Genomic DNA, 103522 nt, shown 5'->3' on the forward strand with positions numbered 1-103522 from the left:
GGCTACCAGGCGCAGACCAAGGCCCAGACGGCCGCCGCCAACAAGTCCGACGTGGCGAGCTTCCTCGACGTCATGAAGGACGCCATGCTCGGCTTCGCCGGGATCGCCCTGCTCGTCGGCGTCTTCCTCATCGTCAACACCTTCTCCATGCTGGTCGCCCAGCGCACCCGCGAGATCGGCCTGATGCGGGCGCTCGGCGCGAGCCGCAGACAGGTCAACCGCTCGGTGATGATCGAGGCGCTGCTGCTGGGCGTCATCGGCTCCGCACTGGGCATCGCGGGCGGAGTCGGCATCGCCGTCGGCCTGATGCAGCTGATGAACGGCATGGGCATGCACCTGAACACCGGCGACCTGACGGTGAAGTGGACCACCCCGGTCACCGGTGCGGCGGTCGGCGTGCTGGTCACCCTCTTCGCCGCCTACCTGCCCGCCCGACGGGCCGCCAAGGTCTCCCCGATGGCCGCGCTGCGCGAGTCCTCCGGCGGATCCGCCACGACCCGCTCCACCGTGCTGCGCTCGGTGGTCGGCCTGATCGTCACCGCCGCGGGCGCCGCGGGCCTGGTGGCGGCCGCCGTGGCCAAGCAGGCCGGACAGGGCAGCGCGCTGCTGGGCCTGGGCGTGGTCGTCACGCTGATCGGCTTCATCATCATCGGCCCGCTGCTGGCGGCGGGCGTGGTCCGGGTGCTGGGCACCGTCACGCTGAGCCCGTTCGGCCCGGTCGGCCGCATGGCCCAGCGCAACGCCCTGCGCAACCCGCGCCGCACCGGCGCCACCGCCGCCGCCCTGATGATCGGCCTCGCGCTGGTGTCCTGCCTGTCCGTCGTCGGCTCCTCGATGGTGGCCTCCGCCAGCGACCAGATCGACAAGTCGGTCGGCGCGGACTTCATCATCCAGCCGCACACCGGCGCGTTCACCCCCGACATCGTCAAGGCCGTCAAGTCCACCCCCGGCCTCGGGCACGTCACCGAGTACAAGGAACTGCCCACCACGTTGACGCTGCCGGACGGCGTCCGCACCAAGCAGGACCTCACCGCCACCGATCCGACGTACGCCACCGACCTGCGGGTGCCCACCGTCTCCGGCGAGGTCGAGAACGCGTACGCGCACGGCGGCATCACCGTCGGGCAGACCTTCGCCGACGCCCACCACCTGGCCACCGGCGACACCATCACGGTCGCCTTCCCCGGCGGGCGTTCCGCGGCGCTGCGGCTGTACGCGATCACCTCGGCGAAGACCGCCTTCGACCAAGGGGCGATGTACCTGGGCCTGGACACCGCGCGCAAGTACGTGCCCGCGCGGCTGATGCCGCAGGACGTCATGCTGTTCGCCACCTCGGCGAACAGCGGCGACACGGCGACGGCGTACGGCGCGCTGAAGGCGGCCGTGCACGACTACCCGCAGGTCCAGGTGAGCGACCAGGCCGACTACAAGAAGCAGTTGCACGACCAGATGTCCCAACTGCTCAACCTGGTCTACGGGCTGCTGGCGCTCGCCATCGTGGTGGCGGTCCTCGGTGTGGTGAACACCCTGGCCCTGTCGGTGGTGGAACGGACCCGGGAGATCGGCCTGATGCGGGCGATCGGCCTGTCGCGGCGGCAGCTGCGGCGCATGATCCGGCTCGAATCGGTGGTCATCGCCCTGTTCGGCGCGGTGATCGGCCTGGGCCTGGGCATGGCCTGGGGCATCGCGGCGGAGAAGCTGCTCGCTCTCAAGGGCCTCGGCGACCTGTCGATCCCGTGGGCCACGGTCGGCTCGGTCTTCGTCGGGGCGGCGGTCGTGGGCCTGCTCGCGGCACTGGCCCCTGCCCTGCGGGCCTCCCGGATGAACGTCCTGGGAGCGATCGCCACGGACTGACGGGGTCCCTCCCGGGATACGAGACGGGTCCGCCTCCGCACGCCACAGGGGAGCGTGCGGGGGCGGGCCTTCTTTGTGTCGGGGCCTTGTCCGCGGAGTGTTACGTCTGCGCTGCTTCGCAGCTTGAGGGGCAGGAGGGGAGGGCTCCAGCGCTGCGCGCCCCCGCTCGATGGCCGTTCGCTTCGCGCCCGGCTCAGGCCTGACCGGGGTCGCGGGGTTCCTGGTCTGCGGATTGGTTGTCACCCCGTTGTCGGTGACAAGGGTTTTCGTCAACCAGGCATGCCGGAAAAGCTTGTCACCGGCAACGGGGTGACAAGCTTTTCCCGGACTACGCTGCCGGTCGCGCAGCGGACGGCCCTCAGCGCAGCGCGCAGCGCGTTAGCCCCCCGCCCTTCCGCCCCCTCAAGCCGCGCAGCGGCGCAGACGTGACACTCCGCCCAGCAGGCCGCCACGCAGCGGCGCAGACGTAACACTCCGTACCCGCCTTGTCCCCGGTGCTCTTCCGTCCCCGGCCGGACCGAGCCGGGCGCGAAGCACACGGCCATCGAGCGGAGCGCGCAGCGCAGGAGCCCCTCCCCTCCTGCCCCTCAAGCCGCGAAGCGGCGCAGACGTAACCCTCCGCCCCAACGGGTCGCCGCGCAGCGGCGCAGACGTAACACTCCGCGGACAAGGCCCCCACCCCCCCAGACACACGCAGCCGGCACTGTCCGTGCCGGGTCGTACCCTGGAACCTCCCCACCCGGTCCGCCCCCGCGTCCCGGGTCGTTCGCGTTGCCCACCCCGGGACGGAATGCACTGATGAGCCTGTTCGGACTGCTGGACGCCGTTGTCGAGGACCCGGCCCTCGCCGAGGCCGTCAAGGCCGCCGGTGACGGCAACCGGCCCCGGCTGGACCTGGTGGGACCGGTCGGCGCGCAGCCGTTCGCGCTGGCCGCGCTCGCCGCCAAGGCCGGGCGCCCGGTGCTGGCCGTGACCGCCACCGGGCGGGAGGCCGAGGACCTCGCCGAGGCGCTGCGCTCCCTGCTTCCGCAGGACTCCGTGGTGGACTACCCCGCGTGGGAGACGCTCCCGCACGAGCGGCTCTCCCCGCGCTCCGACACCGTGGGCCGCCGTCTCGCCGTGCTGCGCAGGCTCGCCCACCCCAGCCCGGACGACCCCGCCAGCGGCCCGTTGAAGGTCGTCGTCGCGCCGGTGCGTTCCGTGCTGCAACCGCAGGTCAAGGGGCTGGGCGACCTCAAGCCCGTGGCGCTGCGCACCGGTGGGCAGGCCGATCTCGGCGAGGTCGTCGACGCGCTCGCCGCCGCCGCGTACGCCCGGGTCGAGCTGGTCGAGAAGCGCGGCGAGTTCGCGGTGCGCGGCGGCATCCTGGACGTCTTCCCGCCCACCGAGGAGCACCCCTTGCGGGTGGAGTTCTGGGGCGACGACGTCGAGGAGATCCGCTACTTCAAGGTCGCCGACCAGCGCAGCCTGGAGGTCGCCGAGCACGGCCTGTGGGCCCCGCCGTGCCGCGAGCTGCTGCTCACCGACGAGGTGCGCGAGCGCGCCGCGGCCCTCGCCGAGCTCCACCCGGAGCTGGGCGAGCTGCTGGGGAAGATCGCCGAGGGGATCGCGGTGGAGGGCATGGAGTCCCTCGCCCCGGTCCTCGTGGACGCCATGGAACTGCTGCTCGACGTCATGCCGGCCGGCAGCCTGGTGGTCTCCTGCGACCCCGAGCGGGTGCGCACCCGCGCCGCGGACCTGGTCGCCACCAGCAGGGAGTTCCTGGAGGCGTCCTGGGCGGCCACCGCCGGAGGCGGGGAGGCGCCGATCGACCTGGGGGCGGCCAGCCTGTGGTCGCTGGCCGACGTGCGCGACCACGCCCGCGACATCGGAACGCCGTGGTGGTCGGTGAGCCAGTTCGCCGCCGACGAGGAGACCACCGACGACACCCTCACCCTGGGCATGAACGCCCCCGAGACCTACCGCGGCGACAGCGCCCGCGCGCTCGCCGACACCAAGGGCTGGCTCAGCGACGGCTGGCGCGTGGTCTACGTGACCGAGGGCCACGGCCCGGCCTCCCGCACCGTCGAGGTACTGGGCAACGAGGGCATCGCCGCCCGCCTCGACGCCGACCTGGCGGGCGTGCCCGAGCCGTCCGTGGTGCACGTCTCCTGCGGCTGCGTCGAGAACGGCTTCGTCGCCCCCGCGCTGCGCCTCGCGGTCCTCACCGAGACCGACCTGTCCGGCCAGAAGTCCGCCAGCAAGGACATGGGCCGGATGCCGTCCCGGCGCCGCAAGACCATCGACCCGCTCACCCTCCAGCCCGGCGACTACATCGTGCACGAGCAGCACGGCGTGGGCCGGTACGTGGAGATGGTGCAGCGCACCGTGCAGGGCGCCACCCGTGAGTACCTGCTGGTGGAGTACGCCCCCGCCAAGCGCGGCCAGCCCGGTGACCGGCTGTTCGTGCCCACCGACCAGCTGGAGCAGATCACCAAGTACGTCGGCGGCGAGGCGCCCACCCTGCACCGGCTCGGCGGCGCCGACTGGACGAAGACCAAGGCGCGGGCCAAGAAGGCCGTCAAGGAGATCGCCGCCGACCTGATCAAGCTGTACTCGGCGCGCATGGCCGCCCCCGGCCACACCTTCGGGCCCGACACCCCCTGGCAGCGGGAGCTGGAGGACGCGTTCCCGTACGCCGAGACCCCCGACCAGCTCAGCACGATCGCCGAGGTCAAGGAGGACATGGAGAAGTCGGTCCCGATGGACCGGCTGATCTGCGGCGACGTCGGCTACGGCAAGACCGAGATCGCGGTGCGGGCGGCCTTCAAGGCGGTGCAGGACGGCAAGCAGGTCGCCGTGCTGGTGCCGACCACGCTGCTGGTGCAGCAGCACTTCTCCACCTTCTCCGAGCGGTACGCCCAGTTCCCGGTCGTCGTCAAGGCGTTGTCGCGGTTCCAGACCGACACCGAGGCCAAGGCGGTGCTGGAAGGATTGCGCGACGGCTCGGTCGACCTGGTCATCGGCACCCACCGGCTCTTCTCGTCCGAGACGAAGTTCAAGGACCTCGGCCTGGTCATCGTGGACGAGGAGCAGCGCTTCGGCGTCGAGCACAAGGAGCAGCTGAAGAAGCTGCGGGCCAACGTGGACGTGCTGACGATGTCCGCCACCCCGATCCCGCGCACCCTGGAGATGGCGGTCACCGGCATCCGCGAGATGTCGACGATCACCACCCCGCCGGAAGAGCGGCACCCGGTGCTGACCTTCGTCGGCCCGTACGAGAACAAGCAGATCGCCGCCGCGATCCGCCGTGAACTGCTGCGCGAGGGCCAGGTCTTCTACATCCACAACCGGGTGGAGTCGATCGACCGGGCGGCCGCGCGGCTGCGTGAGCTGGTGCCGGAGGCGCGGATCGCCACCGCGCACGGGCAGATGGGCGAGTCGCAGCTGGAACAGGTCGTCGTGGACTTCTGGGAGAAGAAGTTCGACGTGCTGGTCTCCACCACCATCGTGGAGTCCGGCATCGACATCTCCAACGCCAACACCCTCATCGTGGAGCGCGGCGACAACTTCGGCCTGTCCCAGCTGCACCAGCTGCGCGGCCGGGTCGGCCGGGGCCGCGAACGCGGCTACGCCTACTTCCTGTACCCGCCGGAGAAGCCGCTGACCGAGACCGCGCACGAGCGGCTCGCCACCATCGCCCAGCACACCGAGATGGGCGCGGGCATGTACGTGGCGATGAAGGACCTGGAGATCCGCGGCGCGGGCAACCTGCTCGGCGGCGAGCAGTCCGGCCACATCGCGGGCGTCGGCTTCGACCTGTACGTACGGATGGTGGGCGAGGCGGTCGCCGACTACCGGGCGGCGCTGGAGTCCGGCGAGGCGCAGGAGGAGGCGCCGCTGGAGGTGAAGATCGAGCTGCCGGTCGACGCCCACGTGCCGCACGACTACGCGCCCGGCGAGCGCCTGCGGCTTCAGGCGTACCGTGCGATCGCCTCGGCCGACTCCGAGGAGGACATCACCGCGGTGCGCGAGGAGCTGACCGACCGCTACGGCAAGCTGCCGGAGCCGGTGGAGAACCTGCTGCTGGTGGCCGGCCTGCGGCTACTGGCCCGCAAGGCCGCGGTCGCCGACATCACCCTCCAGGGCTCCAACGTCCGCTTCGGGCCGGTGGAGTTGCGCGAGTCGCAGGAACTGCGCCTCAAGCGGCTGCACCCGCGCAGCGTCCTCAAGCCCGCCACCCGGCAGGTGCTCGTGCCCCGGCCCACCACCGGCACGATCGGCGGGAAACCGGTGGTGGGGCGTGAACTGCTGGCGTGGACCGCGGAGTTCCTGACCTCGGTCGTCCTGTGAGCGGGCGCCCGCGCGCGGCGGCACGCGGGCGGGCGACACCTCGGGGCGGGGGATCTCGTTGCGCGCGGTAGTGGATATCACTCGCCGCCAGTCCCTATTCTCGATCAGCGCCAGGTCGTGCACCGCCGCTCGATCAACCCGCCGGGAGGCACCATGGTCCGCCGCCGTAACGCCACGCTCTCCTTGACCGCCGCCGCGCTGCTCGCCGCCACACCACTGATCACCTCCTGCGGCGCGCAGCACCCCGGCGCCGCGGCCGTGGTCGGCGGCCGCACGATCTCCGTCGCCGCGCTCCAGACGCAGGTCAAGCAGGTGCGGGCGGCGCAGAACGCCACCGACCAGGCCGACCAGATGATCGACGCCACCAGCGACCTGAGCCGCTCCCAGCTCAACAGCATGGTCTTCGACCAGGTGCTGGACCGGGCGGCGCACGACGCCGGGGTGAGCGTCACCACGACCGACGTGCAGCGGCTGGAGGCGTCCGCCGCGCAGCAGGTCGGCGGCGCCCAGGCGCTGCGTTCGGCCCTGCTCCAGCAGTACGCGGTCGCGCCCGGCCAGATCGACGAGTTCTACCGGGTGCAGGCCGAGGCGCAGGGGCTGGCCCGCCACCTGGGCGTCGACCTGACCACGCAGTCCGGGCAGGCCGCGGTGACGAAGGTGCTGTCCTCCGCCTCGCAGGAACTGCGCGTCGACGTCAACCCGCGCTACGGCAAGTGGAACACCCAGACCCTGACGCTGGGCTCGGCGAGCCAGCCGTGGCTGCGGCAGTCCGCCGCCACGAGCGCGCCGCCCCAGCAGATCACGGGCTGATCAGGGGCCTTGCGGCGCGGCGGGGTACGTTCGAGGGGTGAGCACTCGTACCGATGACGCCGCCGCGCCGGACGCCGTACCCGGGCGCCTGATCCTCCTGACCACCAGCCACCGGGTCGCCCCCGGACTGCTGTCCTGGCCGGCCTGGCAGGTGCTGCGCTCGGCCGACCTGGTCGTCTGCCCGGACCCCGCGCACCCTCAGCTGCCGTACCTGAGGGAGGCGGGCGTGAGCGTCGAGCACGCGGCGCCCTCGGGCCGCGACCTGGTCGGCCTGACCGGCGGCGGCCGTACCGTCGTCGTCATCCCGCCCGGCGACGGCGACCCGGCGCTCACCGACGAACTCGCCCGGCTCGCCGGTTCCGGCCGGGTGCGGATGCCCGAACTGGAGCTGCTGCCCGCCTCCTACGACCTGCCGGGCGGGCGGCTGCTCGACCTCGTGCAGGTGATGGACCGCATCCGCCGCGAGTGCCCGTGGACCAGCACCCGGGACGCCGAGGGGCTGGTGAAGTACCTCATCGAGGAGGCGTACGAACTCGTCGAGGCGATCGAGGAGGGCGACCGGGAGGCGTACCGGGAGGAGCTGGGGGACGTCCTGCTCCAGGTCGTGCTGCACGCGCGGATCGCGCAGGACGACGCGGACGAGCCGTTCTCGATCGACGACGTGGCCGGCGGCCTGGTCGACAAGCTCATCCACCGCCACCCGCACGTCTTCGGCACGGAGACCGCCGCCACGCCGGAAGAGGTCCACGAGCACTGGCAGCGGACGAAGGCGCAGGAGAAGCGGCGCGAGTCGGTGACGGAGGGCGTCCCGCTGAACCAGCCCGCGCTGGCGCTCGCCGCGAAGCTCGCCTCCCGCGCCCGGGGCGCGGGCCTGCCCCTGCCGCGGGAGGACGGCGACGCCGTCGGCGACCGCCTGCTGGCGCTGGCGGCCCGGGCGCAGGGCGAGGGCGTCGACCCGGAGGCGGCGTTGCGGGCGGCGGCCCGCGCGTACCGGGGCGTGCTGCGGGAGGCGGAGGAGCGGGCGTAGGCCCGTCCGGTCACCGGCGTCCGGTCGCTCGATAGGCTCGCCCGCATGCAGATCACGATCCCGCACGCCTGGCCGGCGGACGCCGAGCAGGCGGTCGCGATCCAGGACCTGCTGGCCGAACGCGTCGACCGCACCGGACCCGGACCGCGCGCGCCGCGGCTGGTCGCCGGGCTGGACGTGGCCTACGCGGGCGACGGCACGGGTACCGACGGCCTGGTCGCCGGCGCGGTCGTCGTGCTGGAGGCCGCCACCGCGCGGGTGGTGGACCGCGCGACCGCCGTCGAGCCGGTGACGTTCCCCTATGTCCGCGGGCTCTTCGCCTTCCGTGAACTGCCCGCGCTCGTCGCGGCGTTGGAGCGGCTGACCGTCACACCGGACCTCCTGCTGTGCGACGGGCACGGGCTCGCGCACCCGCGGCGGTTCGGGCTCGCCTGCCACCTCGGGGTGCTCACCGGGCTGCCGACCGCGGGCGTGGCCAAGACGCCGTTCGTCGGCACCCACGGCGACCTCGGGCCCGAGCGCGGCGACGGCGCCGACCTGATCGACGGCGGCGAGGTCGTCGGCCGCGCGCTGCGCACCCAGGACGGCGTCAAGCCGGTCTACGTCTCGACCGGCCACGCCATCGACCTCGACACCGCGTGCCGTCACGTCCTCGCGCTCGCCCCCGACTTCCGGCTGCCGCAGACCACCCGTCTCGCCGACCGCCTGAGCCGGGACGCGCTGAAAGGCGCGGCGGGCTAACGTCGAGGCGTGACCGACGCCACCGCCCCGACCCTGTTCACCTGGGAGTTCGCCTCCGACCCCTACCCGGCGTACGCCTGGCTGCGCGAGCATGCGCCGGTGCGCAGGACCACGTTGCCCAGCGGCGTGGACGCCTGGCTGGTCACCCGGTACGCGGACGCCCGGCAGGCGCTGGCCGACGCGCGGCTGAGCAAGAACCCGGTGCACCACAGCGAGCAGGCCGCGCACGCCAAGGGGAAGGTCGGCATCCCCGGCGAACGCGGCGCGGAGCTGATGACGCACCTGCTCAACATCGACCCGCCGGACCACACCCGGCTGCGCCGCCTGGTCTCCAAGGCGTTCACTCCGCGCAGGACCGCCGCGTTCGAACCGCGCGTCCAGGAGCTGACGCGCGGCCTGATCGACGCCTTCGCCGCGCGCGGCAGCGCCGACCTCATCCACGAGTTCGCCTTCCCGCTGCCCATCTACGCCATCTGCGACCTGCTGGGCGTGCCCGCCGAGGACCAGGACGACTTCCGCGACTGGGCAGGGGCCATGATCCGGCACGGCGGCGGCCCGCGCGGTGGCGTCGCGCGGGCCGTCAAACGGATGCGGTCGTACCTCCTCGAACTCATCCACCGCAAGCGCGCCGACCTCGGTGACGACCTCATCTCCGGCCTGATCCGCGCGAGCGACCACGGGGAGCACCTGACCGAGAACGAGGCCGCCGCGATGGCGTTCATCCTCCTGTTCGCCGGTTTCGAGACCACCGTCAACCTCATCGGCAACGGGACGTACGCGCTGTTGCGCCATCCCGTTCAACGCGCCCTGCTCCAGGACGCGTTGGCGGCCGGGGACAGCGCGCTGCTGGACACCGCGATCGAGGAACTGCTGCGCTGGGACGGGCCGGTGGAGATCGCCACCTGGCGGTTCGCCACCGAGCCGCTGACCCTCGGCGGGCAGCGGATCGGCGAGGGCGAACCGGTGCTCGTGGTGCTCGCGGCGGCCGACCGCGACCCGGGGCGCTTCGCCGGTCCCGACACCCTCGACCTCGCCCGGCGCGACAATCCGCACCTGGGCTTCGGTCACGGCATCCACTACTGCCTGGGCGCGCCGCTGGCCCGGCTGGAGGGACGCACCGCGCTCGCCCAGCTGCTCACCCGCCTCCCCGACCTGCAACTCGCCCAGAATCCGGAGGATTTGCGGTGGCGTGGCGGGCTCATCATGCGGGGGCTGCGCACGTTGCCGGTGACGTTCAGTGCTGACACGCCGTCAAGTGCGTGATCTCCACGTGATCTCCGCTACACCCGGCTGTGATCCTCCACCGAACACGCGCTACGCTCTGCGCTCATCCCAGCCGTCGGAGAAAGGCAACGCGTGCCGAAGCACAGGAAGCCACGTCAGGCCCCCAAGTTCGTCGTGACGGTGGGCGCCACCGGTGCCGGGCTCGCCCTGCCGCTGTTCGCCTCGGGCTCCGCGCACGCCGCGTCGGACTCGACCTGGGACTCCGTGGCCCAGTGCGAGACCGGCGGGATGTGGAGCGCGAACAACGGTGACGGCTTCTACGGCGGCCTCCAGCTCGACCAGTCCACCTGGGACCGCTTCGGCGGCACGGCGTACGCGTCCAGACCCGATCTGGCCAGCCGTCAGGAGCAGATAGCCGTGGCGCAGACCGCGCTGGACAGCCAGGGCCCGGACTACTGGGCCGAGTGCGGCGCCGACGTCGGGCTCGTCCAGGGCGGCCCCGCGCCGCAGCCGGTCACCGGCGACCCGAGCGACTCCGCCCCGTCCTCCAGCCTCGACACCGGCCCGTCGGGGTCGTCGGGGTCCACGTCCACCACGACGCCCACGACCGGCTCGGGCGGCACGGGCGGCACGGCGGCGCCCACCGGATCGTCCACGCCGTCCGGCGCGGCCTCGTCGTCCACGAGCGCCACGCCCGGCCCGTCCGGTTCCTCCTCCTCGCCGTCTTCGTCGTCTTCCTCCTCTTCGTCTTCGGCCCCGACGACCTCCGTGTCGCCCTCACCCTCGACGTCCGGGAAACACGCGGCGCCGCCTTCACCCGGTTCGTCCGCTTCGTCCGGTGCGCCCAACCCCTCGGGTGCGGCGAGCGGTTCGGCGTCCGGTACGCCCGGCCTGTCCGGTTCGTCCTCCGCGACGACGGCCTCCGGCTCCACCGGGACCTCCGGCTCGTCGACCACGGAGGGTGATCGCGGCGACGGCGGCACCTCGCGCGACAGCGGCGACGGCCGGTCCCAACTCCCGGGTGACGGAGGCCAGGCCACGGGTCAAGGCAACACCTCGTACACCGTCCAGCCGGGCGACAATCTCTCTGAAATCGCCTCAGACCACTCCGTCCCCGGGGGCTGGTCCTCGCTCTACGACGCCAACAAGTCCGTCGTGGGCGGCGATCCGGACCTGATCCTGCCCGGGCAGCAGCTCACGCTGGGTTGACCGGTGGCGCTCCGGCCGGCCGGCGGGAACGGCCGCCGGAGCGCCTGACGACCCGTCGGCCTGTGACAAAGCTCTCGCGCCCGGTCCCGGCGGGAAGGTCCGGTTCGGCCCCTTCCTCCCGCCGCGACCTGCGCGTTAGCCCGTCAACTCGGTCGTGAACGGCTCCTAGGCCCGGGACGGTTGATGTTTGTCCCGCGGCCGGGGGCTGTGCTTATGGTCGTGACCGCTCACCACCGTGAGCCCTGCCGGTCGGGAACGCCGAGTCCTGCCGCCGACCGACGGGAACAGTCGACGCGAAAGCGCCGTAGGCAGGAGCGGGGGACCCATGGTTCTCCGCCGGGCCCGGGAACGCGGCCGGATTCGTCAGATGGATCCGGACGCCGTGAACGGACCGGCTTGGGGTTAAGGCACCTGAGGTGCGGCCCGTACGCCACGTACGGGAACGCCACCGCGGGAGGCCCGGGCACTCACCCGCCCGAACCCGACAGCTGACCTCGCAGGCGTCGGTGAGGATGACTTCTCCATGGGTAAGCACCGTCGTGTCTCCAAGGCTGTCCGCATCACCACCCTCGCCGGTGTGGCGGGTGCCGCGATCGCCGTCCCGCTCCTGAGCGCCACCAGCGCCAGCGCCGCCACCGTCTCCCAGTGGGACGCCGTCGCCCAGTGCGAGTCCGGCGGCAACTGGTCCATCAACACCGGCAACGGCTACTACGGCGGCCTGCAGTTCTCGCAGTCCAGCTGGGACGCGGCCGGCGGCCAGCAGTACGCCTCCCGCGCCGACCTGGCCACCAAGGACCAGCAGATAGCCGTCGCCGAGAAGCTCCTCGCCCTCCAGGGCCCGGGCGCCTGGTCCTGCGCCTCGGCCGGCAACCTCACCGCCGGCGGCCCGGCCCCGCAGCTGAGCACCTCGGGCTCCTCCGGCAGCGGTGCCTCGGCGCAGACCGAGTCCACCAAGCCCGACACCCAGGCCCCGGTCGAGCACCACGCCTCCCCCCGCCACCAGGAGCAGGCCGCCCCGGTCCAGCAGGGCGACGGCAACTACACCGTCAAGCAGGGCGACACGCTGGCGAAGATCGCCCGTGCCCAGCACGTCCAGGGCGGCTGGCACCAGCTGTTCGACCTGAACAAGAACATCGTGAAGGACGCGAACCTGATCTTCCCGGGCCAGAAGCTGCACACCAGCTGAACCCGGTGACGTAACTCCCCGGCCGGACACGCCTTCCCCCGAGCGTGCCCGGCCGGGGCTGTTTCCGCCGTCACCGCGACGGCCCCCCGTCCCCGCTCAGCGACCGCCCCCGCCGCCCGCCCGGGCCCGGGGGCGTCGTCGTTCCGCAAGGCCTCCGCGACCGTCGTTCCCGCGAGGCCTCCGCGACGGCGGCACACCGGCTCTTTTCGTGTCAGGGCGCGCACCGCCGACCGGCTGGCGGCCGTAGGCCGGTTAGGCTCATCCCGCAAAGACGCAAAGACATCTCAGACCGCCGCCAGTCAGACTGAGCAGCTGAGCCAAGCAACACATCCTGAAGGAGATGCTCGTGCCGTCCATCGACGTCGTCGTAGCCCGGGAAATCCTCGACTCGCGAGGCAACCCCACCGTCGAGGTCGAGGTCGGCCTCGACGACGGCAGCACCGGTCGTGCCGCCGTCCCCTCCGGTGCCTCCACCGGTGCGTTCGAGGCCCTCGAACTCCGGGACGGCGACAAGTCCCGCTACGGCGGTAAGGGCGTGGAGAAGGCCGTACTCGCCGTCATCGAGCAGATCGGCCCGGAGCTGGTCGGCTACGACGCCACCGAGCAGCGGCTGATCGACCAGGCGATGCTGGACCTGGACGCCACCCCCGACAAGTCCTCGCTGGGTGCCAACGCCATCCTCGGCGTCTCGCTGGCCGTCGCGCACGCCGCCTCCGAGGCCTCCGACCTGCCGCTGTTCCGCTACGTCGGTGGCCCCAACGCGCACGTGCTGCCGGTGCCGATGATGAACATCCTCAACGGCGGCAGCCACGCCGACTCCAACGTGGACGTCCAGGAGTTCATGATCGCGCCGATCGGCGCCGAGTCGTTCTCCGAGGCGCTGCGCTGGGGCGCCGAGGTCTACCACACCCTCAAGGGCGTGCTGAAGGAGCGCGGCCTGTCCACCGGCCTCGGCGACGAGGGCGGCTTCGCGCCGAACCTCGACTCCAACCGGGAGGCGCTCGACCTCATCGTCGAGGCGATCAAGAAGGCCGGTTTCCAGCCCGGCCAGGACATCGCGCTCGCCCTGGACGTCGCCGCGTCCGAGTTCTACAAGGACGGCACCTACGTCTTCGAGGGCAAGAACCGCACCGCCGCCGAGATGACCTCCTACTACGGCGAGCTGGTGGCCGCCTACCCGCTGGTCTCCCTGGAGGACCCGCTGCACGAGGAGGACTGGGACGGCTGGAAGACCATCACCACCGAGCTGGGCGAGAAGGTCCAGATCGTCGGCGACGACCTGTTCGTCACCAACCCCGAGCGGCTCCAGCGCGGCATCGACAACGACACCGCCAACGCGCTGCTGGTCAAGGTGAACCAGATCGGTTCGCTGACCGAGACGCTGGACGCGGTGGAGCTGGCCCAGCGCAGCGGCTACAAGTGCATGATGTCGCACCGCTCCGGCGAGACCGAGGACGTCACCATCGCCGACCTGGCCGTCGCCACCAACTGCGGCCAGATCAAGACCGGCGCCCCGGCCCGCTCGGACCGCGTCGCCAAGTACAACCAGCTGCTGCGCATCGAGGAGATCCTCGACGACGCGGCCGTCTACGCGGGCCGCTCCGCCTTCCCGCGCTTCAAGGCGTGAGGCTCGGCCCTCCCGCTGATCGCGGTGTGATCCTCACGCCGTGAAGCCGACGCGGCCGTCCCCGCACCCGGTCCCGGTACCGTGTGCGGGGACAGCCGTATGCGATGACGTACGCGACGAGGGGTGACAGACGTGGGCGCGGACCGCTTCCCGACCGCGGTGAGGCTGAAGGCCCTCGGCCAGCAGGCGCAGGCCCGCGTCTACCGCGCCACCGGCCGGGCCCCCAGACGCGGCAGGCTCACCGGCCGCGCCGCCCTGCTCGCCCTCACCGTCTGCGCGCTGGTCGTGGCGCTGGCCTACCCGACCCGGCAGTACATCGCGCAACGCTCGCAGATCGCCCAGCAGCGCAAACAGGCCCAGCAGGCGAAGCTGCGGGTCGAACAGCTCAAGGAACAGCAGGCCCGCTGGTCCGACCCGGAGTACGTCAAGGTGCAGGCCCGGCAGCAACTGCACTACGTCATGCCTGGCGAGACCGGATACGTCATGCCCGGCGGCCAGGGCTCCGGCGCCTCGGGGGCCGCGTCCGGCTCCGCCGCGGGCAACCGCCCCTGGTACGAGAACCTCTGGGACGGCGTGGACTCCGCGGACTCCGGCCACTGAGCGCCGGGCCGCCGCCGCCCGCCCGCCACCGCGACGTGGACCCGCCCCACCACCCACCGCAGGAACGAAGAGAAAGCCCACCGTGGACAACCCCCCGCCCCGCACCGAACCGACCCCACCCACCGAGGCCGACATCGCCGCCATCGGCGAGCAGCTCGGCCGTGTGCCGCGGGGCTTGCGGGCCGTCGCGCACCGCTGCCCGTGCGGGCTGCCGGACGTCGTGGAGACCGCGCCGCGCCTGGAGGACGGCTCACCGTTCCCCACGCTGTACTACCTGACCTGTCCGCGCGCCGCGTCCGCCATCGGCACGCTGGAGGCGGACGGCGTGATGAAGGAGATGACGGCGCGCCTCGCCGAGGACGCCGAGCTGGCCGACGCCTACCGCGGCGCCCACGAGGACTACCTCGCCCGCCGCGACGCCATCGAGGTGCTGGAGGGCTTCCCCAGCGCGGGCGGCATGCCCGACCGGGTCAAGTGCCTGCACGTCCTGGTCGGCCACTCGCTCGCCGCCGGCCCCGGGGTCAACCCGCTGGGCGACGAGGCGATCGCGATGCTGCCCGAGTGGTGGCGCAAGGGCCCGTGCGCCTGCGCGGACACGGCGGCCCCGGCCGACGGCCCGCAGGGCACCGACGCCCCCGACAGCGCGGAGGACACACGATGACCAGGGTCGCCGCGATCGACTGCGGCACGAACTCCATCCGCCTGCTGATCGCCGACGTCGACCCGGCGACCGGATCGCTGAAGGACGTCGACCGCCGGATGCGCATCGTCCGCCTCGGGCAGGACGTCGACCGCACCGGCCGGTTCCACCCGCAGGCCCTGGAGCGCACCCTGCGCGCCTGCCGGGAGTACGGCGAGGTGATCCGCGAGCAGGGCGTCGAACGCCTGCGGTTCGTGGCCACCTCGGCGACCCGGGACGCGGAGAACCGCGAGGAGTTCATCGACGGCGTGGTCGACGCCCTGGGCGTGCGGCCCGAGGTGATCTCCGGCGCGCAGGAGGCCCGTTTCTCCTTCGACGGCGCCACCAAGGAACTGACCGCCATGCCCAGCCTGGAACGACCGTTCCTGGTGGTCGACATCGGCGGCGGCTCCACGGAGTTCGTCCTCGGCGACGACGCGGTGCGCGCGGCGGTCTCGGTGGACGTCGGGTGCGTGCGGATGACGGAACGCCACCTGACCGACGCCGACGGCCGGATCACCGACCCGCCCACCCGACGGCAGATCGACGCCATAAGGGCCGACGTGGAGGCCGCGCTCGACCTGGCCGCCGAGAGCGTGCCGCTGCGCGAGGCCCGCACGATGGTGGGCCTGGCCGGCTCCGTCACCACGGTCGCCGGGCTCGCGATGGGCCTGGACGTCTACGAGTCGGCGGCCATCCACCACTCCCGCGTCACCCGCGGCCACGTCCAGCTGATCAGCGAACGGCTGCTGGCCTCCACCCACGAGGAACGCGCGAAGATGCGGGTCATCCACCCCGGCCGGGTCGACGTCATCGCCGCGGGCGCGCTCATCCTGCACACGATCATGGAGCGCACCGGGGCGCTGGAGGTCCTCGTCAGCGAACACGACATTCTGGACGGAATCGGCTGGTCGTGCGCGTGACCGTCCCTCGGTGAATGACGCGTCCGTAGGGCCCGGAACGGCGCGTTCGTGCGACGTCTGAGCAGGAATTCGTTCGGCTGAGCGCCCTCACCGGCCTCTTCCCGGCCGGTCCCGGAAGAGTCTTCGTGAATTTCTTCACATGAAGTTCCCGCCCATCGGCGCACTTTCCGAGGCCGCACGAGGCCGTTCGGGGTCCAAAACAGGGTTACGCGGCCCCAACACCCGTGTTTCGACAGGGTTGCACGGCACCCGCGGGTCTCCCCGGAGCCCGGATCGTGGCTGCTCACGGAGGTGGTTCAACGCCCGCGCGGCCCTGGGGGTTCCTGTGCCGGGCTGTGGCCTCGATCACGAAATCGCGCAGTGTAGCAGAGGGTCTGTCGAACCTTGTGAAGGGGCTCACGAGGGTGGCCCTAGCGCGTGCTGGATACTCGAAGCCATGAGCACCACGGAGCGTCCACGGATCCTCGTAGTAGGCGGCGGTTACGTCGGCCTGTACGCGGCGCGCCGCATCCTGAAGAAGATGCGGTTCGGCGAGGCGACCGTCACGGTTGTCGACCCGCGCTCGTACATGACGTACCAGCCCTTCCTTCCCGAAGCTGCGGCCGGCAGCATCTCCCCGCGCCACGTCGTGGTCCCGCTGCGACGCGTGCTGCCCAAGGCGGAGGTCCTCACCGGCCGCGTCACCTCGGTCGACCAGGACCGCAAGGTGGCCGTGATCGAGCCGATCGTCGGCGAGACGTACGAGCTGCCCTTCGACTACCTGGTCGTCGCCCTCGGCGCCGTCTCCCGCACCTTCCCGATCCCCGGCCTGGCCGAGAACGGCATCGGCATGAAGGGCGTCGAGGAGGCCGTCGACCTGCGCAACCACGTGCTGGAGCAGCTCGACCTGGCCGACTCCACGACCGATGAGGAGGTCCGCCGCAAGGCGCTGACCTTCGTCTTCGTCGGCGGCGGCTTCGCCGGCGCGGAGACCATCGGCGAGGTCGAGGACATGGCCCGCGACGCGTGCAAGTACTACACGAACGTCAAGCGCGAGGACATGCGGTTCATCCTCGTCGAGGCCGCCAACCGCATCCTCCCCGAGGTCGGCCCGGAGCTCGGCAAGTGGGGCCTTGAGCACCTGCGCGAGCGCGGCATCGAGATCTACCTCGAGACCTCCATGACGTCGGCCGTCGACAAGCACGTGGTGCTCGCCAACGGACTTGAGGTCGACGCCTCCACCATCGTGTGGACCGCGGGCGTGAAGCCCAACCCGGCGCTGGGCAACTTCGGCCTGCCGCTCGGCCCGCGCGGTCACGTGGACACCGCGCCGACCCTCCAGGTCCAGGGCATGGACTACGTGTGGGCGGCCGGCGACAACGCCCAGGTGCCGGACCTGGCCTCCGGCGAGGGCGCCTGGTGCCCGCCGAACGCCCAGCACGCGCTGCGTCAGGCGAAGGTCCTCGGCGACAACGTGGTGTCCGGCATGCGCGGCTTCCCGCAGCACGAGTACCGCCACAAGAACATGGGCGCGGTCGCGGGCCTCGGCCTGCACAAGGGCGTCGCCCTGCTCTTCGGCAAGATCAAGCTGCGCGGCCGGCTGGCCTGGTACTGCCACCGTGGCTACCACGGCATGGCGGTGCCGACCTTCAACCGCAAGTTCCGGGTGCTCGCCGACTGGACGCTGGCGATGTTCCTCAAGCGCGACGTGGTCGCGCTGGGCGCGCTGGAGAACCCCCGCGAGGAGTTCTACGGTGCCGCCGCCCCGGTGACCGCCGCCGCGGCCGCCAAGTCCAAGGCGCTGGCCGAGCAGGCCGCCAAGGAGAAGTCCGGCGAGGCGGAGAAGGCCAAGGCCTGACCGCAGCCGGGGTCCGCTGAACGCGGCGGGCCCGCAGTACCGACGCCGAGGGCGTCCGCCATCCGTGGGGCGGGCGCCCTCGGCGTTTTCGCGGTTCCGCCGTGGTGGTATGCGCTTGCCGGTCCGGGACTATTGACACGCCCGAATCGGTTCACGATACAAGGAGTTGTTCCGCTTCAGGAGTCGCACAGGACCAGCCCATCCGCTCGGATGACGTGCCCCTCAGGAGGTTCGCACCATGGCCGACACCGCCGGACGGCTTGCCGCCCTCGCCGAAGGAGCCCTGGGGGCTCCGCCGCCTGTCCGCATCCGGGCCTGGGACGGCAGCGAGGCGGGCCCGCCGGACGCCCCGGCCCTGGTGGTGCGCAACCGCCGCGCGCTGCGCCGAGTGCTGTGGAAGCCGGGCGAGTTGGGGATGGTGCGGGCCTGGGTCGCCGGCGACCTGGACGTCGAGGGTGACCTCTACGAGGTGCTGGCCCGGCTTGCGGGTCTGGTGTGGGAACGCGGCGAGGGCGCCGGGGAGGGCCGGGTCGCCGCCGCGCTGTCCGCCGTACGGGCGCTGCGCGAGCCGCAGGCCCGCGGACTCGCCCGCGAGGCGCTGACGCTCGCGGGACCCGGACTGCCACCCGCGCCACCGCCCGAGGAGGCCCCGCGCCGCACCGGTGTCCGGCACAGCCTCAGCCGTGACCGGGACGCGATCCACCACCACTACGACGTCGGCAACCCCTTCTACGAGCACGTGCTCGGGCCCTCGATGGTCTACTCGTGCGCGTACTGGAACGCCTCGGCCGGGACGCTGGAGCAGGCGCAGGAAGCCAAACTCGACCTGGTCTGCCGCAAGTTGGCGCTCCGCGAAGGGCAGCGGCTGCTGGACGTCGGCTGCGGCTGGGGCTCGATGGTGCTGCACGCCGCGCGGCACTACGGGGTGCGGGCGGTCGGCATCACCCTGTCCGCCGAGCAGGCGGCGTACGCCCGCAAGCGGGTCGCGGAGGAAGGGCTGACGGACCGGATCGAGATCCGCGTCCAGGACTACCGCAGGGTCGCGGACGGCCCCTACGACGCGATCTCGTCCATCGGGATGGCCGAACACGTCGGCTCCGCACGGTACTTGGAGTACGCGCGCACGCTGTACGGGCTGCTGCTGCCGGGCGGCAGGCTGCTCAACCACCAGATCGCGCGGCGGCCGCTGGCGCGCGAGGAGGCGTACCGCGTCGACGAGTTCATCGACCGCTACGTCTTCCCCGACGGGGAGCTGGCGCCGGTCGGCACGACGGTGTCGCTGTTGGAGGAGGCGGGGTTCGAGGTGCGCGACCTCGAATCGCTGCGGGAGCACTACGCGTTGACGCTGCGGCGGTGGGTGGCGAACCTGGAGGGCCACTGGGACGAGGCGGTCCGCCTCACGTCCCCCGGTCGCGCCCGCGTCTGGCGCCTGTACATGGCCGCGTCGGCCCTCGCCTTCGAACGCAACCGCATCGGAGTCAACCAACTCCTCGCCATCCGCCCGGGCCCCGAGGGGTCGTCGGGAATGGGCCGAACGCGGGGGGAGTGGACGGAGCGCGGCTGACGGCGGGCGGGGCCCGCCGGTCCGGGGCCCGCTGGTTCGGGGTGCGGGGCTCGTTCGTCTGCGGACCGTTTTCCCACCCATCCGCCCATGGGGTGCGGGCGGGGGGCGGGTCCGCTGGTTCGGGGTGCGCGGCTCGTTCGTGTGCGGACCGCTTCCCCACCCACCCGCCCCTGGGAAGGGCTGGGGTGGTCAGAGGGTGCGGGGGCGATCGAGGAGGGCTGAGGGGGAGCGGGTAAGCGGGCCGGGCCTGCCGGTTCGGGTGCGGGTGCTGACGTCGGGGGCTTGGGCCGTACCCCCACCGGCGGAAAGGGCGGGTGGGTGGGGAGAAACGAGCTCAGCCCCCACCCACCCCGCCCCCAACCCCCGTCCCCCTACTCCGTCTTGATCGACTCCAGGATGTCCATCCGCCCCGCCCGCCGCGCGGGCCAGGCCGCCGCCAGGAGGCCTACCAGCGCGGCCAGGGCCAGGAAGACCGCGATGCGGGTCCAGGGGAGGACCATCGCGTAGCCGGGGAGGCTGCCCGAGATGGACTCGCCCGTCGCCCAGGCCACGAACAGACCCAGCACGATGCCCGTCGCCGCGCCGAACAGCGAGATCACGACCGCCTCCAGGCGGATCATGCCCTTCACCTTGCGCCGGTCCAGGCCGACCGCCCGCAGCATGCCGATCTCCCGCCTGCGTTCGAAGACCGACATCGCGAGGGTGTTGACGACCCCGAGGACCGCGATGACCAGCGACATGCCCAGCAGCCCGTACAGGATCGAGAGCATGTCGTTGATCATGCCGCCGAACTTGTCGCGGATGCCCTGCTGGTCCATGACGGAGATCGCCGGGTTGTCGCCGAGCGCGTCGGTGATGGCCTGGCTGGTCGCCGCGCTCGCGCCGTTCGCCGTCTTCACCAGGACGACCTGGATCTCCGGCTTCGTGACGTGCGGCGCGAGCATCGACTGCGGCATGACGACGTCGGACAGCGCGAGGTTGTCGCCGTACGTGCCGCCGACCGTGACCTCGGCGTGCGTGCCGTCCGGGTAGTCGGCCTGCACGGTGTCGCCGACCTTCCAGCCGTGCTCCTTGGCCACCTTGTCCGCGACCAGCACCTTCCCCTGGGACAGCGCCGAACGGGAGCCGGTCACCGTGTCGATCCGCACGGTGCGGGTCAGACCGGCCGGGTCGGCGGCCGTCACGGCGCTGTAGTGGCCGTCGAGCGTGAAGTCCGCGTGCTGCATGGCCGTCGCGTCGGTCACGCCGGGAACCTTGGCGATCTCCTTGGCCACCGAGCCGTCCAGCGGCATCCCGTTGGCCATCTGGACCATGTAGTCCGCGGAAACGTTGTCCACCGTGGTCTTGTCGATCGTGCGGCCGAGCGACAGCCCGAGCACCGTCATCCCGGTGACCAGGGACAGCCCGATGGCCAGGGCGGACGCGGTGGCCGCGGTGCGGCGCGGGTTGCGGCGGGCGTTGCGGGCGGCGAGGTTGCCGGAGACCCCGAACACCCGCGCCAGCAGCGGCCGTACGCCCGCGATCACCGGCTGCGACAGCAGCGGCGTCAGCACGATCACGCCGGTCAGCAGCACGGCCGCGCCGCCGCCGACCGTCCAGCGGCCGTTGGTGCCGCCCTTGGCGCCGCCGATCAGGACCAGCGCGACACCGACGGCGGTCAGCAGGCCGCCGAAGCTGTTGCGCAGCACCAGGGACTTGGTGGGCGCGGGCAGGTCCGCGCTGCTCATCGCGGCGACCGGCGGGATCTTCGCGGCCCGGCGGGCGGGCAGCCACGCGGCGAGGACGGTGATCAGCACGCCCACCGCGAACGCCACGACCACCGTGGACGGCGCGACGACCAGCGGTCCGCCCGGCACCTTGGCGCCGAACGAGGTCATCGCCGAGCGCAGCGCCACCGCGATGCCGACGCCGGCCACGAAGCCGCCCGCCGACGCGGCGACGCCGACGACCAGCGCCTCGGTCAGCACCGAGCGGGTGATCTGGCGGCGGCTGGCGCCGAGCGCCCGCATCAGGGCGAGTTCCCGGCTGCGCTGGGCGACCAGCATGGTGAAGGTGTTGGCGATCAGGAAGACGCCGACGAACAGCGCGATGCCGGCGAACGCGAGCAGCATGGTGCTCAGCGAGCTGAACTGCTGCTCGATGTCGCGCGACTGCTGGTCGGCGAGCTGCTGACCGGTCTGGGCGACGGCGCTGGAGTTCTTGGGCAGCAGCGGCGCGATCTCGTTCAGCAACGTGGTCTGGGAGGCGCCCGGCTTCGCGGTGACGGTGACGTCCTTGAAGTGGCCGGGTGCCAGGTAGAGGGACTGCGCGCTCGCGGTGTCGAAGAGCACCAGCGAGCCGCCCGCGCTCACCGAGCCGTCGTCGGTGGTGAACACGCCGGTGACGGTGTAGGTGCGCACGGGGCCGTTGGTGGCGACGCGGGCCGTGCCGCCGACGTGGAAGCCGCCCTTGCGCGCGGTGTCCTGGTCGACCGCGATCTGCCCGGCGCGGGTCGGCCCGGTGCCGGAGACGAAGGCGTAGCGCGGGTCCTTGCCGTCCTTGCCGGGGGCGAAGTTGGCGCCCTCGTTGGACCAGCCGTTGCCGATCAGCTTGCCCTTGGCGTCGGCGACGCCCGCGAAGCCGTCCACCCGTCCGGTGGCCGTCGCGACGCCGGGCAGCGCGGCGATGTGCTGGACGGTGGCCGCGCTGACGCCCAGGTCGCGCTGGTTGCCGTCGCTGCGGCTGCCGTCCGGGTCGGGGTAGCTGGTGATGCCGACGGCCGTGCCGGCGTAGCTGGTGGTGGCCTGGTTCTTGTAGGCGGTGCCGATGGTGTCGGTGAAGACCAGGGTGCCGGAGACGAAGGCCACGCCGAGCAGTACGGCGAGCAGGGTCATCAGCAGCCTGGCCTTGTGCGCGAAGACGTTGCGCACGGCGGTACGGAACATGTGGCGGGTCCTGGGGGCTGGAAGCGGGACGGTTCGGCGTGGAGCCGGTGGGGGCGGGCGGCGCGCGGGGTGCGCGCCGGGCGTCAGCTGGTGCGCCCCTTGGCGTCGAAGCGCTTCATCAGGTCCAGGACGGCGTCCGCGGTGGGGGAGCGCAGCTCGTCGACGATGCGTCCGTCGGCGAGGAAGACGACGCGGTCGGCGTACGAGGCGGCCACCGCGTCGTGGGTGACCATCACGACGGTCTGGCCCAGCTCGCGTACCGAGTTGCGCAGGAAGCCCAGCACCTCGGCGCCGGAACGGGAGTCGAGGTTGCCGGTCGGTTCGTCGGCGAAGATGATCTCCGGCTGGGCGGCGAGCGCGCGGGCGACCGCGACGCGCTGCTGCTGGCCGCCGGACAGCTGGGCCGGGCGGTGCTTGAGACGGCCGGACAGCCCGACCGTCTCGATGACGTTGTCCAGCCAGGCCTTGTCCGGCTTGCGGCCCGCGATGTCCATCGGGAGGGTGATGTTCTCCAGGGCGGTCAGCGTCGGCAGCAGGTTGAACGCCTGGAAGACGAAGCCGACCTTGTCCCTGCGCAGCCGGGTGAGCTGCTTGTCCTTGAGCGACGACAGCTCGGTGTCGCCTATCCGGGCCGAGCCGGAGGAGACCGAGTCCAGACCGGCCATGCAGTGCATCAGCGTGGACTTGCCGGAGCCGGACGGGCCCATGATCGCGGTGAACTCGCCCCGGTGGAACTGGGTGGATACCTGGTCCAGGGCGACCACGCGGGTCTCGCCCTGCCCGTAGACCTTGCTCAGGTCCGTCGCGCTCGCCGCCACCGCGGCGGCACGCTGGCCGGTACGGGTGCCGGAGGGGGTGGAGGTGGTCACGGGAGGCTCTCCTGCCTGTCGGGCCGGTGGACGGTGGGATCCATCCTCCCGGCCGGACGGGGCCGCCGGATCAGCCCGTGTCCTGGTTCCGGCGACAGTCTTCGGAGGTACGCGTTCGCGTCGGGTCATCCTCAGGTATGACGCGGGTGCGGAGGCGTAGGAAGGTGTGCGGGGGCGCGGGCGAACGTGGTGTTTCCCGCGCGTTCTCGCGGTGTACGCGGTCGGGCCGGCGGGGCCGGCCGGGGTGGTCGGCGAATTCTCGTCATTCGCCCCGGGCATGACCCCCGGCGCCGATGGCGCGCGAAACGGGAATGCGCGCCGGTCCGGATAAGTACCAGGGCAATCGCCCGGTTCTGACGGTGTGTCAGCTGACCCTAAAATCAGACAACATGGGGTCGACTTTCACCTGTTCGGAGGCTGAATCCGGGCTAGGATTCCGCTGCCCCCTGTGGCCTCCCGCTGCTTTCCTGCGGGTCGCGTGGTCTGCCCGGATGGTGGAATGCAGACACGGTGAGCTTAAACCTCACTGGCCTTCGGGTCGTGCCGGTTCAAGTCCGGCTCCGGGCACTTCCCCTTCGACTGCGGATGACCGCAGGAGAAGGCCGGCCGGTTTCTTGTCCATTATTCAATTAGCGGCCGCAGCGCTTTTACGCGTTCCTTGCGATCGCCCCGCGGGCCACCTTCGTCCTCCTTCTCCGCCGGCCGCCCGCGAAACGGCGACGGGCCCCCGGGGCGGCGGCGGTGTGCCGCTCCCGGGGGCCCGTCGATGCGGCCCAGGAGGTCGGGGTCACAGCAGTTTGCGGGCGGCTCGGCGCAGGTCGTACTCGTGGACGATCGCCTTGGCGTGACCGTAGGAGAGCCCTTCGTGCTCCCTGCGGAGCCAGTTCACCTTCTCGTCGAAGCGGAGGAGTGCGGGGCCCTCGTCGAGGGCGTGGAGCCAGTCGCCCACCTCGCGGCCGGTGCACTGGGGGATTCGGGAGAGCAGGTTCCGGTGGGTTTCCTCGGAGAAGGTCATTTGGGACATCGGCGCCTCCGGTGTGCGTTCCGTCACCCCACCGTGCCCTAGTGGTTGGGCGTTGGCAACCGTCCCAGGCGCGCGGCGGCCACCACGCGCCCGTATAGGGTCGCCCCATGTCCGACCGCACGCCCCTGGACGCCGCCGTGGAGCGGCTGGCCGACCGCTTCCGCGCCCTGCCGGGCAGCCGCCTGACCCGGGTCGCGGCCGACGGCCTCGGGCTGGCCCGGGAGCTGTCGAGTGCCGCGCAACGGCTCGAACGGCCCGGCGTGCGACCGCTGTTGCCGCCGGACGACGGGATGTACGTGATCGGCGACCAGCTCGCGGTCGCGGGCCACGACCTGGCCGAAGCGCTGGCCGGGGCGGGCGGCGAGGGCGACGAGGTGCTCGACTGGGCGCTGCGGAAGGTGGCCGAGCTCGACCGCCGGTTGTGAGCCGGAGCGCGCGCGGGCGCGGCGCGCGCCGCTGTCGGATCAGGGCAAGGCGACCGCTGTCGGATCAGAGCGAGGCGACGGCTACTGCCTCAGAGCGAGATGACCGCTACTGCCTCAGAGCGAGACGACCCCGCTGGATCAGAGCGAGGCGACCACGCGGTCGGCGAGGATGAAGACGCTCTCCTCGCCGTAGGTGAAGGTCAGCGCGTAGCCGCCGGAGACGCCGGAGCCGCCCAGCAGCACCGGGGCCTCGCCGCGCTCCAGCGCGTCGACGAGCCGTTCCGCGGTCTCGCGATGGCCGGGGGTGAGGCACAGCGTGGTGCCGTCGGTGAAGACGTACAGGTCCAGGGTGCCCAGGGGGCCGGGCCTGACGTCGGCGAGCGGCGTGGCGGCGTCCGCCAGCTCCGCGAGCCTGGCCACGGTCTGCTCGGGGTCGGCGACCGCCGGAACGGGCACGAAGTCCGGGTCGGAGGGGTGGCGGCGGGCACGCGGGGCCGCGTCGGGGGCGTCCGGCAGGTCGGGCAGGTCCGGCAGGCTCAGCGGGAAGTCCACCGGGCGCGGCAGGAAGGGCATCGCCTCGTACTCGGCGAAGTCGGTGAACTCCGGGCCCACCCCGTCCAGCACCGGCGCGTCGGCGGCCTCCCTGGCCTCCTGGGCGGCCCAGAAGGCGCGGGCCTCGGCGAGCTCGCGTTCCCGCTCGTCGGCCAGCGCCTCGGCGACCGCCATGCGTATCTCCTCGCCCTGCGGCGCGGGCCGGGCGCCCGGCACCAGGCCGGCCGACGCGGCGGTCACCACGTCGGCGACGTCAGCGCGGTGCTCGGCCAGCTCGCGGCGCAGGGCGACGACCTGACGCAGCAGGCCGCGGACGGCGAGCAGGGCGATCGACCCCACGGCCACGGCCGCGGCCGCGACGAGCAGCGTGACGATGGTGACAGAGCTGATGGCGCTCACTGAGGCACTCCCGGGCGGTGTGGAGGGCGGCTGCTTTTCTCCCCACCACACACTCTGCCTTGAAACCCTTGGCCTTCGCAGTGCGGAATGTCACGAAAAGTACAGGTCCGGGCGGCTGGTCTGTTCCTGGGCTGACCCGGTGCTGTGGCTGTGACCTGCGCAAACAGCGATCCCCCAGGCCGGGTCACAGCCTGGGGGATCTTAGGTTTCGATTCAGATCTCACTCTGTGTTCGATTTTCGCGGCGGGGCGACGGGGGTTGACGAACCCGCGCGGCGGCCGCCGTGGCGCCCGGAAGGCGCCGGGTCAGCTCAGGCGCTCGATGACCATGGCCATGCCCTGGCCGCCGCCGACGCACATGGTCTCCAGGCCGAACTGCTTGTCGTGCCACTGGAGGGAGTTGATCAGCGTGGTGGTGATGCGGGCGCCGGTCATGCCGAAGGGGTGGCCGACGGCGATCGCGCCGCCGTTGACGTTGAGCTTGTCCAGGTCGATGCCGAGGTCCTGGTAGGACGGGATGACCTGGGCGGCGAACGCCTCGTTGATCTCGACCAGGTCGATGTCGCCGATGCTCAGGCCGGCCCGCTTCAGCGCCTGCTTGCTCGCCTCGACCGGGCCGTAGCCCATGATCTCGGGGGACAGACCGGAGACGCCGGTGGAGACGACGCGGGCCAGCGGGGTCAGGCCCAGCTCGCGCGCCTTGGTGTCGGACATGACGACCAGGGCGGCGGCGCCGTCGTTGAGCGGGCAGCAGTTGCCCGCGGTGACCCGGCCGTCGGGGCGGAAGACCGGCTTGAGGCCCTGGACGCCCTCCAGCGTCACGCCCGCGCGGGGGCCGTCGTCCTGGGAGACCACGGTGCCGTCGGGCAGCGTGACCGGAATGATCTCGCGCTGCCAGAAGCCGTCGGCGATCGCCTTCTCCGCGAGGTTCTGCGAACGGACGCCGAACTCGTCCATCTCCGCGCGGGTGACGCCCTTGTGGCGGGCCAGGTTCTCCGCGGTCTGGCCCATCGCGATGTAGGCGTCCGGCACCAGGCCGTCCTCGCGCGGGTCGTGCCAGTCCTCGCCGCCCTGCTCGGCGCGGGCCGCGGTACGGGCCTCCGCGTCGGCGAACAGCGGGTTGTGGGTCTCGGGCATGCCGTCCGAGGTGCCCTTGACGCTGCGCGAGACGGTCTCGACACCGGCCGAGATGAAGACGTCGCCCTCGCCCGCCTTGATCGCGTGCAGCGCCATGCGGGTGGTCTGGAGCGAGGAGGAACAGTAACGGGTGACGGTGCAGCCCGGCAGGTGGTCCATGCCCATCTGCACGGCGACGATCCGGCCCAGGTTGTGTCCCTGCTCGCCGCCCGGCAGGCCGCAGCCCAGCATCAGGTCGTCGATCTCGCGCGGGTCGAGGTCGGGCACCTTGGCCAGCGCGGCCTGGATGATCGTGGCCGTCAGGTCGTCCGGACGCAGGTCCTTCAGCGATCCCTTGAAGGCGCGACCGATCGGCGACCGGGCGGCAGAGACGATTACGGCTTCGGGCATCGCGTTCTCCGTTGTCCGTTGGAGCGGGTGGAATGGGTGCCGGTGGAGCGTTGGAACGGGGGTGCCGGGCGGGCCCAGAGTGAAGCTACCTGCGCGTATCGCACGCGTCACGGCCTGAACACTGTGACACCGGCCTCTTTTCTAAGCGTACGCTTAGCCCTGCGGCATCGGGTAGGGCGTCACTCCGCCTGCTTCGGCGTCGCCGTCGCGCGCAGCGGCTCCAGGCCGTCCAGCAGCCGGGCCAGGCCGAACTCGAAGCGGGTGTCCATGTCCGGCCCCGCGATGTCGCCCGCCAGCGCGACCACGTTGGGGTAGCGCTCGCCCGACAGCTCCTCCAGCTCCCGCCGGGCCAGCGCGGTGGCCTCGGAGGGGGACGCGCCACGCTGCTCGGCGGCGGACATCGGCACCGACTCGTGCAGCACGAAGCCCTGCACCCAGGTGCCCAGCAGATACGTGGCATCGGCCGCGTCCCGGCCGTCGAACCCGGCGGTGCGCAGCGTGGCGATCAGCGACTCCATCCGATCCAGCCAGCGAGGACCGGGCGCGAAGCGGCCGACGAGTACGCGGGCGGCGTTCGTGCGGGTCAGCAGGTGGGTGCGCAGCCGTCGCGCGAGTACGGCGACCTGTGGGCGCCAGTCGTCCGTGCCGCCCGGGCTGTGCGGGCCCGCGGGGTCGGTGGTGTGGGGTGGCGGCGCGTCGAAGTCCGCCCACAGAGCGTCGCAGGCGAGGTCGAGCAGCTCTTCCTTGTCGCGGACGTGCCAGTAGAGCGAGGCGGCCTGCACGCCCACCTCGGCGGCCACCTTGCGCATGGACAGCCCCTTGGCGCCGTCCCGTTCCAACAGCCGCAGCGCCGCGTCGGCCAGATCCTCCCTGGTCACCCCGGCGTGCGCGGTCTTGTGTCGCGTCCCCATCCGTCACCGCCACTTGCGCTCTAACGACGTTAGGGGCAACTCTAGCAGCGAGAAAAGGCATCTAACATCGTTAGGGGGATCGGGTGTCATCGATGGATGCGGGCCTGGGAGGGGCGTGCACGGCGCCGCGCAAGGGGCTGGTGCTGGGCTGCCTGTGCGTGGGGCTCTTCATGGCGATGCTGGACAACCTCGTGGTGACCACCGCGCTGCCGGCCATCGGGCGGGGGCTGAACGCGGGCACGGCCGGGCTGCAGTGGGTGGTGGAGACCTACAGCCTGGTCTACGCGTCGCTGCTGCTCACCGGGGGCACGCTGGGCGACCGCTGGGGCAGGCGCCGGGTCTACCTGCTGGCGCTCGCGCTGTTCACCGCGGGCTCGGCGGGGTGCGCCCTCGCGGGGAGCCTGCCTGCGCTCGTCGCCGGACGGGCCTGCCAGGCGGTGGGCGCGGCACTGCTCACCCCCGGCACGCTGTCGATTCTGCGCCACGTCTTCACCGGCGAGCGGGAACGGGCGCAGGCGATCGGCGTGTGGAGTGGCGTCTCGGGCGCCGGGCTCACCCTCGGCCCTGCGGTCGGCGGACCGCTCGTGGACCACTTCGGCTGGGCCGCCGCGTTCTGGATCAACGTGCCGATCGGCGTCGGCGGGTTGCTGTTCGCGGTGCGAGTGCTGCCCGTGCTGCCCAGGACCCCCGTGCGGATGGACCCGGCGGGGCAGGCGACGGTGGTCATGGGACTGGCCGCGCTGGTCTACGTCCTGGTGGAAGGCCCGGTACGAGGGTGGGGCGATCCGCTGGTGCTGGGCGCGACGGCGGGGGCAGTCGTGCTGCTGACCGTGTTCGTGGTGCTGGAACTACGAGTCGCGGAGCCGATGGTGGACGTCAGGCTGCTGGCCGGGCGGACGGCGGGGGTGCCCGCGTTCGCGGGGTTCGCGGTGAGCTTCGGGTTCTTCGGCCTCGGGGTGTTCCTGAGCATGTACCTGCAGTACGTGTTGGGCTGGTCGCCGACCGCCGCCGGGCTGGCGATGCTGCCGGCCACGGCCTTCACCGGTGCCGCCGCGGTGGTGGCGGGCCGGATCTGCGGTCGCGTGGGCTCCCGGCTGCCGCTGGCTGCTGGTCTGGTGCTGGTCGCCGTCGGCCTCGCGGGCTTCACCCGGTACGGAACGGGCGCTCGCTTCGTGGAGTTCGGCTGGCTGCTGCCCGTGATCGGCACCGGGCTGGGGCTGACGTTCACGCCGATCTCCGTAGCCGTGTTGGGAGCGGTGCCCGCGGCGCGGGCCGGGATGGCGTCGGCCACGGTGAACATGGTCCGGGAAGTGGGCGGTGTGGCGGGCGTCGCCGTCCTGGGCGCGGTACTGACCTCCCGGTTCACGGCGTCCGTGCACGTGGCACTGCCTCCGTCGCAGGCGGCCGCTGTCAGCCACGCCGTCACGTCGGGCGCCGCACTGGCCACCGCGCCGGGGCCGGTCCGGGCGGTGACCGATCGGGCCTTCATGACCGGCATGCACGCCGCGATGTGGACCGGAGCGGCACTGCTGGCAGCGACGGCGGCCTTGGTGCTGAGCACGATGCGCGGCGGGCGTGACGGGGCGGCGGGGTGAGCCGAAGGCACGCAGGCGTGGCGGGAGGTGCGGTGAGCCGGAGGCCTCAGCTCCGCCGTCCCCCCGTGCTCACCGTCCGCGCCGGGTTCGGGGTCGGGGGCTGGGTGGTCGCGCCTCGGCGGAGGACGGCCCACCTGGGCCTGCGGCCGGGCAGGGCCGTGGCGCCGCCCGCGGTGACCTCCGTGCCGCCCTGGGCCGCCGCCTCGGCCGCCGCCACCGCGACCGGCAGGGCCGTCGGGGTCTGGCCCTCCTCCGGCCACAGACCGAGGGCCGAGCAGAGGGTGGGCAGGACCGCCATCGCCGCCGTCGCGTAGCCGGCCGCCGACGGGTGGTAGTTGTCGGGGCCGAACATCTCGCGCGGGCTCGCCTCGAACTCCGGACCCAGCAGCTGCCCCAGCGACACCGTGCGCCCGCCCAGCTCGATCACGCCTATCGTCTGCGCCGCCGCCAGCTGCCTGCTCAGCCGCCGCGCGACCCAGCGCAGCGGCTGGTAGACCGGCTCGATCGTGCCCAGGTCGGGACAGGTGCCGACGACCACCCGGGCGCCCGCGTCGTGCAGCCGTCCCACCGCCGACGCCAGATACCGCACCGAGAGCGTCAGCGGCATCCGGTGCGTGACGTCGTTGGCGCCGATCATGATCACGCACACGTCCGGCGCCGGAGCCGAGCCGTCCAGCAGCAGGGAGACCTGCCGTTCCAGGTCGTCGGACTGCGCGCCCGACAGCGCCACGTTCACCAGGTCCACCGGCCGCTCGGCGACCGCCGCGAGTCCCGCCGCCAGCAGCGCCCCCGGCGTCTCCCGGGCCCGCCGCACGCCCTGCCCGGCCGCCGTCGAATCCCCCAGGAAAGCCAGCCGCACCGGTGGCTCGTCCGCGCCGAACTCCGTCCCGTACCGCCCGTCGGCGACCGGAGGAAGATCCTCGCAGCCGCCGACGACCCGCCGGGCCAGCCGTACCTCCGTCAGCAGCAGCCCGACCGCCGCGCCGCCCAGCAGCCCGATCCCGCCGCCGCCGTAGGCCGCCGCGGTCGCGATCCGCCGTGCCACCCTCGCCCTCGACATCGACATGGCTCCCCGTCCTTCCGGCCCTCGCGACGTTGCGCATCTACGCGCGTTCCCGCTCGGCGCGAGGTCCTAACAAGCTGTTGCCCGCTACGGGCCACGGTGCAACGCGTCCCTCGAGCCGCGCTTGCGCATAGGCTTTCGACCACACACTGGGAAACATCCGGAGGACGTCGTGCAGTTCCACGACTCGATGATCAGTCTCGTCGGCAACACCCCGCTGGTGAGGCTCAACAGCGTCACGGCCGGCATCCGGGCCACGGTGCTGGTCAAGGTCGAGTACTTCAACCCCGGCGGATCGGTCAAGGACCGCATCGCGCTGCGCATGATCGAGGCCGCCGAGCAGTCCGGCGAGCTCGAGCCGGGCGGCACCATCGTGGAGCCCACCTCGGGCAACACCGGCGTCGGCCTGGCGATCGTGGCCCAGCAGAAGGGCTACCGCTGCATCTTCGTCTGCCCGGACAAGGTCTCCACCGACAAGATCAACGTGCTGCGGGCCTACGGCGCCGAGGTCGTGGTCTGCCCCACGGCCGTCGACCCCGACCACCCCGACTCGTACTACAACGTCTCCGACCGCCTCGTGCGCGAGACGCCGGGCGCCTGGAAGCCCGACCAGTACAGCAACCCCAACAACCCGCGCTCCCATTACGAGACCACCGGTCCCGAGCTGTGGCAGCAGACGGAGGGGAAGATCACCCACTTCGTGGCGGGCATCGGCACCGGCGGCACCATCTCCGGCACCGGCAACTACCTCAAGGACGTCTCCGAGGGCCGGGTGAGGATCGTCGGCGCCGACCCGGAGGGCTCGGTCTACTCCGGCGGCTCCGGGCGCCCGTACCTGGTCGAGGGCGTCGGCGAGGACTTCTGGCCGACCGCGTACGACCGGAACGTCACGGACGAGATCGTCGCCGTCTCCGACAAGGACTCGTTCCAGATGACCCGGCGCCTCGCCAAGGAGGAGGGCCTGCTGGTGGGCGGCTCCTGCGGCATGGCGGTCGTGGCGGGCCTGCGGGTCGCCGAGCGCCTCGGCGAGGACGACGTGGTGGTCGTCCTGCTGCCGGACAGCGGCCGCGGCTACCTGAGCAAGATCTTCAACGACGAGTGGATGGCCGACTACGGCTTCCTCGCCGACGAGAACCAGCGCGAGACCGTCGCCGACGTGCTGCTGGAGCGCAGCGGGGGCATCCCCGAGCTGGTCCACATGCACCCGGAGGAGACCGTCGGCGAGGCGATCGAGGTGCTGCGGGAGTACGGCGTCTCGCAGATGCCGATCGTCAAGCCCGGCGCGGGCCACCCCGACGTGATGGCCGCCGAGGTCGTCGGGTCGGTGGTGGAACGCGAGCTGCTGGACGCCCTGTTCACCCAGCGCGCCCAGCTCACCGACCCGCTGGAGAAGCACATGAGCCCGTCCCTGCCGCTGGTCGGCTCGGGCGAGCCGGTCGCCGACCTGATGGCGGTCCTGAAGTCCGCCGACGCGGCGATCGTCCTGGTCGAGGGCAAGCCCAAGGGCGTCGTCAGCCGCCAGGACCTGCTGACGTTCCTGGCGAAGGGCAAGTAGGGCACGCACGCGGAACGCGCGGCCTCCGGTTCACGCCGGGGGCCGCGCGCCGGGGCGTGTGCGGCGCGGAGACGGTACGTTCGCGTCACACTCGCGCAGCACGGGGTTAACACGGGTCCGGCACAGTGGGACGCGTCGGCGAGGGCCGACTGCTGGCAGCGGGGACGGACGGAGCGGCTCCCGGACCTCCCGCGACTGCCTTGGGCATGCGCCGGAACCCTGACGTCCGGCCGGCGTGCCCCGGTGGGGACCGCCGTCGTCCCGCCCCTGGCGCTGCCGGGGTGCGGCGGTCCCCGCCCACAACCTTCAGAAGTCCTCGCGCCGCCGTTCGTCCGCCGCCTGCGCCCGGCGCTCCTGGAGTGAACTGCCCAGCGAATGCGCCACGTTGACGCCCACGATGCCTGCCCACGTCACCAGCAGCCCGGGCAGGTGCGCGTTGACCGCGCCGATCGCGGACAGCGGGATCGCGAAGGCCATCGAGACCACCGCGAGGCCCAGCCTGCGGCGGCTCGGGTCGAGGATGCCGTCGGGGGTCGGACGCCGGGCCGGGCCGCCGTGGGTGGCGACGCGGGCGCCGGCCGTCTGCTGCTGGGCCAGTTCACGGCGGACCCGGCGCTCGACCTCGTTGTCGAGCCGCTGGGCCGCCTTTTCCAGGAACGAGTCGATCAGTTCGGACTCGTACTCCGGACCGAGGTCCTTGCGGGCCTGGAGCGTGGCGTTGAGCTCCTTGGTGAGCTCCGGATCTGACGCGGTCATGATGGTCACGGTAGGCGCGCGCCGGGCGCCCCCGCATTGGGGCTAACCCCCGGATCGCCCGGGGGCGGGCTCCTCCCCGAGGAGGATCGCGCCGGTTTCGCACGAGCCGGGACGGGCGGGGTGTGTACGGTCGCGGTGGGCCCGCCACCACAAGCACAAGCACGACCACGAGCACGACCCGCACCGCGAGGGGGAGACCGATGGAACTGCTGACCGCCCTGTCCGCGCCCGAACGGGACCGCGAGGACGCCGTGACGGTCGACGGGCGTTCGCTGTCGTACGAGGAACTGGCGGGCGCCGCGTCCGCCGTCGCCTCGCGCGTCGCCGGCGCCCCGGCGGTCGCGGTGCACGCCACTCCCACCCTGGAGACGGTGATCGCGGTCGTGGGCGGGCTGCTGGCGGGCGTGCGGGTGGTCCCGGTGCCGCCCGACGCGGGCACGGCCGAACGCGCGCACATCCTGCGCGACTCCGGCGCCACGCTGGTCCTGCGGGAGGCGGAGGACGCCGGCACAGACACGTACGACGGGATCGAGACCGTTCCCGTACGCCCGGGCGAACGGGGGCGGTTCCGCGCGCCGCTGCCCGATCCCGAGGCGATCGCGCTCACGCTCTACACCTCCGGCACCACCGGCGCCCCCAAGGGCGTGCAGGTCTCCCGCCGTGCCGTCGCCGCCGACCTGGACGCGCTGGCCGACGCCTGGGCGTGGACCGCGGACGACACGCTGGCGCACGGCCTGCCGCTGTTCCACGTGCACGGCCTCGTGCTGGGCGTGCTGGGCGCGTTGCGCACCGGCAGCCGCCTGGTGCACACCGGACGCCCGACCCCGCAGGCCTACGCGGCCGCGGGCGGGACGCTGTACTTCGGCGTGCCCACCGTCTGGTCGCGCGTGGCGCGCGAGCCGGAGGCGGCCAGGGCGCTGGCGTCGGCGCGGCTGCTGGTCTCCGGCAGCGCGCCGCTGCCCGAGCCGGTCTTCCGGGACCTGGCGGCCCTCACCGGCCAGTCCCCGGTGGAGCGTTACGGCATGACCGAGACCCTGATCACGGTCTCCGCCCGGGCCGACGGCGAGCGGCGTCCCGCGTGCGTGGGGCGCCCGGTGGCGGGGGTGGCCACCCGGCTGGTCGCCGAGGACGGTTCGCCGGTGCCGTACGACGGGGCGACGGTGGGCGAGCTGCTGGTCGGCGGGCCCACGCTCTTCGACGGCTACCTCGGGCGGCCGGAGGCGACGCGGGCGGCGCTCACCGACGACGGCTTCTTCCGCACCGGCGACATGGCGGTCGTCGAGCCGGACGGCACCCACCGCATCGTCGGCCGCGCCTCGACCGACCTGATCAAGTCCGGCGGCTACCGCATCGGCGCGGGCGAGGTGGAGAGCGCGCTGCTCGACCACCCGGCGGTCGCCGAGGCCGCGGTGGTCGGCGCCCCGCACCCGGACCTCGGCCAGCAGATCGTGGCGTACGTGGTCGCCGACGGGGTGAGCGAGGGCGAGCTGGTCGCCTTCGTCGCTGACAGGCTCTCGGCGCACAAGCGGCCCCGGGCGGTCCGCTTCCTCGACGCCCTGCCGCGCAACGCGATGGGCAAGCCGGTCAAGAAGCTGCTGCCGCCGCTCTGATCCGCGAGTAGGCCTGGAGCTGCTGCCGCCGCTCTGATCCGCGAGTAGGCCTGGAGCTGCTGCCGCCACTCTGATCCGCGAGCCCGGCCAGGGCTGCCGCCGCAGCTCCACGCCCCAGGCCGGACCGCTGCCGCCGCCGCTCCACGACCCGGGCCGGACCTCCGCCCCTACCGCCGCTACCGCCGCTCCACGACGCAGGCCGTCAAGATCCGCTGCCGCCGCTCTGGTCCCCCTGCTGCCCTCGTGGTAGACGCCGGGCCCGGATCTCGTCCCCGAGGCGGATGCCGTACGACGGCTGAATCCCGTAGAACATAAGCGGCGAAATCCGGCGAACAGTCGATCTCGTCAGGTGACGCAGGCGGAGGAATCCGGACGAACGGGGGTCCATGGAATCAACTTGCCGGTCGGCAATTAAGCTTTCTACGATGCACGCGCAAGCCCATTAGTCGGCCGGTAGCTGATCCGGTCGGCGTCGCCGATGCCCGGGTTCCCGCTCCAAGGGTGGCGGTGATTTGTCCTGCCTGGAGGCAGCACCGGAATGTTCCACCGCATAGGACGCACCGTCGTCCGCCATCCCATATGGACCATCGTGGCGTGGGTGATAGCCGCCGTCGCGATCGTCGCCACCGCACCGAGCCTGCCGTCCAACAGTGACGAGTCGAGCTTCCTGCCCAAGAGCTACGAGTCGATCCAGGCGGCCGACCTCCAGCAGAAGGCGTTCCCCAGCGCCTTCACGCCGTCCGCCATCGTCCTGTACCAGCGCACCGACGGCCAGAAGCTGACGCCCGCTGACCTCAAGGACGCGGCGCGGGTCACCGCGCAGCTCGGCGGCGCGCACATCGACCAGGTCCAGAAGGTCGTCCCCGGCCCGCCGTCCAAGGACGGCAAGTACGACATGGGCCTGGTCCAGATGGACAGCAAGAACGCGGGCCAGCCGGTGCAGAACACCGCGGCCCAGAAGCTGCGCGACGACGTCAAGAAGTTCACCGCCGGGACCCATCTGAACGCCAAGGTCGGCGGGTCCGCCGCGCAGGCGCTCGACCAGCAGGACTCCTCCAAGCGCGGCCAGGCGCTCATCGGCGTCGGCACCTTCGTGATCATCCTGGTCACGCTGCTGATCATCTTCCGGGCGCCACTCCTCGCGATCCTGCCACTGATCCTCATCGGCGTGGTCGCGGGCGTCGCCAACGGACTGATCGCCTACGCCACCAAGCTGTTCGGCCTCCAGGCCAACAGTTCGGTCTCCTCGATCCTGATCGTGGTGCTCTTCGGCGTCGGAACGGACTACTTCCTGTTCCTGATGTTCCGATATCGCGAACGGCTGCGGGCCGGTGACGAGCCCAAGGAGGCGATGGTCAACGCGGTCGGCCGGGTCGGCGAGGCGATCGCCTCGGCCGCGGGCGCCGTCGTCATCGCCTTCCTCGCGCTGACCCTGTCCACCCTGGGCTTCCTCAAGCAGATGGGCCCGGCGCTCGCCATCGCGGTGGCCGCGACGCTCATCGCGGGCCTGACGCTGATCCCCGCGGTCGTCTCGCTGATCGGCCCACGGATCTTCTGGCCGTCGAAGTCCTGGCAGAACGAGCCGGACAACGCGCGGTTCGCCGCGCTCGGCCGCACCGTCAAGCGCCGTCCGGCGCTGGCCGCCGCGGTCTCCGGCGTGATCATGGTCGCGCTGGCGATGGGCACCCTCGGCTTCAAGGCCACCTTCGACCTGGCCGCGGGCTCGATGCCCAAGACCAAGGAGTCGATGGTCGTCCAGACCGAGATGCAGAACGCCTACTCGGCGGGCGCCGCCGAGCCGACTTCCGTCTACCTCACCAGCACCGACGGCAAGCCGCTCGACAAGGCCGAGCTGCCCTCGTACGCCACCAGGCTCAGCGGTGTCGACGGGGTGGCCAGTGCCAAGCTCGCCGCGCTCAACCCGCAGGGCACGACCGCCGACTTCACGGTCACGCTCAAGTACGACGCGGCCAGCGACAAGGCGCTCAGCACGGTCGGCGACGTGCGCACCGTCGCCCACGCCGACGCGCCCACCGGGACCAAGGCGCTGGTCGGCGGCATGTCCGCGATCTACTCGGACATCAACAAGGCGGTCGACCACGACTACAAGACGGTCTTCCCGGTCGCCGCACTGCTGATCATGGTGATCCTGGGACTGCTGCTGCGCAGCGTGGTCGCGCCCTGGTACCTGATGGCGTCCGTGGGCCTCGGCTTCGGCGCCACCCTCGGCTCGACGGTGCTCCTCTTCCAGAAGGCGCAGGGGCATTCGGGCCTGATGTTCATGCTGCCGGTGATCATGTACCTCTTCGTGGTCGCCATCGGCACGGACTACAACATCCTGATGATCGCCCGGCTGCGCGAGGAGGCCCGCGAGGGCCGCGAGCCGCGCGAGGCCGCCAGCATGGCGCTGCGGCACGCCGGTCCGACGGTGGCGGCGGCCGGGTTCATCCTGGCGGCGACCTTCGCCACCATGATGCTCGCCGGCAACTCGATGCTGACCGAGATGGGCTTCGCGGTCTCCTTCGGCATCATCGTGGCCGCGTTCGTGATGGCGATGTTCTTCACGCCGTCGCTGACCGCGCTCATCGGGCACGCCGCCTGGTGGCCGGGCCACGCCGACCGCGGCGAGTCCTCCCACGAGGTCTCCGGCGGCCGGTCGCCGGAGCGGGAGCTGAACCGGTCGAGCAGGTGACGGCCGGCTAGCGGGCGGGAAATAACCCTCCGCGTCCGGCAGTTGGCCGGAAGGACAACGGAGGACGAGCGGTGGCCAGGGGCCGACCGCGCGGTGCGAACCGTGCGGCCGGCCCCTCGTCGTACCGCCCGACGGGAGGAACACCGATGACGGAACGCACCGGCCGGATCACGGTGGGCGTGGTGGGCGTGGGCAACTGCGTCGCGTCGCTCGTGCAGGGCGTGGAGTTCTACGCGGACGCGCCCGACGACGCCCCGGGGCTGACCCGCCCGGTGTGCGCCGGGTACGCGGTCGCGGACGTCGCCTTCACCGCCGCGTTCGACGTGGACGCGGGCAAGATCGGCAAGGACCTGTCCGAGGCCGTCTGGGCGGAGCCGAACAACGCCTCGCGCTTCGCCGACGTGCCGCACCTCGGTGTGCCGGTCGACGACGGGGTGCTGGCGGACGGCGTGGGAGCGGGCACCGCGCCGCACATCGAGACCTCCGGCCACGCCTCGGTGGAGGACGTGGCGCGGCGGCTGACCGAGACGGGCACCCGGGTGCTGGTCAACTTCCTTCCCACCGGCAGCCAGTCGGCGACCGAGGCGTACGCGCAGGCCGCGCTGCGCGCCGGGTGCGCCTTCGTCAACTGCATGCCCGCACGCGTCGCCCGCGAGCCGCGGTGGGCGCGGGCCTTCGCGGACGCGGGGCTGCCGCTGATCGGGGACGACCTGAAGAGCCAGTTCGGTTCGACGCTGGTGCACCACGCGCTGCTGGACGCGCTCGCCGCGGGCGGCGTACGGCTGCGCGACACCTACCAGTTGAACAACGGCGGCAACATGGACTTCCTCAACCTGCGCGACCCGGAGCGGATGCGGAGCAAGAAGGAGACCAAGGCGCGGGGGATGGGCGCGGGCGCCGGGGCGCCGCGGGTGCACGTGGGCGCCGAGTACGTGCCGTTCCTCGCGGACCGCAAGGTGGCCTACATCCGGGTCGAGGCCGAGGCGTTCGGCGGGACGCCGGTCGAGATCGACCTGCGGATGTGCGTCGAGGACTCGCCCAGCGCCGCGGGCAACGTCCTGGACGCCGTGCGGTACGCGCAGGCCGCGCTGGACGCCGGGCACGGCGGGGTGCTGGCGGAGGCGTCGGCGGCGCTGATGAAGGCGCCGACGGACTGAGGCGTCGCGTCGATGGGCTGAGGCGTGCGCGAACGCGCGCGGGCGGCCTGACGCGTCGTGGGTCCGCGGCCGTCGCGTACGCGAGGTGCCCGTAGGCCGCCCGCCCTTTCTCCCCCGTGGACAGGGCAGGCGACCCGGGGATCCCATCGTCGCCGGGGGGTGAGACGTGATCAAGTGCGATCCTCTGTACGATCGGTAAGTGCCGCTTACCGAACTCGGGGAGCTGGAGGCGTTCCTCGCCCTGTCGGAGGAACTCCACTTCGCCCGCGCCGCCGAACGGCTCGGGCTCTCCCGGCCCCGGGTCAGCCAGCTCATCCAGTCGCTGGAACGCCGCGTCGGCGGGCGGCTGTTCGACCGCACCAGCCGCCGGGTCGCGCTCACCCCCTCCGGACGGTTCCTGCTGGACCGGGTCAAGCCGAGCTTCGAGGGCGTACGCCGGGCGATCGAGGAGACCCGGGCGTACGCGCGGGAGCTGCGCATCGGGTTCCTCGGGCCGTTCCTCGGCGCGGTGGACGCGGCGGTCACCGCCTTCCGCGCGACCCATCCGGGGTGGCCGGTCAGCATGACCGAGACCCGCTGGGGCGACTACTTCGGTCCGCTGCGCCGCGCCGAGGTGGACCTGCTGGTGAGCATCTGGCCGGTGCGCGAGCTGGACCTGACGACCGGGCCGGTGATCGCCGAGTACCCCCGGGTGCTGGCCGTCGCCGCCGACCACCCGCTGGCGCGGCGGGAGTCGGTGGACGCCGACGAGCTGTCCGCGTACACGATGGTCGAGCTGCCCCGGGCGACGCCGTCCGAGGTGCGGGAGGGCTTCCTGCCGCCGAGCACGCCGGACGGGCGGCCCATCGCGCGCGGCGGGGAGGTCAAGACGCAGCACGAGATGCTCAGCCGGGTCGCCACCAGCCGCGAGGTGTGCCCCACGTCCACCGCGCTGATGGAGGCCTACCGGCACCCGGGCGTGCGGTTCCTGCCGCTCACCGGTCTGCCGCCCGCCCGGGCCGTGGTGAGCTGGCGCACGGCCGGGGAGAGCGCCGGGATCCTGGAATTCGTCGCGTCGCTGCCGTCCCTGCCCTAGTCTCGTCAGCCCGCGGTGGCACCGTCGCCCCGCGCGAGGCGGTCGCGGAATCCGCGGCCGGGCCGACGTCCGCCATGCGGAAGGCGTCTGGCCTGTATGTATGGCGTCATGCACAATCGTGGGACGCTGAATGGGAACCCAGCAGCGGGGCCAGGCCAGGAGGGCGCGATGGCGACACAGGACGGTGGAGCCGCCCGCTTGATGCAGCTCTTCGACGGGCACCGGCTGACCCCGACCCAGCGCCGTATCGCGCACTGCCTGGTGCGCCGGGCGGCCGACGCGCCGTTCCTGTCCAGCGTGGAGGTCGCGGAGCTGGCCGGGGTCAGCCAGCCGTCGGTGACCCGGTTCGCGGTGGCGCTGGGCTTCGACGGCTATCCGGCGCTCCGCCGCCACCTGCGCGAGGTCGCCCCGGCACCGCAGGCGCCGCGCGAGGAGACCTACAACGAGTACCAGCAGGCGGTGCACGCGGAGATCGACAACCTCCAGCAGCTCGCCGTGCTCCTCGCCGACCCCGAGCCGGTGGTGCGCGCCGGGCGGCTGATGGCCGCCTCCCGGCCGCTGCCGGTGCTGGGACTGCGGGCCGCCGGGCCGCAGGCGGGCGGCTTCGCGTACTTCGCCGCCAAGGTCCACCCCGACGTGCGGCTGCTGGACGAGAGCGGCTCGATGCTCGCCGACCGGCTGGACGCCGCCGCCCGGGCCGGGGCGAGCGCGCTGCTGTGCTTCGCGCTGCCCCGGCACCCGCGCGAGGTGGTCGAGGCGCTGGAGTACGCCAAGGGCCTCGGGCTCACCGTCGTCACCGTCGCCGACAGCTCGTTCGCGCCGGTCGCGAAGTTCTCCGACGTGCTGATCCCGGCCGCGGTCGGCGCCGGGCTGATGTTCGACACGGCGTGCGCGCCGATGATGCTGGGCCGGGTGCTGCTGGAGTCGATGTGCGACGACCTGCCCGACGCCCAGGCGCGTCTGGAGGAGTTCGACGCGCGGGCGACGGCGCGGGGACTGTTCGTCGACTAGGGCCTCGGCCCGCCGAGCAACGGGCGGTTCCTCTACGGCCGGCCGGCCCGGGGCAGCCGTCGGACCGAACCGTTTCCCCATGTACGTCTAACAGAATTTTGAGGTTCGCTGAGTAGCCTCCGAGGCGTCATCTTGTCGAAGCGTGGCGGAGGAGGACGGTCGTGGTGGGGCGCGGGGCGTATGCGCTGGCTCGGGTCGCGGTGATGGTACGGACGGCCGCGCGGTGGCTGTGGTGGACCGGAGTGCTCGCCGCGGTCGGCGGCGTCTTCGTGCCGGGGTTCACCGGGCGGCGGATCGGACTGCTCGCCGGGGCGGCCGCCTTCCTGATCGCCGCCGTCGTCACGTTCGCCGTCCGCGCCGGGCGCTACACCGCGCTGGCCGACGCCTCCACCAAGGCCGCGAAGGCGGTCGTCCTCCAGGACCGCGGGGTCACCGCGCGGCTGTGGATCCGGCGGTGGCGCTGGTGGCTGCTGCTCGCCCTGCTGGTGGCGGTCGGCTCCTCGGTGGCGCTGCCCGCCGCGGGCGGCCTGCTGATGGCCGGGGCCGGTGCCGGGCTGTGGGCGAAGTCGGTACGGATCGGCCGCTGGGAGCGAGCGCACGAGGCGCTGCTGTGGGTGCGCCCGGAGTGGACGCGCCGCGGGCCCGCGGGCAAGGCCGTGAAGTCGTACCTGCGGACCGGACCGGTCGCGGGGGACGCCCGCCCCGGCGGCGCCCGCCGCAGGCTCGCGCCCGCCTGAGCCGCGCCGACCCGGCGGCGGTTCACCGCAGTCCGGCCAGCCCCTCGGCGTGGGCGGCGCCGCTCTCCGCCGCGACCTCGGCGGCCGTCTGCCGTTCCCTTACGGTGACGAACCGCACCGAGCCGTCGTCCGCCACCAGGTAGCCGTGGACGGCCGGGCGGGGCAGCGCGTTGTAGTGGAAGTGCGTGGAGAAGTAGTACGCGCCGGTGTCGGGCAGCGCGATCAGGTCGCCCTCGTCCAGCGGTGGCAACTCCCGCGCCCGGGCCAGCACGTCACCCGCGAAGCAGCACGGCCCGGCCACGTCCTGCGGCACCGGGTCGCCCCGCTTGGGCCGCCCTTCGGGGCCGAGCGCCAGCACCCGCAGCGGCCAGGCGTCCGGCGCGAAGACGGTACGGGTCGCCACCTGCGCGCCCGCGTGCGTGACCGCGATCCGGCGGCCGCCCGCGCTCTTCGCGTACTCGACGCGGGCCAGGATCGTGCCGTGCTTGGCCAGCAGCGAGCGGCCGAACTCGGTGACGATGCCGTAGCGGCCGTCGAACAGCCCCGGGACCTCGCCGCGCAGCAGGTCCGCGTACTCCTGATAGGTGGGCGTGACCTCGTCGGACGCGAAGTTGACCGGCAGGCCGCCGCCGATGTCGAGGGTGCCGACCTGACGGCGGCCGACGGTGTCGTTGATCCGCTCCGCCAGCTCGTACGCCACCCGCACGCCTTCCGCCATCAGCTTCAGCGGGCAGCCCTGCGAGCCGACGTGGGCGTGCAGCCGGGTCAGCCACGGCCGGGCGGCGAACGCGGCCACCACGCGCTCCTCGGCACCCGGATCCCGCAGCGCCACGCCGAACTTGGAGGTGGCGGTCGCCGTGCTCATCGCGTCGATCGCGCCGCCGCCCACCTGTGGGTTGACGCGCAGTCCGACCGGTGACGCGGACGGGCGCTCGGCCAGGAGCGCGTCCAGCCGGGTCAGCTCCTCCTCGTTGTCGGCGTTGACCGCGATGCCCAGGTCGAGCGCCTCGCGCAGTTCGGCGCGGGTCTTGGCGGGGGAGTCCAGCACGGTGCGTTCCGCGGGCACCCCGGCGGCGCGGGCCAGCGCGAGTTCGCCGGGGCTGGCGACCTCGCAGCCGATCCCCTCGTCGTCCAGCAGCCGCAGCACCGGCACCAGCGAGGCGGCCTTGACCGCGAAGGTGTGGGTCACCGGCACGTCGGGGGTGGCGAAGGCGTCGCGCAGCGCGCGGGCGCTGTCGCGGACACCGGTGACGTCGATCAGTCCGGCCACCGGCTGCTCGTCGTCCAGCAGCCCCGCCGCGACCGCGGCCCGCAGCGCGAGCGCCCGGCGCCCGGCGGCGTCGAGGCCGGTGACGTCGAGGCCGTCGGCGTCGAGTCCGTCGGTGTCGAGGCCGGTCGCGTCGCGGCCGGAGCCGGAAGGCGGGGCGGCGTGGTCGTGCGGGTGCCCGATGGCGTCGCCCGAGGCGTCGTGACCCATACATCCACTTCACCACGCGCCCGCGCGCCCGCGCACGCCGTGGCGGGTGACCCGCGCCCCCGCCCGCACCTGCGGCACCCTGGAAAGACGGGACGCAACGCGCCGAAAACCCCGCGCCGACGCGACGGAACCCGCCACGCGATCCGCGCGCCCGCGCGGCGGAAACTCGGCGCACACAACCTGTTGACTAACTCTATTCAGCCGGACAGTATGTGAATGGCTCGATCCAAGCAGGGTCGGGCGACGACCCGCGAGGAGGCGACCCGCATGTCCGCATCGGCGGCGGCACGACCCGCAGCGCAGCCCGGTCCCCGCCCGGTCCGGGCACCCCGGGGCAACCGGCTGAGCGCGCCCGGCTGGCAGCAGGAGGCCGCGCTGCGGATGCTCCAGAACAACCTCGACCCCGAGGTCGCCGAGCACCCGGACAAGCTCGTCGTCTACGGCGGCACCGGCAAGGCCGCCCGCGACTGGCGCTCCTTCGAGGCGATGGTCCGTACGCTGGAGGGCCTGAAGCAGGACGAGACGATGCTCGTCCAGTCCGGCCGCCCGGTCGGCGTGATGCAGACCCACGAGTGGGCGCCGCGCGTGCTGATCGCCAACTCCAACCTGGTCGGCGACTGGGCGAACTGGGAGGAGTTCCGGCGCCTGGAGCAGCTCGGCCTGACCATGTACGGCCAGATGACCGCCGGCTCGTGGATCTACATCGGCACCCAGGGCATCCTCCAGGGCACCTACGAGACCTTCTCGGCCGTCGCCGCGAAGAAGTTCAACGGCACCCTCGCCGGGACCATCACCCTCACCGCGGGCCTCGGCGGCATGGGCGGCGCCCAGCCGCTCGCCGTGACCATGAACGACGGCGTCGCCATCTGCATCGACTGCGACCCGCGCGCCATCGACCGCCGCATCGAGCACCGCTACCTGGACGTCAAGGCCGACTCCCTCGACCACGCGCTGGAGCTGGCGGTCAAGGCCCGCGACGAGCGCAAGGCGCTGTCCATCGGCCTGCTCGGCAACGCCGCGGACCTGCTGCCCAAGATGCTCGCCATGGGCGCCCCGGTCGACATCGTCACCGACCAGACCTCCGCGCACGACCCGCTCGCCTACCTGCCGACCGGTGTCGCGTTCGAGGACATGGCCGCGTACGCCACGGACAAGCCCGCCGACTTCACCCAGCGGGCCCGCGAATCGATGGCCCGCCACGTCGAGGCGATGGTCGGCTTCAAGGACGCGGGCGCCGAGGTCTTCGACTACGGCAATTCGATCCGGGGCGAGGCCCAACTCGCCGGGTACACCCGGGCGTTCGACTTCCCCGGCTTCGTGCCCGCCTACATCAGGCCGCTGTTCTGCGAGGGCAAGGGCCCGTTCCGCTGGGCGGCGCTGTCCGGCGACCCGAAGGACATCGCGGCCACCGACCGCGCGATCCTCGATCTGTTCCCGGAGAACGAGTCGCTGGCCCGCTGGATCAAGATGGCCGGTGAGCGCGTCCACTTCCAGGGCCTGCCCGCCCGCATCTGCTGGCTCGGCTACGGCGAGCGCGACAAGGCCGGCGAGCGGTTCAACGACATGGTCGCCTCCGGCGAACTGTCCGCGCCGATCGTCATCGGCCGCGACCACCTCGACTGCGGTTCGGTCGCCTCGCCGTACCGGGAGACCGAGGCGATGCTCGACGGCTCCGACGCGATCGCCGACTGGCCGCTGCTGAACGCCATGGTCAACGTCGCCTCCGGCGCCTCCTGGGTCTCCATCCACCACGGCGGCGGCGTCGGCATGGGCCGCTCGATCCACGCCGGTCAGGTCACCGTCGCCGACGGCACGCCGCTGGCGGGCGAGAAGATCCGCCGGGTGCTCACCAACGACCCCGGCATGGGCGTCATCCGGCACGTGGACGCGGGCTACGACCGCGCCGACGAGGTCGCCGCCGAGCGCGGGGTGCGCGTCCCGATGCGCGAGGGTGGGACCGCGTGACCCACGACGCGGCCGGACGGACGGCGGCGCGCACCGCGCCGCCGTCCTCCGGGACCTTCCACAGCCTGTGGAACGACCTGCTCCCGATAGGCCGGGACGCCGGCTCGCACGGCTACCGGCGCTACGCCTGGACCGGCGCCGACGCCGACTGCCGCGAGTGGTTCAAGGCGCAGGCCACCACGCGCGGCCTGGCCTACGAGGTCGACCGCAACGGCAACCAGTGGGCCTGGCTGGGCGACCCGGCCGCCGGTGACGCCGTGGTCACCGGCTCCCACCTCGACTCGGTCCCCGACGGCGGCGCCTTCGACGGGCCGCTGGGCGTGGTGTCCTCGCTCGCCGCGCTCGACGAACTGCGCGCCCGCGGCGCCGAGTTCACCCGGCCGCTCGCGATCACCAACTTCGGCGACGAGGAAGGCGCCCGCTTCGGCCTGGCCTGCGTCGGCTCGCGGCTGACGGCGGGGCAGCTGACCGCCGCCAAGGCCCGCGAACTGCGCGATGCCGACGGCATCACCCTCGCGCACGCCATGGAACGCGCCGGGTACGACCCGGAGGCGATCGGCGCCGACCCCGAACGCCTCGCCCGCATCGGCGCGTTCGTCGAACTCCACGTCGAGCAGGGCCGCGCCCTGGACATCAGCGGCGACCCGGTCGGCGTCGCCTCCGCGATCTGGCCGCACGGCCGCTGGCGCTTCGACTTCCGCGGCGAGGCCAACCACGCGGGCACCACCCGCCTGGAGGACCGCCGCGACCCCATGCTCACCTACGCCGACACCGTGCTCGCCGCCCGCGAACAGGCCCGACTGGCAGGCGCGTTGGCCACCTTCGGCAAGGTCGCCGTCGAGCCCAACGGCGTCAACGCCATCCCGTCGCTGGTACGCGGCTGGCTGGACTCCCGCGCCGCCGACGAGGCCACCCTCGCCCGGGTCGTCGCAGGCGTGGAGCGCGCCGCCCGCGACAGCGGCGAGCGCTCCGGCATCGGCGTCGACGTCACCCGTGAGTCCTTCACCCCCGTCGTGGAGTTCGAACACGGGCTGCGCGACCGGCTCGCCGGGCTCCTCGCCGACGACGACGGCCGCCCCGCGCCCGTCCTGCCGACCGGCGCGGGACACGACGCGGGCATCCTGTCCGCCGCCATCCCGACCGCCATGCTGTTCGTGCGCAACCCCACCGGCATCTCGCACTCCCCGGCGGAGGCCGCCGACGAGGACGACTGCCTCGCCGGGGTCACCGCGCTCGCCGACGTACTGGAGGGCCTGGCGTGTCGCTGACGGCACCGACCTACTGGGCGCAACACGCCTGGCTCGGCGACCGCGCCGAGCCGGGCACGCTGATCGAGACCGCCGCGGACGGCACGATCGCCGCCGTCCGCACCGGCGTCACCGCCCCGCCGCCCGGCGCCGTCACCCTGCGCGGCCTGACCCTGCCGGGCCTGGCCAACGCCCACAGCCACGCCTTCCACCGCGCCCTTCGCGGCACCGTGCAGCGCGACCGCGGCACCTTCTGGACCTGGCGCGAGACGATGTACGAGGTGGCCGGCCGGCTCACCCCGGACAGCTACTTCGCCCTGGCCCGCGCCGTCTACGCCGAGATGGCGCTCGCCGGGATCACCTGCGTCGGCGAGTTCCACTACCTGCACCACCAGAGCGGCGGCACGCCCTACGCCGACCCCAACGCCATGGGGGAGGCGCTGATCGCCGCCGCGGCCGAAGCCGGCATCCGCATCACCCTCCTCGACACCGCCTACCTGCACGGCGGCCTGACCTCCGACGGCCACCGCCCGCTGGAGGGGCCGCAACTGCGCTTCGGCGACGGCTCGGCCGACGCCTGGTACGAACGCTGGCGCGCGCTCAAGGGCGGCGGGCACGCCAGGATCGGCGCGGCGCTGCACTCGGTGCGCGCCTTCTCCGAGGCCGACGGCTACGGGGAGTTCGCCCGCTGGACCGAGGGCGTGCCCACCCACATCCACCTGTCCGAGCAGCCCGCCGAGAACGAGGCGTGCCTCGCCGTCCACGGGCGCACCCCGACCCGGCTGCTGGCCGACCACGGCTTCTGGCGGCCCACCACCTCCGCCGTGCACGCCACCCACCTCACCGACGAGGACATCGCGCTGCTGGGCGCGGCGTCCACGACCGTGTGCATGTGCCCCACCACCGAACGGGACCTGGCCGACGGCATCGGCCCGGCCGTCCGACTCGCCGAGGCGGGCTGCCCGTTGAGCCTGGGCAGCGACAGCCACGCGGTCATCGACCTGCTGGAGGAGGCCCGCGCGATGGAGCTGGACGAGCGGCTGCGCACCCAGGTGCGCGGGCACTGGAGCGCCGCGCGGCTGCTCGACGCCGCGACCGGCGACGGCCACGCCTCGCTCGGCTGGCCCGAGGCGGGACGTCTCGCCCCCGGTGCGCTCGCCGACTTCAGCACCGTGGCGCTGGACACGGTGCGCACGGCGGGACCGCCCGCGCGGCTGGCGGGCGAGACCGCGGTATTCGCGGCGACCGGGGCCGACATCCGGCACACCGTGGTGGGCGGCCGCCACGTGGTCCGCGACGGGCGGCACCTGCTGGTGCCGGACGTGCCCGCGGCCCTGGCGGACGCCATCGGCGCGCTGCACGGCTGATGCCCAGCAGAGACGGCAAGCTGACGCCCGCCGGGAACGGCAAGCTGACGGTCATCAGGAACGGCAAGGAGAGCAGGACGATGACGCCCACGCCGAGGAGCGCGCCCACCGGCGCCACGACGACGGCCATCACCCACATCGGAAGCCTGGTCACCAACGATCCCTCCCTCGGTCAGGGGCCTCTCGGCCTGATCCAGGACGCGGCCGTCGTGATCGAGGGCGACCGCGTCGTCTGGGTCGGTACGTCCAGTAGAGCACCGGCCACTGACAGTCACGTCGACGCCGAGGGCCGGGCGGTGATCCCCGGCTTCGTCGACTCCCACTCGCACCTGGTCTTCGCGGGCGACCGCACCGCCGAGTTCAACGCCCGCATGGAGGGCCGGGCGTACAGCGCGGGCGGCATCCGTACGACGGTCGCCGCGACCCGCGAGGCCTCCGACGCCGAACTCGACGGCAACGTCGCCCGCTACGTCGCCGAGGCGCTGCGCCAGGGCACCACGACCATCGAGACCAAGTCCGGCTACGGGCTCACCACGGACGACGAGGAGCGCGCGCTGCGCATCGCCGCCCGCCACACCGAGGAGGTCACCTTCCTCGGGGCGCACATCGTCGCGCCGGAGTACGCGGACGACCCCGCGAAGTACGTCGAGCTGGTGACCGGTCCCATGCTGGACGCGTGCGCGCCGCACGCCCGCTGGGTCGACGTGTTCTGCGAGCGCGGGGCGTTCGACGGCGACCAGGCCCGCGCGATCCTGACCGCCGGCGCGCGGCGCGGCCTGACCCCGCGCGTCCACGCCAACCAGCTGGGCACGGGACCCGGCGTCCAGCTCGCCGTGGAACTCCAGGCGGCCTCCGCCGACCACTGCACCCACCTGACCGACGCCGACGTGGACGCCCTCGCGGCGAGCGGCGGCCGGACGGTGGCGACGCTGCTGCCCGGCGCGGAGTTCTCCACCCGGGCGACCTGGCCGGACGCCCGCCGCCTGCTGGACGCGGGCGTGGTCGTGGCGCTGTCCACCGACTGCAACCCGGGGTCGTCGTTCACCAGCTCCATGCCGTTCTGCGTGGCGCTGGCCGTGCGGGACATGGGCATGACACCCAACGAGGCGCTGTGGGCCGCCACGGCGGGCGGCGCGCGGGCGCTGCGCAGGTCGGACGTCGGCGGGATCGCGGTCGGCATGCGGGCGGACCTGGTCCTGCTGGACGCGCCCTCGCACGTGCACCTGGCGTACCGCCCGGGCGTCCCGCTGGTCAGGGCGGTCTGGCGCAAGGGCGCCCGAGCCCTCTAGCGTCCCTGGGGACCGCCAAGCCACGACGGAGGGGGGCCGGGCGCGCTCACGGGAGCGCCCGGCCAGGGGCAGGAACGCGGGACCGCCGCGGACGCGCGGACCCGGCTTCGGGCTCGCTCTCGGCGTGCTGGGCCGACCGCCCGGCCCCGCCTTCGGCGGCATTTCCCCGGGCAGATCCTTGTCGGAGACAACGAGCTGACAAGTATTCGCCGGACCAAGGACCCCGGGCCGACAGGCGAGCCCGCTCGCCGGGACCCCCTGACATGAACGCGCGGGCGCGTGCTCACGCAGAGGCGGAGGGCGTCAGGGCCGCATCACCACCCCTGGCGTCCTCCGCCGTCACCACGGCGCGCCCCGCGCGGGGGCGGGCCTCAGCTCTCCGTGAGCAGCCCCCTGCGCAGCCGCGTCAGCGTCCGCGACAGCAGACGGGAGACGTGCATCTGGGAGATGCCCAGTTCCTCGCCGATCTCCGACTGGGTCAGGTTGCCCACGAACCGCAGCGACAGGATCTGGCGGTCCCGCGCCGGAAGGCTCGCGATCAGCGGCTTGAGGGACTCGACGTACTCGATGCCCTCGAGACCGTGGTCCTCGTAGCCGATCCGGTCGGCGAGCGCGCCCTCGGAGTCGTCCTCCTCCGGCTGCGCGTCCAGCGAGCTGGCGGTGTACGCGTTGCTGGCGGCCATGCCCTCGACGACCTCTTCGCGGGTCAGGTCGAGGCGGTCGGCGAGCTCCGCGACGGTCGGCGAGCGGTCCAGCTTCTGCGCCAGCTCGTCACCGGCCTTGGCCAGGTCCAGCCGCAGTTCCTGCAGGCGGCGCGGCACCCGCACCGACCAGGAGGTGTCACGGAAGAAGCGCTTGATCTCGCCGATGATCGTCGGCATGGCGAACGTGGGGAACTCCACCCCACGGCTCAGCTCGAACCGGTCGATCGCCTTGATCAGGCCGATCGTGCCGACCTGGATGATGTCCTCCATGGGTTCGCTGCGCGAGCGGAAGCGCGCGGCCGCGAACTTCACCAGGGCGAGGTTCAGCTCGACCAGGGTGTTGCGTACGTAGGAGTACTCGGGCGTGCCCTCTTCGAGGGTCTCCAGGCGGCTGAAGAGCGTCTTGGACAGGGCCCTGGCGTCCACCGGTCCCACCTCGTCGAACGGTGGGATGTCCGGCAGGTCCGCCAGGCCCTCCAGATCCGCGGGGTCTTCCGTTTGCGCGTCGAGCCGGGGTGTCATGATCTCCTCCCTCGGGCTGACGTCGGGCACCACTGCCATCGTCCCACCATGGCAGTCGCCATCGCCGAACACATGATCACGCACTCTGCTGCGCGGCGCCTCCGGGCCAGCCGTTCACGGACATCTCGTTACCAGGCCTACCCGTTTTCCCCCGCGGGCCGCAAGTTCGGCGTGAAGGAGTTGCGGAGGTCGTGACCGGTGTCACGTGCCGCCGAGGCCCGGAAGAGGCCTTGTCGGACCGCGACTACCGCCCGGTCCGACGACGGCGTAGGGTTCAGTGGCGCAACCGAGCAACCAGGAGGAACGCGCATGGACCGCGGGATGGTCGGCACGACCGGCCGGGACCGTCTGACGGTGGCCGTGCGGCGGGAAGGCCGGTCCGCGATCTTCACGCCTGTCGGTGAGCTTGATCACCACACGGCGGAGCTGTTGCGGGAGCCGATGGAGAGCAGCGTGGAGGACGGGTACGCCAAGCTCGTCGTCGACTGCTCCCAGCTGGAGTTCTGCGACTCGACCGGACTGAACGTGCTGCTCGGGGCCCGCCTGAAGGCGGAGGCCGAGGGGGGCGGGGTGCACCTTGCCGGGCTGCTGCCCACGGTCGCCCGTGTGTTCGAGATCACGGGGGCCGAAGCCGTCTTCACCCTGCACGAGACTCTGGCCGACGCGTTGAACGAGTGACGACGACCCGCCGGGGGGCGGGCCGCCGCGGGGCTGACGACCGCCGCCCCGGCTCCCCTGATCGGCTCGCAGGAATCCATGGGTGTCGCCCGTGTTCCCTCGGGCAGGAGACTCCTCGAACTGTCGGACATCGGTGAGGTGAAGCGCTGATGAGCACCACTCGGCCTGTCATGCCGGGCGACCGTGGGCCGGACCACGGCGACCCCGGCGAACCGGCTGAGCCCGCGACCGGGCACCAGACGCGTCATCTCACGCTCACCGACGCCAGCGGCGTCGTACCGCTGGCTCGTGACTTCACCCGGCAGGCGCTGTACGACTGGGGCTGGCTTCCGGCCTCCTCCGCCGACCGCAAGGCGTCCGCGGAGGACATCCTGCTGGTCGTCTCCGAGCTGGTCACCAACGCCTGCCTGCACGGCGGCGGCCCCGACGAGCTGCGGCTGCACCAGGCGCCCCGGCTGCTGCGCCTGGAGGTGCGCGACGGCAGCGAGGGCGATCCCGCGCCGCGTACCCCGCATCAGGCCGGACGGCCCGGGGGGCACGGCATGTTCATCGTGCAGCGGCTCTGCCTGGACTGGGGGGTCGTACGGGCCTCCGACGGCCGCGAGGGCAAGACGGTGTGGGCCGAGCTGGCCTGGCCGGGCTGAGCCTGTTCTCCGTACACGCCGGGCTGAGCCCGTTCTCCGTACATCGCTGAGTCGCTTCCCGGCAGGGAGCGCAGCCGCGTGAGGCCGATCCGGGCCTGACGCGGCTTTTCGCCGTGCGGGGCCGCCCACTTTTCGCCGTCCGGGCCGCCCACGGCGACGCGAAGGGCCCGGTGCCGCCCACGGCAAGGCGAAAGGGCCCGGTGCCGCCGAAGCGGCACCGGGCCCTTTCCCGCGTTGTCCACGCGGGTCCGTCAGTGGACGTCACCCATGAGGCTGATGACGCGCTTGCGGTAGAAGAGGAACGCGATACCGGCCAGCGCCACCACGGCGCCCTGGATCGCGAAGCTCGCCTCCGACAGGAACGCGTTGCCCGCGACCAGCTGGATGATCGCCGCGGTGCAGTCGCCCGCGGTGACCGCGAGGAACCACAGACCCATCATCTGGCCCGCGTACTTCTCCGGCGCCAGCTTGGTGGTGACCGACAGGCCGACCGGCGACAGGCTCAGCTCGGCGACGGTCTGGATCAGGTAGACCACGGCCAGCCACAGCGGGGTGACCTTGGTGTCGCCGGTCGCCGCGGCCTGCGCCAGCATCATCACGCCGAAGGACAGGCCGATGCCGATCAGGCCGTAGGCGAACTTCACCGTGGTGCTCGGGTTGCGGTCCTTCAGCTTCACCCACAGCATCGCGACGAACGGGGCGAGCGCCATGATGTAGAGCGGGTTGAGCGACTGGAACCAGCTGCTCGGGAAGCCGAAGCCCCACAGCGTGCCCGCGGTGTTGTTCTGCGCGAAGACCGTCAGGGTCGAACCGGACTGGTCGTAGATCATCCAGAACACCGCGGCCGCGATGAAGAACCAGATGTAGCCGGTGACCTTGGACTTCTCGTCCGCGGTGATGTCCCGGTCGCGGCGGATCTTCACGAAGTAGTACGCGGGCAGGGCCAGGCCGGCCAGCGACAGCGGCCACAGCGCCCAGTTGATCGTGAAGTGGCCGGTGGCGGTCACGACGCCGTAGAAGGCGACCGCGAGGACCAGCCAGAACATGGCCTTCTTCATCAGCTTGGCGCGCTCGGCGGCACCCAGCGGGGTCGGGACCTCGTTGCTCTTGGGCGCCAGGTGACGGGTGCCCAGCAGGTACTGGGCGAGGCCCAGCGCCATGCCGACGCCCGCGAGGGCGAAGCCGAGGTGCCAGTTGACCTTCTGGCCGACCGTGCCGATGACCAGCGGGGCGGCGAAGGCACCGAGGTTGATGCCCATGTAGAAGATCGTGAACGCGCCGTCCCGGCGCGAGTCGTTGCGGTCCGGGTAGAGGTGGCCGACCATCGTGGAGATGTTGGCCTTCAGCAGACCCGAGCCGACCGCGATGAAGACCAGGCCGACGAAGAACGAGGCCTCGAACGGCACGGCCAGCAGGAAGTGGCCGGTCATGATGATCGCGCCGGCCACGGCCACCGTCTTGCGGGGACCCCACAGCCGGTCGGCGATCCAGCCGCCGGGCATGGCCAGCAGGTAGACCGTCGCGTTGTAGACCGAGTAGATCGCCGCGCCGGTGGCCGCCTTGAAGGCGAGACCACCCTGGGCGGTCGGGGCGACCAGGTAGAGCACGAGCAGGGCGCGCATGCCGTAGAAGCTGAAGCGCTCCCACATCTCGGTCATGAAGAGGGTGGCCAGTCCGCGGGGGTGGCCGAAGAAGGTCTTGCCGCCGGAAACAGGGGTCACCTGCTGGGCGGCGTCCTTCGTCAGGCTGGACGCCATGGTCGATCCTTGCGTTCCTGGGACGCGCGAAGAGCGGCGCGCGCCCGGGTGAGGGGTCGGCCCCCGCGCGTCGTCACGCGGTGGGCTCGGCCGGCAGCACTCCCCGCGCCGGACTGGTCGCGCCAGTTTCCGGCTACAGAAAGACCCTCGGCACCTCGTGTTCGGCCAAGGGTCACTTTGGTCGTGCTGCGGACGTCTCCTCACGGTAGGGCACAACTCGCGAAGATCGCACCGATTTGAGATGCACGTCACAGGGAGTGTTCGTAGGCCTATGGTGCCACCTCTGGCGACACACTCTGTCACCGTGATCCTTTGAGCCCCTGCCCGCGGCCCCCCGGGCCATGCCGTGCGGACTACCATCAGCCCATGACCCGAGTACTGCTCGCCGAGGACGACGCGTCCATCTCGGAACCGCTGGCCCGCGCGCTGCGCCGCGAAGGCTACGAGGTCGAGGTGCGCGAGGACGGTCCCACGGCGCTGGAGGCCGGCCTGCAGGGCGCGGTGGATCTGCTCGTGCTCGATCTCGGACTGCCCGGCATGGACGGTCTCGAGGTGTGCCGCAGGCTGCGCACGGAGGGCCACGGCTTCCCGGTGCTCGTGCTCACCGCCCGCGCCGACGAGGTGGACACGGTGGTCGGCCTGGACGCCGGAGCCGACGACTACGTGACCAAGCCGTTCCGGCTCGCCGAGCTGCTGGCCCGGGTGCGGGCCCTGCTGCGGCGCGGCACCACCGAGGCGCAGCCCGCCACCCAGGGCGTGCGGATCGACGTGGAGTCGCACCGGGCCTGGATCGGCGACGACGAACTCTCCCTCACCGCCAAGGAGTTCGACCTGCTGCGGGTGCTGGTGCGGGACGCGGGGCGGGTCGTCACGCGTGACCAGTTGATGCGCGAGGTGTGGGACACCACGTGGTGGTCGTCCACCAAGACGCTCGACATGCACATCTCCTGGCTGCGCAAGAAGCTCGGCGACGACGCCGGCAACCCCCGCTACATCTCCACCGTCCGCGGCGTGGGTTTCCGCTTCGAGAAGAACTGAGCCGCTGACCCGCGATGCGCCGCCGACTGATCAACTCCACGCTCGCCGTGGTGCTCGTGGTGATCGCCGTCTTCGGTATCTCCCTGGTCATCGTGGAGAGCCGGACGATCGAGAGCAGTGCCAGGGAGTCGGTCCAGTCGGACGCCGTCCAGCTGGTCGGTGTGGTGGAGAACCGCATCGCGGCGGGCGAGAAGGTCTCTCCCGCGGCCCTGGCCCGGCAGATCGACTCCGACCGGTACGCGGTCGTCCGGGTGCCGGGGCAGGCGCCGATCACCCTGGGCAGTCCGCCCAAGGGCGAGGTCATCCAGGCCCACGACACGGGGGCGCACGGCGAGAGCGCCGCCGTCGAGGAGTCACGCTCCGTGGTCAGTCGCGCGGTGGGCCGGACACTCCTGGTGATCCTGGCCGTGGCGCTGCTGGCCGTCGCCGCCGCCGTGGTGCTCGCGGTGCAGCAGGCGAGGCGGCTGGTGGCGCCGCTGGTCGACCTCGCGGAGACCGCCGAGCGGCTGGGCTCCGGTGACCCCAGGCCCCGGCACCGCCGCTACGGGGTGCCCGAGCTGGACCGGGTCGCGGACGTGCTGGACTCCAGCGCCGAGCGGATCGCCAAGATGCTCACGGCCGAACGCAGGCTGGCCGCCGACGCCTCCCACCAGCTGCGCACGCCGCTGACGGCGCTGTCGATGCGGCTGGAGGAGATCATCGCCACCGACGACCACCGCACGGTCAAGGACGAGGCGACGATCGCGCTGGGCCAGGTCGAGCGGCTCACGGACGTGGTGCAGCGGCTGCTGACCAACTCGCGCGACCCGCGGTCCGGCTCGGCGGTCGCCTTCGACCTGGACGAGGTCATCAAGCAGCAGATGCAGGAGTGGCGGCCCGCCTACCGGGGCGAGGGGCGGCTGCTGTCGCGCTCGGGCACCCGCGGGCTGCGCGCGGTCGGCACCCCGGGCGCGGTCGCCCAGGTCCTTGCCACCCTCATCGAGAACGCGTTGATGCACGGCTCGGGCGCGGTCAGCATCCACACGCGGGTCACCGGCAACCAGGCGGTCGCCGAGGTGACCGACGAGGGCCAGGGCGTCCCGCCCGACCTGGGCTCCCGGGTCTTCGAGCGCACCGTCAGCGGGCGCAACTCCACCGGCCTCGGCCTCGCGGTCGCCCGCGACCTGGCGGAGGCGGACGGCGGCCGTCTGGAGCTGCTCCAGCAGCGCCCCCCGGTCTTCGCCCTGTTCCTGGCCCGGGAGGGCGCCGAGCGGACCCAGGACGGCCGAAGGGGCCCCGATGACGACGGGACCCCTTCGGTGCGCTGACGGCGGCGGCCCGTACAGGCGGCCGGCGGAACGCGGTCAGTACTGCCGCCGGAACGCGGTCAGTACTTGCGGGTGGCGTTGGCCCGGGCCGCGTGCTCCGCGTCGGTCAGGAGGATCGCCTCGGCCTGCTCGACCGCCTTGGCGGGCAGCGAGCGGAAGACCCAGGTGCGGTAGGACCAGAAGCGGAAGAGCGTCGCGACGCCGATGCCGAGGAACTTGAAGAAGTTGTTGGCGAGCGGGCCGTCCCAGCCCATGCCGTAGGTGGCCAGGAACAGCACGCCGTTCTCGATCAGCGCGCCGATGGCACTGAAGAAGACGAACAGCCCGATCTCACGGCCCCGGCCGGAGCGCTCGGCGTCCCGGTAGGTGAAGTACCGGAAGCCGACGTAGTTGAAGGCGATGGAGACCGTGGTCGCGATGATGCTCGCGCGGACGGTCTGCAGGTGTGTCGTTTCGCGCAGCAGGTTGAACACGACGAGGTTGACGCCGATGCCGGCGATGCCCACGACACCGAACTTGGCGATCTCGCGGTAGAGGAGCCTCAGTCGAGTGTTCAGCGCGCTCAGTCGACTCATGATGTCGCTAGACCCTGTCTGTCGGTGGTCCGTGTCGGTGTCCGATCGCGTGCGATCGGCTCGATGTCTGATCGGTTCGGTGCCGACCGGTCGATCCGTCGACCGGTACGCGACCGGTGGCTTCCGACCGCTGCGCCGACGACTCGGCGCTCATGTCCCGCCTGCCCACTGCGGGCTGTTCGACCGCATCCCCGATCCTCATGCTAACTGTCGGTGGTGAACGGCCGCCTGCCGAAGGGTGGCGAACCGGCCGGGCAGGCACCGGGCGGGGACGGCAGTCCCCTCCACCACATAGGACGATCCCGCCCCGGATGCGGTTCTGCGCCCCAACCTTAAATTCCGCTTACATTTCTGTGGGCGTTTTCGCGACTTCCGTGTCTTCCGCCAAGACGCCGAGGGCCCGTTTCGTACTTTCGTACGAAGATCATCTGGGTGGGGTGTCGATCGGCCGATACCCTGGGAGGGTGACATTCCCCGTAGTCGGCATGGTCGGGGGCGGCCAGCTCGCCCGTATGACGCATGAAGCGGGCATCCCGCTCGGCGTCCGTTTCAAACTGCTCAGCGACGGTCCGCAGGACTCCGCGGCCCAGGTCGTCGGGGACGTCGTGGTGGGCGACTACCGCGACCTGGAGACGCTGCGCGCCTTCGCTCGCGGCTGCGACGTGGTCACCTTCGACCACGAGCACGTCCCCACCGAGCACTTGCGCGCGCTCCAGGCCGAGGGCGTCGTCGTGCGCCCCGGGCCCGACGCGCTGGTGCACGCCCAGGACAAGGGCGTCATGCGCGAGCGGCTGACGGCGATCGGGGTGCCCTGCCCGCGCCACCGCATCGTCGAGGACCCGCGGGACGTCGAGGCGTTCGCGGCCGAGGGCTCGGGATTCCCCGTTGTCCTGAAGACCGTGCGCGGCGGTTACGACGGCAAGGGCGTGTGGGTGGTGCGGGACGTCGAGGGCGCCGCCGAACCGTTCCGCGCGGGGGTGCCCGTACTGGCCGAGGAGAAGGTCGACTTCGTCCGCGAGCTGGCAGCCAACGTCGTGCGTTCCCCGCACGGCCAGGCCGTCGCGTACCCGGTGGTGGAGTCCGTCCAGGTGGACGGCGTGTGCGACACGGTGATCGCGCCCGCGCCCGAGCTGTCGGACGAACTCGCCGCGCACGCCCAGCAGTTGGCGCTCACCATCGCCAAGGAACTCGACGTCGTCGGCCATCTCGCCGTCGAGCTGTTCGAGACCGCCGACGGCCGGGTGCTGGTCAACGAACTCGCGATGCGCCCGCACAACAGCGGCCACTGGACCCAGGACGGCGCCGCCACCTCGCAGTTCGAGAACCACCTGCGCGCCGTGCTCGACCTGCCGCTCGGCGACCCGCGTCCGCGCTCCCGCTGGACGGTGATGTCCAACGTCCTGGGCGGCGACTACCCCGACATGTACTTCGCGTACCTGCACTGCATGGCACGCGACCCCGCCCTGCGCATCCACATGTACGGGAAGGACGTGAAGCCGGGCCGTAAGGTCGGACACGTCAACACCTACGGCGACGACCTGGCCGACGTGCGCGAGCGGGCCCGGCACGCCGCCGACTACCTGCGAGGGACGATCCAAGAGTGACCGAAGCACACCGCGACGGGCGGTCCGCGCCGCTCGTCGGCATCGTCATGGGCTCCGACTCCGACTGGCCGGTCATGGAGGCCGCCGCGAAGGCGCTGGAGGAGTTCGAGGTCCCCTACGAGGTCGACGTCGTCTCGGCGCACCGCATGCCGCGCGAGATGATCGCGTACGGCGAGCAGGCCGCCGGGCGCGGGCTGAAGGCGGTCATCGCGGGCGCGGGCGGGGCGGCCCACCTGCCCGGCATGCTGGCCTCGGTCACCACGCTGCCGGTCATCGGGGTGCCGGTGCCGCTGAAGTACCTCGACGGGATGGACTCGTTGCTGTCCATCGTGCAGATGCCCGCCGGGGTGCCGGTCGCCACCGTCTCGGTCGCCGGGGCGCGCAACGCGGGGCTGCTCGCGGTGCGGATGCTCGGCGCGTACGAGCCCGAACTCGCCACGCGCATGCGGCACTTCCAGGAGGCCCTGAACGCGCAGGCCACCGAGAAGGGGCGGCGGCTGCGGGCCAAGGCGGGCGGCGAGGGAGAAGGGTTCGGTTTCGGTGGCTGAGACGACGGCGTCGGCGACGTGGGACGAGCGGGTGGCGCGGGCGCGTGAGCTGCTCGCCGCGCACCCGGTGGTGGACGGGCACAACGACCTGCCGTGGGCGCTGCGCGAGCAGGTGCGCTACGACCTCGACCGGCTCGACGTGGGCCGCGACCAGAGCGCGTCGCTGCACACCGACATCCCCAGGATGCGGGCCGGCGGGCTCGGCGCGCAGTTCTGGTCGGTGTACGTGCGCACCGACCTCGCCGGGGACGACGCGGTCAGCGCGACCCTCGAACAGATCGACGTCGTACGGCAGTTGACCGAGCGCTACCCGCGGGACCTGCGTCTCGCGCTGACCGCGGACGACATGGAGACCGCGCGGGCCGAGGGGCGGATCGCCTCCCTGATGGGCGCCGAGGGCGGGCACTCCATCAACTGCTCGCTCGCCACGCTGCGCGCCTTCCACGCGCTGGGCGTGCGCTACATGACGCTCACGCACAACGACAACACCCCGTGGGCGGACTCCGCGACCGACGAGCCGAAGGCGAACGGGCTGACCCGCTTCGGCGAGGAGGTCGTGCGCGAGATGAACCGGCTGGGCATGCTGGTGGACCTCAGCCACGTCTCGGCCGACACCATGCGCGACGCGCTGCGGGTCACCGAGGCGCCGGTGCTCTTCTCGCACTCCTCCTCGCGGGCCGTCTGCGACCACCCGCGCAACATCCCGGACGACGTGCTGGAGACGCTGCCGGGCAACGGCGGTGTGGCGATGGCGACGTTCGTGCCGAAGTTCATCCTGCCCGCGGCCATCGCGTGGACGAAGGCGGCCGACGAGAACATGCGGGGACACGGCCTGCACCCGCTGGACACCACGGCGGCGGGGATGGCGGTGCAGCGGGAGTTCGAACGGACCAGGCCCCGGCCGGTCGCCACCGCGGCGACGGTCGCCGACCACCTCGACCACATGCGCGAGGCCGCCGGGATCGACCACATCGGCATCGGCGGCGACTTCGACGGCACGGCGTTCACCCCGGCCGGGCTGGACGACGTCTCGGGCTACCCGAACCTGATCGCGGAACTGCTGGGCCGCGGCTGGTCGGACGCGGACCTGGCGAAGCTGACGTGGCGCAACGCGGTGCGGGTGCTTCGGGGGGCGGAGGACGCCGCGTCGGGGATTCGGGCTTCCCGGGGGGCGTCCAACGCGACCCTGGAGTCTCTGGACGCGTAAGTCTTTTCCCCCGCCCACCCACCCGTTTACCGTCCAACGGACCATCCCGACGGGTGGGCGGGGGCTCCCCTCACGCGTTCGGGCGGCCCATCGCCCTGAACGTCCAGCCCGCCTCGCGCCACAGCTGCGGGTCCAGCGTGTTGCGGCCGTCCAGGACGACCCGTTCCGCCGCGACCCCCGCCAGCTCCGCGGGATCCAGCTCGCGGAACTGCTTCCACTCCGTCAGGTGCAGCACCGCGTGCGCGCCGCGGACCGCCTCCAGCGCGGTGGGGGCGTAGGCCAGCGTCGGGAAGAGCCGGGCCGCGTTCTCCATGCCCTTCGGGTCGAAGACGGTGACCTGCGCGCCCTGGAGGTGTATCTGGCCCGCGACGTTCAGCGCGGGCGAGTCCCGTACGTCGTCGGAGTCGGGCTTGAACGTCGCGCCCAGCACCGCGACCCGCTTGCCGAGGAACGCCCCGCCGCACGCCTCCCGGGTCAGCTCGACCATGTGCGACCTGCGGCGCATGTTGATCGAGTCGACCTCGCGCAGGAAGGTCAGCGCCTGGTCGGCGCCCAGCTCGCCCGCGCGGGCCATGAAGGCGCGGATGTCCTTGGGCAGGCAGCCGCCGCCGAAGCCGATCCCGGCGCGCAGGAACTTGCGGCCGATGCGGTCGTCGTGGCCGATCGCCTCGGCGAGCTTCACCACGTCGCCGCCGGCCGCCTCGCAGACCTCGGCCATCGCGTTGATGAACGAGATCTTGGTGGACAGGAAGGAGTTCGCCGCGTTCTTCACCAGTTCTGCGGTGGCGTAGTCGGCGACGACGAACGGCGTGCCGTCGGCCACCGGCTTGGCGTAGACCTCGCGCAGCAGCTTCTCCGCCGTCCCGCCGCGTACGCCCACCACGATGCGGTCCGGGCGCAGGGTGTCCTGCACGGCGAAGCCCTCGCGCAGGAACTCCGGGTTCCACGCCAGGTCGACCGCGTCACCGGCCGGGGCCAGTTCCGCGACGCGCGCCGCGAGCCGGGCCGCCGAGCCGACCGGGACGGTGGACTTGCCGACGACCAGCGCGGGGCGGGTCAGCAGCGGCGCCAGCGCGTCGATCGCGCTGTCCACGTAGCTCATGTCGCAGGCGTACTCGCCGTGCTTCTGGGGGGTGTTGACGCAGACGAAGTGCACGTCGCCGAAGTCGGCGACCTCCTGCCAGGAGGTGGTGAAGCGCAGCCGCCCGGTCGAGCCGTCGATGCCCTCGACGTGGCGGGCCAGCAGCTCGTCGAGCCCCGGCTCGTACATCGGCACGCGTCCGGCCCGCAGGGTCTCGATCTTGGCGGGGTCGATGTCGAGCCCCAGCACCTCGAAGCCCAGCTCCGCCATCGCGGCGGCGTGCGTCGCGCCGAGGTAGCCGGTGCCGATCACGGTGAGCTTCAGCGTCACGGAGTTCTCGCCCTTCGCAGTGCGCCGTCGAATGCGTCAGCCGAGCATAGTCGGGGTGAATGAGGGGTGCCGAGCGCGCCGGGGCGGCGGCTGGGGCAGGCCCGGCCCGCGGTGGTGGCCGCTGTCGGCAAACTCACGTATCGCGGCCCGGTACGGCGGCCGTAGAATTAGGTTACTTAACGGTAGTTAGCTGAGCTTGGGAGTGAGAGACCTTGGCGGGTTCGACTGATTTCGACCTCTACCGGCCGTCCGAGGAGCACGACATGCTCCGTGAGACGGTGCGCTCCCTCGCCGAGGCGAAGATCGCGCCGTTCGCCGCCGAGGTGGACGAGCAGGGCCGCTTCCCGCAGGAGGCCCTCGACGCGCTGGTCGCCGCCGACCTCCAGGCCGTCCACGTCCCCGAGTCCTACGGCGGCGCCGGCGCCGACGCGCTCGCCACCGTGATCGTCATCGAGGAGGTGGCCCGCGTCTGCGCGTCCTCCTCGCTGATCCCGGCCGTCAACAAGCTGGGCTCGCTGCCGGTGATCCTCTCCGGCTCCGAGGAGCTGAAGAAGAAGTACCTGGGCCCGCTCGCCAAGGGCGACGCGATGTTCTCGTACTGCCTGTCGGAGCCGGACGCCGGTTCCGACGCCGCGGGCATGAAGACCCGCGCGGTGCGCGACGGCGACTCCTACGTCCTCAACGGCGTCAAGCGCTGGATCACCAACGCGGGCGTCTCCGAGTACTACACGGTGATGGCCGTGACCGACCCGGAGAAGCGCTCCAAGGGCATCAGCGCGTTCGTGGTCGAGAAGTCGGACGAGGGCGTGTCGTTCGGCGCGCCGGAGAAGAAGCTCGGCATCAAGGGCTCGCCGACCCGCGAGGTCTACCTCGACAACGTGCGCATCCCCGCCGACCGCATGATCGGCGCCGAGGGCACCGGCTTCGCCACCGCGATGAAGACCCTCGACCACACCCGCATCACCATCGCCGCCCAGGCGCTCGGCATCGCGCAGGGCGCGCTGGACTACGCCAAGGGCTACGTGCAGGAGCGCAAGCAGTTCGGCAAGCCGATCGGCGACTTCCAGGGCGTGCAGTTCATGCTGGCCGACATGGCGATGAAGCTGGAGGCGGCCCGCCAGCTGACCTACTCCGCCGCCGCCCGCTCCGAGCGCGTCTCGCTGGGCGCCGACGGCCGCGGCGAGGACCTCACGTTCCACGGCGCCGCCGCCAAGTGCTTCGCCTCCGACGCCGCGATGGAGATCACCACCGACGCGGTGCAGCTCCTCGGCGGCTACGGCTACACCCGTGACTACCCGCTGGAGCGCATGATGCGCGACGCGAAGATCACCCAGATCTACGAGGGCACCAACCAGGTCCAGCGCATCGTGATGGCGCGTAACCTGCCCTAGTCCTCCGGCAGTTCGACCGTTTTCGACGGCCCCCGGCGCACCGCGCCGGGGGCCGTCGTCTGTGTGCCCGCGAGCAGCTTGCTGTGTGAAGTGGCTCGTCAGATGTGTTGGTGACAACGTTCGCGCGGGTTTCTTGGTTCTTCCTTTGCCGTTCACTCCTTGTTGACGCATGAACATCAACAGTAGTTTTCCAGCCAGCCACCACTGCCTGTGGTGGCAGTCGCGGGAACGGTCGGTGTCCCTGCACCTTCCGCCGTACCGCGACGCACCCGCACCGCAGTTCTGTAACTCCCGGTTCATTCAGCCTCAGGAGGCAGTACGTTGCGCACCCCCATATCGGCGTCCCCCCTCGCCACGCCCTCGCGCCGCATCGCCTGGTCCGTGGTCGCGTCCGCCGCGCTCGCCGTGTCCGGCCTGGCCGCCGCCGCGCCCGCCGGAGCCGCCGCCGCGACGCACGCGGGCCCGTCGTGGACCCGGTCCTGCGCCACCCCCACGAGAGCGGGCGTCATGGCCTGCAACGCCCTGCGCGTCACCAGCGTCAAGGAGCACGTCAGCGCCGACGGCGTCAGCAAGGACGCCACCCCCTCCGGCTTCGGCCCGAGCGACCTGCGCAGCGCCTACAACCTCCCGGCGAACGGCGGCGCCGGCCAGACCGTCGCGATCGTCGACGCCTACGACGACCCCAACGCGGCCTCGGACCTGGCGACCTACCGCAGCCAGTACGGCCTGCCCGCCTGCACCACGTCCAACGGCTGCTTCGAGAAGGTCAGCCAGACCGGCAGCACCACCAGCCTGCCGAGCGCGGACAGCGGCTGGGCCGGTGAGATCTCCCTCGACCTCGACATGGTCTCGGCGGTCGCCCCGAACGCCCACATCATCCTGGTCGAGGCCAAGTCGGCGACCACCGCCAACCTCGGCACCGCCGTCAACGAGGCCGTGAAGCTGGGCGCGAAGTTCGTCTCCAACAGCTACGGCGGCTCCGAGTCCTCCTCGGACTCCTCGTACGACACCAAGTACTACGACCACCCGGGCGTCGCCGTCACCGCCTCCTCCGGCGACGACGGCTACGGCGTGGAGTACCCGGCCGCCTCCAAGTACGTCACCGCGGTCGGCGGCACCTCGCTGGCGAAGGCCTCCAACTCCCGCGGCTGGAGCGAGAGCGTGTGGTCGACCTCGTCCACCGAGGGCGCGGGCTCCGGCTGCTCCAAGGACGACGCCAAGCCGACCTGGCAGAAGGACACCGGCTGCTCCAAGCGCACCGTCGCCGACGTCTCGGCGGTCGCCGACCCGGCCACCGGTGTCGCGGTCTACCAGACCTACGGCGCGTCCGGCTGGTCGGTCTACGGCGGCACCTCGGTCGCCTCGCCGATCATCGCCGCGGTCTACGCGGACGCCGGCACCCCGTCCTCCGGCTCGACCCCGGCCTCCTTCCCGTACGCGCACACCTCGTCGCTCAACGACGTGACCAGCGGCAAGACCGCGTCGTGCTCGCCGGCGTACCTGTGCACCGCGGAGACCGGCTACGACGGCCCGACCGGCCTCGGCACCCCGAACGGCCTGACCGCCTTCACCGGCTGACGACAGCGGTGAGGCCGAAGGCCATCATGGCGGCGCCCGGCCCACGCCCGGCCCGGCACCGCCCACCGACCGGCTGACCCCCGGTCACGACACGGCGTACGGCGTGAGCCCACCCCTCGCGGGCGGCTCACGCCGTACGCGTGTGTCACCGGACGTGGTGCGGGTCAGCCCGCCGAGCCGGAGGCCGTGGCGCCCGCCGTGACCGGTTCGTCGTTCTGGATCTGGCTGAAGAGCTGCTTCGCCTTCGTCATGTCCCACTGGACCGCGTCGCCGTCGCTCGGGGTCGACAGGTTCGCGTTGCCGATCGGGACGGTGATCGACTTGCCCTTGCCGCTGGAGACGTCCTTCATGTCGAAGAACATCTCGCCCAGGTCGAACAGGCTCATGCCCTTGTCGACGTTGAGGGTCTCCAGGCCCGCGCCGAGCACCGGGTAGAGCTTGAACGGGTTGAGCACGGTCGAGGGGGACGCGGCCTGGTGGGCCAGGGTCGAGAGGAACTTCTGCTGGTTGCGCATGCGGCCCAGGTCCTCGTCGGCCTCCGCGTGCCGCTCGCGCACGAACTCCAGCGACTGCGCGCCGTTGAACTTCTGGCAGCCCGCCTTGAAGTCGGCGCCCGAGTCCTTGTCCACGACCGCGTGGTCGAGGCACATGTTGACGCCGCCGAGCGCGTTGACCAGGTTGACGAAGCCGGTGAAGCCGATCTCCGCGTAGTGGTCGATGTGGATGCCGGTGTTGTACTCGACGGTCTGGATCAGCAGGGCCGGGCCGCCCCAGGAGTACGAGGTGTTCAGCTTGTGCGTGGTCGCCGGGTACTTCTTGCCGGAGGTGCCGGTGAACGCCGGGATCGTGACGTAGGAGTCACGCGGCAGGCTCATCAGGGTGTCGCCGTTGCTGCCGGTGTGCAGGATCATCATCGAGTCCGTGCGTCCGCCGTCGGCGGCACCGGTGTGCAGCTGCTCCTCCTCCTGCTTGCTCATGCCCTCGCGGCTGTCCGAGCCGACGATCAGGTAGTTGGTGCCCTTGCCGGACGCCGGCTGGTTCGGGACCGCGCTCAGGTTCACCGTGCGCGACAGCTTGCCGTCCGCCCAGAAGTACGTGCCGACGCTCGCCGCGATCAGCACGACGACCAGCGTGAGCACGCCGTACGTGATGCGCTTGCGCCAGTTCTTCGGGCGCCCGGTGCCACCGCCCCCGGCCCGGTAGACGCGGCCCGAGCCGCCGCCCCCGTCCGGCTGCCGCGGCACCCGCCCCCCGGCGGCGCCGCCCCTGCGCGGGGACAGCTCCGGGGGCAGCGGCGGCTCGGCGTACGAACCGTGCCCACCGCGCGCCTGCGGCGGCGGGCCGTACTGCTGATGCTGTACGTGTCCGTCACGCCGCTGTACGTGCGGCATCACGCGAGCGCCGTCCTGCTCGCCGTCGTCCTCGGGCCATCCGTTCATGCAGAGCAGTGTGCCCGCTGAACCTGGGGGTCAGGGCGCCGGAGACGGTTCTGTAGCAGAGCTGATGGATTGGTCACACGACTTTCATGATCATCGGGTGATGCGGGGCGTGGGAGGGGGCGGTGTGGCGGGTGGGGTGACGCGTCTAAGGTGCGGAACATGTCTGGTGAGAGCGATCTGCGGAAACTGCTGACCGGGATGCGGCCCGAGCTGAACGCGGGCTGTTACGTGTTCACCACGGTCGATGACGGTGTCGTGCCGGTGGGCGTGACCCCGGTCGTCACCGTCGCCGAACGGGAAGGGCTGACGCTGGTCGTGCCGCAGAGGGAGGCGGACGCGGCGGGCCTGGCGTACGCGTACGTGGCGGGCTGGATCACCCTGCGGGTCCACTCGGCGCTGGAGGCCGTCGGACTCACCGCCGCCGTAGCGCGGGAACTCGCCGACGCGGGTCTGAGCTGCAACGTGATCGCCGGATTCCACCACGACCACCTCTTCGTGCCGTACGAGCGGGCCGCTGAGGCGGTCGCGCTGCTGGAGGACCTAGCGCGAGGCTCCGCCTGAGACGGCGATGGACCCGGACCGGGGGCGCCAACCTGCCCGTCCACGGCGGAAGTTCGCCCCAGCGGCGGCCCATCGGCTCACGTTTTCCGCGTGCCGCCACCCCGTATCGCCGTCGTGCCCATCCTCATGTCGCACTTGAGCAGGTACGCGGCGACCTCCTCCGGCTGCGCGCAGCGGGGGAGCGGGTCGAGACCGACCAGGACCGCTACCGGCCCGCCGTCCGCCACGAAACGCGACCACTGCTCGCCCACGGTCAGCCGCACGTCGTGCGACCAGCCGTCCACCCGCAGCCGCGCACCCCGCGCGTCCAGCGTCACCCGCTCCCCGATGTACGGGATGCTGCGCGACGGCTCCGCCAGCCCCAGCGCGTCCGCGAAGTCCATCGCCTCGTACGCGCCCTCCGGATGCGCCGCCAGCAGGAACGCGACCTGCCCGATCGCGGTCCTCTCCAGCCACGACCACGTCGCCAGCGCGTGGATGTCCTCCGGCGTCACCCGTCCACCTCGGACTTCAGCACGAACCACACCTCTTTGCCCGGCGCGCCCTCCGGTGCGGGAATCGCACCCCAGGCGTGCGCCGTCTTGCTCAGCAGAAACATCCCCCGCCCACTCTCCGAGAGGAAGTCCGGCTCGCGCACGACCGGAAGCTCCGGCTCCTTGTCGCTCACCGAAACCCGGATCCCATCCGCGATCCTACGCAGCGTCAGCACGCATTCCGGTGACTTCGCGTGTTTGTGGACATTGCTGAGGAGTTCCGTCACGCCCATCGCGGCGGGGCGTGCGAGGTCCTCGACCTCCCAGGCCCGCAACTGCGCGCGGACGATACGGCGGACGACGGCAAGGGCGTGCGGGGCGGCGTCCAGGGACAACCGGCAGTGTGAGGCGCTCAGTTGGACGGGAGCGTCGATCGGGGGAACTTCGGCGTTCATGTACTCAAGTAACCTCACGGCGCGTTACGGTCGCCAGACGCTGAGGTGGTACGGCGCGGATCGTGCGGTTGGCACCGCTGCCCGTGCTGCCGTGTGCGGGGCGGTCGTGGTGAGGAGTACGAGATGGGCGGCAGGCATGACCCGGTGTCGATCGGCCTGGTCATCTTCGGAAGTCAGCAGCGTGCGTTGCGTGAGCTCGCCGGGTTGACGCAGGCGGAGCTCGGCAAACGGATCATTTGTTCCGAGTCCCTGGTCCGCATGGTCGAGCGCGGCGAGCGGCGCCCCAAGCCCGCTTACCTGAAGGCGGCGGACCGAGCACTGGAGGCACGTGGTCTGCTTCTGGTGGCTGCGAAGCACCTGGACGACGAACGCTACCCGACGTGGTTCGTGCCGTACCGGCAAACGGAGGCCGAGGCCGTCGCCTTCAACGCCTATGACTCGAACGTCGTGAACGGACTGTTGCAGACCGAGGAATACGCGCGCGCTGTCCTCATGGCAGCCTGCCCGTCCTTCGGAGACGCCGAGCTGGAACAGCGCCTGGCCGCTCGGATGGATCGGCAGAGCTTGCTGGCGCGGGCGGAGCCGCCGATGATGGCGTTCGCGATGGAGGAATGGGTGCTGCGGCGCCCTATCGGAGGCCCGGCGGTGCTCAAGCGCCAACTGCACCGGCTTTTGGAGGTGGGCGAGGCACGTCATGTCACGCTGCAAGTCATGCCCATGGACAGCGAGACACATGCCGGGCTGGACGGGCCCCTGCACCTGATCACCCTTCCGGACGGGCGTCGACTGGGCTACGTGGAAGGGCAGGCGGGCAGTTCGTATGTCACGGATCCGGGCGAACTGAGCGCCCTGGAGCAGCGGTTCGGCAATATTCGCGCACAGGCCCTCAACGCGGAGGCATCCCTGTGTCTCATCGATCGTCTCGCGGGAGAACTATGACCAGGCATTCCGGTGAAGAGACCGCCTCCAGGCGGTCGCAGCCTGACCTCAGGGGTACCGCGGAATACCGTTCCGCCGAAGTCGCCCTGAAGTGGCGGAAGTCGACTCACAGCGGTACCCAGGGCGGTGCGTGCGTCGAGGTGGCCGCCTGCCCCTCGGTTGTCCATGTTCGGGACAGCAAGGACCCTGACGGCCCCGCCCTTACGTTCGGGGCGGAGCAGTGGTCTGCGTTCGTGCGCTTCGCCGTACAACAAGGCTGAGCGTCCCCTCAGCGAGAGGTGACCATGAGCGAACTCGTGTGGTTCAAGTCCAGCTACAGCGGTAACGAGGGCGGCCAGTGCGTTGAAGTCGCCCTGGAATGGCGGAAGTCCACGTACAGCGGCAACCAGGGTGGCGACTGTGTCGAGGTCGCCGCCTGCCCCTCTGTCATCCACATTCGGGACAGCAAAGATCCTGACGGTCCGGCCCTGGCGTTCGATCCCGCGCAATGGTCCGCCTTCGTGGGGTTCGCCGTGCGGCACGGCTGAGCGGCCTCCATCACGGAACTCATCGGGGGAGCGGTCCTTGACCGCTCCCCCGACCCCGCCCGCTCAGGCCAACCGGAGGGCCCCCACCGGTCCGCCGGGAAAACCCGTTGCGAGCGACCCGCCTCGGATGGCTGACTGGTCGGCCACCGATCAGGGAGGGACATGACCGCGCCGCTGCCCACACCCTCGTTGCAAACCGCTCGTCTTCGGCTGCGCGCCTTCGACGACGCGGACGCGGACGACATCTTCGGGTTGCAGAGCAACGCCCACATCCTGCGGTACTGGGACTCACCCCCGTGGACCGAACGCTCCCGCGCCGAGCAGTTCATCGCCTCTTGCCGACGGATCGAACAGGAGGGCACCGGCGCACGGTTGGCCGTGGACCGTGTCTCCGACGGGGCGTTCATCGGCTGGTGCACCCTGAACAGCTGGAATCCGGACTTCCGCAGCGCGTCGCTCGGTTACTGCTACGACGACGCTGCATGGGGCCAGGGCTACGCGACCGAGGCGGCGCGCGCTCTGCTGGGGTGGGCGTTCGGCACGCTGGACCTTAACCGCGTCCAGGCCGAGGCCGACACGCGCAATGCGGCCTCAGCCCGTGTGCTGGAGAAGCTCGGCTTCGTGCGGGAAGGGACGTTGCGGGAGGACTGCGTCGTCAACGGCGACGTCTCCGACTCCTGGATCTACGGGCTGCTCAGGCGCGAGTGGCGGCCGTCGTCCGAACCGGCACCCGCCCACTGAGCCCTGTCGCCCGGCGCCCGCCTGCCGGCCGACCCCCGAGCGACTGATCACCTCGCCGGACCCACACACATGAGACGACGCCTACGTGGCGATCGTGGTCACCGCTTCGACGCCGTACGTCCGCGCGTAACCGTTCTCCGTGCCGACCAGCAGCTCCACGACCTCGAAGTAGCGGTCCCAGAAAGGGGTTTCGCGCAGGGCGTCGACGAGGAGCTGGTAGGCGTGGTGGTCCTCCGCCTCCCACATCCACACGTCGGTGACGCGGGCGGAGTAGAACTCCGTGTCGTAGAAACGTGAGCGCACGCCGGTCGTCTTGGCCTCGATCGCCGGCAGCACCTGCGTCGTGAAGGCCTCCACGCGTTCGGTGACGGTCAGGGCGAGCCACTCGGGCGTGGTCTTGACGAGCATGAACGCCGTGACCGGCGGCTGTTCGGTCTTCTCCGTGGGCATCAGGGTGTCTCCAAGTGAGGGGTCAGGCAAGGGACTTCAGGAAGAGAGGACGACGGGCTTGAGCGTCCGGGCGCACCACTGCTCGAAGGTGGTGGCCGACGCGGTGTCCGGGGTGCGGGCGACCCCGGCGTCGAGGCCCTCTTCCTTGGCCCGCTTCATGTCGACGATGCCTCGCACGAACGCTTCGTTGAGGCCGTAACCGACGAGGGTCGCGTGCGTCTCGTCCAGCGGCTGGCGTTCGTAGCGGACCGGGCGGCCGAACTGCTCGGTCATGATGCGGGCCAGGTCGTTGGGGGACAGGTCCTGCGGCCCCAGGACCGGGACGCTGCCGGTGCCGGTCCATGACCGGTCCAGCAACAGGCTCGCCGCGGCGGCCGCGATGTCGGCGACGGCGACGAGGGGGGCCTTGCGGTCGGGGTCGGTGTTGTCGGTGAAGACGCCCTTCTCACGGATCGAGTCGGCCTCCTCCAGGAGGTTCTCGAAGAAGGACGGGTTGGCCAGGGCCCGGTAGGCGACGCCGGTGTCCGCGATGAGGTCGTCCATGGCGAGGGACGCCGTCACGAGCCCGGCGCGGTCGGCGAGCGGCGTGCCGCGGCCGAGCGCGGAGACGCCGACGACGTGGCGGACGCCGTGCGTGGCGAAGGCCTCCGCGGCGGGGCGGGTGAAACCGCTGTAGGCGTCGTACGGGGTCAGGGAGGCGTCCGGGGGGACGAGCCAGAAGACGGCGTCCGCGCCCTCGAAGGCCCGGTCGACGACGTCGGCGTCCCCGTGCGAGCCGGTGACCACCTCGACGCGTCCGCGGGCCGCCTCCGGCAGCCGGGCGGGATCGCGCACGATCACGCGCAGGTCCTCGCCCGCGGCGGGGGCGGACTCCAGGAGCCGGGTCAGCAGGTGACGGCCGATGTTCCCGGTGGGGGCCGTGATGACGATCATGAGATTTCCTCGCAGGTCGCGGTCGTTCGGTAAGCGGTAAGCGGTACGCGGTGTTGCCGTACGCCGTCCGCCCCCTGATCCTGCTGAAGACCACCGTGATGCCACAATGGGAACTTCGGCACGGGATCATTGACGGAAATGGAATAACCCTGGTGAGCAGCCCTGATCCGGTCATCGACGCCAATCTCGCCATCGCGCTGGACGCCCTGCTGGCCGAGCACAGCGTGACTCGCGCGGCCGCGCGCCTGCACACCTCGCCCGCCGCCATGAGCCGCACGCTCGCCCGGCTGCGCCGCGTCCTCCAGGACCCCCTGCTGGTCCGGGCCGGGCAGACCATGGTTCCCACGCCGCGCGCCCAGGCCCTGCGCGAGGAGGCCGCCGCGGTGGTGCGCGGCCTCGGGGCGCTGCTCAGCCCGGGCGCGAGCGTCGATCCGGCCGCCCTGCGCGGCACGTTCACCCTCCAGGCCGCCGATCTCATCGGTGCGGCGCTGGCTCCCGGACTGCTGGACCTGGCCCAACGGGAGGCGCCCGGCGTCTCGTTCAGGATCCGGGCCGAGGAACTGGAGGCCGGCCCCGCCCTGCGCGACGGCCGGATCGACCTGGAGGTCGGCTCCATCGACCACGTGGACCCCGAGACCCAGGTCGAGGAACTGGTCACCCTCCGCATGGTCGCGGCCGTACGGTCCGGTCATCCGCTCACCGAGGGGCCGTTGACCCCGGCCCGGCTCGCCGACGCCCAGCACGTGGCGGTCAGCCGCCGCGGCCGGTTCACCGGTCCCCTCGACACCGCCCTGGCCGAGCGGGACCTTCAGCGGCGGGTCAGCGTCGTCCTCCCCGGCCACCTGGCCGCGATGACCCTCGCCGCCCGCAGCGACCTCGTCTGCCTCGTCCCCGCCGCACTCCCGGGCGCCGCGCCCTCACCCCTCACCCACGACGCCGTGGCCCTCGGGCTGCGACTCCTCGACGTCCCCCTGGACCTGCCGCCGTTGACCATCGGCATGGCCTGGCACCCCCGGCACACGGCCGACGGCGCCCACCGCTGGCTCCGCGGCAGTGTCCGCCGCACCCTCCGCGCACCGGCGGCGCGTTCCGAAGAAGCGCCGCCGTCACCGTGAGGCGCCGACACCGGTCGGCGTGACGGGCCGACACCGGTCACCGTGACGGATCGACGCCCGTCAGGGCGCGGCTGACGTCCCACAACCGCGTCGCGACGGACGCGTCGGCGAGGTGGTCCCACATCGGCTCGCGGCGGGGCTCGCCGCGCAGGCCGAAGACGCGCGGGCCCCACAACTCGCCCCCGCGCACGGCCGGATCGAGCACCGCGCGGACCGCGGGCCACGCGCCCGCGTGCTTGCCCTGGAGCAACAGGCCCGCGGGCGCCGCGCCCAGCCGTGCGCCGGTGGTCCGCATGTGGACCGGTGGCCGGGAGGGGGTGAGGGAGTCCAGCGCGCCGCCGGGATGGGCCACCACGCTCGCCACGGTGCTGCCGGCCGCGCGCAGGCGGCGGTCGAGTTCGACGCCGAAGTACATCTGCGCCAACTTCGAGCGTCCGTAGGTGCGTTTGGCCTGGTAGTCCGTGAGGGACTGCGGGTCGTCCAGGTCGAGCCGCTCCGACTTCGCCGCGAAGCTGCCCGTCGTCACGACGCGCGCCGCGGGTGCGGCCGACAGCAGCGGCATCAGCCAGTGGGTCAACGCGAAGTGCCCGAGGTGGTTCGTGCCGAACATCAGCTCGTGACCGTCCCCGGTCTCCTCGCGCGGCGGATCGTCCAGCGCGACACCGGCGTTGTGGACGACCGCGTCGAGGCGTTCCACGTCCAGCGACTCCGCGACCGCCCGCAGCGACGAGAGGTCGGCCAGGTCCATGCGTACGGACCGCACCCGCGCACCCGCGACCCGGGCACGGATCGACGCGATGGCGTTCTCGGCCTTCGCGGGACTGCGGCTGCCGAGCACGACCGTCGCCCCGGTCGTCGCCAACTGCTCCGCGACGAAGTACCCGATGCCCGCGTTGCCGCCGGTGACCAGGAAGACACTGCCGTCGGCACGCGGCAACCGCCGCACGTTCCAGGGCCGGGCGGCGGCGGATGAGGATGACATGGCGACGGGACTCCCTCGCTGGTGCGGACGGCCGCGGCGGCTCGCCGGGCGGTTACCGCGCCCACGCTTCCAGCGGCCACCGACATCCCGCCCACAGACCACCGAGACCTCGGCGCGACGGCCTACATCCCGCCTACACGGCCCCGGGCGTCCCGCCCACGCGGCCCCGGGTATCCCCGCCTGCACGGCCCCCGGCCGGTGCGCTCAGCCCTTGTGGGCGGCGGTGAACACGCCGACGGCGATCGGTGCCGCGAACAGCAACCACGACACCGGGCGGGCGAAATTCAACGTGCGGCCGAACCCCAGCCGCTTGGGCACGAGAACCCGGGGGTCGTCCCGGTTGACGTAGAACTGCCCCAGCTTCCAGTAGCGGTCGTCGTCGTCCCGGTTCACGCCGCCACCTCCCCTCTCGGCCTGCCTGGCATCAACGTACGCGCCACAGGAAAGGGACGGCCAGGCAGCCGTGACCGCGCACACCGCCCCCAGCGATCCCGTCCGGCAGCGGTCTCCGCCCGGAGAAACGGCCGCGGCCCGGCACGCGCACCTTTCGGTGGCGTGCCGGGCCGCTCGGGCTCGGCTGGGGTGCCGGGCCGCTCACGCTCGGGGCGGGGTCTGTCACAGACCGCCCGCGGAGGCGCACTGCCAGGCGCCGCCGCCCTGCATGCCGTACAGGGTGTTGGCGACGGCGATCTGCTCCGCCTTGGTGGCCTGGTCCGCGCGCGGCGCGTACTTCAGGCCGCCGGCGGCCGCCCAGGAGGACGGGGAGAACTGCAGGCCGCCGTAGTGGCCGTTGCCGCCGGAGTCGTGGTTCTGCCAGTTGCCGCTGGACTCGCACTGCGCGACGGCGGTCCACTGCGCGTCGGTCGGGTGGGAGGCGGCGGAAGCGGTGGTGGCGCTCAGGACCGGCACGGCTATCGCGGTGCTCGCGACGGCGGCGAGAGCGGTCATGCGGACGGACTTCGAGACACGGTTGAGCTTGAACATGGGGAGTTGATCCTCACCGGCGCCTACGAGGTCAGCTGTCGGGTTCGGGCTGGTGAGTGCCCGGCCGTGTGCCGTGAGGCGCACAGCTTCACCCCTAGCCGGGGCCCGGTTCCGGGTGGTTCCGGGTCCCGGCGGAAGACCTTGGGTCCCCCGCTCCTGCCGTACGGCGCTTCCGCGTCGACTGTTCTCATCGGCCGGCGGCAGGATTAGGCGTCCTGGCCGACGAGGTCCGCAGCTGCGAACGAGATCGACCAAAACACGGGTCGCCGGGGGGAGGCAAGGGTCGGTATCTATGGGGGCCATTAGTAGGTAAAGGGTGGAAATACCCATAAGGGCTGGTCAAGGGGGAGTAAAGGTACTATCTGGGCCGCTTATGGGCGTTATGTCCCATGAGGTACATCACAGTGAACCCCCTGATCCGGGTGGGTGATTGTGGCCTGGGCCACGTGACGGGCGGCTTCGCGGGTGGTCTCCACGGCCGCTGCGGCAAGGCTCCAGAAGCGGCCGACAGGGTGGACGCGAAGCTGCCGAGCCGCGGGCCAGGAGGACGAGATGAGACCAGCCGGACCTGACGAGGGACTGGCGCGGGGGCCCGTGGTGGTGCTGGGGGGCACCGGATGGATCGGCCGCTGGGTGTGCGCCGCGTTCGCGGCGACCGGGCGGCCCGTGCTGGCCGTGGCCCGCGAACTGCGTCCGTTGCCGGACGACGTGCGGCTCTACCGGCTGGACGCGGCCGGTCTCGACACCGCGGGCCTGACCTCCCTGCTGGCCGCCGAACGCCCGGCGATCGTGGTGAACGCGGCGGGCGGCTACTGGACCGGCAGCCTCGCGCACATGGAGCACTCGTTCATCGAGGTCACCCGGCGGCTGATGGGCGCGATCGACCGGCTCCCCGAGCGGCCCCGCGTCGTCCACCTGGGCACCGTGCTGGAGTACGCGCCGCCCGCGTACGGCGTGCCGCTGACCGAGGACGCGCCGACCGCGCCCGACACCGACTACGGCCGGATCAAGCTGGCCAGCACCCGGATGGTCACCGACGCCGTGCGCGCCGGACGGGCCGACGCGGTCGTGCTGCGGCTCGCCAACGTCTGCGGCGTCGGCGCCCCCGTGCAGAGCCTGCCCGGCCGGGTCGCGGCCCAGCTGGCCGAGGCGGAGGTGCTCGGGCGGCCCGCCCGCCTGGAGTTCACCGGCCTGACCGGCCATCGCGACTACGTGGACGTGCGCGACGTGGCCCGGGCGATCGTCGCCGCGGCCACCGCGCCGGACCCCGGGCGCCGCCTGTTCAACATCGGCGGCGGCGTCCCCGTCCCCGTACGCGAGGTGGTCGACGGGCTGATCGCGGTCAGCGGCGTCCCGGCCGACCTGACCGTGCGTCCGGCGCAGGCGGGCCCCGCGGCCGGTGGCCTGTGGTCGGCGGTGGACCCGGGCGCGGCGGCCGAGACCCTGGGCTGGCGGGCGGAGATCACCTTCGCGGAGTCGCTGGCCGCGCACTGGGCCGACGTGAGCACCGCCACCCGGGCGGCAGCCGAACCGGACTGGTCGGCCGCTTAGGGTTGACCGCATGAACGAGGTACCGCTCCCGCCGAAGCCCACGTCGGCCTCCCGCATCACGCTGTCGCACATCATGTCGGCGCACGACACCAACCTGCTCGGCACGGTGCACGGTGGCGTGGTGATGAAGCTGGTGGACGACGCGGCGGGCGCGGTCGCCGGACGGCACTCCGAGGGCCCGGCGGTGACCGGCGCGATGGACGAGATGGCGTTCCTGGAGCCGGTCAGGGTCGGCGACCTGCTGCACGTGAAGGCGCAGGTCAACTGGACCGGGCGCAGCTCCATGGAGGTCGGCGTCCGGGTGATGGCCGAGCGCTGGAACGAGTCCGGCCCCGCCCAGCACGTGGCCAGCGCCTACCTGGTCTTCGTCGCGGTGGACGCGAACGGCATGCCGCGCGCGGTGCCCGAGGTGAAGCCGGAGACCGAACGCGACGAGGGCCGCTACCAGGAGGCGCAGATCCGGCGCACCCACCGGCTGGCCCGCCGCCGGGCGATCATGGAACTGCGGGACCAGCGCGCCGCCGAGGGCATCGACGACTGATCCGACGGCCTGGGCGGCGTCGGCGGTGGCGGTGGCGGTGGCGGCCAGGGCGCCCGGGTGGGCGGCAGGGATCGGCCAAACCGGCTAACAATCTGATAATCCGGATTATGTGGACCTTCCTCGACATATGCCTAAACGGCGACCGGGCGTGTCTGTTCTACGCGCCCCGACGAGAGGAAAGTCATGCAACGCACCACCGCCGCGTTCGCCGTTCTGGCCGCCGTGGGCCTGGGCATCGCGCTCCCGGCCACCGCGCAGGCCGCCGCCCCGCACAGCGCCAACTGCCCGAACGGCTTCAAGCCCGGTTTCGCCCTGAGCAACAAGGGCCTGTTCCAGGCGTGTGTGGTGGCGGACGAGACGGCCAACCCGGCCCTCACCGACACCCAGCTGGTCCCGGCGAAGCCCGCCAAGCCCGCCAAGCACCAGACCCCGGCCCAGCACCAGGTCCCGAACAAGCCGGCCCGCCACCAGACCCCGGCCAAGCCCGCGCAGCCGGCGAAGCCCGCCAAGCCGGCCAAGCCCGCCCAGCCGGCGCAGCACCAGAACCCGGCCAAGCCGCAGGCCCCGATGTCCCCGCAGCAGGACGAGCAGCCGGTCGGCTGAACCTCCCGCCGGTGAAGGACGGGCCGCTCCAACCGGCCCGTCCTTCGCACGTCCGCCTCGACGCGTGGCCCACGGCCACAGCGGACCCCGGGGCCGGCCCTCCCCGGCGGCTCACCCGCGAACACCTCGATGTCCCTGAGCAGTCGGCGCGGGCCGGTCACGCCTCGACCCCAGGCCCCGGCCCAAGTCGCCGTCCTAGTCCCCGTCGCACAGCTCCTGCTGGCCGTTGAGCGCCGTCACCCCGGTCGCGGGGTCGGCGGGCGGGGGCGGCGGCGCGCCCTCGACCGGGGTCACGTCCTTGAAGTCGGCCCCCAGCAGCACCCGGAAGACCGGGCCCTGGTGCCGTACCGGACGCAGCACCGCACCGGGCAGCGCGGTGGCCAGCGACCGCACCGACAGGTTCCAGCGCGGGTCGTACTCGACGACCGTACGAGGCACCGACCGCAGGCGTTCGCGCGGCGCCGGGTCGACCACGAAGCCGGTGGCCCGCAACTGGTCGGCGGCCCGTTGCGCGCCGGGACCGCCCAGCACCTCGACGCGGACGCTGCCCGGCGGGACCTCCACCCGCTGCCGCACCGGTCCGGTCGGCGACGGCGCGGGGGCGGGGGACGCGGGCGTGCCCGGGGACGAAGCGGACGGCGAGGGGGCCGGGGGCGTGCCGGTCAGCGGGTGGTCGGCCCGGATCGCGGCGAAGAGCTTGTCCGCCTTGGGCTGGTCCCAGGTGACCGTCGCGCCGATGCCCGGCACCGGGTAGTCGAGGTTGGCGACCGGCACCGAGGTGAACTCCGCCGACGCGGGCGAGAAGTGCCGCATCGCCTCCGCGAGGCCCACCAGGTCGGCGGGCTTGAGCCCCGGGTCGGCGCGCACCGAGCCCAGCGCGTCGCCCAGGGTCGAGCCCAGCTTCACCGGGTCGAGCAGCAGCCCGCTGGCGGTCGCCTTGTGGATCAGCTCGGCGACGAAGCGCTGCTGACGGCGCATCCGGCCCAGGTCCGCCGACCCGTCCACGTAGCGCGCCCGCACGTACTGCAACGCCTGGCCGCCGTTGAGGACGGTCGTGCCGACCGGCAGGTTCAGGCCCGACTTCGGGTCGTGCAGCGGGCGTTCGGTGCAGACCGGGACGCCGCCGAGCGCGTCCACCGTCTTCATGAAGCTGACGAAGTCCACTTCCAGGTAGTGGTCGATGTGGACCCCGGTCATCCGCTCGACCGTGCTGACGGTGAGCGCCGGACCGCCGATGGAGTACGCGGCGTTGATCTTCTCGGGCCGGGAGCTGCGGCCGTCCCCGTCCGGCAGCCGTACGTAGGTGTCGCGCGGGATGCTGATCACGCTCAGCCGGGAGCGGTCGGCCGAGACGTGCGCCAGCATGATCGTGTCGGTGCAGTGGCAGGGCGCGCCGCCCAGGTCGTACTGCTGCTTCTCCTGCGCGGTGATGCGGTCCCGGCCGTCGGTGCCGACGAGCAGGAAGTTCTCCCCGGCGCCCGCGGCGGGGCGGTGGGCGAGGCCCTGGAAGACGTTGACCCGGCCGATGTCGCCGCCGACGCTGCCCATCGCCACGTTGGCCAGCCCCGAGGTGGTCAGCACGGCCAGCGAGAGCGCCCCCGCGATCCGCATCAGCCTGCGCTTGCGCAGCCTGCGGTGGCGGCCGCCGGAGCGCTGCGGCACCGGGCGGGCGGTGGGCCGCGCCGTACGGGCCGCGGGGCGCGCGGCGCGGGAGGCCCGGACCGGGCGGACGGGGCGGCCCGGTCGCTGGCCGGGGACGGCGCGGGGGTGAGGGGGGCGGCCTGGCACGGGCGGACCTCCGGGGTGGGGCGGCACGGCGTACGGACGAATCGGCATACAAGACGCAGATAAGACGTTCACGCTAGGGCGATACGGGGGCCGGGCCGCGCCCCCACGCCGGGCACCCCGCGCCCGCTCACCCGACCGGCGCTCCCCTCACCCGACCGGCCCCCCGGCGGGCCGCCGCCCCTCACCTGACGGCGCCCCCCGGCTCACCCGACCGGCCCCGCACTCAGCCGTTGGGGGTAGCCTGTGCGCCGATGAACGCCGTGAACGCCACGAGTGGCCAGCCCCTCCCCGCCGTCTCCGTGATCATGCCGGTGCTCAACGAGGAGCGGCATCTGCGCGAGGCGGTGACCCACATCCTCCAGCAGGAGTACGCGGGGGACATGGAGGTGGTGATCGCCCTCGGGCCCTCCACCGACCGCACCGACGAGATCGCCGCGGCCCTGGTCGCCGAGGACCCCCGGGTGCACACCGTGCCCAACCCGACCGGCCGCACCCCGGCCGGGCTGAACGCCGCGATCAAGGCCTCCCGGCACCCGGTCGTCGTCCGCGTCGACGGGCACGGCATGCTCTCGCCGGACTACATCGCGACCGCGGTGCGCCTGCTGGAGGAGACCGGCGCGGCCAACGTCGGCGGCATCATGCACGCCGAGGGCGAGAACGCCTGGGAGCGCGCGGTGGCCGCCGCGATGACCTCGAAGATCGGCGTGGGCAACGCGGTCTTCCACACCGGAGGCGAGGCCGGCCCCACCGAGACCGTCTACCTCGGCGTCTTCCGGCGCGAGGTGCTGGAGCGGCAGGGCGGCTACAACGAGGAGTTCGTCCGCGCCCAGGACTGGGAGCTGAACTACCGCATCCGCGAGGCGGGCGGCCTGATCTGGTTCTCGCCCGAGCTGCGGGTCTCGTACCGGCCCCGGCCGAGCGTGCGCAAGCTCGCCCGGCAGTACCACGACTACGGCCGCTGGCGGCACGTCGTCGCCCGCTACCACTCCGGCTCGATCAACCTGCGCTACCTCGCGCCGCCCGCCGCCGTCGTCGCCATCGCGGCCGGCGCGGTCGTCGGCGCGCTGGTGCACCCGGTCGGCTGGGTCGTCCCCGGCGGCTACGCGGCCGCGATCGCGCTGGGCTCGCTGCCCGCGGGCAAGGGTCTCGACGCGGGGGCGCGGGCGCGCATCCCGGTGGCACTGGCCACCATGCACATGTCCTGGGGCTGGGGCTTCCTGACCAGCTCGAAGAAGCTGGCCCGCAAGGTCATCGCCAGCCGCCGCCCGGCGGTCCGCGAGGGCGCGACCGCCTGAGGCCGACCGCTTGAGGCCGGTTGCCCGGGGCGGTGCGCCGCCCCGGGCTTCGACGGCGGCCCGCCTCAGTGGCTGCCCGTCACCAGCTGTACCCGCCGCTGACGTTGACCTTCATGCAGGCGTCCGTGCCGGCGTTGAGCGCGGCGGCGGTGTCCGGCAGCTTCGTGGGGTCGGAGCCCGCCGCCTTCGGGTACGACTCGCCCGTACGCCAGTCGGAGCCGACGACCAGGGTGATGCCGCTGACGGCGGTCGACTTGCGCACCGCGCTCGCCGGGATCCCCAGTGCCTTGGCGACGGCCTGGGCGTCCGCCTGGAGGTCGTTGCTCGGGTAGGTGATCGTGGTGTCGGCCTGCGACTGGAGCGTGTCGTCGGTGGCCGCGCGGGTGAAGCCGAGGGCGGCCAGCCGGTCGGTGACGGAGCCCGCCCGGCCGGGGACCGGCGCCAGCGAGATGGTCCCGGTGCCGTTGCGCACGTCCACCGCGATGCGGTCCTTGGGCGCGGCGGTGTCGGAGGGCGACGGCGAGGCCGGGGCCGAGGCGGACGTGCTCGGCTTGGCACCCGGTGCGCCGCCCTTGCCGTCGGCGGGGATGTCGCCGCGGACCATCGCGAACAGCTTCTCGGCGTCCGAGGTCGGCACCACGTGCGCGTCGGGCGCCTGCGGGTCGGGCGCCCACGGCATCGTGGTCATGGTGATCCGGTCGGTCGGCACCTTCTGCAACTGCCCGGCCAGGTCGTAGAGCTTCTTGACGGTGCCCAGGCCCTGGTCCACGGTGAGCGCCTTCGTCGCGCTCTCGGCGAGGTTCATCAGCTCACCGGGATCGGTGAGCTTCGCGGAGGACTTCAGCTGGCGCACCATCGCGCTCATGTACATGTGCTGCGCGTGGGTGCGGCCGATGTCGCTGCCGTCCTCGAAGCCGTGCCGGGTGCGCAGCCACTGGAGGGCCTGCTGACCCTGGATGACGTGGGTGCCCTTGGTGAGCCGCAGGCCCGAGTCCTTGTCGTAGATGTTGTTGTCGACGCAGACCGGGACGCCGCCGACCGCGTCGGCCATCTTCACCACGCCCGCGAAGTCGACCATCATGAAGTGGTCGATGGGTATGCCGGTCAGCTCCTCCCAGGTGGCCACGGTGCAGCCGGGACCGCCGTGCGAGAGGCTGTCGGTGATGATGTCGTTGGACGGCGCGTACTTCTTGCCGGTCGCCGGGTCGGTGCACTCGGGGATGTCCACCCGGGTGTCGCGCGGCACGCTGATGACCGTCATGTTGCTGCGGTCCGCGGAGACGTGCAGCAGCATCTCGACGTCGGCGTGCGGCGGCCCGCCGATGTCGTAGGTGGCGCCGCCCAGCTTGACGTCCTCGGAGGTGTTCCGGCTGTCGGAGCCGAGGAGCAGGATGTTCAACGGGGTCTGCCCGGCGGCGTTCGGCACGGCGGGCGCGAGGTGCTTGGCGCCCAGGTCGAGGTCGGCCTTCTTCAGGTTGCCGTTGAGATGCCGGTAGTACGCGTACGCGGCGCCGCCGCTGCTCAGCACGATGAGCGCGGTGCCGACCGCCACCCACTTCAGGGCCCGGCGTCTGCGGCGGCGACGGGCGCCGCCGTCACCGCCGTCACCGCCGCCAGGGGTGTTGCCTCCGTCGCCCCCGTCCCGCCGGTGCCCGCCGCCGGAACGCTGCGCGGGCACCTGGGTGGTGTCGCCGGCGAGGGGCCGGACCGGCTCTGCTGCGGTGCCGTCGCGCATCAATCCTCCTGGGTGTCAACCCAGTAGGACAAGCAACACCCTTTCGTGGTTGCATCGTTCCGCTTACGTGACTTTTCGCGCTGAAGCAGTCACGCAGCGCAGAGTTCACGCCATCGCCATGGATCCGTCGCCGCGCTCACATCACGGTGTGTGTCACCCGTTCCGCCTCGCGGCGACGCTCCAGCGCCTCGGGGGACAGCTCGCCGACGTGCCGGCACAGCACCACCGACCCGCCGGCCACCAGCGGAGCCAGCAGCCCGGCGGCCAGCCCCTCCCAGGTGTCGTACGACAGCGCCGACAGCACCCGCGACCCCGCCGAGAACCCCGACTCCCGCGCGCTGTCCAGCGCCCGGGCGGTCACCTCGGCGCCGGTCAGCTCGGTGCCGTCGGGCAGTACGAGCGCGGGCGCGTGCGGATCGACCGGCGTGTACGGCACGAAGCGGTCACCCTGGCTCGGCACCTCGACCGCGTAGTCGGCGAACCCCTGCGGCGGTTGCGGGAAGCGCGCGCCCAGCGGCTTGAGCGCCAGCGCCATCCGCTCGCCCGGACAGGCCAGCGCCCGCTCCAGGGTGTCGGGTCCGCTCACCACCACGTCGGCCGCCGCCGCCTCGCCGCCCGGTGCCGCGACCACGCCCGCCGAGAAGCAGGCCAGCAGCCAGGCGGCGGTCTGCCAGTGCGCGGGCAGCAGCAGCGCGACGCGGTCGCCGGGCTGCGCGGACAGCTCGTCCTGGAGCAGATTGGCTGTCTTCGCCACCCAGTTGGCGAGGGTGGCCACCGACAGTTCGACGCGCTCGCCGGTGGCGTCGTCGTAGAACGTCAGCAGCGGGCGCGCGGGGTCCGTGGCCAGCGCGGATCGCAGGAGATCGGCGGGGGTGCGGTCGGAAGCGTTCACGCGGCAAGAGTACGGGGCCGCCCCGGACGGTCCGTGGGCCGATCGGACGGTCCGTCAGCTGACGACTCGCATGATTTGCCGTTTATGACACCATTTCAGTCATGCGTGCATTCATCGCTTCCACGGTCGGGGCCGCCTGCGCGTGCACGGCCGCTTTCGCCCTCCCGCTGATCATGTCGGCCGGAGCCTCCGCCCACGGCAGCCGTGGCGCCGCGTCCCCGGTCCGGCTCGCCGACGCCTCCGACGCGGCCGGCAGTACCCGGTACCAGCCGCTGATCCGGCTCGGACCCCCCGCCGCCACCGGCTCCGGCGCCCGGGCCCGCGCCGCCGCCGCGGTCCAGGGGGTGCGGACCGAGGCGGTCCGGCCCTTCTCCCTCATCGGCGTCACCTGGAACGACGGCACCACCGAGCTCAACGGCACGGTGCGGGTGCGTACCCGGTCGGTCGCCACCGGTGCCTGGTCCGGCTGGCAGACGCTGGAGAACAGCGACGACGTGCCCGACTACGACTCGCCGGAACGCGCCTCAGGCCACGTGCGCGGGGCCACCGCGCCGCTGTGGGTCGGCGACTCCGACGGCGTCCAGGTGCAGGTCACCCCCGCGGCTCCGGCGAGCGGCCGGGCGGCCGTGCCCGCGCTGCCCAAGGGCCTGCGGGTGGACATGGTCGACCCGGGCGGTCCTTCGGTGCGGGCCGCGGCGCCCTCGGCGGCACCGCTGGACTCCCAGTCGGCCGCCGCCGAGCAGCCGTCCGCCCCGGCGACGCCGCCGGCCCCGTCCACCACCGCGTCCACCTCCGCGGCGCCCGCCGCGCCGGCCGCTTCCACTGCCGCCTCCACCTCCGCCTCGCCCTCCGCGAGCCAGCAGCCCGACGACCGGGCCGAGGGCGACGAGGCCGCGCACGCCGCCCGGCCCAGGATCGTCACCCGGGCGGGCTGGGGCGCCGACGAGGGCATCCGCGAGCGGGCCTTCGAGTACACCTACACCGTCAAGGCGGCCTTCGTGCATCACACGGCCACCGGCAACGACTACAGCTGCTCGCAGGCGCCCGCCATCATCCGCGGCATCTACCGCTACCACGTCAAGAGCGAGGGCTGGCGGGACATCGGCTACAACTTCCTGATCGACAAGTGCGGCACGATCTACGAGGGCCGGGCGGGCGGCGTGACCCGCGCCGTGCAGGGCGCCCACACCCTGGGCTTCAACACCGACACCACCGGCATCGCCGTCATCGGCACGTTCTCGACGGTCCGGCCCAGCGCGGCCGCGGTCAGCGCCCTGGAACACCTGACGGCCTGGAAGCTCGGCCTGACCGGCGTGAACGCGGACGCGAAGACCACGCTCGTCTCCGGCGGCAGCAACAAGTACCGCAAGGGCGCGCGGGTGTCGTTCTGGACGATCTCCGGCCACCGCGACGGCTTCGCCACCGAGTGCCCCGGCACCAAGCTGTACGACGAACTGCCCGCGATCCGCAGGGCCGCGGCGAAGCTCCAGGGCAGATAGCCCCCCACGGCTCCCGCGTCCCGTGAGCCCGCTCCCACGTCCCCGGGAGCGGGCTCACGGGCGTACCAACGGGTGCCCGGGGGAGACCGTTACCCTCGGTGCGGTGTACACCTCCTCCGTCTCCCGTCGCGCCGGGGCCGCCGGCAGCGTGCTGGACCTCGGGCTGACGCTCGGGGTGCTGGCGCGCGGCCCGGGCGACCCGTCGTTCCGGATGACCGCGGACGGCACCGTCTGGCGGGCCTGCCGTACGCCGCAGGGCCCGGGCACGCTGCGGGTGGCACCGGCGGGGGACGGCCGGGTGGGCGCGCAGGCCTGGGGGCCCGGCGCCGACTGGCTGATGGACGCGCTGCCCGCGCTGCTGGGGGAGGAGGACGACGCGACCGGCTTCGTGCCGCGCCACCGCGTCGTCCACGAGGCGCACCGCCGCCACCCCGGCCTGCGGCTGACCCGCACCGGGCTGGTCCTCGAATCGCTGATCCCGTCCGTGCTGGAGCAGAAGGTCACCTCCGACGAGGCGTACCGCGCCTGGCGGCTGCTGCTCCAGCGGCACGGCGAGCCCGCGCCAGGGCCGTTCCCCGGACTGCGGGTCATGCCCGACGCGCGGGGCTGGGCGCTGATCCCGTCCTGGGAGTGGCACCGGGCGGGCGTCGACGGCAAGCGCGCCGCGACCATCGTGCGGGCGGCGCGGGTGGCGCGGCGGCTGGAGGAGGCGACCGCGCTGCCGCCGGCCGACGCGGCCGCCCGGCTCCAGCTCGTCCCCGGCATCGGCCCGTGGACCGCCGCCGAGACCGTCCAGCGCTCGCACGGCGCCCCGGACGCGGTCACCGTGGGCGACCTGCACCTGCCGAACAGCGTCGGCTACGCGCTGACCGGGGCGCGCACCACCGACGACGCCGGGATGCTGGAGCTGCTCGCGCCGTACGAGGGACACCGGCACCGCGCCACGCGGCTGATCCTGCTGGGCGGACCCAGGCGCCCGCGCCGCGGACCGCGTTTCTCGCCCAACGACATCCGGCTGATCTGACCGCGGAACGCCCGCGGGGCCGCCCGGCTACCTGACCGTGACGAACGCCTCCGCGTCCCGCTCCGGGCGCGGCGCCGGTTCCGCGGCCGGGCGGCCCACCGCGACCGCGCCCATCGGGTCCCAGTCGCCGGGCAGGTCCAGCGCCTTGCGCACGACGTCGCGGCAGAACATCGTCGACGACACCCACGCCGAGCCCAGCTGCTCACCGGCCAGCGCCACCAGCAGGTTCTGCACCGCGGCGCCCGCCGCGACCACGAACATCTCGCGCTCGGCCGCGCCCCGGCGGCCGTCGGGGTAGGTGTGCGAGCCGTCCATCACCAGGCACGGCACCACCAGGTACGGCGCCCGCCGCAGCACCTCGCCGCGCCGAAGGCGCCGGGCCACCGACTCCTCGGAGAAGCCGTCCGCCCGCAGGTCCGCGATCCACGCCTCCCGCATCGCGTCCAGCAGCCGCGTGCGCGATTCCCCGGACTCCAGCAGCACGAACCGCCACGGCGTCGTGTGGTGCGGCGCGGGCGCGGTCACGGCCGCCGCGACCGCCCGCCGCACGGCCGCCGGGTCGACCGGGTCGTCGGTGAACTCCCGTACCGTGCGCCGCAGGGTGACCGCCTGCCGCAGCGCCTCGGAGGTGCCCAGCCGGAACATGTCGTCGGCCGCGCCGCGCGCCAGCGCCCGCGCCCCGGGGGCGTCGTCCGCGCCGCCCGCGGGCAGCACGTACCGGCCGAGGCCGCGCACGACCGCCACCGGGACGCCGGACGCCTTGCCCTTGACCAGGTCGCCCGCCGCCGCCAGCTCGTCGGCCACGGCGACCACGGTGGCGTTCAGCTCGTTGCCCTGCGCGTCGGTGCCGCCGCGCAGGTCGTCCAGCACGCGCAGCCCCGCCGCGCCGATGGCGACGTCGGTCAGGCCGTTGCGCCAGGGGCGGCCGAAGGTGTCGGTGACGACGACCGCGACGTTCACCCCGAGCGCCTCGCGCAGCGCCACCCGCAGCCGGGCCGCCGACGCGTCGGGGTCCCGCGGCAGCAGCAGCACGGTGCCCGGCTCGGTGTTGGACGCGTCCACCCCGGCCGCGGCCATCACCAGGCCCTGCCGGTTCTCCACGATGCGCAGGGTGCCGCGGCGGGCGACCAGCCGGACCGTCTCGGCGTCGATCGCCGCCTCCCGGTCGTCGGCCCGCACGACGCGGCCCTCCGCCTTGCTGACGATCTTGGAGGTGACCAACAGCACGTCGCCGTGAGCCAGTTGACCGTCCCCCACGGCCGAGGCGATCAGCGCCGCCAGGTCGTCGCCGGGCCGGACCTCGGGGATGCCCGCGACGCCCCTGACCTCGTACGAGGGGACGGCGGCATCGGAGGAGAGGGCGTCGGGTGCCGGGGTGCTCATGCCCGCGCCTCCCCGCGTACCTCTTCGGCCAGCGTCAGCGCCTCGCGGGCCATCCGCGCCGCCGCGTGCACGTCCGTCATCATCAACGGCACCGCGCGGCAGCGGATCCCGGCCGCCTCGACCGCCTCGCTCAAGCCCGCGTCCACGGTGTCGACCAGCCAGCCGTCCAGCAGCCCGGAGCCGTAGTGCTCGGCCACGGCCGCCGCCGTCGACTCCACGCCGACCGCCGCCAGCACCTTGTCCGCCATGCCGCGCACCGGCGCGTCACCGACGATCGGGGAGAGCCCGACCACCGGCACGCCCGCCTCGGCGATCGCCTCGCGGATGCCGGGGACGGCGAGGATCGTGCCGATGCTGACGACCGGGTTGGACGGCGGGAAGAGGATCACGTCGGCCCCGGCGATCGCCTCCAGCACGCCGGGCGCGGGCTTGGACTGCTCGGCGCCGACCGGCAGGATCGCCTGCGCGGGCACCGAGGCGTGCAGCCGCACCCAGTACTCCTGGAAGTGCACCGCCTTGCGGCCGTCCTCGGGGGTGTCGACGACGACATGCGTCTCGACCCGGTCGTCGGTCATCGGGATCAGCCGCACGCCCGGCTGCCAGCGCGCGCACAGCGCCTCGGTCACCGCGCTGAGCGGATAGCCCGCGCCGAGCATCTGGGTGCGCACGATGTGGGTGGCGAAGTCGCGGTCGCCGAGCCCGAACCACTCCGGGCCGACCCCGTACGCGGCCAGCTCCGTCTTGACGGCGAACGTCTCGTCGGCCCGCCCCCAGCCCTGTTCCTCGTGGATGCCACCGCCGAGGGTGTACATCACGGTGTCGAGATCGGGACAGACCTTCAGCCCGAACAGATGGATGTCGTCGCCGGTGTTGCCGATGACGGTGATGTCCGTCGTACCGGCGTCGTCGGCGTCCGCGACGGCTGCCTTGAGGCCGCGCAGAAACCGGGCGCCCCCGATACCTCCGGCCAGAACCACGATGCGCATGACGCACAGTCTGTCAGGGCCGCCTCGTCAGCCCGCCACGCGCTCCTGCCCGCCGCCCGCCGCCGCCCCGCCCGCCGCCTCGGCCAGGGCGCCCCGCTCGACGTGCCCGTACGGGGTCATCTCGGTCAGGCCCGGGAAGTAGACGTGCAGGCTGACCGCGGGCTCCAGCGAGTCGTTGACCACCTCGTGCACGTGTCCGGGCGCCGCCACCCGCACCGCGCCCGGCCGCAGCGTGTCCCGGCGCTCCCCGCCCGGCGTGATCGAGCGCTCCGTCAACTCGCCCGCCAGCACGGTCAGTACGCCGCTGGAGTCCCCGTGGTCGTGCGGCCCGGTGCCCTGGCCCGGCACCCAGCTCAGCAGCCACACCTCGTAGCCGGGGCCGGTGGCCAGCCGGGCGTACCAGCGGGTGGTGGCGTCGTAGCGCACCAGCGGCGCCCAGCGCTCCCGGTCGGCCGCGACGCTCCGGGCGAGGCCCGCGAACTCGGCGACGGTGGCCGGATGGCGGGGGACCGGCGGCAGCAGGTGGGGGAGGGCGAGCGGATCGCCGGCGATGGAGATGTCGGAGAGGCGGGGGACGTCCACGGCCGGGACGGCGGCGAGGGGGGCGCGATACACGGTGGTCCTTGCGGGGAGGAGCTTCGGTGGGCGGCACGAGGGGGCTGCGGGTAGCCGTAGGGAAGGACCCCGCGGCGGAGCGCGGGACGAGACCCGGCGGAATCAGCGGTGGACCGCTGCCCCGGCGGCCGGAGTACCGGCGGCGGGCGGGGCGGTCAGGCGGTCAGAGAGCGCGCGTCAGCGACAACAGCCGCGACAACAGCGGCGGAGGAAGAGGTCGTGATCCGGCACGGCGGCGGCACGGGTCGCGCTGAGGCGGGTCCCGGTGGGCGCGTGGGTCACGGACATGGGATCAAGGAGACCGGCAGAGCGGTCCGTCTGTCAACTTGATGTCGGGTTTGCCGGGAATCTTTCACCTGATCCGGTTCATCGCCCTGATGAAAGGTTTGTTCGTCGAAGGCCGCGGATACCTCCCGCACCATCCGTACGTGGTCCGTACGCGGAGACGCGGTCGTGCTTCCGTGACCGGACTGTGATCCATCCCGCTCCGCCGCCGTGCCGGGAACGACGGGCGCGCCCGCCGCGTCCTTCTGGGCAGACGGCGGTCAAGTGCCGTGCATGCCAAGGATGTTCGAGGGCATGCGCGGTGCGAGGGAGATCGCAAACGCGTGCTGTCATGATTTGGGCCGATTTGAACACTTTCTGCTCACCCTTGGTTCCGCGGAGTGAATAAGGGGCCCAATAGCAGATCTCGGCTTGACTGGCCCGGATCAGCACACTTGTAATTTCACTCGTGTCGTTTAAGGCCCAACCGGCCGACGACGGCGTTTACGGGGAAACGACGGACGGACGAGGGGCGCGCGCATGACCGAGCAGTTCCAGCTGCTGCTGGCCGAGGAGGCGGACGAGGAACTCGGATGGCAGGAGCGTGCCCTGTGCGCGCAGACCGACCCCGAGTCCTTCTTCCCCGAGAAGGGCGGCTCCACCCGCGAGGCGAAGAAGGTCTGCCTCGCGTGCGAGGTCCGCTCCGAGTGCCTGGAGTACGCCCTCGCCCACGACGAACGGTTCGGCATCTGGGGCGGGCTGTCCGAGCGTGAACGCCGCCGCCTGAAGAAGGCCGCGATCTGAGGCCACGCCCCGCCCCGGGGACCGGCGGAAACCAGACCGGGCCAATCACGGTGAACACCGGACGAAACCGCGGGGGCACCCGGTACGGGCACCGGACGGCGGGCGGACCGGGGCCCGCGATGAGCCGTTAGTGTGGGTGGCCGTCCGAGACACGTGACAGGCCGAGCAGGCCGCGCGCGTCCACCGCAGTCCAGCGAACCGGGGCCCGCACCTCGATGTCCGTGCACAGCCACCAGGGGGGACACCCCGCCCAAGAGGCGGCCCACGCCCCCGCCCAGCCACCGGCGTTCCCGCGTCACATCGTCACCGCCGTGCTCGTCGCGCACGACGGAGCCCGCTGGCTCCCCGACGCCCTGTCCGGGCTGCTCGGCCAGGAACGCCCGGTACAGGACGTCGTCGCCGCCGACACCGGAAGCGCCGACGACACCGCCCGGTTGCTCACCGAATCGCTCGGCGCCGACCGCGTACTGCACCTGGCCCGCCGCACCGGCTTCGGCACCGCCGTCGCCGAGGCACTGCGCGCCACACCGCCGGTCACCCCGGACCGACTCCCGTACCTGACCGACGCGAACGGCTGGAACCGGGCCGCCGGAGCCTGGGACGACGACGCCCGCGACGGCGACCCCGTGCAGTGGCTGTGGCTCCTGCACGACGACTGCGAGCCCGCCCCCGACGCCCTCGCCCAGCTGCTGCGGGTCGCCGACTCCACGCCGTCGGCCGTCATCATCGGCCCCAAGCTGCGCAGTTGGTACGACCGCAGGGCGCTGCTGGAGGTCGGCGTCAGCATCGCCCGCTCCGGCCGCCGCTGGACCGGCCTGGAACGCCGGGAGCAGGACCAGGGCCAGCACGACCAGGTCCGCCAGGTGCTGTCGGTCTCCTCCGCGGGCATGCTGGTCCGCCGCGACGTGTGGGAACGGCTCGGCGGCTTCGACCGCCGCCTGCCGCTGATGCGTGACGACGTCGACTTCTGCTGGCGCGCCCAGGCCGCGGGCCACACCGTGCTGGTCGCCCCCGACGCCGTCCTGCGGCACGCGGAAGCCGCCTCCCGCGAGCGCCGCGCCGTCGACTGCGCGGGCCGCACCCCGCACAACCCGCACCGCGTCGACAAGTCCGGCGCCGTCTACACCCTGCTCGCCAACACCCGCGGCGCGCTGCTGCCCTACGTCGCCGCGCGCATCGTCATCGGCACCCTGCTGCGCACCATCGGCTACCTCGTCGGCAAGGTGCCCGTACAGGCGCTGGACGAGGTCACCGGTCTGCTCGGGGTGCTGCTGCGGCCCGGCCGGGTCCTCGCCGCCCGCCGCGAACGCGGCAAACCCGCCGTGGAGCCCGCCGAACTGCGCCCGCTCTTCCCGCCGCCCGGCGCGACCGTGCGGGTCACCGTCGAGCAGGTCTACAGCAACATCTCCGGCCGCGCCGAAGCCGACTCCTCCTCCGCCGGACGGCACGGCGGCGGGATGGAGTCCGGGCCCGGCGACGACGACGCCGACTTCCTGGAGGTCGAGCAGTTCGCCCGGCTGCGCAGGATCGCCCACAAGCCGGGGCCGATGCTGTTCGTGGTGCTGCTGCTGGTCTCGCTGATCGCCTGCCGCGACCTGCTCGGCGGCGGCTCCCTCGCCGGCGGCGCCCTGCTGCCCGCCCCCTCCGGCGCCTCCGACCTGTGGGGCGCGTTCACCGGGGCGTGGCACGCGGTCGGCACCGGCGACACCCAGGCCGCCCCGCCCTACCTCGCGATGCTCGCCATCGCCTCCTCCGTCCTGTTCGGCAGCACCGGGCTCGCCCTGACCCTGCTGCTGGTCTGCTCGGTCCCGCTCGCCGGGGTCACCGCCTACTTCGCCTCCCGGCCGCTGGTGGAGTCCCGCCTCCTGCGTGCCTGGGGCTCGATCGCCTACGCCTTCCTGCCCGCCGCCACCGGCGCGCTGGCGGGCGGCCGCCTCGGCACCGCCGTCCTCGCCGTCCTGCTGCCCCTGATGGCCCGCGCCGCGGTCGCCGCCAGCGGCCTGACCGGGGCCCCCGGCTCCCGCCCGAGCTGGCGTTCCGCCTGGGCGTACGGGTTGCTGCTGACCGTCACGACCGCGTTCACCCCGATCGTGTGGCCGCTGGCCGTGGGCCTCGCGGTCGCCGCGCTGGCGCTGCGGGGACTGCGCGGGCAGGGCGGGCTGCTGGTGCCGCAGGCGCTGCGGCTGCTCGCCGCGCTCGCCACGCCCGTCGTCGTGCTGGCGCCGTGGTCGCTGACGCTGCTGGCGCACCCCTCGTTCTTCCTGCGCGAGGCCGGACTGACCTACCGCGGCGGCACCGCCTCCGCGCTCGACCTGGCCGTGCTCAGCCCCGGCGGCCCCAAGGCCACCGCGGGACTGCTGCTGATCGGGCTGGTGCTCGCCGGGTTCGCGGCGCTGCTGCGCGGCGATCGCAGGCTCGCCGTGCTGACCGCCTGGACCGTGGCGCTCGCCGGACTGGTCGCCGCCGCCGCGCAGAACCACTACGACTGGGCGGGCTCCCCGACCCTCGTCTACGGCTTCGCGCTCATCGCCGCCGCCGTCGTCGGCGCCGAGGGCGCGCAGGAACGCATCTCCGCCTCCGGCTTCGGCTGGCGCCAGCCCGTCGCCGCGCTGATCGTGCTGGCCGCCGCCGTCGCCCCGCTGATCGCGGCCGCCGACTGGATGTACAACGGCGCCGCCGGGCCCCTGGAGCGCACGAGCGCCACCCAGGTGCCCGCGTTCGTCGCCGAGGAGGCCTCCACCAGCGACCAGCCGCGCACCCTCGTCCTCGACGGCGACCCCGGCCACGTCAGGTACTCCCTGGTGCGCGGCGCGGGCGCGCAGATCGGTGACGGCGAACTCACCGCGGAGGCGGGCCGCGACACCGGCCTCGACGCGGTCGTCGCCAACCTCGTCGCGGGCTCCGGCGCCGACCAGACCAGCGCGCTGGGCGACTACGCCATCGGCTACGTGCTGCTCCAGCCCGGTGCCCCCGCCGACATGAGCCGCATCCTCGACGGCACCCCCGGCCTGAACCGGCTGAGCCAGGCCGGCGGCACCGCGCTGTGGCGCGTCTCCCAGGACGTCGCCCGGGTCACCATCACCACCCCCAAGGGCGCTACCGGCCCGGCCGCCGGCCCCGTCCTGGTCTCCTCCGGCAAGGTCGAGGCGCACACCACGATCCCGTCCGGCGCGGACGGCCGGGTGCTGCGCGTCGCCGACACCGCCGCGCCCGGCTGGCACGCCACGCTGGACGGCAAGCCTCTGACCGCGACCACCGTGGACGGCTGGGCCCAGGGCTTCCGGCTCCCGGCCCAGGGCGGCCACCTCGACCTCACCTACGACGCGCCCTTCACGCACACCGCGTGGCTGGCAGCGCAGGGCCTGCTGGCGCTGGTCGTGATCGTGCTCGCGCTGCCCGGCCGCCGCCGCGAGATCGACGACGACCTGCCCGAGGAGGCGCTCGCCGCGGCCGCCGCCGCGGTCCCGGCCCAGCCGGTCGAGGGCGAGGGCCGCCGCGCCCGCCGCCTGCGCGCCCAGGCGGAGGCCGCCGCAGCGGAGGCCCAGGCCGCCGAGGCCCCGGAAGCGGGCGCCGCCGCGGTGCCGCAGCCCGAGCCGGACGCGTTCGCCCCGCAGCCCCCGGACCCGTACGACCCGGCGCAGCCCCAGCCCGACGCCTACGACCCGGCGTCCCAGGCCGTCCCCGACGCGTACGACCCGGCGCAGCAGCCCGAGCAGCCCCCGTACGCCGACGTCCCCGCGCAGCCGACCGGCTACGAGGAGTGGAACGCGTACAGCTACCCGCAGCAAGGCGGCGAGTACCAGCAGCAGGGCGGCGAGTACACCACCTACGCGGAGGGCCAGTACACCGAGGGCGGCTACCCGGCCGCGCCCTACCCCGCCGACGCGCCGTACCAGGACGCCTCTAACCAGGACGCCGGTCACCAGGCGGGCTACCAGGGCGACCCGTACCAGCAGGGCTACGACACCGGCCAGTACCCGCCGTACCAGGACCCGGCCCAGGATCCGCCGCAGGACCAGGGCGGCGAGTACCACCCGTACGGCTATCCGCCGCCGCCCCGCGCCCCGCACCACGACTCCGCCTACGACCCGGCCCACGGTGACGGGAGCGAGCAGCAGTGAACCGCACGACCTACTCCCTGGCCGGCGTGGTCGCCGCCTTCGCGGCCGTCTTCGGGATCGCCACCGTGCTCGCCCCGGCGCCCGGCTCGGACCAGCCGAAGGTGTCGACGACCGCCGCGCGCAAGCCCGTCCAGCGCTCTACGCTGGTGTGCCCCGGCGTCACCGGCTCGGACTACGCCGCGACCACCTACACCGCCTACACCCCGCCCGGCACCGTCACCGGCTCCGGTGGCACCGCGCAGCTCCAGGTCGGCCAGACCGCCGACGGCGCGGGCAACACCACCAGCGGCGGGGGCGACGGCAAGCCGGTCGCCCCGCTGACCGCGCCCGGCAAGCCGGTCACCGCCAACGCCGCCAAGACCGCCAGCCCCCTCATCGGCACCGCCGACGGCGCCTTCGCCCCCGGCTGGACCGTGCAGGAGACCACTACCGTCCAGGCGGGCGCGGGGCACGGACTGCTCGGCACCTCCTGCGGCACGCCGGGCGCCGACTTCTGGATCCCCGGCGCCAGTACCGCGAGCGGCCGCCAGGACTACGTGCAGCTGACCAACCCCGACTCCACGGCCGCCGTCGCCGACATCGAGCTGTACGACGCCAACGGCGCGGTCAACGCCCCCGGCGGCGAGGGCATCACCATCCCCGGCGACTCCTCGGTCCCGGTGCTGCTGTCCACCCTCACCGGCGAGAACAGCAGCGACCTGACCGTCCACGTCGAGGCGCGCACCGGCCGGGTCGGCGCCGCCGTGCAGGCGATGGACTCCAGCGCGGGCGGCGACTGGCTCGACCCCTCGGCCACCCCCGCCACCAGCGCCGTGCTGCCCGGCATCCCCGCCGACGCCTCCGACGTGCGGCTGGTCGCCTACGCGACCGGCTCCGACGACGCGAACCTGAAGGTCCAGCTGCTCACCCCGACCGGCGCGATCACCCCGGCCGGCCACGAGACGCTGGACCTCAAGAGCGGCATGACCACGGCCGTCGACCTCGGCGCCCTCACCAAGGGGCAGGCCGGATCCCTGCGGCTCACCCCGACCGACCCCTCCCAGGCCGCGCCGTTCGTCGCCGCCCTGAAGGTGGTCCGGGGCAAGAACGGCAACGACGAGACCGCGTTCATCCCCGCCACGGCCGCCGTGGGCCAGCGCGCCACCGTCGCCGACGACCGCTCGGGCGCCACCACGCTCTCGCTGGCCGCCACCGACTCCGCCGCGACCGTGCGGGTCACCTCGTCCGCCGGATCGGGCGGCGGGACCCCGGCCACCAAGACCGTCACCATCCAGCCCGGCACCACGGTCTCCCTGACGCCTCCCGCTCCGCAGGGCGGCAAGGGCACGTTCGCGGTCACCGTCGAGCCGCTGTCCGGCGGGCCGGTCTACGCGTCCAGGGAGCTGGCGGTCGCGCAGGACAGCCTGCCCGCGTTCACCATCCAGACGATGCCCGACGACGGCGGCACGGTGGCAGTGCCGACGGCCGGTGAGGACCTGACGATCCTGCAACGCTGACCGGTGAGGACCCGAAGATCCTGCAACGCTGAGGGCGCGGCCCGAAGGCCCCGAAGGCTCGCGTGAGCCTTCGGGCGCCTCAGTCCTCGCCGTAGCGGGGGTCGACGTTCTCCGGGGACAGCCCCAGCAGCTCCGCGACCTGCTCGACCACGACCTCGTGGACCAGCAGCGCCCGCTCGTCGCGGCTCTTCGCGCGGATCTCCACCGGGCGCCGGTAGATCACGATGCGGTTCGGCGAGCCCTGGCCCGTCTCGCCCGCGGACACCAGCCTGCCCAGCGGCACCACGTCGTCGTCCTGGTCGCCGGGCACCGCGGGCGGCACGTCCTGCACCGCGAACTCGACCTCCGTGAGCTGCGGCCAGCGCCGCTCCAGCCGGTCGGCCGCGTCCCGTACCAGATCGTCGAAGGCCTCGGAGCGGCTCACCGCCAGCGGCACCTGCGGCGGCGCGATCGGGCCGCGCATGCCCCGGCCGTGGCGGTCCCTGCGGCGCGGCATCCGGCCGGGTGCCGCGCCGGACGCGGCAGCCGGGCCGGGGCCGGCGGCCGGGGCCGGTGTCTGGCCCGGCGACTGGCCCGGAGGCTGCGGGCCCGGGGTCTGACCGGGCGCGTGCGGCGGAACGGGTGTCTCCATCACGTGCAGCGTAGCCGCCGGGCACGGCACCTCGCCCACCTCGCCGCGCGGCACCGCTTCCCGTACCCCGTACAACTCCCGTGATGTCACGCAATGCGCGTTCGCCGCACAAACCGGACCGATCACCTCCGCCCCGGTGAACACTCCGCGTGCCACATCTGGCGCTCTTCGTGGCCATCGCCGACCGCCTCGCCCCGGGCCGTCCCCGTCGGCACCGGCTTCCGCGCAGGTCGCGACCGTGGTCACGGGATCAGGCGGTCCCGGCACGCCGGGACGACACGAGAGGGTGAGGTGAGGGAGAGTCGTCGCGGCCCGCTCAAGAGTGCGGTACCGTCCAACGTCGTGAGCCCTGTACGTCGTTGTTCGCGCACCGCGTGCGGTCGTCCCGCCGTCGCGACGCTGACGTACGTCTACGCGGACTCCACCGCCGTCCTCGGTCCGCTCGCCACCTATGCCGAGCCGCACTGCTACGACTTGTGTTCCGAGCACTCGGCCCGGCTGACCGCGCCGCGCGGCTGGGAGGTCGTCCGGCTCGCCGTCGACACCGGCCCCACCCGGCCCACCGGTGACGACCTCGAAGCCCTCGCCAACGCCGTGCGCGAGGCCGCCCGCCCCCAGGACCGCCCGGGCGCGCAACCCGGCCGCGACGGCGACCCGGTCGAGGTCGCCCGCCGCGGCCATCTGCGGGTGCTGCGCTCGCCCGAGTCGTAGGCGACTCGTAGGCGCAAGCGCGTAGGCGACAGCGCCACCGGACTTCCGCCGGGCCGCCACCCGGGCGTGCGCGAGCTGCCGCGCGGCCCGTGCTCCACGAGGACTCCGCCGGGGCGGGTAGGTTGGTGCCAGTTGTCCGTCCTGCCGCGCTTCACCGGCGCGTGTTCCCCCAGGAGTTGCAGTGCCCGACCTGACGCAGATCGTGAAGGCGTACGACGTCCGCGGTGTCGTCCCCGACCAGTGGGACGAGACCCTCGCCGAACTGTTCGGCGCCGCCTTCGCCACGGTCACGGGTGCGCGGCAGATCGTCGTCGGCCACGACATGCGCCCGTCCTCGCCCGGACTGTCGCACGCGTTCGCCACCGGCGCCGCCTCGCGCGGCACGGACGTGATCGAGATCGGCCTGTGCTCGACCGACCAGCTCTACTTCGCCTCCGGCAAGTTCGACATGCCCGGCGCCATGTTCACCGCCAGCCACAACCCGGCGCAGTACAACGGCATCAAGATGTGCCGCGCGGGCGCCGCCCCCGTCGGCCAGGACACCGGCCTCACCGAGATCCGCCAACTCACCGAGGAATGGGCCGAGTCGGGCCTGCCCGCCACCGACGCCACCGCCGGCACCGTCACCAAGCGCGACACCCTCGGCGACTACGCGGCCTACCTGCGCGGCCTGGTCGACCTCACCGCCATCAGGAGCCTCAAGGTCGTCGTCGACGCGGGCAACGGCATGGGCGGCCACACCGTCCCCACCGTCTTCGACGGCCTGCCCCTCGAACTCGTCCCGATGTACTTCGAACTGGACGGCACCTTCCCCAACCACGAGGCCAACCCGCTCGACCCGAAGAACCTGGTCGACCTCCAGGCCAAGGTCCGCGAGACCGGCGCCGACATCGGCCTGGCCTTCGACGGCGACGCCGACCGCTGCTTCGTCATCGACGAGCGCGGCGAGCCGGTCTCCCCGTCCGCCATCACCGCCCTGGTCGCCGCCCGCGAACTCGCCAAGCACCCGGGCGAGACGGTCATCCACAACCTGATCACCTCCTGGTCGGTGCCCGAGGTCGTCAAGGAGTGCGGCGGCACGCCCGTGCGCACCCGCGTCGGCCACTCGTTCATCAAGCAGGAGATGGCCCGCACCGGCGCCATCTTCGGCGGCGAGCACTCCGCGCACTACTACTTCCGGGACTTCTGGAAGGCCGACACCGGCATGCTCGCCGCGCTGCACGTGCTGGCCGCGCTCGGCGAGCAGGACGGCCCGCTGTCCGGACTGGTCGCGCAGTACGACCGGTACGCCGCCTCCGGTGAGATCAACTCCACCGTCGACGACCAGGCCGGCCGCGCCGCCGCCGTCCGCGAGGCCTTCACCGGCCGTGAGGGCGTCGACTTCGACGAGCTGGACGGCCTGACGGTCGCCGCCGCCGACTGGTGGTTCAACCTGCGTCCGTCCAACACCGAGCCGCTGCTGCGCCTCAACGTCGAGGCCCGCGACCAGGCCACGGTCGAGCGGGTCCGCGACGAGGTGCTGGCGATCGTCCGCGCCTGACGCCTGACGCCTGACGGCTGACGGCTGGCGGCTGAACGCGTGCGGCCGACGTCCGACGGGGCCCCGGGGAACGCTTCCCCGGGGCCCCGTCGCACGCCGTACGGCGGTAGGCTGGCCTGGCCTCACGAGATCCACCACGACGACCGCCGAAGAGGAACCCATGCCGCTCGAAGCCAGCCTCCTGGAGATCCTCGCCTGCCCGTCGTGCCACGCTCCGTTGCGCGAGAGCGCCGAGGACGCCGAGGCGGCCGAGCTGATCTGCACCGGCGCCGACTGCGGCCTGGCCTACCCGGTGCGCGACGGCATCCCGGTGCTCCTCGTCGACGAGGCCCGCCGCCCCGCGTAACCGCACCCGACAGGCGACGGCACGAGGCCGGAGGACGACGACGATGTTCGACGAGTCCCAGCTCGACCACCCCGACGCCCTCGCCCGTGCCGACACCGGCGGGCTGCTGCTCGGCGTCGCCGCCGCGGGCGCCCGGGTGCGCACCGCCGCCCGGCACGCCGCCGAAGCGGGCATCGCCGACCTGAAACCGGACGGCCGCCCCCGCACCGTCCTGATCGCGGGCCCCGGCTCCGCACCCCGCCACCTCGCCGGTCTCCTCGGCGCCTTCGCGGGCTGCCCGGTGCTGCCCGTGCCGACCAGCGGTGCCACCCCCGCCGGGCAGGACCTGCGCTGGGCGCTGCCCGGCTGGGCCGGCCCCCTCGACCTGCTGCTGCTCGCGACCTACGACGGCACGGAACCGGGCCTCACCCTCCTCGTCGAACAGGCCTACCGGCACGGCTGCACCGTCGCCGCGGTCGCCCCCGGCGGCTCCCCGCTGACCGGCGCCGTCCAGCAGGCGCACGGCCTGGCCCTGCCGTTCGCCCCGCCGCCCTTCCACGAGGGCACCCACGGCCGGGCGGGCGCCGAGGAAGGCGACCCCGGTGCCCTGTGGGCGCTGCTCACCCCACTGCTCGCGCTCGTCGACCGCGTCGGACTCGCCGCCGCGGGACCCGGCACCGTCCAGGCCGTGGCCGACCGGCTCGACCAGGCCGCCGACCGCTTCGGCCCGGTCGCCGATACCTACCGCAACCCCGCCAAGACGCTCGCCGCCGAACTCGACGGCTCCCTCCCGCTGGTGTGGAGCGAAGGCCCGCTGACCGCGCCCGTGGCCCACCGCTTCGCCGCCGTGCTCACCGCCCGCGCCGGACGCCCCGCGCTCGCCGCGGCCCTCCCGCAGGCCCTCACCGACCACGCCGCCCTCCTCGCCGGAGCCGCCGGCTCCGGCGACGACCTGGACGACTTCTTCCGCGACCGCGTCGAGGAATCCGCGTCCCTGCGCCCGCGCGTCGTCCTGCTGCGCGAACCGGACGGCCCGCCCGGCACCGCGGCCACCGAGGCCGCCCACCGCGACGGCACCCCGATCAGCGCGATCGACGCCCCCTCAGGCAGCCCCGCGGAAGCCCTCGCCGAACTGATCGCCCTCACCGACTTCGCCGCCGTCTACCTGGCCCTCGCCTCCGCCGCCCCCGGCGAGGACACCACCGCGTAGCCGCGGCCCGCCCGCCGCACGACTGCCCGCACGACGAAGGAACACCGCACCGCATGGACCTCCTCGCCAACACCGTGCGCCCCTACGCCTGGGGCTCCACCACCGCCCTCCCCGAACTGCTCGGCACCGAGCCCACCGGCGAGCCGCAGGCCGAACTGTGGATGGGCGCCCACCCCGGAGCCCCCTCGCGCCTGGACCGCGGAACCGGCCCGGTCCCGCTCAGCGACGTCATCGCCGCCGACCCGCGCGGCGAACTCGGCGACGCCGTCGTCGACCGCTTCGGCCCCAGGCTGCCGTTCCTGTTCAAGGTCCTCGCCGCAGGCACCGCGCTGTCCGTCCAGGTCCACCCCGACCTCGACCAGGCCAAGGCCGGATTCGCCGACGAGGAGGCCCGCGGCATCCCCGCCGACGCCCCCGACCGCACCTACCGGGACGCCAACCACAAGCCCGAGATGCTCTGCGCCCTCACCCCCTTCGAGGGCCTGTGCGGCTTCCGCCACCCCGCCGAGGCCGCCGACCTCCTCGAATCCCTCGCCGTCGACGAACTCAAGCCCTTCGTCGACATCCTGCGCGCCCGCCCCGAGAGCGACGCGCTGCGCGAGGTCCTGGTCGCCGTGCTCAGCGCGGAACGCACCGCGATGGCCGAGACCGTCGAACGCGCCGCCCTGGCCGCCGCCCGCCTCGGCGAGGGCGACGGCCCCTTCGCCGACGCCTGCGCCGCCTACGCCCAGGCCGCCCACGACTTCCCCGGCGACCCCGGCGTCATCGCCGCCATGCTCCTCAACCACGTCCGCCTCCAGCCCGGCGAAGCCCTTTACCTCGGCGCGGGCATCCCGCACGCCTACCTCAGCGGACTCGGCGTCGAGCTGATGGCCAACTCCGACAACGTGCTGCGCTGCGGCCTGACCCCCAAGCACATCGACGTCCCCGAACTGCTGCGCGTCGTCCGCTTCACCCCCGGCGACCCGGCCGTGCGGCGCCCCGAGGACGGCGGTGACGGCGAAGAGGTCTACGACACCCCCATCGACGAGTTCCGCCTCTCCCGCTACGTCCTCGCCCCCGGCGCCGCCGCCCACCGGCTCGCCGCGCCCGCCCCCCAGATCCTGCTGTGCACCGCGGGCCGCGCCACCCTCACCGACGCCGACGGCACCCGCCTGACCCTGGAACGCGGCCGGTCCGCGTACGCACCCGCCGGCGAACCCCTCACCCTCGACGGCGAAGGCACCGTCTTCCGCGCCACCGTGAAGGTCTGACCCCGCCCGACACCGTCAGGAAGGACACCAGGCACCCATGAGCGCCTCAGGCGGAACCCGGGCGATCGTCGCGGCCCTCAGCGCCAACCTCGCGATCGCCGCCAGCAAGTTCGTGGCGTTCGCCTTCAGCGGCTCCTCGTCCATGCTCGCCGAGGGCGTGCACTCGGTCGCCGACTCCGGCAACCAGGTGCTGCTGCTCATCGGCGGCAAACGCGCCCGGAAGCAGGCCACCGAGGAACACCCCTTCGGCTACGGCCGCGAGCGGTACGTCTTCGGATTCCTGGTCTCCGTCGTCCTGTTCACGGTCGGCGGCGTCTTCGCGCTGTACGAGGGCTACGAGAAGGTCCGCCACCCGCACGCCATCGACGACTGGTACTGGCCGGTCGGCGTCCTGGCCTTCGCCGTCGTCGCCGAGGGGTATTCGTTCCGCACCGCCATGCGCGAGGCCGCCCCCGCCCGCGGCGCCCTCAGCTGGCCGCAGTTCATCCGCCGCGCCAAGGCCCCCGAACTCCCCGTCGTCCTGCTGGAGGACTTCGGCGCCCTCATCGGCCTCGTCCTCGCCCTCGGCGGCGTCGGCCTCGCCCTGCTCACCCACGACGGCGTGTGGGACGGCGTGGGCACCCTGTGCATCGGCACCCTGCTCATCGCCATCGCCCTCGTGCTCGCCACCGAGACCAAGTCGCTGCTGCTGGGCGAGGCCGCGGGCCCCGACACCGTCGCCCGCATCCGCGCCGCCGCCGTCGACGGCGCCACCGTCACCGGCGTCATCCACATGCGCACCCTCCACCTGGGCCCCGAGGAACTGCTCGTCGCCGCCAAGATCGCGGTACGCCACGACGACACCGCCGCCCAGGTCGCCCACGCCATCGACGAAGCCGAGGCCCGCATCCGGCAGGCCGTGCCCATCGCCCGCGTGATCTACCTCGAACCGGACATCTTCAGCGAGGCCGCTGCCGCCGCGGGACCCGATCCCGCCCAGACCCCGGGCGGTCCGGGGCCCACCGCGCACTGACGGACATCCCGCGGGCGGGCTGGGGCACGGCACACCCTTCGGTGTAGATTCGACGGGAAGCCAGACGTCGCTGCTGATGGCGGTCGGGCGGCCGCGTACCACCGGATGACCCCTGCTTCCCAGGGGCCGGGGAACGGGCCGACCGAGGGAGAGAGGGCCTCCGACGCGCTGCGCTGCGGATCGTGGACCGGAGCCCCCGGTCCGTTTCGGCGCGCCCTCCCGGCACGCCCCGGCGACCGCAGCGGACAGACCGATGCCCACCCTCGAACCGACCCGCGAGGAGCACTTCGCATGACGTCGACCTCCGCCCGTACCGACTACAAGGTCGCGGACCTCTCCCTGGCCCCGTTCGGCCGCAAGGAGATCACCCTCGCCGAGCACGAGATGCCGGGCCTGATGGCGATCCGCGAGGAGTACGCCGCGACCCAGCCGCTCGCCGGGGCCCGCATCACCGGCTCGCTGCACATGACCGTGCAGACCGCCGTGCTCATCGAGACCCTGACCGCCCTCGGCGCGCAGGTCCGCTGGGCCTCCTGCAACATCTTCTCCACCCAGGACCACGCCGCCGCCGCGATCGCCGTCGGCCCCGACGGCACGCCCGAGGACCCGCAGGGCGTCCCGGTCTTCGCCTGGAAGGGCGAGACGCTCGAGGAGTACTGGTGGTGCACCGAGCAGGCGCTGACCTGGCCGGACAGCCCCACCGGCGGCCCCAACATGATCCTGGACGACGGCGGCGACGCCACCCTCCTCGTCCACAAGGGCGTCGAGTTCGAGAAGGCCGGCACCGCGCCCGACCCGGCCACCGCCGACAACGACGAGTACCGGATCATCCTCCAGCTGCTCAACCGCACCCTGGGCGAGGACGCCCAGAAGTGGACCCGGCTCGCCTCCGAGATCCGCGGCGTCACCGAGGAGACCACCACCGGCGTCCACCGCCTGTACGAGATGCACCGCGACGGCTCGCTGCTCTTCCCGGCGATCAACGTCAACGACGCCGTGACCAAGTCGAAGTTCGACAACAAGTACGGCTGCCGCCACTCCCTGGTCGACGGCATCAACCGCGCCACCGACGTCCTCATCGGCGGCAAGGTCGCGGTCGTCTGCGGCTACGGCGACGTGGGCAAGGGCTGCGCCGAGTCGCTGCGCGGCCAGGGCGCCCGCGTGATCATCACCGAGATCGACCCGATCTGCGCCCTGCAGGCCGCGATGGACGGCTACCAGGTCGCCACGCTGGACGACGTCGTCGAGACCGCCGACATCTTCATCACCACGACCGGCAACAAGGACATCATCATGGCCAAGGACATGGCCCGGATGAAGCACCAGGCCATCGTCGGCAACATCGGCCACTTCGACAACGAGATCGACATGGCCGGGCTCGCCAGGACCCCCGGCATCGTCAAGGACGAGGTCAAGCCCCAGGTCCACACCTGGACCTTCTCCGACGGCAAGAAGCTGATCGTGCTGTCCGAGGGCCGCCTGCTCAACCTGGGCAACGCCACCGGTCACCCGTCGTTCGTGATGTCCAACTCGTTCGCGAACCAGACCATCGCCCAGATCGAGCTGTTCACCAAGCCCGAGGCGTACCCGACGGACGTCTACGTGCTCCCCAAGCACCTCGACGAGAAGGTCGCCCGCCTTCACCTCGCGGCCCTGGGCGTCAAGCTCACCACCCTGCGCCCCGAGCAGGCCGCCTACATCGGCGTCCCGGTGGAGGGCCCGTACAAGTCGGACCACTACCGCTACTGAGGCACACCCCTCCTCGCGGCCCGACCCCTCCCGGGACGGCTCCGCAGGGCTCGCACCGGACGCAGGCCCCTCGCCGGACCCCGCACGGGACTCCGCGCCGGGGGGCCTGCCCCTTCGTCGGGGGCGGCCATCCCTCCCGGAAGCCGGCCCGCGCGGCGGACCGGCGAACGGCGGACCCGCGCCCGGCCCTCCCCGCACCACGGACCACCAAGAGCGCAGACCATGCCACGCGGCCGATACTCGTTCCACGACACCCACGACCACACCCCCTTGGGCGAAGAGCACTTCCACTGCGCCCCCGGCCCCTCCGGCTGGCGCTACACCGCCCGCACGACGTCGCCGGGCGGCACGGACAACGGCTCGGTCGACCTCACCATCGACGAGCTGGGCCGCCCTATTCGCGTCGAACTCCACGCGGGGGGCTGGCAGGTGCGCGGCGCGGCGCTCGACGGCGTGACCTGGGTCCGCACCGACCCGGCCGGCGAGCACGCGACCGAGGGCAACGCGGCCGCCCACGCCTTCACCGGCATGTCCCCGGCCTTCCTCGTCGCGACCGCCCGACTGCTGCGCCTCACGCCAGGCGCTCCGGCCACCCGTGTCCGCCTCATCGCCCTCACCTCCCCTGTCCTCGCACCACTCACCGTCGACCAGTCCTGGTCCCTGGTCGACAGGACAGCACACGCCACTGACAACGGGCCCCTGGCGGTGGACGAGTACCAGGTCAACGCCCTGGACACGGGCGAGCGGCACAGCGTCCACCTGGCCGGCGACGTGGTCCTCGCGGCCCCCGGCGTCGAGCTCGAAGACCTCGACTCGCCTCCGTCGACCTTCACCTGAGACAGCGTGAGACCGCCCGCCCCGGCAGGCGGGACCGGCGGATGTGCAATCGACCCCGCTGAGCTGCTAATCTCCACTGCGCCTCAGGAAGCCCGTTGACGCGGGACGACTGGGGAGGTAGATTTGAACGGTTGTCCCGAACTGGACAGTCTCGGGACCGTCGGGTAATCTCTACCCCCTGCTTCATTGGAATGTGTTTCGAACACTTCCCGAGAAGCACCCCCCGAATTACTACCGGATAAAGCATCACGCTGA

86 protein-coding genes, 1 tRNA gene, 1 pseudogene and 1 riboswitch (1 of these 89 running past the window's edge) are annotated in these 103522 nt (G+C 72.7%); of the genes and pseudogenes, 60 read left to right on the forward strand and 28 right to left on the reverse strand.

Going from position 1 to position 103522, the window contains the following annotated elements:
* From K7472_RS23175 to K7472_RS23240, 14 genes are all read left to right on the forward strand, one after another.
* Positions 1-1854, forward strand: partial view of an ABC transporter permease gene (locus tag K7472_RS23175; protein ID WP_222980461.1) — the 3' portion only. 729 nt of this gene lie to the left of the window's left edge; only the last 1854 of its 2583 coding nucleotides appear in the window; the start codon falls outside the window, past its left edge; its stop codon occupies positions 1852-1854.
* 798 nt (positions 1855-2652) lie between these two features.
* The gene (mfd, locus tag K7472_RS23180) at positions 2653-6186 is read left to right on the forward strand and encodes a transcription-repair coupling factor (RefSeq protein ID WP_222980462.1); all 3534 of its coding nucleotides are present in this window, start codon (positions 2653-2655) and stop codon (positions 6184-6186) included.
* Between the two features lie 153 nt (positions 6187-6339).
* Positions 6340-6996, forward strand: a complete 657-nt coding sequence (locus K7472_RS23185) for a SurA N-terminal domain-containing protein (RefSeq protein ID WP_222980463.1) — start codon at positions 6340-6342, stop codon at positions 6994-6996.
* 37 nt (positions 6997-7033) lie between these two features.
* Entirely contained in the window at positions 7034-8023 is a 990-nt protein-coding gene (locus K7472_RS23190; protein ID WP_222980464.1) for a nucleoside triphosphate pyrophosphohydrolase, read from the forward strand.
* Between the two features lie 45 nt (positions 8024-8068).
* Positions 8069-8764, forward strand: coding sequence for an endonuclease V (locus K7472_RS23195; protein WP_222980465.1), 696 nt, complete (start codon positions 8069-8071; stop codon positions 8762-8764).
* Between the two features lie 9 nt (positions 8765-8773).
* Entirely contained in the window at positions 8774-10027 is a 1254-nt protein-coding gene (locus K7472_RS23200; RefSeq protein WP_222980466.1) for a cytochrome P450 family protein, read from the forward strand.
* Between the two features lie 93 nt (positions 10028-10120).
* Entirely contained in the window at positions 10121-11197 is a 1077-nt protein-coding gene (locus K7472_RS33265; RefSeq protein WP_222980467.1) for a LysM peptidoglycan-binding domain-containing protein, read from the forward strand.
* A 523-nt stretch (positions 11198-11720) separates the two neighbouring features.
* A complete protein-coding gene (locus K7472_RS23210) occupies positions 11721-12383 on the forward strand; it encodes a LysM peptidoglycan-binding domain-containing protein (RefSeq protein ID WP_222980468.1) in 663 nt (220 codons plus the stop codon).
* 346 nt (positions 12384-12729) lie between these two features.
* Positions 12730-14010 (forward strand): phosphopyruvate hydratase, encoded by a 1281-nt coding sequence (eno, locus tag K7472_RS23215; RefSeq protein ID WP_222980469.1) that lies wholly within the window; start codon positions 12730-12732, stop codon positions 14008-14010.
* 132 nt (positions 14011-14142) lie between these two features.
* Entirely contained in the window at positions 14143-14610 is a 468-nt protein-coding gene (locus K7472_RS23220) for an FtsB family cell division protein (RefSeq protein WP_222980540.1), read from the forward strand.
* Positions 14611-14692: 82 nt separating this feature from the next.
* Positions 14693-15271: a DUF501 domain-containing protein gene (locus K7472_RS23225; RefSeq protein ID WP_222980470.1), complete on the forward strand. Its 579-nt coding sequence runs from the start codon at positions 14693-14695 to the stop codon at positions 15269-15271.
* A complete protein-coding gene (locus tag K7472_RS23230; RefSeq protein ID WP_222980471.1) occupies positions 15268-16212 on the forward strand; it encodes a Ppx/GppA phosphatase family protein in 945 nt (314 codons plus the stop codon). The genes K7472_RS23225 and K7472_RS23230 overlap by 4 nt, the downstream gene beginning before the upstream one ends.
* Before the next feature lie 436 nt (positions 16213-16648).
* Positions 16649-18049 (forward strand): NAD(P)/FAD-dependent oxidoreductase, encoded by a 1401-nt coding sequence (locus K7472_RS23235; RefSeq protein ID WP_222980472.1) that lies wholly within the window; start codon positions 16649-16651, stop codon positions 18047-18049.
* Positions 18050-18287: 238 nt separating this feature from the next.
* Positions 18288-19613: a class I SAM-dependent methyltransferase gene (locus K7472_RS23240; protein WP_222980473.1), complete on the forward strand. Its 1326-nt coding sequence runs from the start codon at positions 18288-18290 to the stop codon at positions 19611-19613.
* A 371-nt stretch (positions 19614-19984) separates the two neighbouring features.
* Here K7472_RS23240 and K7472_RS23245 read toward each other — a convergent pair whose 3' ends face one another.
* Positions 19985-22537, reverse strand: coding sequence for an ABC transporter permease (locus K7472_RS23245; protein ID WP_222980474.1), 2553 nt, complete (start codon positions 22535-22537; stop codon positions 19985-19987).
* Positions 22538-22620: 83 nt separating this feature from the next.
* Positions 22621-23406, reverse strand: coding sequence for an ABC transporter ATP-binding protein (locus tag K7472_RS23250; protein ID WP_222980475.1), 786 nt, complete (start codon positions 23404-23406; stop codon positions 22621-22623).
* A gap of 485 nt (positions 23407-23891) precedes the next feature.
* Here K7472_RS23250 and K7472_RS23255 point away from each other — a divergent pair.
* A tRNA-Leu gene (locus K7472_RS23255) sits at positions 23892-23973 on the forward strand.
* A 220-nt stretch (positions 23974-24193) separates the two neighbouring features.
* On the opposite strand, the gene K7472_RS23260 is transcribed toward K7472_RS23255, so the two are convergent.
* Positions 24194-24430 (reverse strand): DUF4287 domain-containing protein, encoded by a 237-nt coding sequence (locus tag K7472_RS23260; protein ID WP_109446380.1) that lies wholly within the window; start codon positions 24428-24430, stop codon positions 24194-24196.
* Between the two features lie 107 nt (positions 24431-24537).
* Here K7472_RS23260 and K7472_RS23265 point away from each other — a divergent pair, with 107 nt between their 5' ends.
* Positions 24538-24855, forward strand: a complete 318-nt coding sequence (locus K7472_RS23265; RefSeq protein ID WP_222980476.1) for a hypothetical protein — start codon at positions 24538-24540, stop codon at positions 24853-24855.
* Positions 24856-24993: 138 nt separating this feature from the next.
* Here the strand turns inward: K7472_RS23265 and K7472_RS23270 are convergent, their stop codons facing one another.
* The 3 genes from K7472_RS23270 to K7472_RS23280 form a co-directional block, all read right to left on the reverse strand.
* Complete coding sequence (locus K7472_RS23270; protein ID WP_222980541.1) at positions 24994-25797, reverse strand: hypothetical protein; 804 nt, start codon at positions 25795-25797, stop codon at positions 24994-24996.
* A 314-nt stretch (positions 25798-26111) separates the two neighbouring features.
* Positions 26112-27332 (reverse strand): acetyl-CoA C-acetyltransferase, encoded by a 1221-nt coding sequence (locus tag K7472_RS23275; protein WP_222980477.1) that lies wholly within the window; start codon positions 27330-27332, stop codon positions 26112-26114.
* Between the two features lie 179 nt (positions 27333-27511).
* Positions 27512-28243, reverse strand: coding sequence for a TetR/AcrR family transcriptional regulator (locus K7472_RS23280; protein ID WP_222980478.1), 732 nt, complete (start codon positions 28241-28243; stop codon positions 27512-27514).
* Positions 28244-28335: 92 nt separating this feature from the next.
* On the opposite strand from K7472_RS23280, the gene K7472_RS23285 reads away from it, so the two are divergent.
* Entirely contained in the window at positions 28336-29838 is a 1503-nt protein-coding gene (locus K7472_RS23285; RefSeq protein WP_222980542.1) for an MFS transporter, read from the forward strand.
* A 46-nt stretch (positions 29839-29884) separates the two neighbouring features.
* Here K7472_RS23285 and K7472_RS23290 read toward each other — a convergent pair whose 3' ends face one another.
* The gene (locus K7472_RS23290; RefSeq protein ID WP_222980479.1) at positions 29885-30904 is read right to left on the reverse strand and encodes an SGNH/GDSL hydrolase family protein; all 1020 of its coding nucleotides are present in this window, start codon (positions 30902-30904) and stop codon (positions 29885-29887) included.
* Between the two features lie 169 nt (positions 30905-31073).
* Here K7472_RS23290 and K7472_RS23295 point away from each other — a divergent pair, with 169 nt between their 5' ends.
* Complete coding sequence (locus tag K7472_RS23295) at positions 31074-32456, forward strand: cystathionine beta-synthase (protein WP_222980480.1); 1383 nt, start codon at positions 31074-31076, stop codon at positions 32454-32456.
* A 306-nt stretch (positions 32457-32762) separates the two neighbouring features.
* On the opposite strand, the gene K7472_RS23300 is transcribed toward K7472_RS23295, so the two are convergent.
* A complete protein-coding gene (locus K7472_RS23300) occupies positions 32763-33212 on the reverse strand; it encodes a hypothetical protein (RefSeq protein ID WP_222980481.1) in 450 nt (149 codons plus the stop codon).
* A 200-nt stretch (positions 33213-33412) separates the two neighbouring features.
* Here K7472_RS23300 and K7472_RS23305 point away from each other — a divergent pair, with 200 nt between their 5' ends.
* The 6 genes from K7472_RS23305 to K7472_RS23330 all read left to right on the forward strand — a co-directional run bounded on the left by K7472_RS23305 (position 33413) and on the right by K7472_RS23330 (position 41494).
* On the forward strand, positions 33413-34822 hold the full coding sequence (locus K7472_RS23305; RefSeq protein WP_222980482.1) for an acyl-CoA synthetase: 1410 nt from the start codon (positions 33413-33415) through the stop codon (positions 34820-34822).
* 538 nt (positions 34823-35360) lie between these two features.
* Positions 35361-37514, forward strand: a complete 2154-nt coding sequence (locus K7472_RS23310; RefSeq protein WP_222980483.1) for an MMPL family transporter — start codon at positions 35361-35363, stop codon at positions 37512-37514.
* Between the two features lie 146 nt (positions 37515-37660).
* On the forward strand, positions 37661-38671 hold the full coding sequence (locus K7472_RS23315; protein WP_222980484.1) for an inositol-3-phosphate synthase: 1011 nt from the start codon (positions 37661-37663) through the stop codon (positions 38669-38671).
* A gap of 199 nt (positions 38672-38870) precedes the next feature.
* A complete protein-coding gene (locus K7472_RS23320) occupies positions 38871-39746 on the forward strand; it encodes a LysR family transcriptional regulator (RefSeq protein WP_222980485.1) in 876 nt (291 codons plus the stop codon).
* 168 nt (positions 39747-39914) lie between these two features.
* Positions 39915-40757: a MurR/RpiR family transcriptional regulator gene (locus K7472_RS23325; protein WP_222980486.1), complete on the forward strand. Its 843-nt coding sequence runs from the start codon at positions 39915-39917 to the stop codon at positions 40755-40757.
* Between the two features lie 164 nt (positions 40758-40921).
* Positions 40922-41494: a hypothetical protein gene (locus tag K7472_RS23330; protein ID WP_222980543.1), complete on the forward strand. Its 573-nt coding sequence runs from the start codon at positions 40922-40924 to the stop codon at positions 41492-41494.
* A 22-nt stretch (positions 41495-41516) separates the two neighbouring features.
* On the opposite strand, the gene K7472_RS23335 is transcribed toward K7472_RS23330, so the two are convergent.
* A complete protein-coding gene (locus tag K7472_RS23335) occupies positions 41517-42971 on the reverse strand; it encodes a type III PLP-dependent enzyme domain-containing protein (protein ID WP_222980487.1) in 1455 nt (484 codons plus the stop codon).
* 267 nt (positions 42972-43238) lie between these two features.
* Here K7472_RS23335 and hutU point away from each other — a divergent pair, with 267 nt between their 5' ends.
* The 4 genes from hutU to hutI all read left to right on the forward strand — a co-directional run bounded on the left by hutU (position 43239) and on the right by hutI (position 48839).
* On the forward strand, positions 43239-44936 hold the full coding sequence (gene hutU, locus K7472_RS23340; protein WP_222980488.1) for a urocanate hydratase: 1698 nt from the start codon (positions 43239-43241) through the stop codon (positions 44934-44936).
* 65 nt (positions 44937-45001) lie between these two features.
* Positions 45002-46204: an allantoate amidohydrolase gene (locus tag K7472_RS23345; RefSeq protein ID WP_222980544.1), complete on the forward strand. Its 1203-nt coding sequence runs from the start codon at positions 45002-45004 to the stop codon at positions 46202-46204.
* Positions 46201-47550, forward strand: a complete 1350-nt coding sequence (locus tag K7472_RS23350) for a formimidoylglutamate deiminase (protein WP_252396115.1) — start codon at positions 46201-46203, stop codon at positions 47548-47550. Before K7472_RS23345 ends, K7472_RS23350 begins: the two co-directional genes overlap by 4 nt.
* 80 nt (positions 47551-47630) lie before the next feature.
* Positions 47631-48839: an imidazolonepropionase gene (gene hutI / locus K7472_RS23355; protein ID WP_222980545.1), complete on the forward strand. Its 1209-nt coding sequence runs from the start codon at positions 47631-47633 to the stop codon at positions 48837-48839.
* Between the two features lie 371 nt (positions 48840-49210).
* Here hutI and K7472_RS23360 read toward each other — a convergent pair whose 3' ends face one another.
* Entirely contained in the window at positions 49211-50065 is an 855-nt protein-coding gene (locus K7472_RS23360) for an RNA polymerase sigma factor SigF (protein WP_222980546.1), read from the reverse strand.
* 309 nt (positions 50066-50374) lie between these two features.
* Between K7472_RS23360 and K7472_RS23365 the strand changes: the two genes are divergently transcribed.
* Together K7472_RS23365 and K7472_RS23370 are read left to right on the forward strand one after the other, a co-directional pair.
* On the forward strand, positions 50375-50743 hold the full coding sequence (locus tag K7472_RS23365; protein WP_222980490.1) for an STAS domain-containing protein: 369 nt from the start codon (positions 50375-50377) through the stop codon (positions 50741-50743).
* A gap of 149 nt (positions 50744-50892) precedes the next feature.
* Entirely contained in the window at positions 50893-51387 is a 495-nt protein-coding gene (locus K7472_RS23370) for an ATP-binding protein (RefSeq protein WP_222980491.1), read from the forward strand.
* A 251-nt stretch (positions 51388-51638) separates the two neighbouring features.
* Here the strand turns inward: K7472_RS23370 and K7472_RS23375 are convergent, their stop codons facing one another.
* Positions 51639-53144, reverse strand: a complete 1506-nt coding sequence (locus K7472_RS23375; RefSeq protein ID WP_222980492.1) for a peptide MFS transporter — start codon at positions 53142-53144, stop codon at positions 51639-51641.
* Between the two features lie 366 nt (positions 53145-53510).
* Between K7472_RS23375 and K7472_RS23380 the strand changes: the two genes are divergently transcribed.
* Complete coding sequence (locus tag K7472_RS23380; RefSeq protein ID WP_222980493.1) at positions 53511-54182, forward strand: response regulator transcription factor; 672 nt, start codon at positions 53511-53513, stop codon at positions 54180-54182.
* Between the two features lie 14 nt (positions 54183-54196).
* On the forward strand, positions 54197-55489 hold the full coding sequence (locus tag K7472_RS23385) for a sensor histidine kinase (RefSeq protein WP_222980494.1): 1293 nt from the start codon (positions 54197-54199) through the stop codon (positions 55487-55489).
* Positions 55490-55548: 59 nt separating this feature from the next.
* On the opposite strand, the gene K7472_RS23390 is transcribed toward K7472_RS23385, so the two are convergent.
* Complete coding sequence (locus K7472_RS23390) at positions 55549-56064, reverse strand: GtrA family protein (protein WP_222980495.1); 516 nt, start codon at positions 56062-56064, stop codon at positions 55549-55551.
* A 464-nt stretch (positions 56065-56528) separates the two neighbouring features.
* Between K7472_RS23390 and K7472_RS23395 the strand changes: the two genes are divergently transcribed.
* Genes K7472_RS23395 through K7472_RS23405 form a run of 3 tightly spaced genes read left to right on the forward strand, consistent with a single transcriptional unit; the run spans position 56529 to position 59423 of the window.
* Positions 56529-57668 (forward strand): 5-(carboxyamino)imidazole ribonucleotide synthase, encoded by a 1140-nt coding sequence (locus K7472_RS23395; RefSeq protein ID WP_222980496.1) that lies wholly within the window; start codon positions 56529-56531, stop codon positions 57666-57668.
* Between the two features lie 47 nt (positions 57669-57715).
* Positions 57716-58216, forward strand: a complete 501-nt coding sequence (purE, locus tag K7472_RS23400) for a 5-(carboxyamino)imidazole ribonucleotide mutase (protein ID WP_222980547.1) — start codon at positions 57716-57718, stop codon at positions 58214-58216.
* Complete coding sequence (locus K7472_RS23405) at positions 58209-59423, forward strand: dipeptidase (protein ID WP_222980497.1); 1215 nt, start codon at positions 58209-58211, stop codon at positions 59421-59423. The genes purE and K7472_RS23405 overlap by 8 nt, the downstream gene beginning before the upstream one ends.
* Positions 59424-59493: 70 nt before the next feature.
* On the opposite strand, the gene K7472_RS23410 is transcribed toward K7472_RS23405, so the two are convergent.
* Positions 59494-60834 carry a UDP-glucose dehydrogenase family protein gene (locus K7472_RS23410; protein ID WP_222980498.1) on the reverse strand — a complete coding sequence of 447 codons (1341 nt, stop codon included), beginning with the start codon at positions 60832-60834 and terminating at the stop codon, positions 59494-59496.
* 212 nt (positions 60835-61046) lie between these two features.
* On the opposite strand from K7472_RS23410, the gene K7472_RS23415 reads away from it, so the two are divergent.
* Complete coding sequence (locus K7472_RS23415; RefSeq protein WP_222980499.1) at positions 61047-62225, forward strand: acyl-CoA dehydrogenase; 1179 nt, start codon at positions 61047-61049, stop codon at positions 62223-62225.
* Positions 62226-62546: 321 nt separating this feature from the next.
* Positions 62547-63803: a S53 family peptidase gene (locus K7472_RS23420; RefSeq protein ID WP_252396093.1), complete on the forward strand. Its 1257-nt coding sequence runs from the start codon at positions 62547-62549 to the stop codon at positions 63801-63803.
* 164 nt (positions 63804-63967) lie between these two features.
* On the opposite strand, the gene K7472_RS23425 is transcribed toward K7472_RS23420, so the two are convergent.
* Positions 63968-65242, reverse strand: a complete 1275-nt coding sequence (locus K7472_RS23425; RefSeq protein ID WP_252396094.1) for an LCP family protein — start codon at positions 65240-65242, stop codon at positions 63968-63970.
* 159 nt (positions 65243-65401) lie between these two features.
* On the opposite strand from K7472_RS23425, the gene K7472_RS23430 reads away from it, so the two are divergent.
* Positions 65402-65803 (forward strand): ACT domain-containing protein, encoded by a 402-nt coding sequence (locus tag K7472_RS23430; protein WP_222980500.1) that lies wholly within the window; start codon positions 65402-65404, stop codon positions 65801-65803.
* Between the two features lie 77 nt (positions 65804-65880).
* On the opposite strand, the gene K7472_RS23435 is transcribed toward K7472_RS23430, so the two are convergent.
* Entirely contained in the window at positions 65881-66297 is a 417-nt protein-coding gene (locus K7472_RS23435) for a hypothetical protein (protein WP_222980501.1), read from the reverse strand.
* Entirely contained in the window at positions 66294-66671 is a 378-nt protein-coding gene (locus tag K7472_RS23440) for an ATP-binding protein (RefSeq protein WP_222980502.1), read from the reverse strand. Before K7472_RS23440 ends, K7472_RS23435 begins: the two co-directional genes overlap by 4 nt.
* A 183-nt stretch (positions 66672-66854) precedes the next feature.
* On the opposite strand from K7472_RS23440, the gene K7472_RS23445 reads away from it, so the two are divergent.
* The 4 genes from K7472_RS23445 to K7472_RS23460 all read left to right on the forward strand — a co-directional run bounded on the left by K7472_RS23445 (position 66855) and on the right by K7472_RS23460 (position 68938).
* A complete protein-coding gene (locus K7472_RS23445) occupies positions 66855-67670 on the forward strand; it encodes a helix-turn-helix domain-containing protein (protein WP_222980503.1) in 816 nt (271 codons plus the stop codon).
* A complete protein-coding gene (locus tag K7472_RS23450; RefSeq protein WP_222980504.1) occupies positions 67667-67930 on the forward strand; it encodes a DUF397 domain-containing protein in 264 nt (87 codons plus the stop codon). Before K7472_RS23445 ends, K7472_RS23450 begins: the two co-directional genes overlap by 4 nt.
* 24 nt (positions 67931-67954) lie before the next feature.
* Positions 67955-68197, forward strand: coding sequence for a DUF397 domain-containing protein (locus tag K7472_RS23455; RefSeq protein WP_222980505.1), 243 nt, complete (start codon positions 67955-67957; stop codon positions 68195-68197).
* Positions 68198-68359: 162 nt separating this feature from the next.
* Positions 68360-68938, forward strand: coding sequence for a GNAT family N-acetyltransferase (locus K7472_RS23460; RefSeq protein ID WP_222980506.1), 579 nt, complete (start codon positions 68360-68362; stop codon positions 68936-68938).
* Positions 68939-69019: 81 nt separating this feature from the next.
* Here the strand turns inward: K7472_RS23460 and K7472_RS23465 are convergent, their stop codons facing one another.
* Positions 69020-69388 carry a darcynin family protein gene (locus tag K7472_RS23465; RefSeq protein WP_222980507.1) on the reverse strand — a complete coding sequence of 123 codons (369 nt, stop codon included), beginning with the start codon at positions 69386-69388 and terminating at the stop codon, positions 69020-69022.
* A 36-nt stretch (positions 69389-69424) separates the two neighbouring features.
* On the reverse strand, positions 69425-70321 hold the full coding sequence (locus K7472_RS23470; protein ID WP_222980508.1) for an NAD(P)H-binding protein: 897 nt from the start codon (positions 70319-70321) through the stop codon (positions 69425-69427).
* A gap of 143 nt (positions 70322-70464) precedes the next feature.
* Here K7472_RS23470 and K7472_RS23475 point away from each other — a divergent pair, with 143 nt between their 5' ends.
* Positions 70465-71436: a LysR family transcriptional regulator gene (locus K7472_RS23475; RefSeq protein ID WP_372458032.1), complete on the forward strand. Its 972-nt coding sequence runs from the start codon at positions 70465-70467 to the stop codon at positions 71434-71436.
* Positions 71437-71473: 37 nt separating this feature from the next.
* Here K7472_RS23475 and K7472_RS23480 read toward each other — a convergent pair whose 3' ends face one another.
* From K7472_RS23480 to K7472_RS23490, 3 genes and pseudogenes are all read right to left on the reverse strand, one after another.
* The gene (locus K7472_RS23480) at positions 71474-72418 is read right to left on the reverse strand and encodes an SDR family NAD(P)-dependent oxidoreductase (RefSeq protein ID WP_222980510.1); all 945 of its coding nucleotides are present in this window, start codon (positions 72416-72418) and stop codon (positions 71474-71476) included.
* A gap of 204 nt (positions 72419-72622) precedes the next feature.
* Complete coding sequence (locus tag K7472_RS32925; RefSeq protein WP_308014048.1) at positions 72623-72811, reverse strand: DUF5808 domain-containing protein; 189 nt, start codon at positions 72809-72811, stop codon at positions 72623-72625.
* A gap of 225 nt (positions 72812-73036) precedes the next feature.
* Positions 73037-73402, reverse strand: a pseudogene (locus K7472_RS23490) (transglycosylase family protein); the annotation flags it as partial.
* Positions 73403-73407: 5 nt separating this feature from the next.
* Positions 73408-73546: riboswitch (cyclic di-AMP (ydaO/yuaA leader) on the reverse strand.
* Positions 73547-73954: 408 nt separating this feature from the next.
* Here K7472_RS23490 and K7472_RS23495 point away from each other — a divergent pair.
* The 3 genes from K7472_RS23495 (at position 73955) to K7472_RS23505 (ending at position 76097) form a co-directional block, all read left to right on the forward strand.
* On the forward strand, positions 73955-74953 hold the full coding sequence (locus tag K7472_RS23495; protein ID WP_222980512.1) for an NAD-dependent epimerase/dehydratase family protein: 999 nt from the start codon (positions 73955-73957) through the stop codon (positions 74951-74953).
* Between the two features lie 10 nt (positions 74954-74963).
* Positions 74964-75494: an acyl-CoA thioesterase gene (locus K7472_RS23500; protein ID WP_222980513.1), complete on the forward strand. Its 531-nt coding sequence runs from the start codon at positions 74964-74966 to the stop codon at positions 75492-75494.
* Positions 75495-75677: 183 nt separating this feature from the next.
* Positions 75678-76097 (forward strand): hypothetical protein, encoded by a 420-nt coding sequence (locus K7472_RS23505; RefSeq protein ID WP_222980514.1) that lies wholly within the window; start codon positions 75678-75680, stop codon positions 76095-76097.
* Between the two features lie 195 nt (positions 76098-76292).
* Here K7472_RS23505 and K7472_RS23510 read toward each other — a convergent pair whose 3' ends face one another.
* Positions 76293-77759 (reverse strand): LCP family protein, encoded by a 1467-nt coding sequence (locus tag K7472_RS23510; RefSeq protein WP_308014049.1) that lies wholly within the window; start codon positions 77757-77759, stop codon positions 76293-76295.
* A 377-nt stretch (positions 77760-78136) separates the two neighbouring features.
* Here K7472_RS23510 and K7472_RS23515 point away from each other — a divergent pair, with 377 nt between their 5' ends.
* Complete coding sequence (locus tag K7472_RS23515) at positions 78137-79180, forward strand: glycosyltransferase family 2 protein (RefSeq protein WP_222980515.1); 1044 nt, start codon at positions 78137-78139, stop codon at positions 79178-79180.
* Between the two features lie 79 nt (positions 79181-79259).
* On the opposite strand, the gene K7472_RS23520 is transcribed toward K7472_RS23515, so the two are convergent.
* A complete protein-coding gene (locus K7472_RS23520; protein WP_222980516.1) occupies positions 79260-80915 on the reverse strand; it encodes an LCP family protein in 1656 nt (551 codons plus the stop codon).
* A gap of 136 nt (positions 80916-81051) precedes the next feature.
* Entirely contained in the window at positions 81052-81807 is a 756-nt protein-coding gene (locus K7472_RS23525; RefSeq protein WP_222980517.1) for a TIGR03089 family protein, read from the reverse strand.
* 101 nt (positions 81808-81908) lie between these two features.
* Here K7472_RS23525 and K7472_RS23530 point away from each other — a divergent pair, with 101 nt between their 5' ends.
* Together K7472_RS23530 and K7472_RS23535 are read left to right on the forward strand one after the other, a co-directional pair.
* Positions 81909-83306 (forward strand): peptidoglycan recognition protein family protein, encoded by a 1398-nt coding sequence (locus tag K7472_RS23530; protein WP_222980518.1) that lies wholly within the window; start codon positions 81909-81911, stop codon positions 83304-83306.
* A 103-nt stretch (positions 83307-83409) separates the two neighbouring features.
* Entirely contained in the window at positions 83410-84330 is a 921-nt protein-coding gene (locus K7472_RS23535) for a DNA-3-methyladenine glycosylase family protein (protein WP_308014050.1), read from the forward strand.
* A 27-nt stretch (positions 84331-84357) separates the two neighbouring features.
* Here K7472_RS23535 and K7472_RS23540 read toward each other — a convergent pair whose 3' ends face one another.
* Genes K7472_RS23540 through K7472_RS23550 form a run of 3 tightly spaced genes read right to left on the reverse strand, consistent with a single transcriptional unit; the run spans position 84358 to position 87314 of the window.
* Positions 84358-85713, reverse strand: a complete 1356-nt coding sequence (locus K7472_RS23540) for a coenzyme F420-0:L-glutamate ligase (protein ID WP_222980519.1) — start codon at positions 85711-85713, stop codon at positions 84358-84360.
* Positions 85710-86699 carry a 2-phospho-L-lactate transferase gene (gene cofD / locus K7472_RS23545; protein WP_222980520.1) on the reverse strand — a complete coding sequence of 330 codons (990 nt, stop codon included), beginning with the start codon at positions 86697-86699 and terminating at the stop codon, positions 85710-85712. The genes K7472_RS23540 and cofD overlap by 4 nt, the downstream gene beginning before the upstream one ends.
* 27 nt (positions 86700-86726) lie before the next feature.
* Positions 86727-87314 carry a cysteine dioxygenase gene (locus K7472_RS23550; RefSeq protein WP_308014051.1) on the reverse strand — a complete coding sequence of 196 codons (588 nt, stop codon included), beginning with the start codon at positions 87312-87314 and terminating at the stop codon, positions 86727-86729.
* 804 nt (positions 87315-88118) lie between these two features.
* Here K7472_RS23550 and K7472_RS23555 point away from each other — a divergent pair.
* The 3 genes from K7472_RS23555 to K7472_RS23565 all read left to right on the forward strand — a co-directional run bounded on the left by K7472_RS23555 (position 88119) and on the right by K7472_RS23565 (position 93999).
* Positions 88119-88382 (forward strand): WhiB family transcriptional regulator, encoded by a 264-nt coding sequence (locus tag K7472_RS23555; RefSeq protein WP_109446459.1) that lies wholly within the window; start codon positions 88119-88121, stop codon positions 88380-88382.
* Between the two features lie 215 nt (positions 88383-88597).
* Positions 88598-92503, forward strand: a complete 3906-nt coding sequence (locus K7472_RS23560) for a glycosyltransferase (RefSeq protein WP_222980521.1) — start codon at positions 88598-88600, stop codon at positions 92501-92503.
* Positions 92500-93999, forward strand: coding sequence for a DUF5719 family protein (locus tag K7472_RS23565; protein ID WP_222980522.1), 1500 nt, complete (start codon positions 92500-92502; stop codon positions 93997-93999). Before K7472_RS23560 ends, K7472_RS23565 begins: the two co-directional genes overlap by 4 nt.
* A 79-nt stretch (positions 94000-94078) precedes the next feature.
* On the opposite strand, the gene K7472_RS23570 is transcribed toward K7472_RS23565, so the two are convergent.
* Positions 94079-94495: a metallopeptidase family protein gene (locus tag K7472_RS23570; RefSeq protein WP_222980554.1), complete on the reverse strand. Its 417-nt coding sequence runs from the start codon at positions 94493-94495 to the stop codon at positions 94079-94081.
* A 426-nt stretch (positions 94496-94921) separates the two neighbouring features.
* Between K7472_RS23570 and K7472_RS23575 the strand changes: the two genes are divergently transcribed.
* The 8 genes from K7472_RS23575 to K7472_RS23610 all read left to right on the forward strand — a co-directional run bounded on the left by K7472_RS23575 (position 94922) and on the right by K7472_RS23610 (position 103267).
* Positions 94922-95341, forward strand: coding sequence for a DUF3499 domain-containing protein (locus tag K7472_RS23575; RefSeq protein WP_222980523.1), 420 nt, complete (start codon positions 94922-94924; stop codon positions 95339-95341).
* A gap of 181 nt (positions 95342-95522) precedes the next feature.
* The gene (locus tag K7472_RS23580; RefSeq protein ID WP_222980524.1) at positions 95523-96881 is read left to right on the forward strand and encodes a phosphomannomutase/phosphoglucomutase; all 1359 of its coding nucleotides are present in this window, start codon (positions 95523-95525) and stop codon (positions 96879-96881) included.
* A gap of 160 nt (positions 96882-97041) precedes the next feature.
* Positions 97042-97227 (forward strand): Trm112 family protein, encoded by a 186-nt coding sequence (locus K7472_RS23585; RefSeq protein WP_222980525.1) that lies wholly within the window; start codon positions 97042-97044, stop codon positions 97225-97227.
* 43 nt (positions 97228-97270) lie between these two features.
* Entirely contained in the window at positions 97271-98416 is a 1146-nt protein-coding gene (locus K7472_RS23590) for an SIS domain-containing protein (protein WP_222980526.1), read from the forward strand.
* 53 nt (positions 98417-98469) lie between these two features.
* Positions 98470-99669 (forward strand): mannose-6-phosphate isomerase, class I, encoded by a 1200-nt coding sequence (gene manA, locus K7472_RS23595; RefSeq protein ID WP_222980527.1) that lies wholly within the window; start codon positions 98470-98472, stop codon positions 99667-99669.
* Between the two features lie 37 nt (positions 99670-99706).
* Positions 99707-100681 (forward strand): cation diffusion facilitator family transporter, encoded by a 975-nt coding sequence (locus tag K7472_RS23600; RefSeq protein WP_222980528.1) that lies wholly within the window; start codon positions 99707-99709, stop codon positions 100679-100681.
* A 291-nt stretch (positions 100682-100972) separates the two neighbouring features.
* Positions 100973-102430 (forward strand): adenosylhomocysteinase, encoded by a 1458-nt coding sequence (gene ahcY / locus K7472_RS23605; RefSeq protein WP_222980529.1) that lies wholly within the window; start codon positions 100973-100975, stop codon positions 102428-102430.
* 222 nt (positions 102431-102652) lie between these two features.
* Complete coding sequence (locus K7472_RS23610; protein WP_222980530.1) at positions 102653-103267, forward strand: hypothetical protein; 615 nt, start codon at positions 102653-102655, stop codon at positions 103265-103267.
* Positions 103268-103522: the final 255 nt, after the last annotated feature.

Origin of the sequence: Streptantibioticus parmotrematis (genome assembly GCF_019890615.1) — a bacterium.
In the GTDB taxonomy this organism is placed as follows: domain Bacteria; phylum Actinomycetota; class Actinomycetes; order Streptomycetales; family Streptomycetaceae; genus Streptantibioticus_D; species Streptantibioticus_D parmotrematis.

What these genes read in the sequence shown, in the direction of transcription:
- purE (WP_222980547.1), top strand. Translation starts at nt 57,716, where the DNA reads ATGGGCTCCGACTCCGACTGGCCGGTCATGGAGGCCGCCGCGAAGGCG.
- K7472_RS23185 (WP_222980463.1), top strand. Translation starts at nt 6,340, where the DNA reads ATGGTCCGCCGCCGTAACGCCACGCTCTCCTTGACCGCCGCCGCGCTG.
- K7472_RS23375 (WP_222980492.1), bottom strand. Translation starts at nt 53,144, where the DNA reads ATGGCGTCCAGCCTGACGAAGGACGCCGCCCAGCAGGTGACCCCTGTT.
- hutI (WP_222980545.1), top strand. Translation starts at nt 47,631, where the DNA reads ATGACGCCCACGCCGAGGAGCGCGCCCACCGGCGCCACGACGACGGCC.
- K7472_RS23285 (WP_222980542.1), top strand. Translation starts at nt 28,336, where the DNA reads ATGGATGCGGGCCTGGGAGGGGCGTGCACGGCGCCGCGCAAGGGGCTG.
- K7472_RS23235 (WP_222980472.1), top strand. Translation starts at nt 16,649, where the DNA reads ATGAGCACCACGGAGCGTCCACGGATCCTCGTAGTAGGCGGCGGTTAC.
- K7472_RS23230 (WP_222980471.1), top strand. Translation starts at nt 15,268, where the DNA reads ATGACCAGGGTCGCCGCGATCGACTGCGGCACGAACTCCATCCGCCTG.
- K7472_RS23365 (WP_222980490.1), top strand. Translation starts at nt 50,375, where the DNA reads ATGGACCGCGGGATGGTCGGCACGACCGGCCGGGACCGTCTGACGGTG.
- K7472_RS23470 (WP_222980508.1), bottom strand. Translation starts at nt 70,321, where the DNA reads ATGATCGTCATCACGGCCCCCACCGGGAACATCGGCCGTCACCTGCTG.
- K7472_RS23245 (WP_222980474.1), bottom strand. Translation starts at nt 22,537, where the DNA reads ATGTTCCGTACCGCCGTGCGCAACGTCTTCGCGCACAAGGCCAGGCTG.
- K7472_RS23495 (WP_222980512.1), top strand. Translation starts at nt 73,955, where the DNA reads ATGAGACCAGCCGGACCTGACGAGGGACTGGCGCGGGGGCCCGTGGTG.
- K7472_RS23380 (WP_222980493.1), top strand. Translation starts at nt 53,511, where the DNA reads ATGACCCGAGTACTGCTCGCCGAGGACGACGCGTCCATCTCGGAACCG.
- K7472_RS23335 (WP_222980487.1), bottom strand. Translation starts at nt 42,971, where the DNA reads ATGGGTCACGACGCCTCGGGCGACGCCATCGGGCACCCGCACGACCAC.
- K7472_RS23360 (WP_222980546.1), bottom strand. Translation starts at nt 50,065, where the DNA reads ATGACACCCCGGCTCGACGCGCAAACGGAAGACCCCGCGGATCTGGAG.
- K7472_RS23430 (WP_222980500.1), top strand. Translation starts at nt 65,402, where the DNA reads ATGTCTGGTGAGAGCGATCTGCGGAAACTGCTGACCGGGATGCGGCCC.
- K7472_RS23555 (WP_109446459.1), top strand. Translation starts at nt 88,119, where the DNA reads ATGACCGAGCAGTTCCAGCTGCTGCTGGCCGAGGAGGCGGACGAGGAA.
- K7472_RS23315 (WP_222980484.1), top strand. Translation starts at nt 37,661, where the DNA reads ATGACGGAACGCACCGGCCGGATCACGGTGGGCGTGGTGGGCGTGGGC.
- K7472_RS23460 (WP_222980506.1), top strand. Translation starts at nt 68,360, where the DNA reads ATGACCGCGCCGCTGCCCACACCCTCGTTGCAAACCGCTCGTCTTCGG.
- K7472_RS23370 (WP_222980491.1), top strand. Translation starts at nt 50,893, where the DNA reads ATGAGCACCACTCGGCCTGTCATGCCGGGCGACCGTGGGCCGGACCAC.
- K7472_RS23240 (WP_222980473.1), top strand. Translation starts at nt 18,288, where the DNA reads ATGGCCGACACCGCCGGACGGCTTGCCGCCCTCGCCGAAGGAGCCCTG.
- K7472_RS23385 (WP_222980494.1), top strand. Translation starts at nt 54,197, where the DNA reads ATGCGCCGCCGACTGATCAACTCCACGCTCGCCGTGGTGCTCGTGGTG.
- K7472_RS23210 (WP_222980468.1), top strand. Translation starts at nt 11,721, where the DNA reads ATGGGTAAGCACCGTCGTGTCTCCAAGGCTGTCCGCATCACCACCCTC.
- K7472_RS23300 (WP_222980481.1), bottom strand. Translation starts at nt 33,212, where the DNA reads ATGACCGCGTCAGATCCGGAGCTCACCAAGGAGCTCAACGCCACGCTC.
- K7472_RS23325 (WP_222980486.1), top strand. Translation starts at nt 39,915, where the DNA reads ATGGCGACACAGGACGGTGGAGCCGCCCGCTTGATGCAGCTCTTCGAC.
- K7472_RS23500 (WP_222980513.1), top strand. Translation starts at nt 74,964, where the DNA reads ATGAACGAGGTACCGCTCCCGCCGAAGCCCACGTCGGCCTCCCGCATC.
- K7472_RS23465 (WP_222980507.1), bottom strand. Translation starts at nt 69,388, where the DNA reads ATGCCCACGGAGAAGACCGAACAGCCGCCGGTCACGGCGTTCATGCTC.
- K7472_RS23590 (WP_222980526.1), top strand. Translation starts at nt 97,271, where the DNA reads ATGTTCGACGAGTCCCAGCTCGACCACCCCGACGCCCTCGCCCGTGCC.
- K7472_RS23600 (WP_222980528.1), top strand. Translation starts at nt 99,707, where the DNA reads ATGAGCGCCTCAGGCGGAACCCGGGCGATCGTCGCGGCCCTCAGCGCC.
- K7472_RS23530 (WP_222980518.1), top strand. Translation starts at nt 81,909, where the DNA reads ATGCGTGCATTCATCGCTTCCACGGTCGGGGCCGCCTGCGCGTGCACG.
- mfd (WP_222980462.1), top strand. Translation starts at nt 2,653, where the DNA reads ATGAGCCTGTTCGGACTGCTGGACGCCGTTGTCGAGGACCCGGCCCTC.
- K7472_RS23305 (WP_222980482.1), top strand. Translation starts at nt 33,413, where the DNA reads ATGGAACTGCTGACCGCCCTGTCCGCGCCCGAACGGGACCGCGAGGAC.
- K7472_RS23585 (WP_222980525.1), top strand. Translation starts at nt 97,042, where the DNA reads ATGCCGCTCGAAGCCAGCCTCCTGGAGATCCTCGCCTGCCCGTCGTGC.
- manA (WP_222980527.1), top strand. Translation starts at nt 98,470, where the DNA reads ATGGACCTCCTCGCCAACACCGTGCGCCCCTACGCCTGGGGCTCCACC.
- K7472_RS23310 (WP_222980483.1), top strand. Translation starts at nt 35,361, where the DNA reads ATGTTCCACCGCATAGGACGCACCGTCGTCCGCCATCCCATATGGACC.
- K7472_RS23265 (WP_222980476.1), top strand. Translation starts at nt 24,538, where the DNA reads ATGTCCGACCGCACGCCCCTGGACGCCGCCGTGGAGCGGCTGGCCGAC.
- K7472_RS23390 (WP_222980495.1), bottom strand. Translation starts at nt 56,064, where the DNA reads ATGAGTCGACTGAGCGCGCTGAACACTCGACTGAGGCTCCTCTACCGC.
- K7472_RS23450 (WP_222980504.1), top strand. Translation starts at nt 67,667, where the DNA reads ATGACCAGGCATTCCGGTGAAGAGACCGCCTCCAGGCGGTCGCAGCCT.
- cofD (WP_222980520.1), bottom strand. Translation starts at nt 86,699, where the DNA reads ATGCGCATCGTGGTTCTGGCCGGAGGTATCGGGGGCGCCCGGTTTCTG.
- K7472_RS23425 (WP_252396094.1), bottom strand. Translation starts at nt 65,242, where the DNA reads ATGAACGGATGGCCCGAGGACGACGGCGAGCAGGACGGCGCTCGCGTG.
- K7472_RS23520 (WP_222980516.1), bottom strand. Translation starts at nt 80,915, where the DNA reads ATGCGCGACGGCACCGCAGCAGAGCCGGTCCGGCCCCTCGCCGGCGAC.
- K7472_RS23455 (WP_222980505.1), top strand. Translation starts at nt 67,955, where the DNA reads ATGAGCGAACTCGTGTGGTTCAAGTCCAGCTACAGCGGTAACGAGGGC.
- K7472_RS23480 (WP_222980510.1), bottom strand. Translation starts at nt 72,418, where the DNA reads ATGTCATCCTCATCCGCCGCCGCCCGGCCCTGGAACGTGCGGCGGTTG.
- K7472_RS23505 (WP_222980514.1), top strand. Translation starts at nt 75,678, where the DNA reads ATGCAACGCACCACCGCCGCGTTCGCCGTTCTGGCCGCCGTGGGCCTG.
- K7472_RS23260 (WP_109446380.1), bottom strand. Translation starts at nt 24,430, where the DNA reads ATGTCCCAAATGACCTTCTCCGAGGAAACCCACCGGAACCTGCTCTCC.
- K7472_RS23280 (WP_222980478.1), bottom strand. Translation starts at nt 28,243, where the DNA reads ATGGGGACGCGACACAAGACCGCGCACGCCGGGGTGACCAGGGAGGAT.
- hutU (WP_222980488.1), top strand. Translation starts at nt 43,239, where the DNA reads ATGTCCGCATCGGCGGCGGCACGACCCGCAGCGCAGCCCGGTCCCCGC.
- ahcY (WP_222980529.1), top strand. Translation starts at nt 100,973, where the DNA reads ATGACGTCGACCTCCGCCCGTACCGACTACAAGGTCGCGGACCTCTCC.
- K7472_RS23515 (WP_222980515.1), top strand. Translation starts at nt 78,137, where the DNA reads ATGAACGCCGTGAACGCCACGAGTGGCCAGCCCCTCCCCGCCGTCTCC.
- K7472_RS23195 (WP_222980465.1), top strand. Translation starts at nt 8,069, where the DNA reads ATGCAGATCACGATCCCGCACGCCTGGCCGGCGGACGCCGAGCAGGCG.
- K7472_RS23540 (WP_222980519.1), bottom strand. Translation starts at nt 85,713, where the DNA reads ATGAGCACCCCGGCACCCGACGCCCTCTCCTCCGATGCCGCCGTCCCC.
- K7472_RS23445 (WP_222980503.1), top strand. Translation starts at nt 66,855, where the DNA reads ATGGGCGGCAGGCATGACCCGGTGTCGATCGGCCTGGTCATCTTCGGA.
- K7472_RS23610 (WP_222980530.1), top strand. Translation starts at nt 102,653, where the DNA reads ATGCCACGCGGCCGATACTCGTTCCACGACACCCACGACCACACCCCC.
- K7472_RS23290 (WP_222980479.1), bottom strand. Translation starts at nt 30,904, where the DNA reads ATGTCGATGTCGAGGGCGAGGGTGGCACGGCGGATCGCGACCGCGGCG.
- K7472_RS23560 (WP_222980521.1), top strand. Translation starts at nt 88,598, where the DNA reads ATGTCCGTGCACAGCCACCAGGGGGGACACCCCGCCCAAGAGGCGGCC.
- K7472_RS23275 (WP_222980477.1), bottom strand. Translation starts at nt 27,332, where the DNA reads ATGCCCGAAGCCGTAATCGTCTCTGCCGCCCGGTCGCCGATCGGTCGC.
- K7472_RS23570 (WP_222980554.1), bottom strand. Translation starts at nt 94,495, where the DNA reads ATGCCGCGCCGCAGGGACCGCCACGGCCGGGGCATGCGCGGCCCGATC.